The sequence below is a fragment of the Variovorax sp. 278MFTsu5.1 genome (genome assembly GCF_048305045.1).
Lineage (GTDB): Bacteria > Pseudomonadota > Gammaproteobacteria > Burkholderiales > Burkholderiaceae_C > Variovorax > Variovorax guangxiensis.
The window spans coordinates 5,439,292-5,549,741 of the sequence record NZ_CP157622.1 but is presented as its reverse complement, the minus strand read 5'-3'; the positions used below and the strand labels follow the sequence as shown (position 1 = coordinate 5,549,741).

Here is a 110,450-nt window from a genome sequence, read left to right as displayed (position 1 = left end):
GCGGCACCTTCGCGATCTTCAGGCCGTAGGCCATGTTCGCGAACACGCTCATGTGCGGGTACAGCGCGTAGTTCTGGAACACCATGGCGATGTCGCGCTCGGCGGGTTCGAGCTGGTTCACGACTTTGTTGCCGATGGCGATCTCGCCGGCGGAGATTTCCTCCAGGCCGGCCACCATGCGCAGCAGCGTGGACTTGCCGCAGCCCGAGGGACCGACGATGACGATGAACTCGTGGTCGGCGATCTCGGCGCTCACGCCGTGGATGACCTGGTTCGCCTTGGGCCCGTGGCCGTAGCGCTTGATGACGTTGCGTAGGGAGAGGGAAGCCATAACTTATTTTTCAGTGTCCACGAGGCCTTTGACGAACCACTTCTGCATGAGGACCACCACCAGCGCCGGCGGCAGCATCGCGAGGATGGCGGTCGCCATCACCACGTTCCATTCGTTCTGGCCGTCGCCGCCGGCGATCAGCCGCTTGATGCCGACCACGATCGGGTACATGTCCTCGTTGGTGACCGCCAGCAGCGGCCAGAGGTACTGGTTCCAGCCGTAGATGAACTGGATCACGAAGAGCGCCGCGATGCTGGTCTTCGACAGCGGCAGCAGCACGTCGAAGAAGAAGCGCATCGGGCTCGCGCCGTCCATGCGGGAGGCCTCGGTGAGTTCCTCGGGCACCGTCAGGAAGAACTGCCGGAACAGGAAGGTGGCAGTGGCCGATGCGATCAGCGGCACCGTCAGGCCCGCGTAGCTGTTGAGCATGCTCAGGTCCGACAGCACCTTGTAGGTGGGCAGGATGCGCACTTCCACCGGCAGCATCAGCGTGACGAAGATCGCCCAGAAGCAGATCTTCTTGAACGGGAAGCGGAAGTAGACGATGGCGAAGGCCGACAGCAGCGAAATGGCGATCTTGCCGACGGCGATGACCAGCGCCGTCACCAGGCTCACCCACATCATGTGGGCCACCGGCGCGTTGGAGCCGGCGCTGCTCGCGCGGCCGAAGAGCGCGCCCTTGTAGCTCTCCAGCATGTGCGAGCCCGGCAGCAGCGGCATCGGCCGCTGCACGATTTCCTGCGCGGTATGCGTGGACGCCACGAAGGCGAGGTAGATGGGGAAGGCGACGATCAGGACGCCGAGGATCATCACCACGTGGGCCAGGATGCCCTGGGTGCTTCTTCTTTCAACCATGTCAGTACTGCACCTTCTTTTCGACGTAGCGGAATTGCACGATGGTCAGCGCGATCACGATCACCATGAGCACCACCGACTGCGCGGCCGAGCCGCCGAGGTCCAGGGCCTTGAAGCCGTCGTGATAGACCTTGTAGACGAGGATTTCCGTGTCCTTGCCCGGGCCGCCCTCGGTGGCGGCGTGCACGATGGCGAAGGTGTCGAAGAACGCGTAGACCACGTTCATCACCAGCAGGAAGAAGGTGGTGGGCGACAGCAGCGGGAACTGCACCGTCCAGAAGCGGCGCCACGGGCGCGCGCCGTCGATGGCGGCCGCCTCGATCAGCGACTTCGGGATGGACTGCAGCCCCGCCAGGAAGAACAGGAAGTTGTAGGAAATCTGCTTCCACACGGCGGCCATCACGATCAGCGTCATCGCGTGCTTCGAGTTGAGCAGGTGGTTCCAGTCGATGCCGATCTTGCCCAGCGCATAGGCCACCACGCCCAGCGAGGGGGAGAACATGAAGACCCACAGCACGGCGGCCACGGCGGGCGCCACGGCATACGGCAGGATCAGCATGGTCTTGTAGAACATGCCGCCGCGCACGATGCGGTCGGCGAACACGGCCAGCGTCAGCGACAGCGTCAAGCCGATGCTGGCCACCAGCACCGAGAAGATGGCGGTGGTCTTGAACGACTCGGCGTAGGCCGGGTCCTCGAAGAGTTCCCTGAAGTTCTGCAGCCCGACGAAATCGACCGAGGTGCCGAAGGCATCCTGCTGCTGCAGCGACTGCAGCAGGGCCTGTGCGGCCGGCCAGAAGAAAAACACGAATATCACCGCCATCTGCGGTGCCAGCAGCAGCCAGGGCAGCCAGCCCGAGCGAAAGAAGACGCGTTTTTCCATGAACCCTCTAAGTAAAAAATCCCGCCGCGCCCGCTCTTGCGCAAGAGCGGACGGGGGCGGGCGATATTAGCCGGACACGAAGGCTGCCCGGCGGCTGGGCGTCAGCTCTTGTTGGCCTTCTGGAAGCGTTCCAGCTGCTCGTTGCCGCGGGTCACGATGGCGTCGAGGGCTTCCTTGGCGGTTTTCTTGCCGTTCCAGACCTGTTCGAGCTCTTCGTCCTCGATGGCGCGGATCTGCACGTAGTTGCCCAGGCGGATGCCGCGGCTCTTGTCGGTGACCTTGCGGATCATCTGCGTCACGGCCACGTCGGTACCGGGGTTCTGCTTGTAGAAGCCCGAGTCCTCGGTGAGCTTGTACGAGGCCATGGTCACGGGCAGGTAGCCGGTGCGCTTGTGGCTGGCGGACTGCACTTCAGGCGTCGAGATGAAGCTGAAGAACTTGGCCACGCCCTTGTACTCGGCCGGTTTCTTGCCCGACATGACCCACAGGCTGGCGCCGCCGATCACGGTGTTCTGGGGCGCGCCGGGCACGTCCGGGTAGTAGGGCAGGGGAGCCAGGCCGTAGGCGAACTTGGCGTTCTTCGCCACGTTGCCGTAGAAGCCCGAGGACGTGTTGATCATGGCGCACTCGCCCGACACGAACGAGGCCTCGGGCACGTTGCCGCGCCCCTTGTAGATGAAGAGGCCCTGCTTGGCCATGCTGGCCAGGTTCTCGATGTGGCGCTGGTGCAGCGGCGAATTGACCTTCAGGCGCGCGTCCAGGCCCTGCAGGCCGTTGGCCTTGCTCGCGAACTCGACGTTGTGCCAGGCCGAGAAGCTCTCGACCTGCGTCCAGTTCTGCCAGGCCGTGGTGAACGGGCACTTGTGGCCGCTGGCCTTGAGCTTGGCGGCGGCGGCGACCACCTCGGGCCAGGTGGCGGGAGCCTTGTCGGTGGGCAGGCCGGCGGCCTTGAAGGCGTCCTTGTTGAAATAGAAGATGGTGGTCGAGCTGTTGAACGGGAAGCTCAGCATCTGGCCGTTGGGAGCGGTGTAGTAGCCGGCCACGGCGGGGATGTAGGCGGCCGGGTCGAACTTCTCGCCCGCGTCCTTCATGACCTGGCCCACCGGCACGATGGCACCCTTGCTGGCCATCATGGTGGCGGTGCCCACTTCGAACACCTGCAGGATGTGCGGGGCGTTGCCGGCACGGAAGGCCGCGATGGAGGCCGTCATCGATTCGTCGTAGGTGCCCTTGAAGGTGGGGACGACCTTGTATTCCTTCTGGCTCTCGTTGAACTGCCTGGCCAGGTCGTTGACCCACTCGTTGTTGACGGCGGTCATGGAATGCCACCACTGGATCTCGGTCTGGGCCTGCGCCACGTTGAACAGCGTGGTGGCGGCCAACGCCGATGCCAGCGCGAGCGTCTTGAATCGCATGAAGACTCCTGAAGGGAAAAATGGAAAGCGCGGATGCTAGGGCATGTGGATGACACAGCCGCGTCACATTGGCGCACGGAGCACGGGTTTCCTCCAATCGGGGAAACCCCTTTGGACCCTTCGGCCTTCCCTTGCCTTTTCGGCCGGATTTGGCCCTGTTCGCAGCAGGCCCGGCAGGGGGCGAGGCCCCTCTTGCTGCGCCGCACCATGCTAGCATCGCCCTCCCTTTTTTCGGCCTAGCCTGTCGCCGTGGCCGGGGCTTCCAAGAGACCTCCATGAGCAGCAAAACCTCCCTCGACAAAAGCAGGATCAAGTTCCTCTTGCTCGAAGGCATCCACCCCTCGGCCGTGGAGGTGCTGCGCGCCGCCGGCTACACCAACGTCGAGTCGCTGCCGGGCGCGCTGCCCGATGCCGAGCTGAAAGAGAAGATCGCCGACGTGCACTTCCTGGGCATCCGCTCGCGCACCCAGCTCACCGCCGAGGTGTTCGCCGCGGCGCACAAGCTGGTGGCGGCAGGCTGCTTCTGCATCGGCACCAACCAGGTCGACCTCGAGGCCGCCCGCGAGCATGGCGTGGCGGTGTTCAACGCACCGTACTCCAACACCCGCTCGGTGGCCGAACTGGTGCTGGCCGAAGCCATCCTGCTGCTGCGCGGCGTGCCCGAGAAGAGCGCCGTGGCGCACCGCGGGGGCTGGCTCAAGTCGGCCGAGAACGCCTACGAGATCCGCGGCAAGACGCTGGGCATCGTGGGCTACGGCTCGATCGGCGCGCAGCTGTCGGTGCTGGCCGAGGCGCTGGGCATGCACGTGGCCTTCTACGACGTGGTCACCAAGCTGCCGCTGGGCAATGCGCGCCAGGTGCGCGACCTGCACCAGCTTCTGGCCCAGAGCGACATCGTCACGCTGCACGTGCCCGAGACCCAGGCCACCCAGTGGATGATCGGCGCGGCCGAGATCGCCGCGATGAAGCCCGGCGCGATCCTCATCAACGCCTCGCGCGGCACGGTGGTCGAGATCGATCCGCTGGCCGAGGCGCTGAAGGCGCGCAAGCTGCTGGGCGCCGCCATCGACGTGTTCCCGGTGGAGCCGCGCAGCAACAAGGACGAGTTCCAGTCGCCCCTGCGCGGCCTGGACAACGTGATCCTCACGCCCCACATCGGCGGCTCGACCATGGAGGCGCAGGCCAACATCGGCCTGGAAGTGGCGGAAAAGCTGGTCAAGTACAGCGACAACGGCACCTCCACCTCGTCGGTCAACTTCCCCGAGGTGGCGCTGCCGGCGCACCCGGGCAAGCACCGGCTGCTGCACGTGCACCGCAACGTGCCGGGCGTGCTGTCGGAGATCAACAAGATCTTCTCGGACAACCACATCAACATCTCCTCGCAGTTCCTGCAGACCAACGAGAAGATCGGCTACGTGGTGATGGACATCGACGCGGCCTCTTCCGACCTGGCGCTGGAGAAGCTGGCTAAGGTGGGCGGGACGATCCGCAGCCGCGTGCTGTTCTGACCCGGCCTCCCGGGGGGAGGTGATTCCCCCGGAAGCAGCGCCTACCACAAGGCCGCAAGCACGGTCACGAGGCAAGACCCCAGGCACTGCAATAAAATCCTCAGCCCGGCTATGGGCGCGCAGCGCCCGGCCGAGGCGCCCCACCCGATGAATGCTCCGACCGCGTTGAATACGCTATTGGCACAGGCCGCAGAGCCTGTCCGACTGCGCGAGATCCCGTACAACTACACCAGCTTCTCCGATCGCGAGATCGTGATTCGCCTGCTGGGCGAACGCGGCTGGGAACTGCTGCAGACCCTGCGCGCCGAGCGCCGCACCGGCCGATCGGCGCGCATGCTCTACGAGGTTCTGGGCGACATCTGGGTGGTCCAGCGCAACCCCTACCTCGTCGACGACCTGCTCGACAACCCGCGCCGCCGCGGCCAGCTGGTCGATGCCCTCAGGCACCGCCTGGCCGAGGTGCAGAAGCGCCGCACCCCCGACAGCGACCTGCCGCGCGACCAGCTCGTGGGCGAGCTCACCGGCCTCGTGGGCGATGCGGTGGCTGCCTTCGACACCAAGTTCCGCGATGTCGCCGCCCTGCGCCGCAAGGCCACGCGCGTGCTGGGCCGGCTCACCGCCAAGGACAACATCAAGTTCGACGGCCTTTCGCGCGTCGCCCACGTCACCGACGCCACCGACTGGCGCGTGGAGTACCCCTTCGTGGTGCTGTGCCCCGACACCGAGGCCGAGATGGCGCTGCTGGTGAAGGGCTGCATCGAGCTGGGCCTGACCATCATCCCGCGCGGAGGCGGCACCGGCTACACCGGCGGCGCCATTCCGCTGACCTGGAACAGCGTCGTCATCAACACCGAGAAGCTGGAGGCGATGACCGAGGTCGAGCACGTCGCGCTGCCCGGACTGGCCGACCCGGTGCCCACCATCTGGACCGAAGCCGGCGTGGTCACCCAGCGCGTGGCCGACGCGGCCGAGCGCGCGGGCTTCGTCTTCGCGGTCGACCCGACCTCGGCCGAGGCCTCGTGCGTGGGCGGCAACGTCGCCATGAACGCGGGCGGCAAGAAAGCCGTGCTCTGGGGCACGGCGCTCGACAACCTCGCCTCGTGGCGCATGGTCACGCCGCAGGCCGAGTGGCTCGAGGTCACGCGCATCGGCCACAACCTGGGCAAGATCCACGACGTCGACAGCGCCGTGTTCGAGCTGCAGTACTACGCCGCCGATGGCAGGACCAAGCTGCGCAGCGAGCGCCTGGAGATCCCGGGCCGCACCTTCCGCAAGGAGGGCCTGGGCAAGGACGTGACCGACAAGTTCCTCTCGGGCCTGCCCGGCATCCAGAAGGAGGGCTGCGACGGCCTCATCACCAGCTGCCGCTGGGTGGTGCACCGCATGCCGGCTCACACGCGCACCGTGTGCCTGGAATTCTTCGGCAACGCCAAGGATGCGGTGCCCAGCATCGTCGAGATCAAGGACTTCATGTTCGCCGAGCAGAAGCGCTCGGGCGTGCTGCTGGCCGGCCTCGAACATCTGGACGACCGCTACCTCAAGGCCGTGGGCTATGCCACCAAGTCGAAGACGCACGGCGGGCTGCCCAAGATGGTGCTGTTCGGCGACATCGCGGGCGACGACGCCGACGCGGTGGCGCGCGTCACCTCCGAGGTTGTGCGCATTGCCAACTCGCGCAGCGGCGAAGGCTTCATCGCCATCAGCCCCGAGGCGCGCAAGAAGTTCTGGCTCGACCGCAAGCGCACGGCGGCCATCAGCCGTCACACCAACGCCTTCAAGATCAACGAAGACGTGGTGATCCCGCTGCCGCGCATGGCCGAGTACAGCGACGGCATCGAACGCATCAACATCGAGCTGTCGCTGCAGAACAAGCTCGCGCTCACCGACGAGCTCGAAGCCTTCCTCACGCGCGGCAACCTGCCGCTGGGCAAGACCGACGACGCGCACGAGATTCCCGCGGCCGAGCTGCTGGAAGACCGCGTCGCGCAGGCGGTGGCGCTGGTGCAGGAAACGCGCGCGCTGTGGGCCGGCTGGCTGAAGGACGTCGACGCGCTCTTCCCGCAGCTGCAGGACCACTCGCTGCGCGCGAGCTGGAAGACCCAGCTGCGCCAGCCGCTGCAGGCCATCTTCACGGGCGCGGAGTTCGCGCCGATCCTGGCGGAGTGCACCGCCATCCACAAGCGCGTGCTCAAGGGCCGCGTGTGGGTCGCGCTGCACATGCACGCGGGCGACGGCAACGTGCACACCAACATCCCCGTCAACAGCGACAACTACGACATGCTGCAGACCGCGCATGCCGCGGTGGTGCGCATCATGGCGCTGGCGCGCAGCCTCGACGGCGTGATCTCGGGCGAGCACGGCATCGGCATCACCAAGCTGGAGTTCCTGAGCGACGACGAGCTGCGCCCCTTCACCGAGTACAAGGCCAAGGTCGACCCCGAAGGCCGCTTCAACAAGGGCAAGCTGCTGCGCGCGCCCGCGGGCAAGCCCGAGACGCTGCATGCCGACCTGACCAACGCCTACACGCCGAGCTTTGGCCTCATGGGGCACGAGTCGCTCATCATGCAGCAGAGCGACATCGGCGACATCGCCAACAGCGTGAAGGACTGCCTGCGCTGCGGCAAGTGCAAGCCCGTGTGCGCCACGCACGTGCCGCGCGCCAACCTGCTGTACAGCCCGCGCAACAAGATCCTCGCGACCTCGCTGCTGGTGGAGGCCTTCCTCTATGAAGAGCAGACCCGGCGCGGCGTGAGCATCAAGCACTGGGAGGAGTTCGAGGACGTGGCCGACCACTGCACCGTTTGCCACAAGTGCCTCACGCCCTGCCCGGTGAAGATCGACTTCGGCGACGTGTCGATGAACATGCGCAACCTGCTGCGCAAGATGGGCCAGAAGAGCTTCCGCCCCGGCAACGCGGCCGCGATGTTCTTCCTGAACGCGACCAATCCGCAGACCATCAAGGCGGTGCGCGCGGGCATGGTGGGCGTGGGCTTCAAGGCGCAGCGCCTGGCCAACGACCTGCTGCGCGGCCTCGCGAAGAAGCAGACCTCGGCGCCGCCGGCGTCGCTCGGGCCGGCCCCGGTCAAGGAGCAGGTGATCCACTTCATCAACAAGAAGATGCCGGGCAACCTGCCGAAGAAGACGGCGCGCGCGCTGCTCGACATCGAGGATGCGGACTACGTGCCGATCATCCGCAACCCGAAGGCGACCACCTCCGAGACCGAGGCTGTCTTCTACTTCCCGGGCTGCGGATCGGAGCGGCTGTTCTCGCAGGTCGGTCTGGCCACGCAGGCCATGCTCTGGCATGCGGGCGTCCAGACCGTGCTGCCGCCGGGCTACCTGTGCTGCGGCTATCCGCAGCGCGGCAGCGGCCAGTTCGACAAGGCCGAGAAGATGATCACGGACAACCGCGTGCTCTTCCACCGTGTGGCCAACACGCTCAACTACCTCGACATCAAGACGGTGGTGGTGAGCTGCGGCACCTGCTACGACCAGCTGCAGGGCTACCAGTTCGACAAGATCTTCCCGGGCTGCCGCATCGTCGACATCCACGAGTACCTGCTCGAAAAGGGCATCACGCTCGCCGATGCGGCAGGCGGCGGCTACCTCTACCACGACCCCTGCCACTCGCCGATGAAGCAGCAGGACCCGATGAAGACGGTGAAGGCGCTGGTGGGCGACAACGTGCTCAAGAACGACCGCTGCTGCGGCGAGTCGGGCACGCTGGGCGTGTCGCGGCCCGACATCTCCACGCAGATCCGCTTCCGCAAGGAACAGGAGCTGAAGAAGGGCGAAGCCGCGCTGCGCGAAGCCGGCAAGGTCGGCGAGAAGGAGAACGTGAAGATCCTCACCAGCTGCCCGAGCTGCCTGCAGGGCCTCTCGCGCTACGGCAACGACCTGAACAACGGCCTGCTCGAAGCCGACTACATCGTGGTCGAGATGGCCAACAAGATCCTCGGCGAAGACTGGATGCCGAACTACGTGGAAGCCGCCAATCAGGGCGGCATCGAGCGGGTGCTGGTGTGACGTCGAAGGTGCAGGGCTGCGTGCTGTGCGAGGGCCCGGGCGGGCGCCTCGTGTTCGAGGGCGCGAAGCTGCGCGTGATCCATGCCGAGGAGGCGGGCTTCCCGGCCTTCTATCGCGTGGTGTGGCGCGAGCACGCGCCGGAGTTCTCCGATCTCGACGAGGCCGACCGTGCCCTGTGCATGGAAGCGGTGACAGTGGTCGAGCAGTGCCTGCGCGAGCATCTGAAGCCGGCGAAGATCAATCTCGCCGCGCTCGGCAACATGGTCGCGCACCTGCACTGGCACGTGATCGCGCGCTTCCCGAACGACAGCCACTTCCCCGGCTCGGTGTGGGCGCCCGTGCAGCGCGAGCGAGATGCGGCGCTGGAGGCGGACATCGCCGCGCACCTGCCTGCCGTCGAGGCTGCGATGATCGAGCGATTGGGCAACAGGAGCTTCTGATGGCAGGCTTGAAACCGGGCGCACCGACGCCGCAGTCGATCACCGTGCACGGGCAGTCGCGCGTGCTCGAAGTGGGCTTCTCGGATGGCGCGACCTTCCGCATTCCCTTCGAGCTGATGCGCATCTACTCGCCCTCGGCCGAGGTGCAGGGCCATGGCCCCGGGCAGGAAGTGCTGCAGACGGGCAAGCGCGATGTCGAGCTCGTCGAGCTTGAGGCGGTGGGCAACTACGCGGTGCAGCCGACCTTCAGCGACGGCCACAACACGGGCATCTACTCCTGGGACCTGCTCTACGAACTGGGCGAGAAGCAGGCCGAACTGTGGGCTGCCTATGAGCGCCGGCTGGCCGAAGCGGGTGTCGACCGCGACGCGCCGATGATCGAGAAGGGCGGCCACGCCTGCGGCAGCCACTGAGGCCTTCGAGGCAGCGAAAGAATCCGCCGCTGCTATTGAAAAGATAGCCCTACGCCCAGAAAGGGCGGGGCTGAAAAAGCAACAAATGTCCGCCGTGGTCGCGGGGTCGTCGACTTGATGTGAAGGCTTCCGGCCTAACATCGGTCGCATGAGTACCACACACTTCGGCTTCGAAACGGTCGACGAAAGCGAGAAGGCCCGCCGCGTTCGCGGTGTCTTCGATTCGGTCGCATCGCGCTACGACATCATGAACGACCTGATGTCGGCAGGCCTGCACCGCGCCTGGAAGGCGTACACCGTCATGGTCGCGAACGTGGGCGAAGGCTCGCGCGTCCTCGACATCGCGGGCGGCACCGGCGACCTCGCGCTGGCCTTCGCGAAGAAGGTCGGCGCCAGCGGCCAGGTGGTCCACACCGACATCAACGAAGCCATGCTGCGCACCGGCCGCGACCGGCTGCTCGACGCCGGCGTGGTGCTGCCCACCATGGTCTGCGACGCGGAGAAGCTGCCCTTTCCCGACAACCACTTCGACGTGGTCACCGTGGCCTTCGGCCTGCGCAACATGACGCACAAGGACGCCGCGCTCAAGGAGATGAACCGCGTGCTCAAGCCGCGCGGCAAGCTGCTGGTGCTCGAGTTCTCGAAGGTCGCGAAGCCGCTCGCGAAGGCCTACGACTGGTACTCCTTCAACGTGCTGCCGAGGCTCGGCAAGCTCGTGGCTGGCGACGATGCGAGCTATCGCTATCTCGCCGAATCCATCCGGATGCACCCCTCGCAGGAGGAGCTCAAGACCCTCATGAAAGAGGGCGGTTTCGGACATGTGGACTATCACAACATGACTGGGGGAATCGCTGCCCTCCATGTTGGAATCAAGTGTTGAAAAGCGGATCTTTCGCTCGAGAGGAGACGACGATATGAAGAGTTTGGGTTCTTTGTTCCTGGCAGCCGCGCTGGTCCTGGTCAGTGTCCAGGCCGAGGCTGCGCGCATCGGTGGCGGCAAGTCGATGGGTCGCCAGTCGTCCAACGTGACGCAGCGCGAGTCCGCAGCGCCTTCGGCACCCGCGCAGCAGAACGCGACCAACGCGGCAGCGGCCAAGCCCGCAACGCCCGCGCCCGCGGCAGCTGCACCGAAGCGTCCCTGGGGCGCGATGCTCGGCGGCCTGGCCGCCGGCCTGGGCCTCGCATGGCTCGCCAATTCGCTGGGCCTCGGCGCCGGCTTCGCCAACATCCTGCTGATCGGCCTGCTGGTGCTGGCAGGCGTGGTGGTGTGGCGCATGATCAAGTCGCGCTCGCAGCCCGTTGCCAATCGCCAGGGCGGCTTCGCCTTCCAGGGCGCCGGTGCCAGCCCGAGCAACGCGAGCGCTCCGGCGCAGTACAGCCCCAACAACGTGGGCAACGACGCATCGGCGCGCCCCTGGGAGCGCAACAACGCTGCCTTCGATGCCACGCCGCACGGCAGCAGCCTTTCGGCGGCTGGCGCAGCGGCAGGCGGCAGCATGATCGGCTCGGCACTCGGCGGTTCGCAGTCGTGGGGCATTCCCGCCGGCTTCGACGTCGACGGCTTCCTCGGCGCTGCAAAGCGCAACTTCGTGACCCTGCAGGACGCGTGGGACCGCGCCGACGTGTCGACGCTGCGTTCGATGATGACCGACGGCATGGTCGACGAAATCCGTTCCCAGCTGGCCGACCGCGCCAGCCACACCGGTGGTGCCTCCAACAAGACCGAAGTCGTGATGCTCGACGCCAAGCTGCTCGGCATCGAGGAGCTGCCAGACGCCTACATGGCCAGCGTGGAGTTCTCCGGCATGATCCGCGAAGACGCCTCGGCCGGCCCGGGCCCGTTCCGCGAAGTGTGGAACATGACCAAGCCGGTCAGCGGCAACAGTGGCTGGCTGGTCGCGGGCGTACAGGCACTGCAGTAATAAAAAGCTGAAAAGCGGCCCTCACGGGGCCGCAACGCAGGCGGGATAATGGGGACATGGCCACACCATCGTCCCCATTTTCCTTTCTAGGCGATCTCTTCAACACCATTGGCGAGCGCCTGCAGCCCCCGGACTGGGCGGTCCACGAGATCCAGAACCGCGCGGTCCTGTTCCTCAACCATGTGCTCCAGCAGGAGCCCGAGGCCCAGCAGCGGCTGCTGCGCCAGCAGGGGCGGGTGGTGCGCTTCCAGTGGCGCTTCGTGACCATGGAGCTGGTGGCCACGCCGGCCGGCCTGCTCGACCTGGCCCCGGCCGGTTCGGTGCCCGAGCTGACGCTCACCGTCACCGACGACTCCCCCTTCGACATTGCCCGCGCCGCGCTTCGAGGCGACAAGCCCGCCGTGCAGATCATCGGCGACGTGCAGCTGGCGGCCGAGGTCAACTGGCTGGTCGACCATGTGCGCTGGGACGTCGAGGACGATCTGGCCCGCGTGATCGGCGACGTGCCCGCGCATACGCTGGGCAACGCCGTGCGCCGTGTTGTCGGTGCGCTGCGCCAGTTCGTCGGCAGCCGCACGGCCGGCAAGGCCGGCGGTTCGGCTGTCGGCCCCGCAGGCAACGCCGAATGAGGCGCTTCTACCGCGGACTTTTCATCGTCTGGGTCGCGCTGCGCTACGGCCTCGACGAGCTGGTGCTCTCGAGCTTCCAGAAGCCCTGGGTGCGCGGGGTCACGCGCGTTCTTTCCTTCGGGCGCAACCTCGATGCGCCGCGCGGCCAGCGCCTGCGCGAGGCGCTCGAAAGCCTCGGCCCCATCTTCGTGAAGTTCGGCCAGGTTCTGTCGACCCGGCGCGACCTCCTGCCGCCCGACATCGCCGACGAGCTGGCCTTCCTGCAGGACCGGGTGCCGCCGTTTCCCTCTTCCGTGGCCATCGCCACCATCGAGCGCGCGTTCCGCCGCCCGGTGAGCGATGTGTTCGTGCAGTTCGACGAGACGCCCATCGCCAGCGCATCGATCGCGCAGGTGCACTTCGCGACCATCCGCACCAACGAGGGCGAAGAGCGCGAGGTGGCGGTGAAGGTGCTGCGCCCCAGCATGCGCGGCGTGATCGAGAAGGACCTGGCGCTGATGGCCATGATGGCCGGCTGGCTCGAGAACCTCTCGGCCGACGGCAAGCGCCTGAAGCCGCGCGAGGTGGTGGCCGAGTTCGACAAGTACCTGCACGACGAGCTCGACCTGGTGCGCGAGGCCGCCAACGCGGCCCAGCTGCGCCGCAACATGGCCGCGCTCGACCTGGTGCTGATTCCCGAGATGTTCTGGGACTTCTGCCACCCCGAGGTCATCGTGATGGAGCGCATGAAGGGCGTGCCCATCGCGCAGATGGATCGCCTGCGCGCGGCCGGCGTCGACATTCCGAAGCTGGCGCGCGACGGCGTGACCATCTTCTTCACGCAGGTGTTCCGCGACGGCTTCTTCCACGCCGACATGCACCCGGGCAACATCCAGGTGAGCCTGGAGCCCGAGACCTTCGGGCGCTACATCTCGCTGGACTTCGGGATCATCGGCACGCTGACCGAGTCGGACAAGGAATACCTCGCGCAGAACTTCGTGGCCTTCTTCCGGCGCGACTACAAGCGCGTGGCCGAGCTGCACCTCGAAAGCGGCTGGGTGCCGGTGGGCACCCGGATCGATGAACTGGAGGCGGCCATCCGCACCGTGTGCGAGCCGTACTTCGACCGGCCGCTGAAGGAAATCTCGCTGGGCATGGTGCTGATGCGCCTGTTCCAGACCTCGCGGCGCTTCCACGTCGAGATCCAGCCGCAGCTGGTGCTGCTGCAGAAGACGCTGCTCAACATCGAGGGCCTGGGGCGCAACATCGACCCCGAACTCGACCTCTGGGCCACGGCCAAGCCCTTCCTCGAGAAGTGGATGGTCGACCAGATCGGCCCCAAGAAGCTGCTGCAGCAGCTCAAGGCCGAGGCGCCCAGGTACGCCAAATTGCTGCCCCAATTGCCTCGATTACTGCACGATTTCCTGGAGAATCGCCCGGTCGACAACCGCCGCGAGCTGCTCGAGCTGCTGGCCGAACAGAAGCGCACCAACCGGTTGCTGCAGACCATCGTCTACGGTGGCATAGGTTTTGTATTGGGGTTGCTCGCCATGCAATTGCTGGTGCGCGTTCGTCTGTTCTAGAGGAGTCTGTGCCGTGTTGTTGACGCTGGTCATCGTCTATCTGCTTGTCACCATCGCGATCGGCCTGTACGCCGCCAAGCGGGTGAAGAACACCACCGACTTCGCCATCGCCGGGCGGCACCTGCCGCTCTACATGATCGTCACGACCACCTTCGCGACCTGGTTCGGCTCCGAAACGGTGCTCGGCATCCCGGCCAAGTTCATCGAGGGCGGGCTCAACGGCGTGGTCGAAGACCCGTTCGGCGCCGGCACCTGCCTGATCCTGGTGGGCCTGTTCTTCGCCGGCAAGCTCTACCGCATGACGCTGCTGACCATCAGCGACTACTACCGCGAGCGCTACGGCCGCGGTGTGGAGGTGGCCTGCTCGCTGATCATCATGCTGAGCTACCTGGGCTGGGTCTCGGCGCAGGTCACGGCGCTGGGGCTGGTGTTCAACCTGTTGTCGGGCGGCGTGGTCAGCATCCCGGTGGGCATGGTGATCGGGGTGATCTCGATCCTGGCCTACACGCTCTTCGGCGGCATGTGGTCGGTGGCGGTCACCGACTTCATCCAGATGATCATCCTCGTGGCCGGCCTGGCCGTGATCGCGATGTTCGCGGGCAACATGGCCGGCGGCGCCGACAAGGTGGTGGCCTTCGCGGTCAGCAAGGACCTCTTCAAGTTCTGGCCCGAGCCAAGCTGGCACGACATGGTGTTCTTCTTCGCCGCGGCCATCACGATGATGCTGGGCTCCATCCCGCAGCAGGACGTGTTCCAGCGCGTGATGTCGGCCAACAGCGTCAAGGCGGCCCGCCGTGGCCCGGTGATCGGCGGCCTGGCGTACATCCTCTTCGCCTTCGTGCCGATGTTCCTGGTGGCCAGCGCGCTGCTCATCATGCCGGAGCAGACCGGCGCGCTGCTGAAGGAAGATCCGCAGAAGGTGCTGCCCACGCTGGTGCTGGAGAAGATGCCCTTCGTGATGCAGGTGCTGTTCTTCGGCGCACTGCTGTCGGCCATCAAGTCGACTGCCTCGGCCACGCTGCTGGCCCCGAGCGTCACCTTCACCGAGAACATCTGGCGTCAGTTCCGCCCGGCCGGCACCGACCGCCAGAACCTCATGACCATGCGCATCACGGTGCTGCTGTTCAGCGCCGCCGTGCTGGCCTACGCCATTCGCATGCAGGGCACGCCGATCTACGAACTGGTTTCGGGCGCCTACCAGGTGCCGCTGGTGGGTGCCTTCGTGCCGCTGGTGTGCGGCCTGTACTGGCGCCGGGCCACCACGCAGGGCGCGGTCGCCTCGATCGTCCTGGGCATCGGCGTGTGGCTGCTGTTCCTGCAGGTGCCGTCCTGGGGAGCCGTGTTCCCGGCCCAGCTGGCGGGTGTTCTGTGCTCTTTCGCGGGCATGGTGGCCGGCTCGCTGCTGCCGCAATGGTTGGCGAACACTCACACGCCGCACCGCCCGCTGGCCACGGAGCCGGCCTGAAGCCGGGGCCCGCCGGCCGGGCCGGGCGTCCTTTCACGGGGGCGCCCCTATAATCGAGGGCTTTGCGAGCGGCCGCTGCGCCGCTTTTTTGACCTCATTTCCCATGCCCATCTACGCCTACAAGTGCAGCGCCTGCGGCTTCGCCAAGGACGCTTTGCAGAAGATGTCCGACGCACCCCTCACGGTGTGTCCGGCGTGCGGCGCGAGTGCGTTCGAAAAACAGGTCACGGCCGCCGGCTTCCAACTCAAGGGCTCGGGCTGGTACGTGACCGATTTCCGTGACGGCGGCGGCAAGAAGTCCGAGCCGGCCACGTCGCCCGCCTCCGGCGAATCTTCGTCTTCCTCCTCTTCTTCCACCACGTCAGCCGCGCCGAGCCCCGCTCCGGCGCCCGCCGCACCGGCTCCCGCGCCGGCCGCGACGAGCGGCGACTGAAACCCCCCCGACCGCCATGCTCGCCCTGCGCAAATGGTTGCTGTCCGGCCTGCTGGTCATCGTGCCGCTGGTCATCACGCTCGGCGTGCTGAACTGGATCATCGGCACGCTCGACCAGACGCTGTGGCTGCTGCCCGAGCAGTGGCAGACCTGGCTGAGCGACCACAAGGTGCGCGGCCTGGGCGTGCTGCTCACGCTGGCGATCCTGCTGGTGGTGGGAGCCACGGCCAGCAACTTCGTCGGCAAGCGCCTGCTCGGCTGGGGTGACGCCGTGGTCCGGCGCATCCCGGTGGTGCGCTCGATCTACTCCAGCGTCAAGCAGGTGTCGGACACGCTGTTCTCCGAGAACGGCAATGCCTTCCGCACCGCGGTGCTGGTGCAATGGCCGCGCGAAGGCGTGTGGACCATCGCCTTCGTGACCGGCGCGCCCGGCAACGAGGTCGCCGCGCATCTCGGCGAGGGCGAGTTCCTCAGCGTCTATGTGCCGACCACGCCCAATCCCACGGGCGGCTACTTCGTGATGCTCAAGCGCAGCGACTGCATCGAACTGAAGATGAGCGTGGACGAAGCGCTCAAGTACATCGTCTCGATGGGGGTGGTCGTTCCAGGCGGCCCCGCCACGGTGGCGGTGAAGTCTTCCAACTCATAAAAGAACGAACGCGCCCTCGAGGCGCCGGAATGGATTCCTATGGCCATGCGTACTCAATATTGCGGTCTCGTGACCGAAGCCCTGCTGGGCCAGACCGTCACCCTTTGCGGCTGGGTCAACCGTCGCCGCGACCACGGCGGCGTGATCTTCATCGACGTGCGTGACCGCGAAGGCTACGTGCAGGTGGTGTGCGACCCCGACCGCGCCTCGACCTTCGCCGTGGCCGAGAGCCTGCGCAACGAATACTGCGTGCAGATCACCGGCCTGGTGCGCGCACGGCCCGAAGGCACGACCAACGACCAGCTCAAGAGCGGCAAGATCGAAGTGCTGTGCCATGAGCTGAAGGTGCTGAACCCCTCGGTCACGCCTCCGTTCCTGCTGGACGACGACAACCTGTCGGAAACCACCCGCCTCACGCACCGCGTGCTCGACCTGCGCCGCCCGGCCATGCAGCGCAACATGCTGCTGCGCTACAAGGTGACGATGGAAACGCGCAAGTTCCTCGACGCCAACGGCTTCATCGACATCGAGACGCCGATGCTCGGCAAGTCCACGCCCGAAGGCGCGCGCGACTACCTCGTGCCCAGCCGCGTGCACGACGGCAGCTTCTTCGCGCTGCCGCAGTCGCCCCAGCTCTTCAAGCAACTGCTGATGGTGGCCGGCTACGACCGCTACTACCAGATCGTGAAGTGCTTCCGTGACGAAGACCTGCGCGCCGACCGCCAGCCCGAATTCACGCAGATCGACATCGAGACCTCGTTCCTCGCCGAGGAAGAGATCCGCGAGATGTTCGAAGGCATGATCCGCAACGTGTTCCGCAACGCCGCGGGCATCGACCTGCCGGTGTTCCCGACCATGACGTACGCGGACGCGATGTTCAAGTACGGCTCGGACAAGCCCGACCTGCGCGTGAAGCTCGAGTTCACCGAACTCACCGAGCTGATGAAGCGCGTCGAGTTCAAGGTGTTCTCCAACGCCGCCACCATGGCCGGCGGCCGCGTCGTGGCGCTGCGCGTGCCCGGCGGCGGTGCCGAGGGCGGTCTCTCGCGCGGCGAGATCGACGCGTACCAGGAGTTCGTCAAGATCTACGGCGCCAAGGGCCTGGCCTACATCAAGGTCAACGACGCTGCTGCCGGCCGCGATGGCCTGCAGAGCCCGATCGTGAAGAACCTCGACGACAACGCGCTGGCCGAGATCATCGCGCGCACGGGTGCGCGCAACGGCGACATCCTGTTCTTCGGCGCCGACAAGGAAAAGATCGTCAACGACGCCATCGGCGCGCTGCGCATCAAGATCGGCCACAGCGCCTTCGGCAAGAAGAGCGGCCTGTTCGACGACCGCTGGGCGCCGCTGTGGGTGGTGGACTTCCCGATGTTCGAGTTCGACGAGGAAGGCCAGCGCTGGAGCGCCGTGCACCACCCGTTCACCGCGCCGAAGGACGGCCACGAAGACCTCATGGACACCGCGCCCGAGAAGTGCATCGCCAAGGCCTACGACATGGTGCTCAACGGTATCGAGATGGGCGGCGGCTCGGTGCGTATCCACCGCGAGGAAGTGCAGAGCAAGGTGTTCCGCGCGCTGAAGATCAGCGCCGAGGACGCGCAGCTCAAGTTCGGCTTCCTGCTGGATGCGCTGCAGTACGGCGCGCCCCCGCACGGCGGCATCGCCATCGGCCTGGACCGCCTCGTGATGCTCATGACCGGCGCCGAGTCGATCCGCGACGTGATCGCCTTCCCCAAGACCCAGCGCGCGCAGGACCTGCTGACGCAGGCGCCGAGCCCGGTCGACGAGAAGCAGCTGCGCGAACTCCACATCAAGCTGCGCAACGCGCAAGCATGATGCTCGCCCCCAGGCTGCGCGCACTTCGTGTCGCTTCGCCAACCCCCTACCGGGGGCAACACCTGAGGCCCGGCAAAGCCGGTTCCTCGGTGTTCCGCGAAGAAAACTGAGCGCCCCCGATGACGACTGGTTCTCGGCCCTGGAAGATCCCGGAGTCGGTGCTGGTCGTGATTTACACGCCGGCGCTCGATGTGCTGCTGATCCGGCGTGCGGATGCCGAGACCGACTTCTGGCAATCGGTCACCGGCAGCAAGGACGTGGCCGACGAGCCCCTGGTGCTCACCGCGGCGCGCGAGGTGGCCGAGGAAACCGGCATCCTGTGCGGCGAAGGCACGCCGCTGGCCTCGCAACTGGTCGACTGGCAGCTGCGCAACGTCTACGAGATCTATCCGCGCTGGCGCGCCCGCTATGCACCGGGCGTCACCCACAACACCGAGCACCTTTTCGGCCTGCGCGTGCCCGAACGCGTCGTGCCCACGCTCGACCCCCGCGAGCACACCGACTGGCGCTGGCTGCCCTACCGGGAGGCGGCTGACGCCTGCTTTTCCCCATCGAATGCCGAAGCCATTCTGTTGCTGCCAGAATTTGCGCGATGAACCAGCCGGCAGCAGCAGCGGTGCAGAACCTCCGCGTCGCGACCTACAACATCCACAAGGGTGTGCAGGGCATCGGCCCCGCGCGGCGGCTCGAGATCCACAACCTCGGCCACGCCATCGAGCAGCTCGACGCCGACATCGTCTGCCTGCAGGAAGTGCGCAAGATGAACCGGCAGGCGGCGGCGCGTTTCGCGCGCTGGCCCGAGCTGCCGCAGGCCGACTTCCTCGCGCCCGAGGGCTACACCGCCGTCTACGAGACCAACGCCGTCACGCGCCATGGCGAGCACGGCAACGCGCTGCTCACGCGCTGGCCGGTGCTGGGCACCAACCACCAGGACATTTCCGACCACCGCTTCGAGCAGCGCGGGCTGCTGCACGTGGTGATCGACGTGGAAGGCCGGCGGGTGCACGCCATCGTGGTGCACCTGGGGCTCATCAAGGGCAGCCGGGTGCGGCAGATCGCGCGGCTGCGCGAGTTCATCGACCGCGAGGTGCCGCCCGGCGAGGCCGTGGTGGTGGCGGGCGACTTCAACGACTGGGGCGCGCGCATGCGCTACGCCATGAACGCCATGGGCCTGCGCGACACCAGCGATCTGCGCGGTCCGCGCACGCTCACTTATCCCTCGCGCCTGCCGGTGGCGCAGCTCGACTTCGTCTACGGGCGCGGGCTGGAGCCGCTGTCCTGCGTGGTGCCGCGCGGTCCGATCTGGGCCCGCATGTCCGACCACCTGCCGCTGGTGGCTGATTTTTCACTCCTTAATTGATAGCATTGCTCCGAGAAGGGACGGGCGTTGCGGCCCCGAATGTCTGGAGCCATTCACTGGTACGATCTTTGCCATGCTGAGGAAAACCGACGTCGAACCGCGCCCCGATCGAAACGACGATGACGAGGGCACGCCCGTCTCCGTGAAGATCCGCGAGCGCATCACCGCGGCGCGCAAGCGCTTCAATGCCAACGACAACATCTCCGAGTTCATCCAGCCCGGCGAGCTGGAGGCCCTGCTCGACGAGGTCGAGGTCAAGATGAAGGACGTGCTCCAGAGCCTGGTGATCGACGTCGAGAACGACCACAACACCGACAACACCGCGCGCCGGGTCGCCAAGATGTACCTCAACGAGGTGTTCAGGGGCCGCTATGTGGCGGCGCCTTCGCTCACCGAGTTTCCGAACGCCGAGCACCTGAACGAACTGATGATCGTCGGCCCGATCACCGTGCGCAGCGCCTGCTCGCACCACTTCTGCCCGATCATCGGCAAGCTCTGGATCGGCGTGATGCCCAACGAGCACACCAACGTGATCGGCCTGTCGAAGTACGCGCGCCTGGCCGAATGGGTCATGGGCCGTCCGCAGATCCAGGAAGAAGCCGTGGTGCAGCTGGCCGACCTGATCCAGGAAAAGACCCAGCCCGACGGCCTGGCCCTCGTCATGGAGGCCGAGCATTTCTGCATGGCCTGGCGCGGCGTGAAGGAAATGGACAGCAAGATGATCAATTCCGTGATGCGCGGCGTGTTCCTGAAAGATCCGAGCCTGCGCCGCGAATTCCTCTCCCTCCTGCCCAGAAAGGACTGAGCCATGCTGGTCCGACTCCTCTACGCCAGCCGCGCCGTCGACACCAGCCCCGAGGCCATCGAGTCGATCCTGGCGCAATCGCGCACCCACAACACCGCGTGCGGCATCACCGGCATCCTCTGCTATGGCGCGGGCACCTTCCTGCAGGCCATCGAAGGCGGCCGCATGGCCATCTCCGAGCTCTACGGCCACATCCAGCGCGATGCGCGCCACAAGGACGTGGTGCTGCTGCACTACGAAGAGATCTCCGAGCGCCGCTTCGGCGGCTGGACGATGGGCCAGGTCAACCTGTCGAAGCTCAACGCATCGACGCTGCTGAAGTATTCCGAGAAGCCCGAGCTCAACCCGTACGCGGTGTCGGGCAAGGTCTCGTTGGCGCTGCTCGAGGAACTGATGGCAACTGCCGCCATCGTCGGCCGCCACTAGAACGTGGTCTCCACGCTCGGCACTTCGTGTCCTCGCTGCCCCCCGGGGGGGCAGCTCGCGCCTTGGGACGGCCCGGCGGCGCTCGGTCTCGCGTAGCTCGAGGTGCCGCTCTCCGCGTTCGCCCTGATCCTGCTCGCCGGGATCATCCACGCCAGCTGGAACATCGCCGCCAAGAAGGCGAACGGCGATGCGCGCTTCAGTTTCCAGACCAGCGTGTTCAACATGGTCATCTGGGCGCCGCTGGGCATCGTGCTCGGCTGGAATGTGGTGCCGAACTGGGGACGGGCCGAGTGGAGCTTCGTCGTGCTCAGCGGCGTGCTGCACGTCTTCTATTTCATCGTGCTGCTGCGTGGCTACCGCAAGTCGGACCTGACGGTGGTCTATCCGCTGGCGCGCGGCTCGGGGCCGCTGCTGTCCTCGCTGGTGGCGGTGCTCTTCCTCGGCGAGAAGATCAGCCTCGTCGGCGTGGCCGGCATCCTTGGCGTGGTGGCCGGCGTGTTCCTCATCGCCGGCGGCCCGCGCCTGTGGCAGAAGGCGCACGACCCGGCGCAGCGCGCGCGGGTGCACAAGGGCATGCGCTACGGCATGCTGACCGGCGCCTTCATCGCGGCCTACACGGTGGCCGACAGCTACGCGGTCAAGTTCCTCGCGATGTCGCCGATCCTGCTCGACTACATGGGCAACCTCGTGCGCATCGTGCTGCTGCTGCCCGCGGCGCTGCAGGACCGCGCGACCACCGTGCGCATGTGGCGCGACCAGTGGAAGTACGCGCTGCTGGTGGCGGCGATCAGCCCCGTCTCGTACGTGCTCGTGCTCTACGCGGTGCAGCAGGCGCCGATCTCGCACGTTGCACCGGCGCGCGAGGTGTCGATGCTCTTCGCGGCGCTCATCGGGGGCCATCTGCTGCGCGAGGGCGACCGGCTGCTGAGGCTGATGGGCGCGATGTTCATCGCCGCCGGCGTGGTGGCGCTCGCCCTGGGCTGAGCCAGTGCTGCTGTTCGGCTGCGACTTCTCCAGCGCGCCGACGGCACGCAAGCCCATCGTCGTCGCGACAGGCGAACAGAGCGGCACCGACAGGGTCGTGCTGCGTGGCCTGCAGCGCTTTTCCACGCTCGACGCCTGGGGCGAATGGCTGTGCACCACGCCGTCCTGGACCGGCGGTTTCGACTTTCCGTTCAGCCTGCCGCGGGAACTCGTCGAGCAGCTGCGATGGCCGCTGCAGTGGGAGCCGCTGATGGCCCACTACGCCGGCCTGAGCCGCGCCGAGATCCGCCAGACCTTCGCCGCCTTCTGCGCGGCGCGCCCGGTGGGCGGCAAGTTCGCGCACCGCAAGGCTGACGGGCCCGCGGGCTCCAGCCCCTCGATGAAGTGGGTCAACCCGCCGGTGGCCTACATGCTCCATGCCGGCGTGCCGCGCCTGCTCGCGGCGGGTGCGCGCATTCCGGGGCTGCATGCCGGCAGGGGAGGCGATCGCATCGCGCTGGAGGCTTATCCGGGCCTGCTGGCGCGCGAGCTGATCGGACGGCGCAGCTACAAGAGCGACGACCTGGCGAAGCAGACACCCGAGCGACGAGCCGCGCGCGCCGACCTGCTGGCGGCGCTCGAAGCCGGCTCGTCCCGCCTCGGGTTGAAGCTGGCCGTCACCGCGCCGCAGCGCGCGGAGTTGCTCGCGGACGCACGCGGCGACGACATCGACGCCGTGCTGTGCCTGCTGCAGGCCGCCTGGGGCCTGCAGCGCGCCGCAAGCCCCGGCCCGGGCCATGGCCTGCCGGAAGACTTCGATCCGCTTGAAGGATGGATCGTCAGCGCCTGAGCCTCGTTGTCCTACACCGCTTCGGGCTTCCGTCGGCGTTCGCCGCCATGCGGCGGCGCCTAGATTGACTGCGGTGGGCCACCCCGGCCCACCTGTTTCAACATCAATCCATCAGGAAGGAAGCGACATGAACAAGGATCAAGTGGCAGGCCGCGTCGAGGAAGCCAAGGGCAAGCTGAAGGAAGTCGCCGGCAAGGTTGTCGGCAACGAGAAGCTCGAAGGCGAGGGCATTGCCGATCAGGCCGCCGGCAAGGTGCAGAAGACCTACGGCGACGTGAAGGAAAAGGCCAAGGACGCGATCAAGTCGGGCGCCGACAAGCTGTGACCGGTCGGGGGCGGGGGCATGCATCCAGCCCGGCAGCCCCGTTCACACACTCTCTTTTTTCTTCCCCATTTCCAATTTCCAAGAAGCGACAGGAGGACTGCCATGAACAACGGATCGAACATTCGACAACGCGTCGCCGGCATGCCGTACGCGCACGTCTGTCTTGCCATGCTGCTGGCCGGCGCCGCGCTGGCCCTGGCCGGCTGCGACAAGGGCGACAACCGCACTGCCGGCGAGAAGCTCGACAGCGCCGTGGCGAAGACCGAGCAGGCGGCCGACACGGCCGCGGCAAAGACGGGCGAGGCCCTGAAGGACGCCAAGGCCAAGGTCGAGTCGTCCAACACCACCGCTGAGGTGAAGGAAGGCGCCGCCAATGCCAAGGAAGCGCTCAAGGAGGCAGGCGCGGCAGTGAGCGCGACGATGGACGATGCTGCCATCACGGCCTCGGTCTCGGCTGGCCTTGCCAGGGACCCGGACCTGAGCGCCATCAAGATCGACGTCGACACCAAGGCCGGCGCCGTGAGCCTGAAGGGGCCGGCACCCTCGGCCGCCGCGAAGGCGCGGGCCGAGGAGATCGCCAAGGGCGTGCAGGGCGTGACCTCGGTGAACAACCAGCTCGAGGTGAAGGGCTGAAGATCCCCTTCGACCCCCGGCAACGAAAAAGCCCGGCGCTGCCGGGCTTTCTCATGGGCGGGGCTTCGTCGCTCAGTGGCCGAGCCAGTCCTTCAGCTCGTCGGCGTGCTCCTCTTCGTCGGCGAGGATGCCTTCGAGCATGCGGCGCGTGGTCGGGTCCTTGTCGCCGATGAGCGAGATCATCTGGCGGTACGACTCCACAGCGATGCGCTCGGCGATCAGGTTGGCGCGCACCATCGACTGCAGGTCGGTCGATTCGTCGTAGGAGGCATGGCTGCGTTCGAGCAGGTGCGTGGGCGCGAAGTCGGGTTCGCCGCCCAGCTGCACGATGCGTTCGGCGATGAGGTCGGCATGGGCCGACTCTTCGTTGGCGTGCACCAGGAACTCGTCGGCGATGGCCGGCGACTCCACGCCGTTGGCGGTGAAGTAGTGGCGCTTGTAGCGCAGGATGCAGACCAGCTCGGTGGCCAGCGCATCGTTCAGGAGCTTCACGACGTCGTCGCGCCAGGGGCCGTAGCTCGGCGTGACGGCACCGTCGTCCAGGCTGTTGCGGGCTGCGTCGAGGCCGCTCTGGTCGAGCGCCAGGTGCTGGTGGCCGGAGGCCTTGGAGGAGGCTGCCGTGGAGGAAACGTCGTTTTTCATGGAGAGTCCTTTCGTGGGGGGCGAGTTGAATTCGGGGTCTTGCTCATCAGGGTGTTGACGAGGTCGGCCACGTCGGATGTCTTCAGTACGGCCGCGAGCACCGCCGTCGCCGACAGCAGTCGCCAGGGCTTGGCCAGCACCAGCAGCGCGCCCGTGGCGGCCGCGGCTGCCATCAGCTTGGCCGGCTCCTTGCGGGCGTAGTGCTCCAGCATCGGCCGCGCCAGCTGGCCGACCGCATGCGCGGGATGCCTGCGCCACCAACGTTCCAGCACGCTGCGCCCCACGGCGAGCCATACGTTCTCGTTTCTTCTTCGGCTGCCTCCGCGTTCCCCTTGCCCTGCGGGATCTCCTTCTTCTCTTTCGTGCGGGTGGCCTTGGCGCCGGCCTGTGGCCTGCGCTTCATAGTGTGCGTATTCCAAGTCGTCCAACCGGGGATCGGAGCCGGCGTGGCCGCGGCCTTGATGGCTGTCGTCGTCCACGCCGCCATTCAGCTGCCGCACCAGCGCGCGGCGCGAAAGGGCCAGGCGCTGCTGAGGCGAGAGTTGCTCGGAATGCGAATGGCGGCGCTCAGTACCGGTCATGGCGTGCTCCGGCTTCGTGCAGGGCCTGCAGGTCGGCATCGAGCTGCGAGCGCAGATCCTCGAAGGCGTAGTGGGGTGCGGGCCGCGCCGCGTACCAGGTGCAGATGGCCGCGATCACCACGGCCACGCCCGGAACGGCCACAAGCACCCAGTGGAAGCTGCCGTGCATCACGCCCAGCAGGGTCGCAACGCCTATCAGCCCGAGCGCCAGGGTGATGGTGGCCACCGCCAGCACGGCTGCGACGATGCGTGTGGCAATGCCGCGTCCCGCCTGGGCGGATTCCTGCCGGATGAGGGCGGCGTAGTTGGCGAGGTGTTCAGCGACGAGTTCCGGATGCCCGAGCACCGTGGAAAAAATCGGATGGAGCATGGTGCCGGGGTCGATCGACGATGAACGCCTGTTGCCGTATCGATCAGTAGTCGTCGCGGCTGCGGCGGCTGGCCAGCACGATGAGCGCCGTGATGGCGGCGCCGGCCGCCGCTGCCAGCAGCACCGAGCGCACGGGCTGGTCGGAGATGTAGCGGCCCGTCACGTCGGCGGCCTGCTCGAGGCGGCGCTGCGCGCGTGCGCTGGTGGTGGACGCGGCGTCCAGGCCGCGCTGAACGGCTTGCTGCACGCGGGCGGCCAGCTGCTCGACGGCCGGCTCGGAATCGCGCTGCAGGTCGCGGACCTTTTCGCCCGCCGCATTCACCGCGTTCTGTGCATAGGCGCGGGTCGTTTCGACCGCGTCACGGGCGGTCTGGCGCGCTTCTTCGGCGATTTGCGAGGGAGTCTTGGTCGTCGTGTTCATTTGAAAGTCCTTTCCGGAAAAGTGAAATGCGCAAGCCTGTTGATCGTAACGACGCTACTTGCGTCGTAGCAAGCCGGCAAGGAAGCTCGCGATCGCGAGGATCACGAAGATCACGAAGAGGATCTTGGCGATGCCCACCGCGCTGGCGGCGATGCCGCCGAACCCGAAGAGGGCGGCGATCAGGGCGATGACCAGAAACACCACGGCGTAATGCAGCATGTGGAACTCCTTCGAGGCTTGGCTCGTTGTCTTGAAAACATCGCACCGGACTCCCCAGAAAAGGAAGGCTCCGGCGCCATGGATGCAACCTTAAGTGGGGGGCTGTCCCCGACCTGTCAGCGGCCGTGGCTGGGGTGCGTAGGAGATGGCCGAGTGGCCTTGCGGCGGCGTGTGCAGAAGTGCCGGCCTCGACCGTCCCGGCCCGGGCTCAGGCCGGCTTGACGATCGGCAGCATGGCGCTCAGCCGCGTGCCCTTGCCCGGCACCGACGCCACCGTGAGCCTGCCGCGCGCGGCTTCCACGCGGTGCCGCATCCCCGCGAGGCCGTGGGTGGAGGGCCGCACGCGAAGCGTGTCGAAGCCCTTGCCGTTGTCCGCCACTTCCACCACCACGTGATTGTCGTAGTTCTTCAGGACGATGGTGGCCTCGGTGGCCTCGGCGTACTTGCCGATGTTGGTGAGGCTCTCCTGCACCATCCGGTAGATGGTGAGCTGGCGCGATTCGTCCATGGTCACCGGCTCCAGCACCATCTCCACCTGCAGGCCCGAGCGCTCGCCGAACTCGCGCCCCAGGATCTCCAGCGAAGCGACCAGCCCGAGGTTGGCCAGCGAGGAGGGCCGCAGGTCCTCGATGATCCGGCGCTTCAGCGCGATGCCGCTGTTGAGCAGCTCGGTCAGATGCTGCAGCCGCTGGATCGCGTCGGGCGCGTCCGCCAGCCGCGACTTCAGCCGCGCCACGTCGAGCTTGGCGGCGGTGAGCAGCGAGCCCAGTTCGTCGTGCAGTTCGCGCGCAAGGAAGCCGCGCTCGGTTTCGCGCACGTCCTGGAGGTGGGTCGCCAGTTCGGCCAGCGAGGCTGTGCGCTCGCGCACCTCGTCTTCCAGGGCGTTGCGCTCGCGCTGCAGGGCCTCCTGCTGGCGCTCGCCGATGGAGCGCAGCGCATGGGTCTGCCGCAGATACAGGAAGAAGGCGATCAGCGCGGCCACCGCCACGATGGAGGTGCCGATGCGCGCCAGCTGCAGCGAGCGCAGCACCTGCGCCTGGCTCTGGTGCAGGGTGCCGTTGCTGATCTTCACTAGCTCGCCGGCGGTGGTGCGGATGGCCTCCATCTCCTCCTTGCCGACGTCGGTGGTGATGACGAACTTCCAGGCGTCCTCCTTGCCGTCCTGGCGCAGGCGCACGCTCATGTCCATCTCGGCGATCTTGCGCAGTACGTGCTTCGACAGTTCGGTCAGCTGGGCGAGCTCGGCCGGCCGGCCGGCGTACAGGCGGCGCAAGGTGGCGAGGTGGCCGTCGACCTGCTTGACCGCGTCGTCGTAGGGCTTTCGGTAGCCGGCCTCGCCGGTCAGCAGGTAGCCTCTCTGGCCGGTCTCGGCGTCCAGCATGTTCTGCAGCAGCTGGTTGAGCGTGCCGCGCACCTGCTGCGCCTCGTCGATGTCGGCGAGGGCGCGGCTGGACTGCCGGTACCCGGCCTCGTTGATGCCGACGAGGGCCAGCGCGGCCAGTGCCGCGAGCAGCAGGCTCACGGCCATTCTTGGTGGGGCTAACCAGTGCATGAAACTTTCAAGGCTGCTTGCGGCGCAAGTTCGTGAATAATTGACAACAATCAGGGACCTGGCATGTTGCGACCCTCGGGTGCGCAACACAACGACGAAAGTAACAAATGATCAAAATCGGAATTGTGGACGACCACGCCATCGTGCGATCGGGCCTCCGGCAGTTCTTCTCCGAGCACGTGGACCTGCGCGTGGCGGGTGAAGCTGCCAGCGGCCGCGAGGCCATCGAACTGGTGCGCACCACGGAGCTGGACGTGCTGGTCATGGACCTTTCGATGCCCGGGCAAAGCGGTATCGACGCACTCGCCATGATCCGCGCCAAGGCGCCGGACGTGGGCATCCTCATCCTGAGCGGATACCCCGAGGAGCACTACGCGATGAACCTGATCCGTCAGGGGGCGAGCGGGTACCTCAACAAGGAATGCGATCCCATCGAGATCGTCAACGCCATCCGCACCATCGCACTGGGCCGGCGCTACATCACGCCCGCCGTGGCCGAACTGCTGGCCCGCCAGCTCGACCGCAAGGACGACGCCGCGCCGCACGAGCAGCTCTCGGAGCGTGAATTCCAGGTGTTCCTCAAGCTCGCCAAGGGCGAGACCGCCGGTGACATCGCCAAGACGCTGTCGCTGTCGGTAAAGACCGTGAGCACCTACCGCACGCGCCTGATGGAGAAGATGAATCTCTCCTCCAACAGCGACCTCACGTACTACGCGCTGAAGAACAAGCTGATCGACTGAGATCGGCTGATGGGCGGCGAAGGGGTCCAAGGGGGCTTCTTCTCGCTTCTTTTTTTCATTGCTCAGCCGGTGGCACCGGGCGAGGAGCGCGAGGCCCGGTCGCGGGCCTGCATGAGGCAGAACTCGACCAGCGCGTCGATCTCGTTCGACTTGTCGAAAACCGCATCGACCCCGAATTCCGCGCAGCGCCGCCGGATGTCGGGCGTCGCGTAGTTGCTGAGCACCACCACCTTCTGCACCGGCTTGCGGGCCTGGCAGGCCTGCAGCACGCCGAGGCCGCTGCCCTGCTTGAGGAAGAGGTCGACGATCATGAGGTCCCAATCGCCGTCGTGGCCGAGCAGCCATGCGCGCGCGCCGCTCTCTGTGTCGGCGAAGCCGACCACGGTGGTACAGGTGAGCTCTTCCAGCGTGCCGATGAGGTTTTCACGGATCGTGAGGTTGTCTTCGACAACATAAGTCTGCAATCTGGAATCCATGCCGAACCACTCTTCCTCTGAGCTTTTGCGGACGCCTTCAGCGTGCACCCGTTGGCAGGAACTGCCTGCCGCTCGACTTTGCTTCGTCCCCTGCGCGCATCATGCAAGCTTCGGCGGCTGGTGGCTGTAGGCGGGTTCCGACGCGGCCTGCGAAGGCGCCTCCAGTAGGCAATCCCTCACGATCTCTGCGGTTCGTGGCCGACCGCGGCGGGGCGATCGACTGAGTTACAAGGAGCCCATGGCAACGACGAACGTACCGAAGAAGGCCGGCGTCCTGCGCGGCCGGCCGCTCTGGCAGAAGCTGCTGGCGGGCCTCGTGCTGCTGGTTGCGTTGCTGGCGATCGGGCTCGCCTTCTTCCCTTGGGACGTGCTGCGCGAACCGGTCAACCGCTACGTCAGCGAGAAGACCGGGCGCAAGTTCGAGATCACCCGGCGGCTCGACGTGGGCCTGGGGTGGCGGCAGGCCACGGTGAGGCTGGACGGCGTGGAGTTCGCCAACCCCTCATGGGCGCGCGATCCCTATCTGGTGAAGGCGGAGCGTGCCGACTTCGACATACGCCTCTGGCCGCTGATCTCGAGCAGCATCGTCATTCCCAGGCTGGCGCTTTCCTCCCCCACGGTGGGACTGCAGATGGAAGCCGACGGCCGCCGCACATGGTCGCTGGGCAAGGAAGGCAAGGACAGCTCCGAAGGCGGCACCGTGCCCACCATCGGCGAGGTGCAGATCGACAGCGGCGCGGTCGACTTCCTGGCCAAGCACCTCGGCGTGGACCTGCATGCCGATCTGAGCTACGACAGCGGCCGCGGCGAGATGCCGCTGGACTACCGCATCAAGGGCCGCTACAAGGGCCAGCCGCTGACCGCCAGCGGGCGCACGGGCAATGTGCTGCAGATCGAGGCCACGAACGCGCCGCCTTTCCCGATCGAGATCCGCGCCGCCGCGGGCCAGACGCAGCTGAGGGCAGCCGGCACGGTCGCGCGCCTGTCGGACCTGGACGGCATCGACGCCAGGTTCGACATCAAGGGCCAGACGCTGGGTGCGCTGTTCCCGCTGCTGGGCATCGCGCTGCCGCAGACCTCGCCCTACACCCTGAGCGGCAAGCTCGACAAGCGCGGCAAGCTGTGGGAGGCCTCGGGCCTGAAGGGGCGCCTGGGCCTGTCCGACATCGCGGGCGACATGCGCTTCGACCAGTCCGGCAAGCTGCCGCACCTGGCGGGCGACCTGCGCTCGAACGTGATGGACATGGACGACCTGGGCCCGCTGATCGGCCTGCCGCCCACGGCGCGCACCGCCGCCACGGTGGAAGGGGTCGCGCCGCCGCCCACAGTCACCCAGGTCAAGCGTCCCGGCGGCAAGGTGCTGCCCACGGCGCCGCTGGACTTCGATCGCCTGCGCGCCATGAACGCCGACGTGAAGTACACGGCCGATCGCATCCGCAACGTGCGCGAGGTGCCGCTGGAGCGCGGCAGCGTGCAGGTGAAGCTGGCCGAAGGCGTGCTCACGCTCGATCCGCTCGACCTGGGCGTGGCCGGCGGCAGGCTCAGCGGCGCGATCCGCATCGACGGCTCGAAGAAGCCCGCGGACATCCGCGCCTCGCTCGACGCCCGGGCCATGCAGCTGGCGCGGCTGTTCCCGAAGCTCGAAACCACCGGGAACAGCGTCGGCAGGCTGGACGGGCGCATCAATCTCTCGGGCTCCGGCAGCACCGTCGCCAACTGGCTCGGCGGCGCGTCGGGCGATGTGGCGGTCATCTCCGGACGCGGGCAGTTCGGCAACCTGCTGCCGGTGTTCGCGACGCTGGTGGGCGGCGACATCATCAAGTTCATCCTGCGCGGCGACCGCAACGTGGAGCTGCGCTGCGCGGCCCTGGCCTTCGACGTCAACAAGGGCCTGATGACCGGGCGCACGCTGGTGGTGGACACCACCAACGCCGTCTTCATCGCCACCGGCCAGGCCAACCTGGCGACCGAGGGGCTGGATTTCGTGATCCGCCCCGAGCCCAAGAGCAAGAACATCCTCTCGATCCGCACGCCGCTGGTGGTGGGCGGCACATTCGGCGATCCCAAGGGCGGCCTGGAGGTCGGCCCGCTGGCCGGACGCGGACTGGCCGCGCTGGCGCTGGGTGCGGTCAATCCGCTGCTGGCACTCGCCGCGACCATCGAGCCGGGCCCGGGCGAGGATTCGAACTGCCAGGGCGTGGTGGCGCAGGCGAACAAGCCCACGGCGGGGGCGGCAGCCAAGGGCGCCGCCCGGGCGAAGGGCGCGAAGCAGCCCAACTAGACCGGAGTGGAGGGGAAGGTCGCGCGTTGCGCGCAGACGCTGCAGTGCGGATCGCGCGCCACCCGCAGCGTGTCGAACGAGGTGCTGCGCCCGTCGAACATCAGCAGCTTGCCCGCCAGGGACGGGCCGATGCCGGCCAGCAGCTTCAGTGCCTCGCTGGCCTGCAGCGTGCCGATGGTGCCGACCACCGGGCCGAACACGCCGAGCACCGCGCAGCGCGTTTCCTCGAAGCTCGCATCGGGCGGGAACAGGCAGGCATAGCAGGGCGAGGCGGCGTCGCGGGTGTCGTAGACGCTCAATTGCCCGTCGAAACGGATCGCCGCGCCCGCCACCAGCGGCTTCGCATGCGCCACGCAGGCACGGTTGACGGCCTGCCGGGTGGCGAAGTTGTCGCAGCAGTCGACCACCACGTCGGCCTCGGCCACGAGGCGCGACAGCAGCGCCTCGTCGGCGCGCAGTGCGTGGGTTTCGATGGCGATGTCGGAGTTGATGTCGCGCATGGCCTGCGCGGCTGATTCGACCTTCGGCAGGCCGACGCGCGCATGGGCGTGGGCCACCTGGCGCTGGAGATTGGTGAGATCGACTTCGTCGTCGTCGACCAGCACGATGTGGCCGACGCCCGCTGCCGCAAGGTAAAGGGCCACCGGCGAGCCCAGCCCGCCGGCGCCTATGACCAGAACCCGTCCGGCACTGACACGGGCCTGCCCGTCGATGCCGAATTCTTCCAGAAGGATGTGGCGCGAATAGCGCAGCAGCTGGTGATCATTCATGCTCGCCCCCAGGCTTGCCCACTTCGTGTGGCCGCCCACACCCTATCGGGGGCAATACCGGCGGCCCGGCAAGGCCGGTTCCGCGGTATTCCTGAAAAGAACCGACTTGCCCGGCTCAGTTCTCTTTCTTCTCTTCCTTGTTGTCGACGATGACCTGCGTCTTGCTCACGAGCACCGGCTGGCCCTTCAGGCGGTTGAGCGCCTGCACGAGCGGGAAGTCCTTGTCGGTGCCGAACTCGGGCACCTTGCGGTCCTGCGGCGGCTTCTTGGCTTCTTCCTCGAGGCGCTTGCGGGCTTCGTCGCGGGCCTTTTCGCGTTCCGGGTCCTTGACTTCGGGGCCCTGGCCGCTGGCCAGGTGCTTCTCGAGGTCGGCCTCGCGCATGCGCAGGGCGGCGAAGGGGCTGCCCTCGGCGCTTTCGTCGACCAGCACGTTCGGCACGATGCCCTTGGCCTGGATCGAGGTGCCGCTGGGCGTGTAGTAGCGCGCGGTGGTGATCTTCAGGCCGGTGTCGGGGCCGAGCGGGCGCACCGTCTGCACCGAGCCCTTGCCGAAGGTCTGGCTGCCCATGATGGTGGCGCGCTTGTGGTCCTGCAGCGCGCCGGCGACGATCTCGCTGGCGGAAGCCGAGCCTTCGTTCACCAGCACCACCAGCGGCACGGTCTTCAGCGCGGCCGGCAGGCTGCGCAGCGGGTCGCTGCCCGAACGGCGCTGGTAGAACTCTGGCGCTGCCTTGTAGACCGACTTGCTCTCGGCCAGCTGGCCGTCGGTGGTGACCACCGTGACGTTCTCGGGCAGGAAGGCCGACGACACCGCCACGGCCGCGTCGAGCAGGCCGCCCGGGTCGTTGCGCAGGTCGAGCACCAGGCCCTTGAGGTTCGGGTCTTCCTTGTAGAGCTCGTCGATCTTCTTGACGAAGTCGTCGACGGTGCGCTCCTGGAACTGCGAGAGGCGGATCCAGCCGTAGCCGGGCTCGATCATCTTGCCGCGGACCGACTGCGTGCGGATCTCTTCACGCGTGATGGTCACGGGGAAGGTGCGGCTCTCGTCCTTGCGGAAGATGGTCAGCAGCACCTTGGTGTTGGCTTCGCCGCGCATGCGCTTGACCGCCTCGTTCAGCGACAGGCCGCGCACGGCGGTGTCGTCGATCTTGGTGATCAGGTCATTGGGCTTGAGGCCCGCGCGGAAGGCGGGGGAGCCCTCGATGGGCGAGACGACCTTGATGAGGCCGTCTTCCTGCGAAATCTCGATGCCCACGCCGACGAAGCGGCCGGTGGTGCCTTCCCTGAATTCCTTGAAGGACTTCTTGTCGAAGTACTGGGAGTGGGGGTCGAGCCCGGCGACCATGCCGGAGATGGCGTCGGAGATCAGCTTCTTCTCGTCGACCGGCTCCACATAGTCGCTCTTGACCATTCCGAAGACGGCGGCGAGCTGCTGCAATTCCTCGAGCGGCAGGGGCGCGAGCGAGCCGCGCGCGACTGTCTGCAGCGAGACGGTGGTCAGGACGCCTGCAACGGCGCCGGCGGCGACCCAGCCGGTGATCTTGAGTTTCTGGCCCATCATGAGTGGTTGTCCTTGTCGGCGGCTGTCAGTCCAATATACACAGCTTGGAAGCAAATTGTTTGCCGGGGTTCCACGGGTGGAGCGCCGGACGGGGGCTTTTCAGGGCGCTCCTGGCGGGCCTTCTCAGCCCTTGCCCTGCGATGCCACCGCGGCGGCGGCCTTCTCGGCGGCCGCGGCATCGCCTAGGTAGTAGTGGCGCAGGGGCTTGAGGTCGTCGTCGAGCTCGTACACCAGCGGGATGCCGTTGGGGATGTTCAGCCCGACGATGTCGTCGTCGGAGATGCCGTCGAGGTACTTCACCAGCGCGCGGATCGAGTTGCCGTGGGCCGCCACCACCAGCCGGCGGCCAGTGCGGATGGCCGGCGCCATCGATTCGTTCCAGAAGGGCAGCACGCGCGCCACCGTGTCCTTCAGGCACTCGGTCAGCGGGATCTGCTCGGGCGAGAGCTTGGCGTAGCGCACGTCGCCGCGCTCGCTGCGCGGGTCGTCGGCTTCCAGCGGCGGGGGCGGGGTGCCGTAGCTGCGGCGCCAGACAAGCACCTGCTCGTCGCCGTATTTCTTGGCGGTTTCGGCCTTGTTCAGGCCCTGCAGGCCGCCGTAGTGGCGCTCGTTGAGGCGCCAGGAATGCACCACGGGCAGCCAGGTGCGGTCGAGTTCGTCGAGCGTGTGCCACAGGGTGCGGGTGGCGCGCTTGAGCACGCTCGTGTAGGCGACGTCGAAGTCGTAGCCTTCGGCCTTGAGCAGCCGGCCGGCCTGCTTGGCCTGTTCGACGCCGGTTTCGGTCAGGTCGACGTCGGTCCATCCGGTGAAGCGGTTTTCGAGATTCCAGGTCGATTCACCGTGACGGATCAATACCAGTTTGTGCATGTGGGAGGCCTTTGGCTGCGCTTGCGAAACCCCGCATTCTAAAATCCCCGGTTTGCCATTCAAGGAACCCCCGTGAAATTGATCGAATTCGTCACCGCGAACTGGATGCTGATCCTGATCGCGCTCAGCTCGGGTGCCATGCTGGCCTGGCCGCTGGTGCGGGGGGCGGGCGGCGGAACGCTCACCGCGCAGGGCGCCGTGCAGCTCATCAACCGCGAGCGCGCCGTGCTGGTCGACGTGCGCGAGCCCGAGGAGTTCGCCACCGGCCACATGATCGGCGCCAGGAACGTTCCCCTGAACCAGCTCGAGGAAAAGCTCGCCGGCACGGTCAAGAACAAGAACGTGCCGCTGCTGCTGGTCTGCGCCACAGGCGCCCGCGCCCAGCGCGCCGTGGCGGTGGCCAAGAAGCTCGGTTACGAGCAGGCCCAAGCGGTGTCCGGCGGGCTGAAGGCGTGGAAAGAGGCTAACCTGCCGGTTGAAAAAGCCTGAAATCCCCCCGAGATGGAGCGTATGCAAGCAGTCAAGATGTACACCACCGCCGTTTGCCCCTATTGCATACGCGCGAAGCAGATCCTGAAGTCCAAGGGCGTCGAGCAGATCGAGGAGATCCGCATCGACACCGACCCCCAGGCCCGCAACACCATGATGGAGATCACCCAGCGCCGCACGGTGCCCCAGATCTTCATCGGCGACACCCACGTGGGCGGCTGCGACGACCTGATGGCGCTCGACAGCCGCGGCGGCCTGGTTCCGCTGCTGCAGGGCGCCTGAAACCGGCCCTGCCCCGGAACCGTCCTGCGACGGGGCCATAATCGCCAGTTCACTCATCTGCAGCCCGCTGCGGGACCCCCTCCCCGGCGGGCATTGTTTTGATCCTCGAAAGTTCAGCCATGGCCGACCAGCAAGCCCAAGATCCCGTCTTCCAGATCCAGCGCGTCTACCTCAAGGACCTGTCGCTCGAGCAGCCCAATTCGCCCGCGATCCTGCTGGAGCAGGAGCAGCCCACCGTCGACATCCAGCTCGGCGTGGACGCACAGCCCGTGGCTGAAGGCATCTTCGAGATCACCGTGGCCGCCACCGTGCAGACCAAGATCGGCGACAAGACCGTGTTCCTGGTCGAAGCCAAGCAGGCCGGCATCTTCGAGATCCGCCATCTGCCCGAAGAGCAGATGGGCGCCATCCTCGGCATCGCCTGCCCGCAGATCGTCTACCCCTACCTGCGCGGCAACGTGGCCGACGTGATCCAGCGCGGCGGCTTCCCGCCCGTGCACCTGGCCGAAATCAACTTCCAGGCCATGTACGAGCAGCAGCAGGCCCAGGCCGCCGGCCAGGCTGCGCCCTCGCTGGCGCAGTAATCACGGCTTGAAGCCGTACAGCCGCAGCAGCCACCGACGCCGATGAAGATCTGCGTTCATGGCGCCGGCGCCTGGGGCACGGCGGTCGCCGTCAATGCGGCGGCCCGCCACGAAGTCACCCTCTGGGCGCGCGACGCCGCCCAGGCCGACGCCATGTCGGCCGCGCGAGAGAACTCCCGCTACCTGCCCGGGCTGGCCCTGCCGGCCTCGCTGGCCGTGCGCGCCGGCGACATCGCCCAGGCGCAGGCTGGCGCCGACCTCGTCATCGTGGCCACCCCCATGGCGGCCTTGCGCGCACAACTCGTCGCGCTGCGCGGTACCAGCGCCGCGGTGGCTTGGCTGTGCAAGGGCGTCGAGCCCGCGCTGGACAGCTCCTCCCCAACATCCTTCGGCCTGCTGGCCCACGAGATTTGGGCCCAGGTTGCTCCTGAATTGAGAGCGGGCGTGCTCAGCGGCCCCAGCTTCGCGCAGGAAGTCGCCGAAGGGCGGCCGACCGCGCTGGTGGCCGCCAGTCCGCACGCCGCCGTGCGCGAGATGCTGGTCGACGCCTTCCACGGCCCCGCGCTGCGCGTCTACGCCAACGAGGACATCGTCGGCGTGGAGGTGGGCGGCGCGGTCAAGAACGTGCTGGCCATCGCCACCGGGCTGTGCGACGGCCTCGCGCTCGGGCTCAACGCCCGCGCGGCGCTCATCACGCGCGGCCTCGCCGAGATGACGCGCTTCGGCCTCGCGCTGGGCGCCCGCGCCGAGACCTTCATGGGCCTTTCGGGCCTGGGCGACCTGGTTCTTACTTCCACCGGCGACCTGTCGCGCAACCGCAAGGTCGGCCTGCTGCTCGCGCAGGGCCGCACGCTGGCGCAGGCCGTCGATTCGCTCGGCCACGTGGCCGAGGGCGTCTATTGCGCCCGTACCGTGGTGCAGCGCGCCCGGGGCCTCGGCGTCGAAATGCCCATCGCCGAAGGCGTGGTTGCGCTGCTCGACGGCCGCGTGAGCCCGCAGGACGCCGTGGCGGCCCTCGTCGGCCGCGAGCCGGTGCCGGAATCGGTGCAGCTCCAGCAGCCGGGCGCCGCCGCTTCCCCCCGTCAATCCTCCTGAGAAAAACGCAGAGACAAAGAGAGCCATGAGCCTTCGCTTTGATTTTTCAGCGTCGGCCGTGGCCGCGCTGGCCCTGTCTGATGCCACCCGTGCATTGCAGGAAGACGTCGCCGACGGCGACCTCACCGCCTCGCTGGTCGACCCCGCCCGCAGCGCCCGCGCCCGCGTGCTTGCGCGCGAAACCGCCGTTGTGTGCGGCGCCCCGTGGGTCGAGGCCACGCTGCGGCAGCTCGATCCGCAGGTGCGCATCCAGTGGCTCTGCGCCGAGGGCGAGCGCTGCGAGGCCGGCCAGACGGTGCTCGAGATCGAAGGCTCGGCCCGCGCGCTGCTGACGGCGGAGCGCACCTCGCTCAACTTCCTGCAGCTGCTGAGCGCCGTCGCCACCAAGACCGCCCTCTACGCCGACACCGTGCGCGGCACCCGCGCGCGCATCGTTGACACTCGCAAGACCGTTCCCGGCCTGCGGCTTGCGCAGAAATACGCCGTGCGCACCGGCGGCGGCCTGAACCACCGCATCGGCCTGTACGACGCGGTGCTCATCAAGGAAAACCACATCGCCGCAGCCGGCGGCGTGGCGGCAGCCCTGCGTGCGGTGGCGCCTGGCGCCGCGAAGGCGGAGTTCGTCGAGGTCGAGGTCGAGACGCTGGCCCAGCTGCGCGAGGCGCTCGATGCCGGGGCGCGCATGGTGCTGCTCGACAACATGGACCTGCCCACGCTGCGAGAGGCCGTGCGCATCAACGACGAGGCCGGCGAAGACCGCAAGGCCGTGCTCGAGATCTCCGGCGGCGTCACGCTGGACGGCCTGCGCGCCCTGGCCGAAACCGGCGTCGACCGCATCTCCGTCGGTGCCCTGACCAAGGACGTCAAGGCGATCGACTACTCGATGCGTTTCCAGGAAGGCTGATCCGCCCATGCCGTCCACGGTCATCGACGTCGACTACGAGCAGCCCGCCGGAACCAGGGCCGGCGCCGTCTGCGACACCCGCCACGCCTGGGCGCGCGTGCCGCCCGAGCCATCGCCCGACGAGCGCATCGCGCTGAAGGAGCGCATCCGTCGCCTGCTGCGCGAGCGCAATGCGGTGATGGTCTCGCACTTCTACGTGCACCCCGACCTGCAGGACCTCGCCGAGGAAACCGGCGGCATCGTGAGCGACTCGCTCGAGATGGCGCGCTTCGGCCGCGACCACGCCGCGCAGACGCTGGTGGTGTCGGGCGTGCGCTTCATGGGCGAGACCTCGAAGATCCTCTCGCCCGAAAAGCGCGTGCTGATGCCCGATCTCGACGCGAACTGCTCGCTCGACCTGGGCTGCCCCGTCGACCAGTTCAGCGCCTTCTGCGACCAGCATCCCGACCGCACGGTGGTCGTCTACGCCAACACCAGCGCGGCCGTGAAGGCGCGCGCCGACTGGCTGGTCACTTCCAGCTGCGCGCTCGACGTGGTGAACGCGCTGCATGCGGCGGGGCAGAAGATCCTGTGGGGGCCCGATCGCCACCTGGGCGACTACATCCGCCGCCAGACCGGCGCCGACATGGTCAGCTGGAACGGCGCCTGCATCGTGCACGACGAGTTCAAGGCGCTGGAGCTCGAGCTGCTCATGAAGGAGCACCCGAAGGCCAAGGTGCTGGTGCACCCCGAGTCGCCTTCCGACGTGATCGCGCTGGCCGATGCGGTCGGTTCCACCTCGGCCATCCTCAACGCGGCGCAGCGCATGGACGCCAGGGAGTTCATCGTCGCCACCGACAGCGGCATGCTGCACAAGCTGCGCACGCTGAATCCCGGCAAGGTCTTCATCGAGGCGCCCACGGCCGGCAACGGCGGCACCTGCAAGAGCTGCGCGCATTGCCCGTGGATGGCGATGAACGGACTGGTGGAGCTGGCGAATGCGCTGGAGACGGGGGCGGGGGAGATTCACGTCGATCCGGCGCTGGGGCTGCGGGCGCGGGTGCCGATCGATCGGATGCTGGCGTTCACGGCCGGGTTGAAGAACGGGCTGGCGCCGGGGAGCCTGGTGGCGGGCATCGGCGCCGCCTGAGGTGTTGTTCCCTCTCCCGTGTGCGGGAGAGGGTTAGGGTGAGGGTCTTGGGCCTTACAACACCGCGTGGCCTTCGACGCCGTCAGCCCTCACCCCAACCCTCTCCCCGAGGGGAGAGGGAGCAAGCCCCTAGAAATCCACGGTGCAGGAATCGCCCATCGCCTCGCGCCACACCCGCACGCGCGCCAGCGAGGGCCGCAGGTCCGGCAGCGCATCCGCGATGAACACGCACAGGTTCTCCAGCGTCGGCGGATGCAGCCCCGGCACGTCGTCCAGCAGGTGGTGGTCGAGCTGCTCGCGCACGTCCTCGAGCCGGCGGCGCAGCAGGCCCAGGTCGATCACCATGCCGGTCACAGGATCGCGCTCGCCCGAGAGCCACACCTCCGCGTGATAGGTATGGCCGTGGATACGGCGGCTGCCTTCGGCCTCGATCTCGCGCTTGAGCGTGTGGGCGGCGTCGAAGAAAAAGCGTTGGCTGATGGTGAATCGCATCGTCAAAAACAAAAACTCGGGGAAAAGGGTTCCGCCTCAGCGGATGCCGGTGATCTTGTGGGTCTGCACGCTCAGGCGCCACACGGGCTGCTTCATGCATTCGGCAATGCACAGCTCGGTGTTCGCGACGCGGTCGGGCCCGTCCATGGGCTGCAGGAAGCGGTGCGTGAATTCGCCGGTGCGTGCCATGGCGTCGAGGTCGATGCCTGGCTGAGGCCACACCAGTTTCAGCTCCTGCCCGCGCCGCTGCACCCATGGCGCGCCGGCCTTGGGGCTGATGCACAGCCAGTCGATGCCCTCGGGCGCCTCGACCGTGCCGTTGCTCTCCACGGCGATGCGGAAGCGCCGCGCGTGCAGCGCGTCGACCAGCGCCTTGTCGACCTGCAGCAGCGGCTCGCCGCCGGTCAGCACCACCAGCCGGTGGTCGGCATCGGTGGCAGGCCATTGCGCGGCGATGGTGTCGGCCAGCAGGTCGGCGGTCTTGAACTTGCCGCCCAGCGTGCCGTCGGTGCCGACGAAATCGGTGTCGCAGAAACGGCAAATGGCCGAGGCGCGGTCTTCCTCGCGGCCTGTCCAGAGGTTGCAGCCCGCGAAGCGGCAGAACACGGCCGGCATGCCGGCCTGTCCGCCTTCGCCCTGCAGCGTGTAGAAGATTTCCTTGACGCTGTAGGTCATGGGGCAGCCGTCTCGATCTCGAGGTTGTCGATCAGCCGCGTGCTGCCCAGCCGCGCGGCGGCCAGCGCCACCAGCGGCTCGCCGGCAGCCGGCGCCTGCAGGTCGGAGCGGCGGCGCAGCACCAGGTAGTCGGGCTGCCAGCCGCGCTGCGCGAGCGCCTGCATGGCGCGGGCCTCGATCGCGCCGAGGTCGCGCTCGCCCGAGCGCACCGCCTCGGCCATCGCCTTCAGCGCCTTCGACAGCTGCACCGCCTCGGCACGTTCGCTCTCGCTGAGGTAGCCGTTGCGCGACGAGAGCGCGAGGCCGTCGTCGGCGCGGAAGGTCTCGCCGCCCACGATCTCGATGGGCAGCGCGAACTGCCGGACCATGTGCCGGATCATCATCAGCTGCTGGTAGTCCTTCTTGCCGAACACGGCCACGCGCGGCTGCACGCACTGGAAGAGCTTCATCACCACCGTGCACACGCCGACGAAGAAGCCCGGGCGGAAGTGGCCTTCGAGGATGTCGGCCAGCGCCGGGTCGGGGTGCACCTTGCAGGTCTGGGGCTCCGGGTAGAGCGCCTTCTCGTCGGGCGCGAACAGCACGTCGCAGCCGGCCGAGCGCAGCTTCTCGCAGTCGCTCTCCCAGGTGCGTGGGTAGGTGTCGAAATCTTCGTGGGGCAGGAACTGCAGGCGGTTCACGAAGATGCTGGCCACCGTCACGTCGCCCAGCGGCTTCGCCTGCTTCACCAGGGCCAGGTGGCCGTCGTGCAGGTTGCCCATGGTCGGGACGAAGGCGGGACGCCTGAAGGCGGCCAGGTGATCGCGCAGTTCGGCGATGGTGTGTGCGATGTACATGAGGGTTTCCTTCCTTACCAGGCGTGGAGTCGGTCGTCGGGGAAGCTGCCGTCCTTGACGGCCTGCACGTAAGCCTTGAGCGCGGGCAGCACGCCCGGCGCGTCGGCCATGAAGTTGCGCACGAACTTCGGCATCTTCCCGAGGTTGATGCCCAGCATGTCGTGCAGCACGAGCACCTGTCCGGCGGTGGCCTTGCCGGCGCCGATGCCGATGGTGGCGCAGTGCTTCAACTCTGCGGTGAGTTCGGCGGCCAGCGCGGCCGGCACCATCTCGAGCACCAGCATCGCGGCGCCCGCGTCCTGCAGTTCATGGGCCTGCTGCTTCAGCAGTGCGCCGGCCGTGTCGCCCTTGCCCTGGACGCGGTAGCCGCCCAGCGCATGCACCGTCTGCGGCGTCAGGCCGAGGTGGGCGCACACGGGAATGCCGCGCTCGACCAGGAAGCGCACCGTGTCGGTGGTCCAGCCGCCGCCTTCGAGCTTGACCATGTGCGCACCGGCCTGCATCAGCACGGTGGCGCTGCGCAGCGCCTGTTCGCGCGACTCCTGGTAGCTGCCGAAGGGCAGGTCGGCGATGAGCCAGGCCGTGCCCTGCACGCGGCGCAGGCCGCGCGAGACGCTGTCGGTGTGATAGCGCATGGTGTCCAGGCTCACGCCCACGGTGCTGTTCAGGCCCTGGCAGACCATGCCGAGCGAGTCGCCGACAAGCAGGCAGTCGACGCCGGCCGCGTCGGCCATGGCGGCGAAGGTAGCGTCGTAGGCGGTGAGCATCGCGATCTTCTCGCCGCGCGCGTGCATGTCGGCCAGCCTCGGCAGGCTCACCGGCTTGCGCGACGCGGGCGGGGAGGCCGGCGGCAGCGTGCCGTAGGGCGAGGCCGGCGGTGCTTCGGTGGCGGCGGGGGTGGGCGTGATGTTCGACATGGTTGGGTTTCTCCCTGCGGGCGTCGGTGGCCGGGCATCCTTGAGTGAAGAAAAACGAACGGGTGGGGGTTATCGGTCTGCCGGAGGCGCCAGCACCGTGGGTGCGGTGGGCTCGGCGAGCGAGGGGTAGTCGCGGCTGAAATGCAGGCCACGGCTCTCGTGGCGGGCCTGAGCGGAACGCACGATCAGCTCGGCCACCTGCACCAGGTTGCGCAGCTCGAGCAGGTCGCGCGTGACGTGGAAGTTCGCGTAGAACTCCTGGATCTCGGCCTGCAGCAGCGCGATGCGGTGGCTCGCGCGCTCCAGGCGCTTGTTGGTGCGCACGATGCCGACGTAGTCCCACATGAAACGGCGCAGCTCGTCCCAGTTGTGGGAGATGACCACGGTCTCGTCGGCGTCGGTGACGCGGCTGTCGTCCCAGGCGGGCAGTTCGGCGAGTTCGCGCACCGGTGCCGAGGCGATGGCGCCGGCCGCCGCGCGCGCGAACACCATGCACTCCACCAGCGAGTTGCTCGCAAGCCGGTTCGCGCCGTGCAGGCCGGTGCAGGCGGTCTCGCCGATGGCGTAGAGGCCCGGGATGTCGGTGCGCCCGCTCAGGTCGCTGAGCACGCCGCCGCAGGTGTAGTGCGCGGCGGGCACCACCGGAATGGGCTCGCGCGTGATGTCGATGCCCAGCTCCAGGCAGCGCGCCAGGATGTTGGGGAAGTGCTCCTTCAGGAACGCGGCCGGCTGGTGCGAGATGTCGAGGTACACGCAGTCCAGGCCGTGCTTCTTCATCTCGAAGTCGATGGCGCGGGCCACCACGTCGCGCGGGGCCAGTTCGGCGCGCTCGTCGTGCTTCGGCATGAAGCGGGTTCCATCGGGCAGCTTCAGCAGGCCGCCTTCGCCGCGCACCGCCTCGCTGATCAGGAAGGACTTCGCGTGCGGGTGGTACAGGCAGGTCGGGTGGAACTGGATGAACTCCATATTCGACACCCGGCAGCCCGCGCGCCACGCGGCGGCGATGCCGTCGCCGGTGGCCGTGTCCGGATTGGTCGTGTAGAGATACACCTTGCCCGCGCCGCCGGTGGCCAGGATGGTGTGCGGCGCGCGGAAGGCCAGCACCTCGTCGGTTTCGCCGTCGAGTGCGTAGAGGCCCAGGCAGGCAGGGTCGTCGAGTCCGATCTTCGGACCGGTGATGAGGTCGACCAGCGTGTGGTTCTCGAACAGCGCGATGTTCGGCGTGCGGCGCACCCGTTCGATCAGCACCTGCTGCACCGCCGCACCGGTGGCGTCGGTGACGTGCACGATGCGGCGCTGGCTGTGGCCGCCTTCGCGCGTCAGGTGCAGGCCGCCATCTTCTTCCGAGAAGGGCACGCCCAGCTCGCGCAGCCAGCCGATGGACTCGGGCGCGTGCTCGACCACGAAGCGCGTGGCCTCGGGGTCGCACAGGCCGGCGCCGGCAATCAGCGTGTCTTCGACGTGCGCATCGAAGCTGTCGCCCGCGGCCAGCACCGCCGCGATGCCGCCCTGCGCCCAGGCGCTGGAGCCAGCGTTCAGCGCGCGCTTGGTCAGCACGGCCACGCGGTGCGTGGGCGCCAGGTGCAGCGCGGCGGAGAGGCCGGCCAGTCCGCTGCCGACGATGAGGACGTCGAAGTCGCGCACGGGATGGATCAGGAAGGTGAGTACGCCAGCCGGACGTAGATGGGAGCGAAGGCTTCCGCCTGCGTGATCTCGATCAGCGTCTCCTTCGCGAGCTCCAGCATCGCGATGAAGGTGACGATCAGCACCGGCACGCCGCGCGACACGTCGAAGAGCTTCTCGAACTCCACGAAGCGCTGGCCCTGCAGGTGGCGCAGCACGATGCTCATGTGCTCGCGCACGTTGAGTTCCTCGCGCGAGATCTTGTGGTGCTGCACGAGCTTGGCGCGCTTCATGATGTCGGCCCACGCGTCGCGCAGCTCGATCACGTCCACGTCGGGAAAGCGCGGCTTCAGCGACTGCTCGATGTAGACCTGCGCCTTCCAGAAGTCGCGCCCGTACTGCGGCATGGCGCTGATGGCGGCGGCCTGCAGCTTGGTCTGCTCGTACTCGAGCAGGCGGCGCACGAGTTCGGCGCGCGGGTCTTCGGCCTCTTCGCCGTCGGCCACCTTCTTGGGCGGCAGCAGCATGCGCGACTTGATCTCGATCAGCATCGCGGCCATCAGCAAATACTCGGCCGCGAGCTCGAGGTTGCTCTGGCGGATCTCGTCGACGTAGCTCAGGTACTGCCGCGTGAGCCCCGCCATCGGGATGTCGAGGATGTTGAAGTTCTGCTTGCGGATCAGGTAGAGCAGCAGGTCGAGCGGGCCCTCGAAGGCCTCCAGGAACACCTGCAGCGCCTCGGGCGGGATGTACAGGTCCTTCGGCATCGCGAACAGCGGCTCTCCATAGAGCCTCGCGAGCGCGACCTGGTCGACCACCTCGGGCATGTCGACCACCAGCGTGCCGTTGTCCTCGTCGCTGTTCATCGTGCCGGCGCTACCGTTTCAATAGCGGCCGACGCAATGCGGACGGGGATTTGCTGCCAATTCGGCATCGGCGAATGGCTTACTTGGTCTGGGTCTGGTAGACGTAGGGCTGCTGGGGCACGCGGGCTTCGCTGTATTCCTCCAGCAGGCCGCGGTCGAGGTGCTTGTCCCACAGCAGGGCGCGGCCGGCGCGCTGCTCGGCCTCCAGCGTCGGCTTCTTTTCCTTCATCTCCTCGATGAAGTTCGTGATCTCGGAGGTGTAGTGGGGGCGGCGGAAGATGGACATAGACTGGACCTTTAATCGGCGCGAATTTTACCGGGGACGGCATGAAGCAACTTCAAGGGTGGCGGATCGGCATGGCAATCGGGTGTCTGGCGGCTGCGATCGGGCTCGCCGCATGCGACTCGAAGAACATCGGCGAGCTGGAGGAAGGCGTCTCCACCGAGGCCGACGTGCGGGCCCGCTTCGGCCAGCCCGAGAACATCTGGGACGGCGCGGGCGGTGCGCGCGTGTTCGAGTACAACCGCCAGCCCGCGGGCCAGAAGAACTACATGATCACCATCGGCACCGACGGGAAGATGAGCGCCCTGCGGCAGGTGCTCACGCCCGAGAACTTCGCCAAGGTGCAGCCCGGCATGATGATGGAAGACCTGCGCAAGATGCTGGGCAAGCCCGCCAAGGTCACGCCTTACGCGCTCAGGCGCGAGACCGAATGGGAATGGCGCTGGGTGCAGCCGCCGAACTCGTCCATGGTCTTCACCGCCACGCTCGACGACGACCAGCGCGTGGTGCGCAGCGGCTCGTCACCTGATCGCGGTACCGAAGCCCCCTAGCTCCGGCCGGTCGCGAGCAATTGCTCGATCCAGCGCACGGGAATCGCACCAGGCACGAAGGTGCCGTCGCCGAAGACCAGCGCGGGCGTGCCCCGGATGCCCAGCCTGCGCCCGAGCGCGGCATTGCGCTGCAGCGCCGACGTGTCGCAGCCGCCGGCGGATGATGCGGGCTCGGCGCCTTTCTCGATCCAGGCTTCCCACGCTGCGGCCCTGTCCCTGCCGCCGCACCACAGATTGCGCGCCTTGGCCGACGAATCCTCGCCCAGCACCGGATAGAGAAACACGTGCACCGTGACGTTGCCGAGCGCCTTCAGGTCCTTGTCGACGCGCTTGCAATGGCCGCAATTCGGGTCGGAGAACACCGCGATCTGCCGCTTGCCGTCGCCGTGCACGACCTTGATCGCGTCCTGGAAGGGCAACTGCTCGAAGCGCATGCCGTCGAGCTTGCCGAAGCGCCCTTCGACGGAGTCGGTGCGGCGCTGGGCGAAGGCGGACGGCAGCATGCCGAGTGCGCAAGCGGTGAGGAGAAGTTCGCGGCGTAGATTCACTGGGGCTTTCAAGAGGTCAGGCGGCCTGCGCATGCAGCGCTTCGGCGGATGATTCTCGCGGCCACAGCGCGAGCCCTCCGGCCAGGTTCCAGGCCTGCGCATGGCCCAGCCGGCGCAGAGCCTTGGCGGCCTGCGCGCTGCGGTTGCCGCTGCGGCAGAAGAACACCACCGGCGTCTCTTCGGGCAGCGCCAGCCAGTCGGGCAGGGCGTTGGGCAGCCTCGACAGCGGCACGGCCTGCAGCCGGGTCGCCGCGTCCAGCACGGGCGCGTGGCCGACACGCTGCTCGTAGGGCTCGCGCACGTCGACCAGCACGAGGCCGGGGTGCCCCTGCTGCAGGGCGGACAGGGCCTCGGGGCTCAGGTCGAAGGCCGGGCCGGCGGTGCAGGTGTCGACACGGGCGCCGCAGGCCATGGTCTGGTATTCGGTGAGCGCGAGGCCGCGCTCCAGCGCCTCCTTGGCGCTCGCGAAGCCGGCCGCGTCCAGGGCGCCGGAGAGCACCTGCCTCAGCAGCGGCTGGGCCGCGCATTCGGTGTCCAGCGTGGCGGCGAAGCGGTCGTCGTAGTCGTGGCCCGGAAGCATCAGCGTGCCCGGCTGCAGCGCCTGCTGCAGCTTGAGCAGCGAGGGGCCGTAGGCCAGCGGCTCGCTCTGAGCGAAGTCGCTGCGCCCCAGCGCGCCGGGCATCAGGGTGTCGCCGACGAAGGCCAGGCGCAGGCCGCCGGCATCGTGCAGCAGGTAGGCGGTCGAGTCTGCGGTGTGGCCGGGCAGCGCCAGCCTGGTGAGCCGCTGCGCGCCGAGCTCGATCTGCTGCGCGCCCTGCGGCCATCCGAGCGCGTCCACGGGGCCGGCCTCGCGTTGCGATTCGGGCACGGCGGCGAGCAGCTCGGGGCCGGAGGAGGCGTGGTCGCCATGGCTGTGCGTGTCGAGCACGGCGGCCAGCGTGTACCCGTGGCAGCCCAGCCATTGCGTGAGCTGGCCGGTCAGCTCGGGCAGCGGGTCGATGACCACGCAGCGGCGGCTGGCGGCATCGGCCAGCAGGTAGCAGCAGGCGCCATCGACCACGAAGCGGGTCAGCCGCTCGGGCGGCAGCGCGTGGCTCTGCGGCGTGGTGCTCAGGCAGCTGTCGCGCAACGATTCGCCGCATGCGCGGATGCGGGCGCATGCCTCGTCGATGAAGGCATCGTCGGCGGCCGGGCCGAAGGACAGCCGCACCGCCGATGCGGTGCGCCACGCGGGCAGCCCCATCGCCTCCAGCACGTAGCTCGGCCGGGCCTTCGATGCGCCGCAGGCGGAGCCGCCGCTGACGCGCATGTCGGCGGCGTCGAACAGGTCCAGCAGCAGCTTCGAGCTCAGGCCGGGCACCGAGAAGTTCAGCGTGGTCGGCAGGGACAGCTCGGGCGGCGCGTTGAACACCAGGCCGGGGAAGGCGTCGCGCAGCGCGGCGGCGAGGCGATCGCGGCAGGCGGCGAGCGTGCCGTGGTCCTGGAAGGTCCCGCCTTCCTCCAGCGCCTCCAGCACGGCGCCCAGCGCCGCGATGCCCGACATGTTCTCGGTGCCGGAGCGAAGCGAGTCTTCCTGGCCGCCGCCGGCCATCAGCGGCGTGAAGGGCGCGCCCTGGCGCACGTACAGCATGCCGATGCCCTTGGGCGCATAGAGCTTGTGGCCGGAGAAAGGCGCGTAGTCGATGGGCCGCTCGCCCAGCCACAGCGGCAGCTTGCCGAGGGCCTGCACGCTGTCGACCATCCACAGTGCCGGGCTGCTTGCGAGCGCGGCGGCGATGCCGTCGAGGTCGCTCACCACGCCGGTCTCGTTGTTGGCGGCCATCGTGCAGACCATGCCGGCGCGCGGCGCATGGGCGCGCAGCCAGCCGAGATCGTGGCGGCCGTCGCGGCCCACGGGAATGGCCAGCACCTCCAGGTTCAGGCCCAGCAGCGCGTTCCAGTGCCTGAGCGCCTCGGGCACGGCCTTGTGCTCGGTCGCGCCATGGAGCAGCAGATCGGCGGTGGTGTCGCCGGCCTGGCGCCGGGCGCGCAGCGCGCTCAGGGCCGAGAGCACGGCGGTCTGGATGCCTTCGGTCGCGCCGCTGAGGAACAGCAGCCGCCCCGAGGGCGCGCCGATCACCCGGCGGGCGCGGGCGCGCACGGCGTCCATCAGCGCCCGGGCCTTTAGGCCGGTGGTGTGGATGCTGCTGGGGTTCCCGAAATCGCCGGCCATGGCGGCGAGCGCCGCGGCGCGGGCCTGGGCAAGCACGGGGGTGGTGGCGTTGGCGTCCAGATAGATTTCCATGGACAGGATTCTGCAAAGCCGCACCGGGAAAAGGCTTGCGTTCCAGGCTCCGATTCTTCAGTATTTGAGAATCAGATTCTCAAAAACATGAAGAAGATAAAAATTGATTCCATGGATCGAAAGATCCTCGAACTGCTGCAGCAGAACGCCGAATGGCAGGTCGCCGAGTTGGCCGCGCGGGTCGGCCTTTCGCAGACACCGTGCTGGCGCCGCATCCAGCGCCTGAAGGAGGCCGGCGTCATCACCCGCAGCGTGACGCTGGTCGACCCGCAGAAGGTGAACGTGGGCGTCACCGTGTTCGTCGCCGTGCGCACCCGCACGCACTCGCAGGCCTGGTTCGAGCACTTCAAGGCAGTGGTCGACGTGATTCCCGAGGTCGTCGAGTTCTACCGGATGAGCGGCGACATCGACTACCTGCTGCGCGTGGTCGTTCCCGACATCGCGGCCTACGACAAGGTCTACAAGCGCCTGACCGCCGACACCGACCTGTCGGACGTGAGCTCCAGCTTCGCGATGGAGGAAATCAAGTTCACCACCGCGCTGCCGCTTTCCTACGTCGAATGAAAACAGCGGCGAGGCCGCCGTGCGAACTTTCAGTCAACTTATCCGGAACGAGGGTTACAGATACATTTTTGACATTCATTGACATTTGGTTGCTGACATTACCGGGGCCATCCGATGCACATCCTGCTTGTCGCGAGCGCGTTCAACAGCCTGACGCAACGGGTTCTCGCCGAACTCCAAGACCGTGGCCACACCGTCGGCGTGGCGCTGGCCCTCGGCAACGACGACGCACTGCGCGAGGCGGTTCGGGTGCATGCGCCGCAGCTCGTCGTGGCGCCGATGCTGACCACGGCGATCCCGCAAGACATCTGGACCGCCCACACCTGCCTGATCGTGCACCCCGGCCCGCCCGGCGACCGGGGCCCCTCGTCGCTCGACTGGACACTGCAGGGCGCCGCCGAAAGCTGGGGCGTCACCGTGCTCGAGGCCGTGGCCGAGATGGACGCGGGCGACGTCTGGGCCTGGTCGCCGCTGAAGCTGCCGCCGCTGGCCGGCAAGAGCGACCTGTACCGCGGCGAGGTGGCCGACGCGGCGCTCGACGCCGTGCTGCTCGCCGTCGAGCGCTTCGCATCGGGCAGGCACAAGCCGCAGAAGCAGGAGGCCGCCGCGCTGGCCGCCGGCTGGCGGCCCTTCATGAAACAGGAAGAGCGGCGCATCGACTGGACCTCCGACCCGACCGAAGCGGTGCTGCGCAAGCTGCGCGCGGCCGATTCGCAGCCCGGCGTGCTCGACGAGCTGCTGCGCGCGCGCTGGTACCTGCACGGCGGCCATCCCGAGGACGAGCTGCGCGGCAGCCGCCCCGGCGAGCTGATCGCCACCCGCGCCGGCGCCATCTGCCGCGCCACCGTCGACGGCGCGGTGTGGATCCAGCAGCTGCGTCCCTGGCGCGAACCCGGCTCGCGCCTGCCCAGCTACAAGCTGCCGGCCGTCGAGGCGCTGGGCGACCTGCTGCCCTTCGAAGTGCCCGAGGTGCCGGCGCCGCTGCAGCTGCCGGCGGGCCGTCGTACCTTCTCAGACATTCGCTACAGCGAGCAAGGCGCGGTCGGCGTTCTGAACTTCAGCTTTCCGGGCGGCGCGATGAGCACCGCGCAATGCCGCCGGCTGCTGGAGGCCTACCGCTTCGCCTGCACCCGGCCGACCTCCGTGCTGGTGCTGGGCGGCGTGCGCGACTTCTTTTCCAACGGTATCCACCTCAACGTGATCGAGGCGGCAGAGGACCCGGCCGAGGAGTCTTGGGCCAACATCCACGCGATGAACGACCTCGTCGAGGCGGTGCTGACCACCACCGACCGGCTCACCGTGTCGGCGCTCGGCGGCAACGCGGCGGCCGGTGGCGTGATGCTCGCGCTGGCGGCCGACGAGGTCTGGTGCCGCGACGGCGCCGTGCTCAACCCGCACTACAGGCTGATGGGCCTGCACGGCTCGGAATACTGGACCTACATCCTCCCGCGCCGCGTGGGCGAGAGCGAGGCGCAGCGGCTCACGCAGTCGGCGCTGCCGGTGAGCGCGAAGCGCGCGGTCGAACTCGGCATGGCGCAGCGCGTGCTGCAGGCCGCGCCCGAGGAGCTGGGCGCCGAAGTGGCCCGGCTGGCTGCGGAACTGGCCGCTTCGCAGGAGCTGGCCGATCGCATCGCGCGGAAGAAAGCGATGCGCGAGCAGGACGAGTCGATCAAGCCGCTGCAGCGCTACCGCGACGAGGAGTTGACCCACATGCGCCGCAACTTCTTCGACGCGCGAGAGCCGCATGCGGGTCTCAGGTCGGCATTCGTGCGCAAGGAAAAGGCGTTGCACACGCCGCCGCACGTGGCGCGGTTGGGCCTGGCGGACTGAGCCTGCCGGGCCTGTTCACTGGCTGTCGGGAATCACCGCATCGGCTGCCGCGCCCACGGCCTTGCCCGTGATGCGCGCCGTGCCGATGGCCGCGTCGGCAGCCAGCCCGACAGCGTCGGCGCCCACGCTCACCGCCGTGCTGGCCACCGTCACCACCGCGCAGCCGCCCAGCAGGGACGAAAGCGATGCAAGCAGAAGGGCTCGGCGCAGCAGTGCTGTCATGGCGGTTCCTTTTCCTGAATGAAGCCGGTCAGCGAACCCGCATGCCTGGCGTCGCGCCCGGCCAGGGTTCGAGCACGTGGATGCCGGGGTGGGCCTTCTCGTCGCCATGGCTGGCGGCCAGCACCATGCCTTCGCTCACGCCGAACTTCATCTTGCGCGGCGCGAGGTTGGCGACCAGCACGGTGAGCTTGCCCACCAGCTGCTCGGGCTGGTAGGACGAGGCGATGCCGCTGAACACGTTGCGAAGAATTGGACTCCCCTGCGGGTCGGTGCCCTCGCCGGCGTCCAGCGTCAGGCGCAGCAGCTTGGTCGAGCCTTCGACCTTCTCGCAGGCCACGATCTTCGCGATGCGCAGGTCGATCTTCGCGAAGTCGTCGATGGCGATGGTGGGCGCGATGGCTTCGCCGCCCGGCAGCTCCGTCGCCTCGGCTGCGGCCGGAGTTGCCGAGGCGGCCGGTTCGGGCGCGTCGAAGAGCTTGTCGACCAGCTTGGCGTCGGCGCGCTGCATCAGGTGCTTGTACTCGCCGATGGCATGGCCCGCGGGCAGCGGCTGCGCGGCGTCGGCCCAGGTCAGCGGCGAGATCTTCAGGAAGGCCTCGACGTTCAGCGCCAGCGCCGGCAGCACCGGCTTCAGGTACAGCGTGAGCAGGCGGAAGGCCTCGATGCACACGGTGCACACGTCGTGCAGGCGCGCCTCGGCGCCTTCCTTCTTGGCCAGCTCCCAGGGCTTGTTCTGGTCGACGTACTCGTTGACCTTGTCGGCCAGCGCCATCACCTCGCGCAGCGCTCGGGCGTAGTCGCGGCCGTCGTAGAGCGAATGCAGCTGCGCCGCCGCGTCGCGCAGCGTGAACAGCAGCGCGTCGCCGTCGGCCGAGACCTCGCCCAGCTTGCCGCCGAAGCGCTTGCCGATGAAGCCCGCCGCGCGGCTGGCGATGTTGATGTACTTGCCCACGAGGTCGCTGTTGACGCGCGCGACGAAGTCCTCTGGGTTGAAATCGATGTCCTCGTTGCGGCCGTTGAGCTTGGCGGCGATGTAGTAGCGCAGCCATTCGGGGTCCAGGCCGATGGCCAGGTACTTCATCGGGTCGATGCCGGTGCCGCGGCTCTTGCTCATCTTCTCGCCGCTCACTGTGAGGTGGCCGTGCACGTACACCGCGTCGGGCGCCTTGCGGCCGCTGAAGTGCAGCATCGCGGGCCAGAAGAGCGTATGGAAGGTGATGATGTCCTTGCCGATGAAGTGCACCTGCTCCAGCTCGGGGTCGGCCATGTACTCGGTGTACGAGATGCCGTCGCCGCCCAGCTCGATGCAGCGCTTGTCCAGCAGGTTCTTCAGCGAGGCCAGGTAGCCCACGGGGGCGTCGAGCCACACATAGAAGTACTTGCCGGGAGCGTCGGGAATCTCGATGCCGAAGTAGGGCGCGTCGCGGCTGATGTCCCAGTCGCCGAGGCCGCCCTTGCCCTCGTCGTCCTTGTAGAGCCACTCGCGGATCTTGTTCTGCACCTCGGGCTGCACGTGGCCGGCGGCGGCGGTCCATTCCTTCAGGTAGGCCTCGCAGCGCGGGTCCGACAGCTTGAAGAAGAAATGCTCGGAGCTGCGCAGCTCCGGCTTGGCGCCCGAGAGGGCCGAGTAGGGGTTGATCAGCTCGGTGGGCGCGTACACCGCGCCGCACACCTCGCAGTTGTCGCCGTACTGGTCCTTCGAATGGCAGTTGGGGCACTCGCCCTTGATGAAGCGGTCGGCCAGGAACATGCCCTTTTCGGGGTCGTAGAACTGCTCGACGCTTTTGGTACTGATCAGGCCGTTGGCGCGCAGGTCGCGGTAGATGCCCTGCGCGAGCTGGTGGTTCTCGGGCGCGTCGGTCGAGTGCCAGTTGTCGAAGGAGATGTAGTAGCCGTCGAGGTACGGCTTGCGGCCCGCGGCGATCTCGGCCACGAAGGCCTGCGGCGTCACGCCGGCCTTGTCGGCCGCGATGGTGATGGCCGCGCCGTGGGCGTCGTCGGCGCACACGAAGTTGACGTCGGCACCGTTCATTCGCTGGTTCCGCACCCAGATGTCGGCCTGGATGTACTCCATCATGTGGCCGATGTGGAACTTGCCGTTGGCGTACGGCAGGGCGGTGGTGACGAAGAGCTTGCGCGGGGCGGACATCGGGGAGGGCGCTTTCGGGAGTGGCTGACGGGGGGAACCGGGCATTTTAGGTCGCGCGGCTTCCGGGCGGGTTCGGTGGCAGCATCGACCCCATGCCGCACGCCATCGACCTTGCCGACTACATTGCCGGATTCGCCGGCTCGCCCCTGGCGCCATGGCGCGCCTCGCTGCCCTGGGAACTGCCGCCGCGCGCCCCCGAGATCGTGCGCCGGCTGCTGGCCGGACTGCCCGCCGGCGACTATGCCGTCGAGGGTGAAATCGCCATCCACCGCAGCGCCCGGGTCGAGCCGGGCGCGGTGCTCAAGGGCCCGCTGATCCTCGGGCCGGACTGTTTCGTGGCCGCCGGCGCCTACCTGCGCGGCGGCAACTGGATCGATGCCCGCTGCAGCATCGGGCCGGGCGTGGAGCTGAAGTCGTCCTTCGTCTTCGCCGGCACCGCGCTCGCGCACTTCAATTTCGTCGGCGATTCGGTGCTGGGCGCGGGCGTCAACATGGAGGCCGGCAGCATCGTGTGCAACCACCGCAACGAGCGGGCGGACAAGCAGATCTTCGTGCGCAGCGGCGAGGGTGGGGCGCTGCAGGGCACGGGGTGCGAGAAGTTCGGGGCGCTGATCGGGGATGGGGTGCGCATCGGGGCCAATGCGGTCATTGCTCCGGGTGCGCTGCTGCCGGCCGGATACGTGGTCGGACGTCTGTCCTTGCTGGATCAAGAGTTATTAGCCTCTCCGTGAGCACGGGATTCAGTTCAAGCAGCCATCATTTTTCGGAGAACACGCTTATACGGACACAGGTGATCCTCAAGATGGGGTGCGCATTAGGAGAGGGGATGAAGGAGCCTTGCTCGCGACCGGTCTTTTCGGTGCCCAGTGACAAGCAAGCCATGCTCTTGACAAGCTATGTCTGACGCCCCTTCTGTGTCGCCAGTGGTGGAATCCTCGCTTCCGGTCGTCGAGCCGGCGGTACCGCCGGCTGTGCTGAGGAAGATCCACCATGCCTGGATTGCCAGTGTGGTGTTCGCCATCTTCGTGGCGGTCATCATTCTTCTCTCCGGGGCCATGTTCGGTTTGATTGCAATGCCTTTGGTGATCGTGGCAACGGTGGCTGTCACGGCCTACGGCATTTCCCGGAGAAGTCGACTCTGCGCTATTGCGATGCTTGCCTATTTCATCGCCCTGATGATCATGGTCCTGTTGCGAGGTCATCAGATCGGTATCAAGGCATTGGTGATTCCGTCGCTTCTCTTGTACTTTCACGTGCAAGGCGTCATCGGCACTTTTGCCTACCACCGGCACCTGAAACAGAAGGTGGCCTGAGCGTGGGGGCACTCGGCGAGCCGCTGTCGCGCGGGCGACGTATGCTCCAGCCCCCGACCCAGAAAGCGCAGACAGAAAGCGAGACGAAGCCGATGACCACCACCTCCATTCCCGCAACCCTCATCCCCGGCGACGGCATCGGCCCCGAGATCGTCGACGCCACGCTGGCCGCGCTCGACGCGCTGAAGGCGCCCTTCGCCTGGGACACGCAGATCGCCGGCCTGGGCGGCGTCAAGGCTTCGGGCGACCCGTTGCCGCAGGCCACGCTCGACAGCATCCGCAAGACCCGGCTGGCCCTGAAGGGGCCGCTGGAGACGCCCTCGGGCGGTGGCTACCGCTCGTCGAACGTGCGGCTGCGCGAGGAATTCCAGCTGTACGCCAACCTGCGCCCCGCGCGCACCATCATTCCCGGCGGCCGCTTCGACAATATCGACCTGACGGTGGTGCGCGAGAACCTCGAGGGCCTCTACATCGGCCACGAGCACTATGTGCCCATCGACGGCGACCCGCATGCCGTGGCCATGGCCACCGGCATCAACACCCGCCAGGGCAGCCGCCGCCTGCTCGAATACGCCTTCGAGACCGCCATCGCCACCGGCCGCAAAAAGGTCACGCTCGTGCACAAGGCCAACATCATGAAGGCGCTCACGGGCATCTTCCTGGAGACCGGCCTGGACCTCTACGAGAAGAAGTACAAGGGCAAGTTCGAGCTCGACACGGTCATCATCGACGCCTGCGCGATGAAGCTGGTGCTCAACCCCTGGCAGTTCGACATGCTGGTCACGACCAACCTGTTCGGCGACATCCTCTCCGACCTCGTGGCTGGCTTGGTCGGCGGCCTGGGCATGGCGCCGGGCGCCAACATCGGCACCGACGCGGCGATCTTCGAGGCGGTGCACGGCTCCGCGCCCGACATCGCCGGCAAGGGCATCGCCAACCCCACGGCCTTGCTGCTGGCCGCCGCGCTGATGCTCGACCACGTGAAGCTGCCCGAACTGGCCACGCGCCTGCGCACCGCCATCGACGAGACGCTGAACATCGACAAGGTGCGCACCGGCGACCTGGGCGGCACGGCCGGCACCGAGGCGTTCACGAAGGCGCTGGTCAGCCGCATCAACGGCGCTTGAGCCCCGCTGCGGCCGCGTTTTCTTTTCCGAGCCCCCATGTCATCGACAACCCTTCCAGTCCTCTCCCTGGTCGAAACCCGCGTGCTCGGCGTGCTCGCCGAAAAGCAGCGCACCGTGCCCGACAGCTACCCGCTCACGCTCAACTCGCTGGTGTCGGGCTGCAACCAGAAGACCAGCCGCAACCCGGTGCTCGAACTCACCGAGTCGCAGGTGCAGGCCGCCGTCGACAGCCTCCGGGGCTACAGCCTCGTGGCCGAGACCAGCGGCGGGCGGGCCTTCCGCTACGAGCACAACGTCGACCGCGTGCTGCGCATCCCGTCGCAGTCGGTGATCCTGCTCACCGTGCTGATGCTGCGCGGCCCGCAGACGGCGGGCGAGCTGCGCATCGCCTGCGACCGCATGCACAACTTCGCGGACATCTCGTCGGTGGAGGGCTTCCTCGACGAACTTGCCGAGCGCCCCGCCGGCGCGCTGGTGGTGAAGCTGCCGCGCCTGCCCGGCGCGCGGGAGAGCCGCTGGGCGCATCTGCTGAGCGGTCCGCCGCCCGAGGAAAGCATGCGGCCCGCCGGTGTGTCATCCGATTCGGGGCAGGCGTCGCACGACGTGTCGCTGGGCGAAGTCGCGGCGCTCAAGGCCAACGTCGCGCGGCTGGAAGCCGAGGTGGCGTCGCTGAAGGCGCTGCTGGGGCGGGTGTGTTCGGAGCTGGGGATTTCGGAGGCGGGGTGACCGCCGAGCGGACTTGCCAGACGACTGACATCTTGCGCCGATGACCATCCCGCTGTCCTTTCTGCTCAAGGCCGTGGCGGCGCTGGTCGCGCTGGGTTTCGTGCTCACGGTGGCGCCTCTGGTCATCGCCGCAGTGCTTCCGCGCGGTAACCGCATGGCGGACCGCCTTCGGTTGTTTGCCAGCTACGTGCCTATAGCGGTGATGTTTTGCATCGGCCGCTTCGAGATACTCCTGGCCATGGTCGTCATCGTCGTCGGCGTAGCCATCACTCTGCTTCACGCATGACGCACACCTGCCCACATTGCAAGGCACCCGGCATCGGCAGCCTCGCCAAGCGCTGGTCCAGCCGCGCCAACCCGGCCGAGTGTTCGGCCTGCGGCGGTCTTTCGCACGTGCTTGCCAGCACCAGCAGCGGCATCTGGGTAGCCGGCATCGTGATCTTCATGGTCTCACTGATCGGTGGGCTGGCGCTGCATTCGGGGCTTCTCTTCGTGAGCGGGATGGTGCTCGCGGTCGCCTTCAACATGCTGGCCTGGAGGCGCGCGAAGATGTATCCGATCTCCAGGGAAAGCGCGGGCAATGCGGCAAAGGCTGGCTGGTTCGTTGCCGGCTTCTACGCCTTCATCGCGATCTTCCACTAGCGACGGCTGAGGCGTTCCCGCGCCAGCATCCTCTGCTCACCGCATTTCACACGGGCTTCACGCAGCCCGCACACCCGGTGTCTAACTTCGGCCTCCATTGCGAACACACCTGGAGCCTTGCATGGACAACGGACACACCGTCGCGTGGCGCGACCACATGCCCTTCGACGACATCACGCGCCGCGCGCTCGCGTGGCTCGCGGCACTGGCCGGCATCGCGAGCCTGTATGCCTTCTTCTGGTGGGCCGCCTCGGCCACCGGTTTCTTTCTTTTCGACGGCTATCGCCACACTTGGCGGAGCCTGGGCACGGCGATCGTGTTCCGCGACATGGACACGGTCTACTACCTGCTGAGCTGGGTCTTTTCCGTCTTCGGCGGCTTCTATGGCTGGATCGCGCTCGTCGGCTTTGCCGCGACGCATCGACGTGGGTGGGATGCGGTGGCGCCGTGGATCAAAACCGGCTGCGCCGTCGGCGTGGCCGCCGGACTGGCCTTCGAGCCGGGACGACTGCTGGCGCTGCTGCCCATCGTCTGCGCGGTGACCCTGCTGCTGCGCTCGATGCTGATGCCGTCCGCCGACGCGCGCCGCGCGGAATTCAGCTCCCGGACACCGGCACGTCCAGGCTGAGCTTCACCGGGTCCATCGTGACCAGCGTTCGGAAGCGCTTGACGTTGTTGCTCTGGAAGAAAAGCTGCCGCGTGAGCGCCGTGTACTGCGCCATGTCGCGCACCACGAAGACCAGGATGAAGTCCCACTCTCCGGTGACGTAGTAGCACTGCTGCACCTGCGGACAGTCTTTGAAGCTCTTCTTCATCGCGTCCAGCCGCTCGATCTGCTCGCTTTCGGCTTCGACCTCGGCCACGATGGTCAGCGGATGGCCCAGCGCGGCGGGCGACAACACCGCGCCGTAGCGCTGGATGACCCCCTCGTCGCGCATGCGCTTGAGCCTTCGGTTCACCGCCGCCGTCGACAGGTGCACGCGCTCGCCCAGTTCGCTCTGGGGCATGTGGCTGTCGGCCTGGATCAGCTCCAGCAGGCGAAGGTCGAGGGCGTCTAGCGGGGTCATGGGTGCCTGGTCGGATGCTGGGTGCGCGCAAAAACGTTGCGTCGGAAGCCTCGATTTTGCGTACCTGTCTCGCGCCATTGTCAATAGCATCCCGCCATGAACCTCCACGACGCACCTCTGCGCGACACGCTCACCGGCTGGCGCCGCGCGCTGCACGCGATTCCCGAGACCGGCTTCGAGGAGGCGAAGACATCCGCCTTCGTCATCCGCGTGCTGAAGGCGCTGGGCCTGGAAGTGCACACCGGCATCGGCGGCACCGGCCTCGTGGCCAACCTGAAGGTGGGCAGCGGCAAGGGCACGATCGGCCTGCGCGCCGAGATGGACGCGCTCAACATCGCCGAGCTGCCCGCCGACCGCGCCTACGCCTCCACCACGCCCGGCAAGATGCACGCCTGCGGCCACGACGGCCACATGTCGATCATCCTCGGCGCGGCGCAGCTGCTGAGCGAGCGGCGCGACTTCGACGGTACCGTGCGCTTCATCTTCCAGCCAGCCGAGGAGCACGGCCGCGGCGCGAAGGCCATGATGGAAGACGGCCTGTTCCAGCGCTTCCCGGTCGACGAGATCTACGGCCTGCACAACATGCCCGGCATGCGCGCCGGCACCTTCGCCACGCGTGCGGGCGGCCTGATGGCCAGCGAAGACAACTTCGTGATCCACGTGAAGGGCCGGGGCACGCACGCCGCGCGGCCGCACATGGGCATCGACCCCATCGTGATCGGTGCGCAGATCGTGCTGGCGCTGCAGAGCATCGTCTCGCGCACGCTCGACCCCAGCGCGCAGGCGGTGGTCTCGTGCACCGAGTTCATCACCGACGGCATCCGCAACGCGATTCCGTCGAACGTCGTCATCAAGGGCGACACGCGCAGCTACGACCCCGAGGTGCAGCGCATGCTGGCCGCGCGCATGCGCGAGATCAGCGAGGGCATCTGCCGCATGCACGGTGCCGGCTGCGAGTTCAGCTACACGCACGAGTTCGCGCCCACGGTGAACTGGGCCGGGTGCGTGCCCACGGCGGTGGCCGCCGCCACGGCCGTGGTAGGCGCGGAGAACGTGAACGCCGACGTGGCGCCGATGATGATCTCGGAAGACTTCGGCGCCTTCCTGCAGGCCGTGCCCGGCGCCTTCGTGTTCCTGGGCAATGGCGCCGAGGGCGAGCCCGGCGGCACGCCGTTGCACAACGGCAACTACGACTTCAACGACGAGGTGCTCGCCACGGGCGCCCGCTATTTCGCGGAGATCGTCCGCATGCGCCTGCCCGCGCAGGGCCACACCACCAACTGATTGATTGATTGAGCGAACAACATGCTTTTCAGGAATCCCCAGGCGCGGCGCCGCGCATACGACGAATCGCTGCGCGAGGTGATGAGCATCGCGCGCGGCAAGGAGAGCCGGCAGTGGCTGTCGACATGGAAGCGGCTGCAGCCCGCGCTTACTCCGGCATGGTCGCTGCCGGGGCTCGCGCGGCAGCTCGGCATCGGCGCGCTGACGGTGAAGGACGAGTCGGCGCGCTCGACGCTCGGCAGCTTCAAGGTGCTCGGCGCGCCGGTGGCGCTGCTGAGGCTGGTGCTGCGCCGCTGGCCCGACCGCGGGTGGGCGCCCGCCGATCTTCTCGCCGGCAGGCATGCGGATGCGCTGCGCGACTTCGTGGTCGTCAGCGCCACCGACGGCAACCACGGCCGCGCGCTGGCGGCGGCCGCGCAGAGCATCGGCTGCCGCTGCGTGATCGTGCTGCACGCGCAGGTCAGCGAGGAGCGCGAGGCGCCGATTGCGGCGCTGGGCGCGGAGATCGTGCGCATCGCGGGCAACTACGACGAGTCGGTCGAGGAAGCCGCCCGACTGGCTCGCGCCAACGGCTGGGAGGTGGTTTCCGACACCTCCTACGAAGGCTACGAGGAAGTGCCGCGCGACGTGATGCAGGGCTACGGCATCCTGGCCGATGAGCTGCTCGAGAGCAGCGCCGCGAATGCGCCGTGCCCTTTCACCCACGTCATCGTGCAGGGCGGCGTGGGCGGGCTGGCCGCGGGCGTCGTCAGCCATTTCTGGGAGCGCTACGGGGCGGCCCGTCCCAACTTCATCGTCGTCGAGCCCGAGCAGGCGGACTGCCTGCTGCAGAGCGCGCGCAACGGCCATCCGAGCCGCGCGACGGGTTCGGTCGATTCGGTGATGGCCGGGTTGGCGTGCGGAGAGACTTCGCCGCTCGCATGGCGCTTTCTTCAGCCCGCCGTCGACGTCTTCATGACGGTGACCGACGCGCAGGCCGAGCAGGCGATGCGCACGCTCGCGAGCGGCGATGCTGGCGATGTGCCCGTGCTCAGCGGCGAATCGGGGGCTGCCGGCCTTGCCGCATTGCAGGCGCTGGCGGCCGACCCCGTCGCGTGCGATGCCGCCGGGCTGGGCCCCGATGCGCGCGTGCTGCTCATCAGCACCGAGGGCGCGACGGCGCCCGGCGTCTACCGGGGCATCACCGGCCGCTGCGGCGAGGAGGTCGTCGCCGCGCAGGCGCAGTGGCTGCGGCGCGAGGGCATCGCGCAAGACGCGCTCATGGCGCGCATCGAGGCGCATGCCGCCATCGGCGCGATCGACGGCGGCGGTGTCTGCCGCATCGCGCTGACCGACGCCGACCGCCAGGGCCGCGACCAGCTGGTGCGCTGGATGAAGGAGCTGGACCTGGAGGTGCGCATCGACCGCATCGGCAACATCTTCGGCATCCGCGCGGGCATCACCGATGCAGCGCCGGTGATGACGGGCTCGCACATCGACACCGTCGCCACCGGCGGCCGCTACGACGGCAACTACGGCGTGATGGCCGGGCTGGAGGTGGTGCGCTGGCTCGACGCGCGGGGGCGGCGCACGCTGCGGCCCATCGTGGTGGCGGCCTTCACCAACGAGGAGGGCGTGCGCTTCATGCCCGACATGATGGGCTCGCTGGTGCACGCGGGCGGCCTCTCGCCAGACGCCGCCCTCGACACGCTCGGCACCGACGGCGCGCGGCTGGGCGACGAGCTCGCGCGCATCGGCTACGCGGGCGACATGGCATGCGGCGCCATCGTGCCGCATGCCTTCGTCGAGTTGCACATCGAGCAGGGGCCGGTGCTCGAAGCCGAGGGCCTGGCCATCGGTGCGGTGCAGGACCTGCAGGGCATCTCGTGGCAGGAGATTTCCATCGTCGGCCAGTCGAACCACGCCGGCACCACGCCCATGAGGCTGCGCCACGACGCGGGCTACTGCGCGGCGGCCATCGCGGTCTTCGTGCGCGACCTGGCGCGGCGCTACGGCGGCAGCCAGGTCGGCACGGTGGGCGTGCTTGATTTGCATCCGAACCTCATCAACGTCATCGCCGCGCGCGCGACGCTGACTGTCGACCTGCGCAACACCGACGAGGCGATGCTGCGGCGCGCCGAAGCCGAACTGGAAGCCCATCTGCGCGAGCTGGAGAAGGAGGAGGGCGTCACCATCGAGGCGCGCCGTCTGGCCCGCTTCGAGCCCGTGGTGTTCGATGCGGGGCTGGTCCGCCGCATCGAGGCCTCGGCCCGCGCGCGAGGACTGCCGAGCCGGCGCATGACCTCGGGCGCCGGGCACGACGCGCAGATGATGGCCCGCATCTGCCCCGCCGCCATGATCTTCGTGCCCAGCGAGCGCGGCATCAGCCACAACCCGAGGGAGCACACGGCGCCGGCCGAGCTTGCCAACGGCGCGAGCGTGCTGCTGGACGTGATGCTGGCGCTGGCGGACGAGCCGCCAACCGCCTGAAACAGCCTGAACGGCGGGAGCCTCAGGCCGCCGCCGGCGTCCAGCCGAAGAAGCGCAGCACCTCGTCGCGCTGCTTCATCGTGTCGGCGCGCCCCAACGCCATCAGCTCGCGCGTGTAGGCCGACTCGAAAAGCAGATAGCTGGCCAGTGCGCCGCCCTTCACGTCGGCCGCGACCTTCGAGCCGCCCAGCAGGTGCCGCACCGCGCCGGGCAGGGCGTCGACGTGGCGCGCCGCGATCACGTCCAGGCGCTCCGAGGGCGAGATCACCAGCAGGTCGAGCGGGCGCAGCGTGCTCGCCGCGCGCGCCTCCTCCGGGATCAGTCCCAGCGTGTGGTTGATGCGGCGCAGGCGCTCGATGTCCACTGCCAGCGCGTCGAGGAAGATGCTGGACAGCGCGTGGCCCGCGATCTGCGCCATGGTCGGATAGCCGCTGTGGGTGTTGGGCGCGGTGGCGTCGCGCGGCTCGTGCATGCGGCCCGCGCCTATCACCACGATGCGCTGCGCGCCAAGGTGGATGGCCGCTGCGATGGGGGCCGACTGCCGCATCGAGCCGTCGCCGAAGTACTCGGTGTGGCCCTGCATCGGCAATGCCGTGGCCGGGAACACGAAGGGAATGGCCGACGAGGCCAGCAGGTGCTCGTGCGTGATGCTGTCGCGCACCGACAGGCGCTGCGAGCGTACCCACGGTTCCATCGGCACGGCCGCCTCGAAGAAGGTGACGTGCTCGCCCGAGCTGTAGCTCGACGCGGTCACAGCCAGCGCCTGCAGGTGGCCGTCCTTCATCAGCTGCGGCAGGCGGTCGAGCGGCACCATGCGCCGCAGCAACTGCGACAGCGGCGTGTTGTCCAGCAGCGACTTCGGCTTGATGCGCATCCAGTTGGCCGCGAAGCGCCCGAAGCCCAGCAGCATGCGCCAGCGCGTGCCGCTGCCGATCACCGAGAGCGAATCGGCGCGGTACACCTGCTCGGCGCGGAACTTGCCCCAGACGTCGGCGATGTGGCCCACCACATAGTCGAAGTCGTCGCAGCCGCAGGCCAGCGCCGCCGCGTTGATGGCGCCGGCCGAGGTGCCGGTGATGACCTGGAAGGGGTTGGCCGCGCCGGTGATCGCCGTGCCGGCCGCCCGGCGGATCTCGGCGATGGCTTCGAGCACGCCGACCTGGTAGGCGGCCCGCGCGCCGCCCCCGGTGAGCAGAAGGCCGGTGACGGGGCTTGTGTCGGGCATTTTTGTTCGTTGTCGGGCTATTGGAAGGGCTCGGGGTGCCGGCTTGGCGAGCGCCTTAGACTACCGGCCATTCAGGAGTTTGATCAATGGCACTCACCCCAGAAGGGCTCATGGAGGCGCTCAAGGCCGTCCAGGACCCTAACACCGGCAAGCCTTTCGCGGCGACCCGCTCGCTCAAGAACCTCCAGGTCTCGGAGGGCGACGTCTCGTTCGACCTCGAACTCGGCTACCCGGCCAGGAGCCAGCACGCGGCCATCCGCAGGGAACTGGTGGCGGCCGCCAAGGCGCTGCCGGGCGTGGAGAACGTGTCGGTGAACATCGTCACCAAGGTCATCAGCCACGCGGTGCAGCGCGGCGTGCAACTGATGCCGAACGTCAGGAACATCATCGCGGTGGCCTCCGGCAAGGGCGGCGTGGGCAAGAGCACCACGGCGGCCAACCTGGCGCTGGCGCTGGCCTCCGAAGGCGCTACGGTCGGCCTGCTCGACGCCGACGTCTACGGCCCCAGCCAGCCCATGATGATGGGCATCGAAGGCCGCCCCGACAGCGCCGACGGCAAGACCATGGAGCCGATGGAGCGCCACGGCGTGCAGGTCATGTCCATCGGTTTCCTGGTCGACCAGGACCAGGCCATGATCTGGCGCGGCCCCATGGCCACCCAGGCGCTGGAGCAACTGCTGCGCCAGACCAACTGGAAAGACCTCGACTACCTCGTCGTCGACATGCCCCCGGGCACCGGCGACATCCAGCTCACGCTGAGCCAGCGCGTGCCGATGACGGGCGCGGTGATCGTCACCACGCCGCAGGACATCGCGCTGCTCGACGCGAAGAAGGGCATCAAGATGTTCGAGAAGGTCGGCGTGCCGATCCTGGGCATCGTCGAGAACATGGCGGTGCACGTGTGCTCGAACTGCGGCCATGCCGAGCACATCTTCGGCGCCGACGGCGGAAAGAAGATGGCGGCCGAGTACCAGATGGAGTACCTGGGCGCGCTGCCGCTGGACATCAATATCCGCCTGCAGGCCGACAGCGGGGCTCCCACCGTGGTGTCCCAGCCCGACAGCGAGGCCGCCGGCATCTACAAGGCGGTCGCCCGCCGCGTGGCCGTGGGCATCGCAGAGAAGGCGAAGGACTTTTCCGCGAAGTTCCCGACGATTTCGATCAGCAAGAACACCTGAAGAACGGCCTTTCCCGATGAACCTGCTCGCCTCGATGCGCTACCTGGTGGCGCTGAACGAGCACAAGCACTTCGGCCGCGCGGCCCAGGCCTGCCACATCACGCAGCCGGCCCTGTCGAATGCGCTGCGCGCGCTGGAGACCGAGTTCGGCGTCGTCATCGTCAAGCGGGCCCGCGTGTACGTGGGCCTCACGCACGAGGGCGAGCGCGTGCTGGCCACGGCCCAGCGCATGCTGCGCGACAACGAGGTACTGCTGCAGGAACTGCGCAGCGACGTGGACAACCCGCACGGGCGCCTGCGCATGGCGGCCGTGCCTACGGCGATCCCGATGCTCTCGCGCTTCGCGGCCATGCTGCAGGAGCGGCACCCGGGCATCGTGCCGGCGGTGCTCTCGATGAGTTCGCAGGACCTGGAGACGGGACTGGAGAGCCTCTCCATCGACCTCGCGCTGGGCTACACCGAGCGCATGCACCTGCCGGGCATCAAGCTCAGCGCCTGGCCGCAGAGCGTGGAGCACTACTTCCTGCTGCGCCGTGCGAATAAGCCGTCGTCTGACGAACTGCGCATCGGCGAGCCCATCGCCTGGGCCGAGGCGGGCAAGCTGCCGCTGTGCCTGCTGACCTCCGACATGCACAACCGCGCCATCGTCGACCAGGCGCTGCGCGAAGCGGGCGCGCCGGTGAATCCGGCCATCGAGACCAATTCGGTGCTGGCGCTCGCGCTCGCGGTGAGCGCGGGCAAGGTCTGCAGCGTGCTGCCCGGCGGCATGGTGGATGCCGTGCGCACCCACCGAGAGCTGGAAGCACTGCCGCTGGTGGGGCCGGACGTGCGCACGCCCATCGGCTTCATGACGCAGGACGGCGTGCGCGCTTCCCGCGCCCTCGAGGCCGCGCTGGCATTCATGCAGGCGCCCGAATGGCAGGCGCATCTGCAGGAGCATGACGGGTCGCTGGGCGATTGATCGGCGGCCTCTCTTTGCCGCTCTCATTTAGTTATTGAATCAGGCCATGCCCTGATCGAATTTGACGGCGCTTAAACCGTTCGCAGACACTCCGCGCCCCGGATTAGCAAAAACTTACACATCCGGCGAACAAGGAGAAATATGGCAGGTTCATCTGCAGGCGTTCTCGAAGGAGAGCGCATCGTTGGAGCAGGGGCGCAACCGCAGCCCGGCTTCCTGGAAAAGGAACGCATCATCGCGGGCCCCGGCTTCAACCGCTGGCTCGTTCCACCGGCCGCACTGGCCATCCACCTGTGCATCGGCATGGCCTACGGCTTCTCGGTGTTCTGGCTGCCGCTGTCGAAGGCGCTGGGCACCGCCGGCACCGGCGCGCAGTCCTGCGCCAAGGACATGAGCTTCTTCGCCGAGCTCTTCGCCACCAACTGCGACTGGCGCGTGGCCACCCTCGGCTGGATGTACACGCTGTTCTTCGTCTTCCTCGGCTGCTCGGCGGCCCTGTGGGGCGGCTGGCTCGAACGCGCGGGCCCGCGCAAGGCCGGCGTGGTGTCGGCGCTGTGCTGGTGCGGCGGCATGCTGCTGTCGGCGCTGGGCATCCACCTGCACCAGTTCTGGCTGATGATCCTCGGCTCGGGCGTGATCGGCGGCATCGGCCTCGGCCTGGGCTACATCTCGCCGGTGAGCACGCTGATCAAGTGGTTTCCCGACCGCCGCGGCATGGCCACCGGCATGGCCATCATGGGCTTCGGCGGCGGCGCGATGATCGGCTCGCCGCTGGCGGTCGACCTGATGAAGCGCTTCTCCACCGCCACCGACGTGGGCGTGATGCAGACCTTCGTGGTCATGGCGCTGGGCTACTTCGTCTTCATGATGGCGGGCGCGCTGGGGTACCGCGTGCCGCCCTCGGGCTGGAAGCCCGAAGGCTGGACGCCGCCTCCGGCGCAGGTCAGCAACACCATGATCACGCAGCGCCACGTGCACGTGCGCAAGGTCTGGGGCATTCCGCAGTTCTGGCTCGTGTGGCTGGTGCTGTGCATGAACGTGAGCGCGGGCATCGGCGTGATCGGCATGGCCTCGCCCATGCTGCAGGAAGTGTTCGGCGGCGCGCTGATCGACCTGCCCGCGAAGTACGGCGAGCTCGACAAGACGCAGCTTGCCGCCATCGCCGTGGTGGCGGGCGGCTTCACCGCGCTGCTCTCGCTCTTCAACATCGGCGGGCGCTTCGTGTGGGCGAGCATGTCGGACAAGCTGGGCCGAAAGCTCACCTATACGGTGTTCTTCGTGCTCGGCGGCATCCTGTACGCGAGCATTCCCTCTTCGGCGGGCGCGGGCAGCAAGCTGCTCTTCGTGGGCGCGTGCTGCGTGATCGTGTCGATGTACGGCGGCGGCTTCGCCACCGTGCCGGCCTACCTGGCCGACCTGTTCGGCACGCAGTTCGTGGGCGCCATCCATGGCCGCCTGCTGACCGCATGGGCCACGGCCGGCATCCTCGGCCCGGTGGTGGTGAACTACATGCGCGAATACCAGTTGGGCCTGGGCCTGCCGCGCGAGCAGGTCTACAACCAGACCATGTACATCCTCGTGGGCATGCTGGTGATCGGCTTCATCGCCAACCTGCTGGTGCGCCCCGTGGCCGACAGGCACTTCATGAGCGACGAGGAACTCGCCGTCGAGAAGAAGCTGGCGCACGAGAAGGCATCTGCCGCCGAGGTGGGAGCCGGCTCGGGCCGCGCCGACACGGTGAGCCCGGCGGTTGTCGCGCTGGCCTGGCTGGCGGTGGGCATTCCGCTGGCCTGGGGCGTCTACAAGACGCTGGTGAGCGCCGCCAAGTTCTTCCACTGAAGACAGTCGGCAGCGGCAGCCGGCACCCCGGCTGCCGGCCGTTGCAGGCCGACAATGGCACCCAGCATTGGTTTACGCTTGGCGCCCACATGAAATCCAAAGTCCAGTTCCGTCTGCGCGTCTACCGGGACGACGCCATCGCCATCGGTCCCGGCAAGATCGCGGTGCTCGAAGCCGTGGCCGAGACCGGCTCGATCTCGGCGGCGGCCCGGCTGCTGGGCATGTCTTACCGGCGGGCCTGGATGCTGATCGACGAGATGAACCAGTCGCTGGCCTCTCCGGCCGTGAACACGGCGGCAGGCGGCTCGCGCGGCGGCGGCACGGCGCTCACCCCGGTGGGCGAGGAGATCGTCAAGCACTACCGGGCCATCGAAAATGCTGCGCGCCTTGCCGCCGCGGCCGACATCCGTGCGCTGACACGGCTGCTGGCGCAGTAGGTCCGCAAGCGACCATTGAGCTGCCGGACGCGCGGTTCATTGCTCCTTGATAGCTCCCTGAATGCCTCTTCCGGCCGGCGGTACGGCCCACGCCGCCTCGCGGCGCAGCACCTCGCCGATGTCGCCCGCGTCGGTGGCGCCCACGAAGAACGATTGGCTTGCGCCGTCCGCGCCGACGATGGACAGCACGAAGCCAGCGGCATCCATGGTGCGTTCGATGCGCCATTCCTGTACCCGTGTCACGCGATGGCGAAGCTCCGGCCGGCCCGAGATCGAACGGACGACGGCGTCGTGGGCGGATGCGCGCATGGTGGGTGTCTCCTACGCTATATCCGTCAGTATATGGAGGATGACCGATTTGCGCACTCCTGAAAGAACATCGGACTGAACGTGTAACAATTGCGCCGTATTTTCATGAACACGACGAACTCGCTCATCGCCTCGACCGACTGGTTCCCCCTGGTGCTGTCGCTCAAGGTCGCCGCCGTGGCGACCGTGCTGGCGCTGATCGTCGGCGTGGCGCTGGGCTGGGTGTTCGCGCGAAAGAAATTCTTCGGCAGCAACGTGCTCGAAGCCGTCTTCATGCTGCCGCTGGTGCTGCCGCCCACGGTGATCGGCTACGCCATCCTCGTGGCCGCGGGGCGCCGCAGCCCGCTGGGCGGCTGGCTGCGCGAGCACCTGGACTACACCATCATCTTCAGCTGGCACGGCGCGGTGGTGGCCTCGGCCGTGGTGGCGCTGCCGCTGGTGCTCAAGTCGGCCAGCGCGGCGTTCGCGGGTGTGGACCGCTCGCTCGAAGCAGCCGCCAGCACGCTGCGGCAGTCGCCGTTCTCGGTGTTCCTGCGTGTCACGCTGCCGCTGGCCTGGCCCGGCATCCTGGCCGGCACGCTGCTGGCTTTCGCGCGCGCCATGGGCGAATTCGGCGCCTCGCTGATGGTGGCCGGCTCCATTCCGAAGCAGACCCAGACGCTGTCGATGGCCATCTACGACGCGGTGCAAGCTGGGCATGACGACCTCGCGCTGCTGCTGGTCATCGTCACTTCGCTGCTGTCCATCACCGTGCTGGTGCTGTCGAACCGCTTCTTCTCGCTTCGCTGATCTCGTGTTCCATCCATACCCATAAGGAGTTGCAATGCGTCCGTTCCGTCTCTTGTCCCTCGTCGTCGCGCTCGCATTGCCGCTGGCCGCCTCGGCCCAGCAGATCACAGTGTCCGCTGCCGCGAGCCTGACCGACGCATTCAAGGAGATCGGACCCAAGTTCGAAGCCGCCAAGGCCGGCGCCTCGGTGCGCTTCAACTTCGCCGCCTCGGGCGTGCTGCTGCAGCAGATCGGCCAGGGTGCGCCGGTGGACGTGTTCGCCAGTGCCGACCAGGAAACCATGAACCGCGGCGTCGAGCAGAAGGCCATCGATGCCGCCACGCGCAAGGACTTCGTCACCAACAGCCTGGTGCTCATCGAGCCCGCCAAGGAAGGCGTGGGCCTGAAGTCGCTGCAGGACCTGAGCGGGACCAATGTCAAGAAGATCGCCGTCGGCAAGGTCGCGACCGTGCCGGTCGGCCGCTACACCAGGCAGGTGCTCGACAACGCCAACCTCTGGACCGCGCTGGAGCCCAAGTTCGTGCAGGCCGACAGCGTGCGCCAGGTGCTCGACTACGTGAGCCGCGGCGAGGCCGAGGCCGGCTTCGTCTATCGCACCGACGCGGCCATCGCCGGCGACAAGGTGAAGATCGCCTTCACGCCCACCGGCCACACGCCCGTGACCTACCCGATCGCCGTGGTCGCCGAAAGCAGGCAGAAGGCGCTGGCCGGCGACTTCATCGCCTTCCTCTCGACGCCCGCCGCCCAGGAAGTGCTCGCGCGCTACGGATTCGGCAAGCCATGATCGATGTCGATCTGAGGCTCACGGTGGCCGACGGCCGCCGGCGCTTCGATCTCGCGGTGCGTTTCGCGACGGACGTGCCCTTTGCCGCGCTCTACGGCCCGTCGGGCGCGGGCAAGTCGCTCACCCTGCAGGCCATCGCCGGCCTGCTGCATCCCAGCTCGGGCCACGTGCGGCTCGACGGCCGCACGCTGTACGACTCGGCCCAGGGCATCGACGTGCCCGCGCCGGCGCGGCGCATCGGCTATCTCTTCCAGGACTACGCGCTCTTCCCGCATCTCAGCGTGCGCGAGAACGTCTCCTTCGGCTTGACCGCATGGCATCGCCGCAGGCCCGCCGCGAAGGACGCCGAGCGCGTCCACGCGCTGCTAGAAAGCTTCGGCCTCGCAGCACTCGTCGACAGCCGCCCCCAGACCCTCTCAGGCGGCCAGCGGCAGCGCGTGGCCCTTGCGCGGGCGCTGGCCTGCGAGCCGCAGGTGCTGCTGCTCGACGAGCCCTTCGCCGCCCTCAACCCCATGCTGCGCGCCGAACTGCGCGAGGAACTCGCCGAGGTGCGCAGGCAGTGGGGCATTCCGGTGCTGATGATCACGCACGACATCGAGGACGTGCTCGCCCTGGCCGACGTGGCCTTCGTCTACAGCGAAGGCCGGGTGGTCCGCGAGATCGACCTGCACAACGCCGAGAGCCGCGATGTCGCGCTGCACGAGGCGGCCGGTGCTCGCCTCGCGGAAGACACGCCGCTGCGGCGCAAGCTGAGGGGGCTGCTGATGAGGGACACCCGGGGAGTCTGAGGCGGCTGGCTTCATTTCCTTTTTGAATCGCCGCATGTCCCGATTCAATTTGACGCTCCAGCGGCCCGCGGCGAACACTCGCTCGCATGAGCAGCGAGCAGAAGATCGAGTTTTACAAGGGCCCGGCGGGCGGCTGGGGCGCATTGCGCAGCGTGACGAATGCGCTGCTGCGGCAGGACATTCCGATCAAGGGCGCGAAGACGCTGCTCTCGGCCAACCAGCCTGACGGTTTCGATTGCCCGGGCTGCGCCTGGCCCGACCGCAACCACGCCTCCACCTTCGAGTTCTGCGAGAACGGCGTCAAGGCCGTGGCCGCCGAAGCCACCGCGCGCCGCGCCGGTCCGGAGTTGTTCGCGAAGCACACCGTGGCCGAACTGGCCGGGCAGAGCGACTTCTGGCTCGAAGACCAGGGCCGGCTCACTCACCCGATGGCCTACGACGCGGCGAGCGACAAGTACGTGCCCATCGAATGGGACGACGCCTTCGCGCGCATCGCCCGCCACCTGAACGCGCTGCCCGACCCCGACCAGGCCATCTTCTACACCTCGGGCCGGGCCAGCAACGAGGCGGCCTTCCTGTACCAGCTCTTCGTGCGCGAGTACGGCACCAACAATTTTCCCGACTGCTCGAACATGTGCCACGAGCCCAGCGGGAGCGGCATGCGCCCGCAGCTCGGCGTGGGCAAGGGCACGGTCACGCTCGACGACTTCGAGAAGGCCGACGCGATCTTCATCTTCGGCCAGAACCCCGGCACCAACCACCCGCGCATGCTCGGCGAACTGCGCGCGGCGTCGAAGCGCGGCGCGCGCATCGTGAGCTTCAACCCGCTGCGCGAGCGCGGCCTGGAACGCTTCGCCGACCCGCAGGACAAGCTGGAGATGGCGACCCTGGGCTCCACGCCCATCAGCACGCACTACTTCCAGCTGCGCGTGGGCGGCGACTTCGCCGCCGTCAAGGGAATGATGAAGCACGTCATCGAGCGCGAGGACGAGGCCGTGGCACGCGGCGAGCCTTCGGTGCTCGACCATGCATTCATCGCCGAGCACACCACCGGCTTCGATGCACTGGCGGCCGACCTGCGCGCCGAGCAGTGGGACATCCTGGTGCGCGAATCGGGCCTGAGCGAGGAACAGATTCGCGCTGCGGCCGACGTGTACCTGGGCGCCGAGCGCGTCATCGCCTGCTGGGGCATGGGCATCACGCAGCATCAGCATTCGGTGGCCACGATCCAGATGATCGGCAACCTGCTCATGATGCGCGGCAACATGGGCCGCGAGGGCGCGGGCGCCTGCCCGGTGCGCGGACACAGCAACGTGCAGGGCGACCGCACGATGGGCATCTGGGAGAAGCCGCCCGCCGCGCTGCTCGACCGCCTGCAGAAGGTGTTCGGCTTCGAGCCGCCGCGCCGCAACGGCGTCGATACCGTCGAGGCGATCCAGTCGATGCTCGACGGCAAGGGCAAGGTCTTCTTCGCGCTCGGCGGCAACTTCGCGGCCGCCACGCCCGACACCTACCAGACCTGGAAGGCGCTGAAGCAGTGCGAGCTCACGGTGCACGTGACCACCAAGCTCAACCGCAGCCACGTGATCCACGGGCGCGAAGCGCTCATCCTGCCGTGCCTGGGCCGCACCGAGATCGACATGCAGGCCGGCGGCCAGCAGGGCGTGACGGTGGAGGACTCCATGAGCATGGTGCACATCTCCATGGGCATCAACCCGCCCGCGTCGGAGCACCTGCTGTCAGAGCCGGCCATCGTCGCGCGGCTCGCCGCGGCCACGCTGGGCGCGCGCAGCAACACGCCGTGGCTGTGGCTCATCGAGGACTATTCGCGCATCCGCGACAAGATCGAAGCCGTGTTCGACGACTTCAAGGACTTCAACGCCCGCGTGGCGCACCCCGGCGGCTTCCGCCTGCGCAACACCGCGAACGAGCGCGTGTGGAACACCTCGTCGAAGAAGGCCGTGTTCTTCACGCATGCCGTGCCGCTGGACACGCCTTCGCACCGTGCCCGGGCACGATTCGCGAAAAAGGGCGACACCATCGTCTTCACGTTGCTGACCACGCGCTCGCACGACCAGTACAACACCACCATCTACGGCATGGACGACCGCTACCGCGGCGTGTTCGGCCAGCGCCGCGTGGTCTTCATCAACAAGGAAGACATCCGCGCGCTCGGCCTGAAGGACGGCGACTGGGTCGACATCCAGACCGTGTGGAACGACGGCCAGGAGCGCCGCGCCGACCGGTTCAAGCTGGTGGCCTACGACATCCCGCGCGGCAACATCGCGGCCTACTACCCCGAGACCAATCCGCTGGTGCCGCTGTCGGCCGTGGCCGAGAACGCCGGCACGCCGACTTCCAAGTCCATTCCCGTGGTGCTGGTGCCGCACGAGCTGCCGATCCAGAAACTGGCGGAGGACGAGGCAGACGGCATGGTGGCGGCGGCATGAGTGCGTTGCTGCAGGACAGCCTGTCGGTGGCCATCCTGCGCATGCTCGCGCAGGAGCCCGACGGCACGGGCGTCTCGCTGCCGCGCCTGGGCAAGCGGCTGGGCCAGGGTGCCAGCGTGCTGATGCGCCGGCTCACGATGATGGGCGATGCCGTCATCGGCGGCGTGCGCGGTCCGGGCTGGGTACGCGTGGTGCAGCATGACGACCGCTGGGTCGCGCACCTGCTCGAAGCCGGGCGGGCGCAGGTGGGAACACTTCCTCCCGAAGACGAGAACCGCGACTGAGCCGACAATGGCTCGACCAGCTGGAGCCCCCATGTCGAAGCCAGAAACCGACGATTCCGAAGACACCCTGCCACCGCTGTCGCGGCACGCCGTGCGCGTGTTCGGCGAGCGCGGCGTCGCGCCCGAAGGCGAGCTGCGCGACGACACCCTTGCTGCCGAGGTGCCGGTGGCACTGGTGTTCAACGGCGTCTCGCACGCGGTGATGATGGCCACCCCGCAGGACATGGATGCCTTCGCACTCGGCTTCGCGCTGAGCGAGGGCATCCTCGACACCGCCGCCGACTGCCGCGGCATCGACGTGCGCACCGTCGATGCTTCCGAAGCCGGCCTGCCCGCCGGCATGCCCGGCATCGAGGTACAGCTCGAGATTTCCACGCGCAGCTTCGAGCGCCTGAAAGACCGCCGCCGCAGCCTCGCGGGCCGCACCGGCTGCGGCGTGTGCGGCGTCGAGAGCTTCGCGGGGCTCGATCTGTCTCCGCAGCCCGTGCCCCGGCGCGACTGGATCGAACGCATCGACCTGCCCACCGTGCTGCGCGCCTTCGCGGCCATGCCGCCGCGCCAGGTGTTCAACGCCGAAGCCGGCGCAATCCACGCGGCTGCATGGGCCACTGTCGACGGCGAACTCACCGACCTGATGGAAGACGTCGGCCGCCACAACGCGCTCGACAAGCTCATCGGCAGCCTCGCACGCGCAAGCCGCCTGCAGGAGCCGGGCTTCGTGCTGATGTCCAGCCGCGGCAGCCATGAACTCGTGCGCAAGTGCGCGCGCGTGGGCATCGCGGCGATGGCGACCATCTCCGCGCCCACGGCCATGGGTGTGCGCATGGCCGAACTGTGCGGCCTGCGGTTCTGGGGGCTGTGCCGCGCGCCGCGGGGCGTGCTCTATGCCGACGGGCTCGCCGCGCCCTTGCCGAGCGCCAGCACCGCATCGGCCACGGCCTCGATGCCCTGATCCGAAAGATCACCGGCCACCACGCGCTGCCGCCCCGCCCAGGCACGGAAATGCAGCTCCTGCGACTTCTGATAGTGCGGGTCGTAATGCAGCGCCATCAGCTCCGCGAACAGATGCGGTAGATCCGCCTCATGCGCCCACTGCTGCCAGCGCGAAACGGTCTCCTTGCCCTGCAATTCCTTGAGCGCGCCGAGCTTGTCGGCCAGCGCGTCCCGGTCATCACCCAGATAGGCGTAGTCGCGCAGCAGATAAGCCAGCCGTGCCTCGGGCGGGGCTGCCACCTCGATACATGGCGCGGCGCGCATTTGCGCCACCAGCGGCAGCGGCAGCGACAGCCGCCCGATGCGGATGCTCTCGCCCTCCACGTACAGCGGGCGCGAGAGGTCGACGGTCTCGAGCACCGCCGCGATGCGCGTCTCGAAGTGCTTCTGCGAAGGCTGCGCCACGCCCGGCAGCGAACCGAGCAGCGAACCCTTGTGGCGGGCGAAATCTTCCAGGTCGAGTACCTGTGCGCCGCGCGCGGCCAGCGCGTGCAGCACCCGGGTCTTGGCGCTCCCGGTGGCGCCGCAGATCACGCGCAGGTCGAGCCTGGGCGTCAGCGTGTCGATCTGCGAGATCACGTGCCGGCGAAAGCTCTTGTAGCCGCCCGCGAGCTGCTGCGCGTCCCAGCCGACGAGGCGCAGCCAGGTGACCATCGAGCCGCTGCGCATGCCGCCGCGCCAGCAGTAGACCAGCGGCTTCCAGTTCTCGGGCCGGTCGGCCAGCGTCTCGCGCAGGTGCCTGGCGATGTTGGCCGCCACCATCGCGCCGCCGATGCGCCGCGCCTCGAAGGCGCCGGTCTGCACGTAGACGGTGCCGACGATGTGGCGCTCCTCGTCGTTCAGCACCGGGCAGTTGATGGCGCCCGGGATGTGGTCGAGCGCGAACTCGGCCGGCGAGCGGGCGTCGATCAGCGTGTCGAAGGCGTGGCGGTCGGCCACCCGCACGGGCTGGCGATGACTCATGGCAAAAGGAACCTCATGCCCCCGATTGTCGGTGACAGGGGCGATCAGGCGTAGGCTGGCCCGAGCCCCTTGCGCAAGCGAGCGCTGGCAAAGTCCACCAGCGTGACCAGCACGAACATCGCGATCAGCACCGTCATCGCCTGCTGCTGCTGGAAGATCGACAGGTGGAAGTACAGCAGCTGCCCCAGTCCGCCACCGCCCACGAAGCCCAGCACGGCGGCCATGCGGATATTCATTTCCCAGCGGTAGAGCGTGTAGGCCACCCATTGCGGCAGCACCAGCGGCAGGCTGGCGTAGCTGAAGGCGGTGACGGCATTGGCGCCCGAGAGCGTCAGCGCCTGCTCGGGCTCGCGCGGCGCGTTCTCCAGCGCTTCGGCGAACAGGCGCCCCAGCACGCCCGTGGTGTGCAGCGACAGTGCCAGCGCGCCCGCGAACGGCCCGATGCCGGCGGCCAGCACCATCAGCGCGGCCCAGACCAGTTCGGGCACGCTGCGCAGGAAGTTGAGCGCGAAGCGCGCCGCATGGCGCGGCATCCAGCCGGCGCGGCCCGAAGCCGGCAAGGCGAGCACCGCGCCGGCAAGGGCTGCCAGCACAGTGCCCAGCGCCGACACCGCCAGCGTCTGCAAGGCCCCATGCCCGACCTTGACGAGGAAGTCCGGCGACATGTCGGGCGGGAAGAACTCGGCGACGAACCTGCCCATGAGCCTGAGCGATTCCGCCGAGCCCAGCGCCCGGTAGTCGATGCCCAGGTAAACGAAGCTCGCCACGACGGCCGCGCCGATCAGCAGCAGCGCGATGCGGCATCGCCAGCACGGCGGCGGGCGCGGAGGCAGCATCTTCGTTGTCATGCCAGCAGCTTCCGCAGCGCGCTGCTCAGCAGGTCGGCCAGCAGCACCAGCGCCAGGAACACCAGCAGGATGCTGCTGGCCTCGCCGCCGTTGAGCATCTTCATCGACTGGTCCATCAACTGCCCGAGGCCGCCCGCGCCGACGAAGCCCATCACCACCGACGCGCGCACCGCGCATTCCCAGCGGTAGACGGTGTACGAGGCCAGCTCCTGCGCCGTGTTCGGCAGCAGGCCGTAGCACAGCGCAGCCAGCCGCCCGCTGCCGCCTTCGAGCAGCGCGCGGGCCGGGCGCGTGTCGGCCGATTCGAGGATCTCCGCATAGACCTTGCCCAGCATGCCCCCGTAGGTGATGGCCAGCGCCAGCACGCCCGAGGCCGGGCCGAGCCCGAGCGCGCGCACGAACAGCAGCGCCCAGACGATCTCGGGAATGGCGCGCAGCACCATCAGCAGCCAGCGCGCCGCCTGCCGCACGATGCCGGCCTGCACGCGGCCCGGCCCCGGCCCGATGCGCGAGATGGACAGCGCGCGCGTCGTCACGAAACCCAACGGCGCGCCGATCAGCAGCGCGAGCGCTGTGCCGGCCGTGGCCATCGCCAGCGTCTCCAGCGTGGCCTTCAGCAGCAGGGCGAGAAAGGCCGGCGAGCCATCAGGCGGAAAGAAGCCCGCCAGGAAGCCGCCGATGACCGCAAGGTTGCCGCCGGTGAAGAGCGCCCACGGCTTGAATTCGGACAGCGCCAGCATCGGCCACGCGATGACGAGCGCGGCGGCGCAGGCGGCCAGCCGCCGCGCGGCGTGCGGGTCGCGCATGGCCGGGGAGGCGACGGTCGTGCTCAAGGGCAGTCGGGCCGCTGGAAGGCCGCCTCCACTGCCGCAGCTGTCGTCGCACCCGGCGGGAGCGGTCGCTGGGTCGCGACGCCGCCTTCGCTCGCGTAGAGCGCGTCGAGCATCTCGGGCGTGACCTGCGCGGCCGGCAGGTCGAACATCACCGCGCCGCCGCGCATGCCGACGATGCGCGGAAACCAGCGCAGCGCGAGGTCCACCGCGTGCAGCGAGGCCATCAGTGTCGCGCCTGTCGATTCGCTTTGCGCGACGAGCTGGCCGATGGCCGCGTCGGCCAGCGTGGGGTCTAGTGCGGACACCGGCTCGTCGGCAAGCAGCAGGGCCGGGCGCTGGTAGAGCACGCGCGCGATGCCCACGCGCTGCAGCTGGCCGCCGGAGAGCCGGTCGCAGCGCTCGAACAGGCGGTCTTCCAGCGCCAGGCGCGAGAGCGCCTCGTGCGCGCCGGCGATGTCCGAGGGATGAAGCAGCGAGCCCAGCGCACGCAGCATCGACCATTCGCCCAGACGCCCCGCGAGCACGGCAGTGACCACGCGCAGCCTCGGCGCGATGGGCGGCGACTGGTGCACGGTGCCGATGCGCGCGCGCAGCTTCTTCAGCGGCGCCGCGGTCAGCTGCCACGGTCCGGCGCCCAGTGCCTGCACCTCGCCTTCGGTGGGCCGCAGCGCCGCGCCGAGCACGCGCAGCAGCGTGGTCTTGCCTGCCCCTGAGGGCCCGATGACGGCGATGCGTTCGCCATCGCGCGCGGACAGCGTCACGCCGGCCAGCGCGCGCTGGCCGTTGGGGTGGATCACGCCGACGGCTTCGAGTGAGAAGCTCATGCCGAGCGGCTTTCGGACGCTGTTCCCTCACCCCAGCCCTCTCCCGCACGCGGGAGAGGGAGCGTCAGCAGTGCGAATCCCGGCTGTTGGCTCCCTCTCCCGCTTGCGGGAGAGGGTTGGGGTGAGGGTTCCCTCGCCGCCCGGCGAATCACTTGATCAGACCCGCCGACTTCCCTGCCGTCTCGATCCCGTCGTAGTTCGACGACTTGGTCGGGATGAACTTGCTCGCGCGCTGCAGCGCCATGATTTCCTTGTGCGCCGGGTTGGCTGGGTCGAGCTTGAGGAAGGCGTCGGTCAGCTTCTTCGTGACCGCGGGGTCGAGGCCGGGGCGCACCGTCCAGTTGTAGTCGTAGTAGGTCGGCGTGGTGGCCAGCACGCGCACCTTGGCGGCGTTGGGGTTCTTTGCCTCCACCAGCTTGTCCCACACCGACGCGTTGAGCACGCCGGCCTCGGCGCGCGAGGCGGCCACGAAGGCCACGGTGGCGTCGTGCGCGCCCGAGAACGCGACGGTCTTGAAGTCCTTCTCGGGGTTGATGCCAGCCTGCAGCAGGAAGTAGCGCGGCATCAGGCTGCCCGAGGTGGAGGAGGGCGCGCCGAAGGCAAAAGTCTTGCCTTTCAGGTCGGCCAGCGTCTTCGCCGTGCTGTCCACTGGCACGATGAACTTGCTGGTGAACACCTCGTCCTCCGCGCGCTGCACGATGGGCACCGCACCGCCGTTGGTGCGGATGCGCGCCTGCACGAAGGTGAATCCGCCGAGCCAGGCCAGGTCGATCTTGTTGGTGGCCAGGCCCTCGACCACGGCGGCGTAGTCGGTCACGGGCGTGAACTGCACGTCCATGCCGGTTTCCTTCTTCAGATAGTCGCCCAGCGGCGTGAACTTGCGCTGCAGCTCGGTGGGCGCCTCGTCGGGAATGGCCGAGACGCGCAGCACGCCCTGCGCGAAGGCGCCGAAGCTTGCGACGGAAACGGTCAGGGCAAGGGCCAGTCGGGTGAGTGTCTTTTTCATGGATGCGCCTCGGAGGCTTGCGGTTTTGGAAAGGACGGGATTGTAGAAAGCGGCCCCGATTCGATAATCGCGCCATGAACCCGACTCTCATGAACCCGCTCGCGCCTTTGCGCCTCACGAGTTTTTCGCATGGCGGCGGCTGCGGCTGCAAGATCGCGCCCGGCGTGCTGTCGCAGATTCTCAAGAACCAGGCTGGCGGGCTGATCCCGCCGGAGCTCATGGTGGGCATCGAGACCGCCGACGACGCGGCCGTCTACAGGCTCAACGACCAGCAGGCGCTGATCGCGACCACCGACTTCTTCATGCCCATCGTGGACGACCCCTACGAGTTCGGCCGCATCGCCGCGACCAACGCGATCAGCGACGTGTACGCCATGGGCGGGCGCCCGATCATGGCGCTGGCGCTGGTGGCCATGCCGATCAACCAGCTGCCGGTGGAAGTCATCGCCGAGATCGTGCGCGGTGGGCAGGACGTGTGCCGCGCGGCCGGCATCCCGATCGCGGGCGGCCACACCATCGATTCGGTCGAGCCGATCTACGGCCTCGTCGCCATGGGCCTGGTGCACCCCGAGCGCGTGCGCCGCAACGCCGACGCGAAGGCCGGCGACGTGCTCGTGCTGGGCAAGCCGCTGGGCGTGGGCGTGCTCTCCGCCGCGCTCAAGAAGGAACAGCTCTCCGAGACCGGCTACCGCCAGCTCATCGAAAGCACGACCAAGCTCAACACGCCCGGCATCGCGCTTTCGGCGCTCGACGGCGTGCACGCGCTGACCGACGTCACCGGTTTCGGCCTGGCCGGCCACACGCTCGAACTGGCGCGCGGCGCGAAGCTCAGGGCCGTCGTCGAATGGTCGAAGGTGCCGCTGCTGGAGAACGTGCTGGCCATGGCCGCCGAAGGCTTCGTCACCGGCGCGTCGGGCCGCAACTGGGCCGGCTACGGCGCCGAGGTGAGCCTCGCGCCCGGACTGCACGCCACCACGCAGAACCTGCTGAGCGATCCGCAGACCTCGGGCGGCCTGCTCGTGAGCTGCGCGCCCGATGCGGTCGATGCGGTGCTGAAGATCTTCCGTGACGAGGGTTTCGCGCGCGCGGCCGTCATCGGCCGTGTGGAAGCCGGCGAGCCCTCGCTGCACGTGGTGCCCTGAAGAGGCGGTTCTACGCCGGCTCGTCGAGTCAGCAGTCGCTGTCGCAAGCTCGGATCGCGCAGCAGGCGAATGCCCGCTCGACGGCGGAAGGGGGAAGGAGTCGAACCTTCCCGGCGACGACTGGCGCCACCAACCGGGTTTGAAGCCCGGCCGCCCCACCAGGGACGATCCCCTCCCATGATCTGCTTCGTCGTTCAAGGCTTCGCCCCGAACAGCGACGTATCCGGCCGCAGCAGGTGCGTGTCCTTCACGCGCCGCGTGTAACCCACACGATCGAAAAACTCCAGCAGCTGGATCGCACGCTTGCGCCCCAGCCCGGTCGCGTCCCTGAAGCTCGCGGCCTCCAGGCCTGCGGGCCCGTCGAGGCAATCGCGCGCGATCGCCGCAAGGCGCTCCACGGTCGCCAGTGGATAGTACAGGTCCTTCACCACCTGGAAGGTCTCGCCGCGGCGCGCGAGGCTCGCGAGCGTCTGCCGCACCATCGCCTCGCTCGCCGCGCAGTCCTTCGCCAGGTCGCGCACCCACGGCGGATCGAAGCCGCCGTCGGCCAGCCTGGGCAGCAGCTTCTGCGCGAGCTTCTGCTCGGCTTCGTTGAGGCGTGCGGCATGGTCCGGCAGATGCAGCCATGTGCCGCTGCGCACCAGCGTGCCGCGCGCGACCAGCTCGTCGAGCGCATGGCGCCAGAGCGCGTCGTCGGTGCGCGGCCCGGCCAGGCGCTTGAGGCGGCGGGCGTCGGGGCCGACTTCGTCGGGCGCCGTGCGATGGAAATCCGCGAGACGCTCGGCGATCTGTTCTTCGAGCGCCCCCAGGTGCGACCGAGCGATCGCCGTATGGCCGATGCGCACCGCGTCGGCAGGCAGTGGCAGCGCTTCTTCGTCGGCCAGCGAGAGCGCACGCACCACCTGCGCGGTGTCGATGCCCATCGGCGCGTTGTGCAGCAACGCGGTCACGCGGGCAGCGCGGTCGTCGATGGCCCAGGCTGCCAGCGTCCGCAGCCGCTCGGGCGTGCGGCGATAGCGCACCGGCGCGAACGGATCGAGCACGTGCGCGCCCGCCACCGTGCGCGTGGCCGAGGCATCGCGCAGCACGCCGCGGTCGCCGTGCCATGCGCCTACGGGTTCGCGCAGCACCAACTGGGCCAGCGCGGTCTCGCCGGGCGCGAGCGCGTCGCGGTCGAGCAGCGCGACCGATGCCATCACGTCGCTCGCGCCCAGGTGCGCATGCACCGTCGCACCCGAGCGCAGCGGCTTCGCCTCGTCGGGCCACAGCGTGAGCAGCACGTCGATGCGCGCCGAAGCGAGCGCGACGGACTGCGCGCAGATCCACTCGCCGCGATGCACCTCGTCCTTGCCGATGCCGGCCAGTGCGAGCGCGCAGCGCTGCCCGGCATGCGCCGATTCGGCCTGCTGGTTCTGCGCATGGATGCCGCGCACGCGCACCATGCGGCTGCCCGGCGCGATGCGCAACTCGTCGCCGATGCGCACCGTGCCGCTGAAGACCGTGCCGGTGACGACGGTGCCCACGCCCGAGAGGCTGAACGACCGGTCCACCGCGAGCCGGAAGGCCAGGCCGTCCTCACGCGCGCGCTCCTGCCGCGCCACGTCGAGCAGCCGCTCGCGCAGCGCATCGATGCCTTCGCCCGTCGTCGCAGATACCGCCAGCATCGGGGCACCGGCCAGCGGCGTGGGCGCTAGCAGGGCAGCGATGCCGGCCCGCACCTCCGCGAGCCGCGCCTCGCGCACGCCGGCATCGATGCGGTCGATCTTGGTGATGGCCACCGTCGCCGAGCGAACGCCGAGCAGCGCCACCACCGCGAAATGCTCGCGCGTCTGCGGCATCACGCCGTCGTCGGCCGCCACCACCAGCAGTGCGTGGTCGATGCCGGTCGCGCCGGCCAGCATGGTGTGCAGCAGGCGCTCGTGGCCCGGCACGTCGACGAAGCCCAGCGACACGCCGTCGGGCGCGTGCAGGTACGCGTAGCCGAGTTCGATGGAAATGCCGCGCCGCTTCTCCTCGGGCAGGCGGTCGGTGTCCACGCCTGTGAGCGCGCGCACCAGCGTGGTCTTGCCGTGGTCGATGTGGCCTGCAGTGCCGATGATCATCGTGGGTGTGCCGTCACATGAAGTTGCGGGTGTGCAGCTCGGCGAGGCGCTGCGCCTCGTCGTGCCCGAAGCCCAGCCGCGAGAGCCGCGCCCGGCGCCCGGCCGCCATGTCGCGCTGCAGCTGCTGCACGGCCGCGTGCCCGCGCGCGACGGCTGCGGGCGAGAGTTCGCCCGCAGCCAGCAGCACCAGCGCGTCGAACACTTCCTCGTTGAGGCCCGCCGTGCCGGCCAGCGTGTCGTAGCGCAGCTCGATGGCGTTGCGCAGCCGCACTTGGTAGTCGGGCTGCACCGAGAGCCGGTATTCCAGGTGCGCCATGCCGAAGGCGACGTGGCGCGCCTCGTCGCGTGCCGCGAGCCGCGCGATCTGCCGCGTCACCGGGTCGGGCGCGTGCGCGTGCAAAAAGTTGAGCAGGTTCACGAAGCTGCCTTCGCCGAGCACGGCCAGCAGGAAGGTGGCAATGGAGAAATCGGGCGCGTCGAACAGCGTGCGCAGCGAAGCCTGCCCGCCCGCGGTCGAGAGCGCGGGCCGGTGGCCGCGCAGCGTGGCGCGCCGGGCGAAGACTTCGACATGCCGCGCCTCGTCGGCGCACTGCAGCGCCAGCAACTGCAGCACCTCGCGGAAATGCGGGTGGATCTGCCCCAGGTGGCGCGCCGGCACCAGCAGCGCGGCGTTCTCGTTCTCGATGAGGTACGTCATCACCTGCACGACTGCAGCCTCGACGGCGTCCGGCAGCTCGAATGGCGCGTCCCAGTCGATGGCGGTGGCCGGGTCCCACTGGGCTGCGGCCGCCTGCCGGTAGAGCTCGCCGGCCGTCGCGGCCCAGAGCTCGTCGCGGCGGTGCAGAGCGAAGAAGAAGGGCGGGCTGCCGGCCTCCACTGTGGCGCCGCGCGCGGACAGGCCCCAGCCGGAAGCGGCGTCTTCGGCGGGTGCATCGTCGGCGCTGCCGGTCGATTGCGCGCCGAGCCAGCGGCCCTCGGCATGCGGGCCGCGTGTGACCACTGCATCTTCTGCATCGAAGCGCAGCGCATGCCCCTGGCTCCGGCACCAGGCCTCCAGGTGCATGCGCCAGTCCGACGAGCGTCCGCGCACGCGCAGCTCGCCGCGCACCGGCCGTTCGGCCAGTGCGCGGCGGATGAGCAGCAGGGCGCCCTGGTCGAGGCCCAGCGACTCAATATCGATAGTCGGGATTGGTGATGCGGCCATCGCCGTCGTAGAAACCTTCGTCGTCCACCGCGCGTTCGAGCAGCGCATAGCCGCTGGTGCGGCCGGTGCGCCATTCGCGCAGTCCTTCGAGCTCGAGCAGCGGACGCACCTGCGGGTCGTCCCAGCGCATCGCCATCAAGAGCGAGACGAAGCGGTCGACCAGCGCGGCCGGCGCGCCGGGGCTGGTGGTGAAGTTGCAGTGGTCGTAGGCGCCGGTGCGCGCCACCACGCGCGTGCCGCCCGCAGGCAGCGTGCCGTCGAGGCCGAAGGCCAGGTGGTTGCCGTCGATCAGGCAGCAGGCGTCGATCTCGCCCGCCATCAGCGCCAGTGCCGCGTCGCGCTCGCCGCCGATGTGATCGCCGTGCTTGCCGCCGAGCACGTCGAAGTAGCGAGCCTCGAAGTCGCGCTGCTTCACCAGGCCTTCGCTGCGCAGGTGGTCGAGCGGGATCAGCGTGGCCTGCGGCGAATCGAGCGCGCCGAGGCCGACGGTCTTGCCGCGCAGGTCTGTCAGCGACTGCACGGGGCTGTCGGCGCGCACGACGATGGCCGAGCGAAGGTCGCAGTCGGTGTCGCGCATGGCCACGGCCTGCACCTTCAGGCCCCGGCTGCGCGCGATGCGCTCGGCGCGCACCCAGGCCAGCGGCGAGTTCCATGCGAGGTGCAGCGTGCCGTCGAACTGCGCCTCGACCTGGCTTTCGTAGTTCGAATACAGCACGTAGTCGAAGGCCAGGCCGTTCTTCGCGAAGAAGGCCTTGAAGCCTTCCCAGATGGTGACGACCTTGGGCGCGTAGGCCACGGCGCCCATGATCAGCGTGGGTTCGGGCATGGAGTCGATCCTTTCCTCAGAACAGCGGCAGGCCGGTGATGGCCTTGCCGATGAAGTCGTAGAGCACGTCGGAGGTCGGTGCCATCACGCTCGATGCGCGGGCGTCGCGGAAGAGGCGCTCGATGCCCGCCTCCTTGCGGAAGGCCGCGCCGCCGCACACGCGCATCGCGATGTCGGTGACTTCGAGCGCTGTCTCGGCCGCGGCTGCCTTCACCTCGAGCACGCGCAGCATGGTGTCGGCACGGCCCGCGCCGACGGCGGCGATGGTGTCGTCCAGCAGTGCCTGCGCCATGTCGGCCTTGATGCGCGCCTTCGCCAGGTAGGCGCGGATGGTGGGCAGGTCGGCCAGCGACGAATCGAGGTGCACGTGCCGCGTCTGGCTCACGTGGCCGATGGCGGCCTGCAGCGCGCCTTCCATCAGCCCGGTCGAGCAGGCGGCGCTGAGCACCGAGAACCACGGCAGCACCACGCCCATCATGGCGTCGAAGCCCTTGCCGTCCTCGCCGAGCCTGGCGCTCGCGGGAATGCGCACGTTGCTCGCTGTGATCGGCGTGGAGGCGTTGCCGCGCAGGCCCAGCCCGTCGAAGCGGCCGGGCTGGCCCAGGCCGTCGGACTTGGCATCGACCAGCCACAGCGTGCTGGCGCCTTCGGCGGCGAGCGGCTTGCTCGACCACACGTAGCTGTCGGCCTCGAAGGCGGATGTGACCCAGCTCTTGCGCGCATCGAGCACCACGTTGCCGCCGTCCGCGCGCGCGGTGCCGGTGGGCGCCCAGAAATGGCTGCGCGAATCGGCCTCGGAAAAGGCCAGCGTGCTCAGGTGCGTGCCCTTGGCGACCGCGCGGCGCGTTTCCTCGGGGCCGAACTGTTCGAGCACGGCCGAGGCGCAGTAGTGCATGCACACGATCATCGCGGTGGAGGGGCAGGTCTGCGCGATGCGCGAGACCACCTGCGCGGCCTCCTTCAGGCCCAGGCCCTGGCCGCCGACCGACGCGGCCGAGACCAGCCCGAGCAGGCCGGCCTCGCCCAGCGCCGAGATCGTCTCTCGTGGAAAGCGTCCCTCGGCGTCGGTGCGCTGGGCCAGGGGCTTCAGCGTTTGCGTTTCGATACCGGCGAGCACGTCGAGGGGGTTCATCGCTTTCTCCAGGGAGGCGGTTGAGGGAATCGATCTACAGGAGGCGCTCGCGCAGGGTGGCGAGCTGGTCCGTGAACGGGGCGCTGTCTTCCAGGCAGCGCAGGTCGAGCAGCAGCCGGTCTTCGGCGACGCGGCCGATCACCGGCAGCGGCAGGCCGCGCAGCGCGGTGGCGAGGGCATCGAGCGCGGTGCCGATGCCCTTCTTCGAGGTGCCGGCCGGCGCGATCGCAAGGCCCGCCGAAGGCAGCCGCTCGACCGGCAGCGAGCCGGAGCCGATCTGCCCGAGCAGCGGCACCACTTCGACCGTGAAGCGCGGCGACACGGCCGCCTGCACCGGCTCGCACAGCGCCTGGGCCATCTCCCGGATCGCATCGGCGGGGCGGGTGAGCAGCCGCAGCGTCGGCAGGTCCTGCGCGAGGCGCTCGGGCCGCAGGTAGAGCGACAGCGTGGCTTCGAGCGCCGCCAGCGGCAGCTTGCTCATGCGCAGCGCGCGCTTCATCGGGAACTTGCGGATGCGGCCGACGGCCTCCTTGCTCCCCACGATGAGGCCGGCCTGCGGGCCGCCCAGCAGCTTGTCGCCCGAGAAGGTGACCACGTCGCAGCCGGCGGCGAGCATCTCCTGCGGCAGCGGCTCTCGTGGCAGCCCGTAGCGCGCGAGGTCGATGAGCGAGCCGCTGCCCAGGTCGGTCGCCAGAGGAACGCCGCGCGCGTGCGCGATGCCGGCGAGCGTGGCCTCGTCGACGGCCGAGGTGAAGCCCTGCACCGCGTAGTTGCTGGTGTGCACCTTCATCACGAGGGCAGTGCGTTCGTTGATGGCGCGCTCGTAGTCCTGCGGATGCGTGCGGTTGGTTGTGCCGACCTCGACCATGCGCGCGCCGGCGCTGGCCATCACGTCGGGCATGCGGAAGGCGCCGCCGATCTCCACCAGCTCGCCGCGCGAGACGATCACCTCGCGCTCGCGCGCCAGCGCGGCGATGGTCAGCAGCACGGCGGCCGCGTTGTTGTTGACCACCGTGGCGGCCTCGGCGCCGGTGATGGTGCACAGCAGCTCTTCGACCAGCGAGTCGCGGTCGCCGCGGCTGCCGGTGGCGAGGTCGTACTCGAGGTTGTTGGGCGATGTCATCACCGCGAGCAGCCGCTGCAGCGCCGCGTCGGCCAGCAATGCGCGGCCCAGGTTGGTGTGGATGACTGTGCCCGTGAGGTTCAGCACCGCCTTCATGCGCGGCGCGAGGCGCGACTGGATGCGCGCGGCGAGCGCGCCGCCCAGTGCATCAGGCTGCACCTCCGCAGCGGCGAGCTTGCCCGCGACGGCTTTCGCGCGCAGGCCATCGAGCAGCGCACGCGCCTCTTTCACCACGAGCGTATGGCCATGCTCGGCCAGCAAGGCGCCCGGCACGGCGAGGCGCAGCAATTGATCGACAGAAGGCAGATCCTGGGGCCTTGCCGTCGAGCCGTGGACCACGGACTCTTCGGGCATCGCCATCAGCCGCCTCCGCCGTCGTCGGGGGGCCGGCGCGCCCGGCCGCCCGAAGCGGCCGGCCTGCCCCCGGTAGGGGGTTGGCGGACCGACACGAAGTGCGGGAAGCCTGGGGGGGAGGTCATGTTTCGGGCTCGCCGAAAAGGAGCATCAGGTTGTGGCCGCTGCGCTGGTGGCCGGCTTCCGACACGAGCAGATCCAGCGTGACGCTCGCCAGGTCGTCGGCGACAGGCTCGACCTCGGGGTCTTTTTCCATCACGACCTGCTTGAGGTAGTGGCCGCAGCTGTCGCAGCACTCGGCCTTCACCGCGCCCTCGCGCGCGCCGGTGGCGGGCACTTCCACGCCGGGCTGCGGCGACAGCGACTCGAAATGGATGCCCTTGGTGCTCTCGCAATGCGTGCACTTGATGCGCACGTAGTGCCACTCTGTGCCGCACAGCGAGCAGTGCAGGTAGCGGAAGCCTGCCTCGTCGGCGCCGATGCGTGTGATGCTCGCGGTGGGCGCGCTGCCGCAGCAGGGGCATTCGTTGCCGGGGTCGGTGCGGCCGTAGATGTTCTCGCCCGCGCTCTCGGCCACCTGCAGCACCAGATGCGTCCAGTAGGCCTGCAGCCCGGCGGCGATCAGCGGGGCGGCCGCGAGGTCGAGGCCGAACATGATGCGGCGCGAAAGCCGGTCGGCCTGCGCGTCGATCCATGCGTCGTCGGCGGCCGCGACGCGGTCGAGCGTGTCGCGTGCGGAGCCTTCGGGCAGCCTGGCGCGAAAGAGGGCGAGCAGCCGGCGCAATTCCTTCAGCCACACCGCATCGCGCGTCCAGCCGAAGGCAGGCATCGGCGGCTTGAGCACCTTGGCGGCGGCTTCGAGCGCTTCGGCCTCGGGCAGCCCGACCGGCGCGTAGTCCTGCAGCACCTGGTGCTGCGCCTGCGCGAGGTCGGCGATGAAGATCAGGTACTCGCGCATCGGATGCGAGGCGGCGAGCTGGCGCAGGCGAAGCTGCCGGTCGGAGAAGGCGAGGGCGCGCACCGGCAGGCGCAGGAACGGCATCTGCCGTCCGGCCTGCATCGCGATCTGCTCGGGCTCGAGGACGCGGGTGGTCCGGATCGGCGGTGGGCTGCCGGTGGAACTCGTCATCGGCGCAGTATCACTCACCTCGCGTCATTTTGCGATGCCAGAGCGGATGGTTGAGTTTTGCCCAGCCTTCGGTGACCGTACCTCGCGTCATTGCCCGCAGCGTGCCCTTGACCCAGATGGCGGCGTAGATGTGCGTGATGACCGAGAGGATCAGCACCACGGCCGAGGCCGCGTGCACCACCACTGCGATGCGCCGCACGAGGATCGGGAAGAAGCCGACGAACCACGGGCTCCAGAACATGAAGCCCGTCACCAGCAACAGCAGCAGGCTGATGCCGAAGGCCCAGAACACCAGTTTCTGGCCGGCGTTGTACTTGCCCACGGCCGGCATGCCCGACTTGTCTCCCTTGAGCATCTTCGGCGCGTTGGCGAGCCAGTCGCGATCGCTGCGGTCGAGCATGTTCTCTCGCCACATCGTGAAGAACAGGAACACGAAGCCCAGCACCATCAGCAGGCCCATGAAGGGATGCAGGATGCGCGTCCATGGCCCGCCGCCGAAGAGAGCGCTCAAAAAGAAGAGGCTCGGGTGGAAGAAGGCCAGGCCCGAGAGCGCCGCCGCGAAGAACATGATCGCGACGAACCAGTGGTTCATGCGCGTGGCGTCGCGGTAGCGGCGAAGGTAGTAGCGTGTCATCGCGTTCTTCTCCTCATGCGCGGGGCGTGGTGGGCGGCGCCGAAGAAGCCGGGGCCGGCGGCTCCTCGATCACCACCACGTCGTCGGGCCTGCCGTCGCGGTCGGCGTCGGGGTGGTCTTCCTTGGGCTCGATGGGGCCGGTCTTCATGTAGTGGAAGAAGCTGCCCACCACGGCGCCGATCATGGCGACCATGGCGAGCGGCTTTGCCACGCCCTTCCACAGCGACACCAGCGGGCTGATGTGCGGGTCCTTCGGCAGGTCGGCGTAGAGCTGCGGCCGGTCGGCGTGCTGCAGCACGTACATCACGTGCGTGCCGCCCACGCCCGCCGGGTCGTACACGCCGGCGTTGGCGAAACCGCGCTCCTTCAGGTCGACGATGCGCTCCGAGGCGTACTCGTGCATGTCTTCCTTGGTGCCGAAGTGCAGCGCGCCGGTGGGGCAAGCCTTCACGCAGGCCGGCTCCAGGCCCACGCCCACGCGGTCGGAGCACAGCGAGCACTTGTAGGCCTTGTTGTCGGCCTTGCTGATGCGCGGCACGTCGAAGGGGCAGCCGGTGACGCAGTTGCCGCAGCCCACGCAATGCTCGCTGATGAAGTCGACGATGCCGTTGGCGTACTTGACGATCGCACCTGGCGCCGGGCACGACTTCAGGCAGCCCGGGTCGTCGCAGTGCATGCAGCCGTCCTTGCGGATCAGCCATTCGAGCTTGCCGGCCTCGGGCTCCACCTCGGAGAACTTCATCACCGTCCAGGAGGCGGGCGTGAGGTCGACCGGGTTGTCGTAAGTGCCATGCGTGGTGCCGACCTCGTCGCGCAGGTCGTTCCACTGCATGCACGCGACCTGACAGGCCTTGCAGCCGATGCAGGCCGACACGTCGATCAGCTTCGCGACCGGCTGCACCTGCGGGCGGTGACGGATCTCCGGCGACGGCGTGGTCGTGGCCGAGCGGGCGGCGATGTCGAGGGTCTGGAGGGAGGACATCTCAGCGGCTCCGGGCTTTTTCTTGTTCCCTCTCCCCTTGCGGGGAGAGGGCTAGGGTGAGGGAGGCGGCCTTGCAGGCGTCGTCGGCGATTCCATCGCTGTAGGCCCTCACCCCAACCCTCTCCCGCAAGCGGGAGAGGGAGCAGGCCCGGGCGCTGTGGTCGTGCATGGTGCTGTGCTTCATGTCACGCCTTCTCGATGTTCACCGTGAACGACTTGTACTCCGGCGTCTGCGTGTTCGCGTCGCCCACGAACGGCGTCAGCGTGTTCACCAGATACCCCGGCTTGGCGATACCCACGAAGCCCCAGTGATTCGGCAGGCCCACGGTATGGACCGTGCGCCCGTCCACCTGCAGCCCCACGATGCGCTTGGTGACCACTGCCACGGCCTTGATGTAGCCGCGCTTGCTCGACACCTTGACCATGTCGCCGTGGCCGATGCCCTTCTCCTTCGCGAGCTCTTCGCCGATCTCGACGAACTGCTGCGGCTGGATGATGGCCGAGGTGCGCACGTTCTTGGTCCAGTAGTGGAAGTGCTCGGTGAGGCGGTAGCTGGTCGCCACGTACGGGAAGTCCTTCGGCACCCCGAGCCTTTCCAGGTCGCCCTTGAAGATGCGCGCCGCGGGGTTGGCGCGCGCCTTCTCGTTGTTCGGGTGCATCAGGTTGTTCACCAGCGGCGACTCGAAGGGCTCGTAGTGCTCGGGCAGCGGCCCCTCGGCCATGCCGGTGGGGGCGAACAGACGCGCCACACCCTCGGCGGTCATGATGAAGGGGCGCACCGCCTCCGCATCGGTCGGGTTCGCGTCGGGGCGGATGTCGGGCACGTCGGCGCCTGTCCATTGCTTGCCGTTCCACGAGACCAGGCCGCGCTTCGCGATCCACGGCTTGCCGGTGGCCGGGTCTGTCGAGGCACCGTTGTAGAGAATGCGCCGGTTCGCGGGCCAGGCCCATGCCCAGTTCTGCACCATGCCGATGCCGTACGGGTCGGCGTTGTCGCGCCGCGCCATCTGGTTGCCGGCCTGCGTCCATGCGCCTGCGTAGATCCAGCAGCCGCTGGCGGTGCTGCCGTCGTCGCGCAGCAGTCCGAAGCCCGAGAGCTGCTCGCCGGCCTTGGCCAGCGGCGGCTTGGTCGGGTCCTTCGGGTCGGTCAGGTCGACGAGCGCGCGGCCGTTGTATTCCATCGCCAGTTCCTGCGCGGAGGGCGAGTGCGGAATCTTGTACGGCCAGGTGAGCTTGACGATCGGGTCTGGGAAGGCGCCGCCGTCCTTCGCGTAGGCCGCGCGGATGCGGTTGAAGATGCCCGCCACGATCTCGATGTCGCCCTTGGCCTCGCCCGGCGGCTCCGCGCCCTTCCAGTGCCACTGCAGCCAGCGGCTGGAGTTGGTGAGCGAGCCGTCCTCCTCCGCGAAGCAGGTGGACGGCAGGCGGAACACCGTGGTCTGGATGTCGGCGGTCTTGACGTCGTTGAACTCGCCGAAGTTGCGCCAGAACTCGCTGGTCTCGGTCTGCAGCGGATCGATGGTGACCAGGAACTTGAGCTTGGAGAGCCCGTCGACGATCTTCTTCTTGTCGGGGATCGAGCCCACCGGGTTGAAGCCCTGGCAGATGTAGCCGTTGAGCTTGCCCTGGTTCATGAGCTCGAAGGCCTGCAGCACATCGTAGAGCCTGTCGATCTTGGGCAGGTAGTGGAAGGCCCAGTCGTTCTCCGCCGTGGCCGCGTCGCCCCACCACGACTTCTGCATGCTGACGAAGAACTTCGGATAGTTCTGCCAGTAGCTCATCTGGTTGGGCCGCAGCGGCTTGAGCGCGCGGGTCTTGTAGTAGTCCTCCAGCGTCTGCTCGTTGTCACGCGCCAGCGACATGTAGCCGGTCAGCGAGTTCGACAGCAGCCCCAGGTCGGTCAGGCCCTGGATGTTGCTGTGGCCGCGCAGCGCGTTCATGCCGCCGCCGGGCACGCCGATGTTGCCCAGCAGCAGCTGCACGATGGCGCCGGTGCGGATCATCTGCGAGCCCTGGCTGTGCTGCGTCCAGCCCAGCGCGTACATGATGGTCATGGTGCGCTGGGAGGTGCTGGTGCTCGCGATGTACTCGCACACCTTCAGGAACTTGTCCTGCGGCGTGCCGGTGATGCGGCTCACCATCTCGGGCGTGTAGCGCGCGTAGTGCCGCTTCATCACCTGCAGCACGCAGTTCGGGTCCTGCATGCTCATGTCGACCCTGGCCATGCCCTGCTCGTCGAGCGCGTAGCCCCACGACTTGGGGTCGTAGTTGCGCTTCTCGGGGTTGTAGCCGCTGAACAGGCCGTCCTCGAACTTGTAGTCGGGGCCGACGATGAAGGTCGCGTTGGTGTAGTTGCGGACGTACTCGGTCTGGATCTTGTCGTTGGTCAGCAGGAAGTTGATGACCCCGCCGAGGAAGGCGATGTCCGACCCCGCGCGGATCGGCGCGTAGTAGTCGGCCATGGCGGCCGAGCGCGTGAAGCGCGGGTCGACCACCACCAGGCGGGCCTTGTTCTGTTTCTTGGCTTCGATGACCCACTTGAAGCCGCACGGATGCGCCTCCGCGGCATTGCCGCCCATGATCAGCACGACATCCGCGTTCTGGATGTCCTGCCAGTGGTTGGTCATCGCGCCTCTGCCGAACGTCGGGGCCAGACTGGCCACCGTGGGTCCGTGTCAGACGCGTGCCTGGTTGTCGAACACCAGCATTCCGGTCGAGCGGAATGCCTTGTGCGTGATGTATCCGGTTTCGTTGGACGAGGCCGAGGCGCAGAGCATGCCGGAGCTGGTCCAGCGGTTCACGGTCTTGCCGTCGGCGTTGGTGGTCTGGAAGTTGGCGTCGCGGTCGGCCTTCAGCAGCCTGGCGATCCGGTCGAGCGCCTCGTCCCAGCCGATGCGCTTCCATTCCGTGGCGCCGGGTTCGCGCACCTCGGGGTACTTCAGGCGCATGGGGCTGTGCACGAAGTCGAGCAGGCCGGCGCCCTTGGGGCACAGCGTGCCGCGGTTGACGGGGTGATCGGCATCGCCCTCGATGTGGAGGATGTCGGACACCACGTTCTTCGCCTTGTCGCCCAGGCTGTACATGATGAGCCCGCAGCCCACCGAGCAGTACGGGCAGGTGTTGCGCGTCTCGGTGGTGCGCGCGAGCTTGAAGTTCCGGGCCTCGGCCAGCGCGGCGGTCGGCGAGAAGCCGAGCGCGACGATGCTGGAGCCGACCAGCCCCGCGCTGCTCACGCGAAAGAATTGCCGGCGGTTCATGTCCATGACGGAACCCCCTGCGGCGGTGAAGTGATGGAGTTTTTCATCGTGGTCTTCTTTTCTTCTGGCGGGTAACTCGAATTCGAATGAATCTGGCGGCGCTACTTGGGCGCCGTGCCGTCGCCTCCGCTGGGCGCGGGCGCCGCGCCGCCGGAGGTGCCGCTGGCGCCGCCCGGGCCGCTCATGCCGCCCACGGCCGCGCCGCCTTCGGACGGGCCTTGATGGGATGCGGAGGATTCGACCTTGTCACCGGAGGCGGCCGGGGTGACGCCCGTGGGGCTTGCTCCGGTGGCGCCAGCGGTGGCGGAGGCCTTCGGCGCGGGAGGCTTGGGATCGCATGCACTCGCCATCAGGCCGGCGGCAAGGCACAGGCCGATGATCTGCAGGCGCTGCTGACATCGTGGCATCGACACTCCTTGTGGGAAGGACGGGTCCGACAACGGGCTGTTTTTATGGCCTCGTTTTTCGCTTGCCGGTGTGCCCGGTTTGCGACAAACGGGATACGTTTAACGCATCATGCGACAGCATCATGTCCGGATCAAGGCCCGCAGGCGCGCAATAACCCTCGAATCCCGCCGTGAGGCCGGGCGTCGGCTATCGTTCGCGCCATGAACGCCTCCCTCCGCCTGGGTTGGCGCACGCTCTGGCGCGACCTGCGCGCTGGCGAGCTGCGCCTGTTGATCGTCGCCGTGCTGCTGGCCGTGGCCGCGCTGACGGCCGTCGGCTTCTTCGCCGACCGATTGCAGGGCGGCCTCAAGCGCGACGCGCGCCAGCTCCTGGGCGGCGACGCGGTGATCGTCAGCGACAACCCCACGCCCGAGGCCTTCATGGCGCAGGCGAAGTCGCTGGGGCTGGCGGGCACTTCCACCTACGGCTTCCCGACCATGGCCCGCGCCGAGGACGCGCAGGGCGGCGCCAGCAAGCTGGTGGCGCTGAAGGCCGTGACGGCCGGCTATCCGCTGCGAGGCAGCCTGCAGACCTCCACCATCATCGATGGCGCAGGCGCCGCCACGCGCGACATCCCGCCGCCGGGCGAGACCTGGGTCGACGCCTCGCTGCTCGACTCGCTGGGCCTGAAGGTCGGCGACACGCTGCTGCTGGGCGACACCGGCCTGCGCGTGGGCCGTGTCATCACGCTGGAGCCCGATCGCGGCGCCGGCTTCATGAGCTTCTCGCCGCGCGTGATGCTCAACCAGGCCGACGTGGCTCGCACCGGGCTCGTGCAGCCGGCCAGCCGCGTGGGCTATCGCTACGCAGTGGCGGGCAGCGACGCGGCGGTCAAGCGCTTTACCGACTGGGCCGATGCCACCATCAAGAAGGGCGACCTGCGCGGCGTGCGGCTCGACTCCTTCGAGAGCGGCCGGCCCGAGATGCGCCAGACGCTCGACCGCGCCGAGAAATTCCTGAGCCTGGTCGCGCTGCTCGCGGCGCTGCTGTCGGCGGTGGCGGTGGCGCTGGCCGCGCGCGGCTTCGCGGCCAGCCACCTCGACGACTGTGCGATGCTGCGCGTGCTCGGCCAGAGCCAGCGCACCATCGCCATCGCCTATGCCTTCGAGTTCGCGGTGATCGGCATCGTGGCCAGCGCGCTGGGCGTGGCCATCGGCTTCGCGGTGCACTACGTGTTCGTGCTGCTGCTGGCCGGGCTGGTCGAGACCGCGCTGCCGGCGGCCACGCTGTGGCCCGTGGCCTTCGGCCTGGGCATGGGGCTCACGCTGCTCTTCGCCTTCGGTCTGCCTCCCGTGCTGCAGCTGGCGCGCGTGCCGCCGCTGCGCGTGATCCGGCGCGACGTGGGTGGCCTCAAGCCCGCGTCGCTCGCGGTGCTGGGTGTGGGCGTGGCGGGCTTCGCGGCGCTGCTGATGGCGGCGAGCAGCGACATCAAGCTGGGGCTGATCGCAGTGGGCGGCTTCGCGGGCGCGGTGGCGGTGTTCGCGCTTTTGAGCTGGCTCGCGGTGAAGGTGCTGCGCCGCAGCGTCAACGAGGCCACCGCGCCGCGCTGGCTGGTGCTGGCCACGCGGCAGATCTCGGCGCGGCCGGCCTATGCGGTGGTGCAGGTCAGCGCGCTCTCGGTGGGGCTGCTTGCGCTGGTGCTGCTGGTGCTGCTGCGCACCGACCTCGTGGCGAGCTGGCGCCAGGCCACGCCGCCCGACGCGCCGAACCGCTTCGTCATCAACGTCATGCCCGACCAGAGCGAGGCCTTCCAGAAGTCGCTGCGCGACGCGGGCGTGAGCAAGTTCGACTGGTACCCCATGATCCGTGGCCGGCTCGTGGCCGTCAACGACAAGCCGGTCTCGCCCGACGACTACACCGAGGACCGCGCCAAGCGCCTGGTGGACCGCGAGTTCAACCTCAGCAACAGCCTGGAGGCGCCCCCGCACAACAGCATCACCGCCGGCAAGTGGACGCCCGGCGCGGCCGGCGAGGTGAGCGTGGAAGAGGGCCTGGCCGAGACGCTGGGCCTGAAGATGGGCGACGTGCTGCGCTTCGACATCGGTGGCATGCAGAATGACGCGCGCATCACCTCGCTGCGCAAGGTCGACTGGGGTTCGATGCACGCCAACTTCTTCGTGATGTACACGGTGGCCTCGCTGGCCGACGTGCCCACCACCTACATGGGCGCCTTCCGCGCGCCCGAGACGCGCGGCTTCGACAACGCGCTGGTGCGCAGCTATCCGAACGTGACCAACGTCGACATGAGCGCCACCATCAACCAGGTGCAGCGCGTGCTCGACCAGGTGATCCGCGCGGTCGAGTTCCTGTTCGGCTTCACGCTCGCGGCCGGTCTCGTGGTGCTGTTCGCCGCGGTGACGGCCACGCGCGAGGAGCGAGCGCGCGAGTTCGCGGTGATGCGCGCGGTGGGCGCACGCGCCAGCCTGCTGCGGCAGGTGCAGCGCGCCGAACTCGCGGGCGTGGGCCTGCTCGCGGGCTTCCTCGCGAGCATCGTGGCCGCGCTGATCGGCTGGGGGCTTGCGCGCTACGTGTTCGAGTTCACCTGGACCGCCTCGCCGCTGGTGCCGGTCGCCGGCGCGCTGGCGGGCGCGGTGCTGGCGCTGGGCGCGGGGTGGTGGGGCCTGCGCGAAGTGCTGCGCCGGCCGGTGGTCGATACATTGCGCCGCGCTGCCGAGTAATTTTTCTTTTCTTCGAGGCAAGACGGGGCCGGGGATGCAATACATTCCCCGGCCCCGTATCCATTTCAGAAGAGAGAAATTCCCGCATGCGCCTGGCGTCTTTCCAGATCACCAACTTTCGCTCGATCAACGACAGCGGCCTCATCGACTCCACGCAGATCACGGCGATCCTCGGCCGGAATGACAGCGGCAAATCGAACCTGCTGCGCGCGCTGCACAGCCTGAACCCGGCGGAAGGCGTCGCCGAACTCAGCCCCATCAAGGACTTCCCGCGCCATCGCCGCCTGGAAGAGTGCACGGGCGACACGCCGGTCGTGTTCACGCGCTGGAGCCTCGACGAGAGCGAACAGGCCGAACTGGCCGCGATCCTGCCGCGCGCGGCCGGCGTGCGCCACGTCACTGCGAGCCGCGGCTATGCCGCCGCGCGCTCGGCCGGGTTCGAAGGACTCGGTGTCCTGTCGCTCGACGTGAGCGACACCAAGGCCAAGGTCCGCAAGATCGTGCCGGCCGTCAAGGCGGTGGCGGAGAAGGTTGCCGATGAAGCCGCGAAGGCCGCGCTCGAGCAAGAAGCCGACGTCTTCGACGCCGCGATGATCATGAGTCCCGACTACATCAAGTGGTCGGCGGGTGCCATCAAGGCGGCCCAGGCCCTGCGCAAGGCGCTGGCCGTGGCCGGCGCCGAGCTCAGCGACAAGCAGGACCAGATGCTCGCCGAGCTGGAGGAAACCGCGCTTTCCATCGCCAACGACGCGCCCGCGCTGGAGCGCGCGCAGGAATGGGTGATCGGCAAGCTGCCGCGCTTCGTCTACGTCGACGAGTACCCGGCGCTGCCCGGCCGCCAGAACATCGCCGAATTTCTGGGGCGCGAAGGCTGGGGCCAGCTCACGCCCGAGCAGCAGAGCTTCGGCAGGCTGTGCAAGGCCGCGGGGCTCGACCTGCGGCAGCTGCAGGCCCTGCTCGAGAAGAACGACCAGGCCACGCGCAACCAGCTCGTCAACCGCGCCGGCTCGGTGGTCACGGCCGAGATCCGCCGCCTCTGGAAAGACCGCGCGCTGAAGGTGCGCTTCAATCTCGACGGCCAGTACCTCGACACGCTGGTGTCCGACCCCAACGCCGCCTACGAGGTCGAAGTGAACCTGGAAGAGCGCAGCCGCGGCTTCCAGTGGTTCTTCTCCTTCTACGTCGCCTTCTTCGCCGACACCCAGGGCGGCCAGGCCGAAGACGCCGTGCTGCTGCTGGACGAACCCGGCCTGCACCTGCACGCCCATTCGCAGGCCGACCTGCTGGCGCACCTGGAAAAGGACTTCGCCGGCAACCAGGTGATCTACACCACGCACTCGCCCTTCATGGTGCCCACGCACCGGCTCGACGCGGTGCGTACGGCGAGCCTGGACGAAACCGCGGGTACGACTGTCAGCAACACCGCGCAGGGGGATGAGCGCACGCTGTTCCCGTTGAAGGCGGCGCTGGCGTTCGCGCGGATGGCCAGTGAGCCGGTGAAGCAGGAGGCTGCGAAGCCTGTGGCTGCGACGCAGGAATCGGTGAAGCCGGCGCCCGCAAAGCAGAACGCTTCGGAGGGCGCGAAGCCTGCGAAGTCGGCAAAGTCCGCTGAGGCAGTCAAGCCCGAGCCTGCGAAGCCAGAACCTGCGAAGCCCGTCGTCGCGGAAAGCGCCAAGCCAGTGGAAGCTGCACCTGTTGCAGTGGCCGCACCTGCAGTCTTGCCTGCACCCGCGATGCCTGAGCCGGCGAAGGTTGCCGCTCCTGCAAAGATCGAGGCAGTCAAGACCGAGGTTGCGAAGCCCGTCGTCGTGGAAAGCGTCAAACCGGCAGAAGCAGCGCCTGTTGCAGTCGCCGCGCCGGTCGTCCCGCCTGCGGAAGTGCCGGCACCAGTGACGGCTGAACCGGCGAAGCCGGTGGCCGGTGAGAGCATCAAGTCTGCCGAGCCTGTGGCCGAGACCCCGGTCGCCGTGGCTGCCGTGCCCGCCGAGGCACCGGTGATGCAACGCGTCGAAGAGCAGACGGCCGTTGTGAGCCCTCAAGCAGAGCAGCCGGCAGAAGTCGCCTGACGGACGGCGCTCTCAGCGCCTGCTTGAACTCATGCGGCGCCGACCATGCGCCGCATGAGCAGGGTCTTCAGATCGTGGTCCGCGGACCGCGGGAACACGATCTTCATTTCGCGTCCTTTTCTTCTTCTACGGCCTGCCGGCCCAGATCTGCGAACACGTCTTCCGCCGGACGGAACTGGCCCTGCTCGATTGCGTGGTTACCTAGCACCAGGATCTTGAGAAGCGCGAGCGTGGCTTCGCGCTCCTCGTCACGATGTCCGCGGCATGGCTCTTGAAGTAGCTGATGGGTTTGACGTGAGTCGAGAAATTCATGGCGCTCATCCCTGGTGTCGTGGCCGGTCGAATTCATTGTGGTCTGAACTCGGCCCGACTCGACCTGAGGCGGGCTACGGCGCGACGCCGTCCTCCCTGAACATATGCTCCCCCGCGAAGTCCACGAACGCCCGCACCTTCGGCGAAAGCTGCCGGCTCGACGGCCATAGCGCCGAGAACTGGCCCTGGCGCACGAGATGCGTGGCCAGCACGCGCTGCAGTTCGCCGCGGCACAGCGAGTCGCGCGCGAGGAAGTCGGGCATGTAGGCCACGCCGAGGCCGGCGACTGCGGCGCCGAGCATGGCTTCCATGTTGTTGCACAGCAGGCCCGGCGGGAGGTGGGTGGGCAGGCCGGGCAGGTCCCAGTCCTCGATCTTTCCGCCGGTGACGAACTTGTAGCGCAGGCAGGTGTGCCGCGCGAGGTCGGCCGGGGTCTGCGGCACGCCGTGGCGCTCCAGGTAGGCGGGCGAGGCCACGAGCACGAACCGGAACGGACCGAGGCGGCGGGCGACCAGCTGCGAATCGACCAGGTCGCCGCTGCGGATCGCCACGTCGACGCCCTCGGCGATGACGTCGACCAGCCGGTCGTTGAAGTCGAGGTCCAGCTCGATCTCGGGGTAGCGCTCCCTGAAGGCCGGCAGCATCGGCAGCAGGAAGCGGTAGCCGATGGTCGGCAGGCTCACGCGCAGGCGGCCGCGCGGCGCGGCGATGGCGTCCTGCATCATGGCCCGCGCGTCGTCGAGCTCGTCGAGGATGCGGCGGCAGCGCTCGTGGAAGAGGGCGCCTTCCTGCGTGAGCCGCATGTGGCGCGTGGTGCGGTTGAAGAGGCGCACGCCGAGCTGCTCTTCGAGCCGCGCGACGTTCTTTCCCACGGCCGAGGCCGAGATGCCCAGCAGCCGGCCGGCCCTGGCAAAGCTCGACAGGTCGGCCGCCCGCACGAAGGATTCGAGTCCGCTGAAGCTGTCCATGGATTGGCAACCTTTGGTTGGGAGTGTGAAGAGCAATGCAGCAATTCTCAGCGCATTGATTCCTTTCTATCTTCGTGCCTTCCTTGTCACCTTCCGCGAAAGCACATTCCCGATGCCCGCTTCTTCCTCCAGAAACTGGCTCCTGGCCGCCGTCTGCCTCGCGGCGCTGGGCATGCCGCTGAGCTTCACCGGCCCGGCGGTGGTGCTGCCCGCCGTGCGCGACGCGCTGGGCGGCAGCCCGGTGCAACTCAACTGGGTGACCAACGCCTTCATGCTGAGCTTCGGCGCCACGCTGATGGCGGCCGGCGCGCTGGCCGACGCCTATGGGCGCAAGCGCGTCTTCCTGCTGGGGCTCGCGGTGGTGGCGCTCAGTGCCTCACTGCTGACCCTGGCGCCGGGCATCGTGGCCTTCGACCTGGCGCGCGCGCTGCAGGGGCTGGGTTCGGCGGCGGCCTTCGCGGCGGGCACGGCCGCGCTGGCACAGGTGTTCGACGGCGCGGCGCGCACGCGGGCCTTCAGCCTGATCGGCACTTCGTTCGGCGTTGGGCTGTCCTGTGGCTCGATGCTCTCGGGCTGGCTCGCGCAGAGCTTCGGCTGGCAGGCAGTGATGCTGAGCCCCGGTGCGGTCAGCCTGCTGGCGCTCGGCATCGCGTCGCTCGCGATGCGTGAGTCGCGCAACCCGCAGGCCATGGGGCTGGACGTGCCGGGCACGCTGAGCTTCACCGCCGCGCTGAGCCTGCTGACTCTGGGCGTGCTGCAGGCGCCCGACAGTGGCTGGGGCAGCCCGTGGGTGCTTGGGGCGTTGGCGGGCGCAGCGGTGATGGGCGCGGTCTTCGTTGCCATCGAGCGGCGGGTGGCGCACCCGATGCTCGACCTGTCGCTCTTCCGCTTTCCGCGCTTCGTCGGCGTGCAACTTCTGGCGGCCGCGCCGGCCTATGGTTTCGTCGTGCTGCTGGTGCTGCTGCCGATCCGCTTCATCGGGCTCGAAGGGCGCGGCGCGATCGAGGCGGGGGCTTTCATGTTCGCGCTCTCGGGGCCGATCCTCGTGGTGCCGACGCTGGCTGCGTCGCTGGCGCACCGGCTCTCGGCCGGCGCGATCTCGGCCGTGGGGCTGCTGGTGTGCGCCGTGGGACTCTTCTGGCTCAGCCGTTGCGCGCCGGGCATGCCGCTGGGCGCGATGGTGTGGCCGCTGCTGCTGATCGGCGCGGGCATCGGGCTGCCTTGGGGGCTGATGGACGGGCTGGCCGTGAGCGTGGTGCCGCGCGAGCGCGCGGGTATGGCATCGGGCATCTTCAACACGGTGCGGGTGGCGGGGGAGGGCATCGCGCTGGCACTTGTGGGCGCGGGGCTGACGGCGCTGGTGGCTGCGCGGCTGGGCCATGCGGAGGCGGCATCGCGCGCTGCGCAGCGCGTCACCACCGGAGACATCTCGCAGGCGCTGGCCCTGCTGCCCGGCATGGACCGCGCGGCGGTGCTGCACGCCTACGGCGCAGCGTTCGGCACGCTGCTGTGGGTGCTCGCGGGCGTGACCGTGTCGACGGCGCTTGTGGTGTTCGCCTTCCTGCGCGGCGAGACGCATGCCGAGGCCGGCGCCGTGGCGCTGGAATCAACGGCCTGTTGAGGGCCCGGCCCGCTCAGTCCGTTGCGGCTGCCTCGGCGGCTTCGAAGATGTCGCGCAGCCACTGCGTGAAGACGCGCACGCGCGAGGACAGCTGGCGGTTCTGCGCGTAGAGCACCGAGACCGGCATCGGCGGCGGTGCGAACTCTGGCAGCAGCACCTTGAGCCGCCCGTCCGCCAGCTCGCCGGCTACGCGGTAGCGCGGCACCTGCACCAGCCCCAGGCCCGCCACGGCCGAGCCGGTGTACAGGTCGGCGCCGGTCACCGACACGATGCCGCCCAACTGCACGTTCGTCACCTGCCCGTCGACCGTGAATTCGAGCGGCACCGGCTTGCCCGTGGCGCTGGAGATGTAGTGGATGGCGCGGTGCGATGCCAGCTCTTCCATGCTTTTGGGCTCGCCGTGGGCTGCGATGTAGGCCGGGCTCGCGACCGTGACCTGCGGCAGCAGCGCCACGCGGCGTCCGATCATCGATGAGTCCTGCAGCGTGCCCGCGCGCAGCACGCAGTCGACGCCTTCCCGGACAAGGTCGACGAGCCGGTCGTCCTCGCCGATGTGCAGCTCCAGCTCCGGGTAGCGCGCCAGGAAGCCCGGCAGTGCCGGCACCACGAAATGCCGCGCCAGCGTGCCCTGCAGGTTCACGCGCAGCAGGCCCTTGGGCGCCTCGTCGCGGAACAGGCCCTCGGCTTCCTCCACGTCGGCCAAGAGCCGCACACAGCGGCGGTAGTAGGCCTCGCCGTCCTGTGTCAGGCGCACGGTGCGGGTGGTGCGCTCCAGCAGCCGGGTGCCGACGCGCTGCTCCACGCGCTTGATGAGATTGGTGACTGTTGCGCGCGGTATGCGCAGGTCCTCGGAGGCCTGCGTGAAGCTCTGGCGCTCGGCGATGCGCACGAAGGCCTGCATTTCCTGGAAGCGGTCCATGGGCGGTTTGCCGATCTATTGTTGATGCAAATGGAATAGTAATGTCGATTGGAGGCTGATTATCTTTTGGATGGAACGATCGAAGATTCGTCTCACCAACCCACCACCTCTGCAAAGGAACAGCCCGCCATGAACCAGTCATCCACTCCCAAGGTCGCCATCGTCACCGGCGCATCGCGCGGCATCGGCGCCGCCGTCGCGCAGCGCCTCGCCAGGGACGGCTTCTCCGTCGCCGTCAACTACGCATCGAGCCCGGAGCAGGCCGATGCCCTCGTTGCCGAGCTGAAGGCCGCCGGCGGCCGTGCCTTCGCCGTCGAGGCCGACGTGGCCAGCGCCGAGGAAGTGCGCGCCATGTTCGACGCCGTCGAGGCGCAACTCGGCAAGGTCGACGTCCTGGTCAACAACGCCGGCGTGCTCCGGACGCTGCCGCTGGCCGAGCACAGCGACGCGCAGTACGACCAGACCTTCGACATCAACGTGCGCGGCACCTTCAACACGCTGCGCGAGGCCGCCACGCGCCTGAACGAGGGCGGTCGCATCGTCAACTTCTCGAGCACCACGCTCGCGCTGAACATACCCGGCTACGCGATCTACAACGCCACCAAGGCGGCGGTCGAGGCTTTCACGCACGTCTTCGCCAAGGAACTGCGCGGCCGCGGCATCACCGTGAACGCCGTGGCGCCAGGCCCCATCGCCACCTCGCTCTTCCTCGACGGCAAGACCGAGGAGCAGATCCAGGCCTTCGCGAAGATGCCGCCGCTGCAGCGCCTGGGCCAGCCCGAGGACATCGCATCGGTGGTGTCCTTCCTCGCCGGGCCCGATGCGGGCTGGGTCAACGGCCAGATCCTGCGCGCCAACGGCGGTGTCGCCTGAAGGAGGAGACACGCCATGAAGAAGCAGATCGTCCTCGTCACCGGCGCCGGCAGCGGCATCGGAAAGCTCACGGCCCTGTCGCTCGCCGAAGCGGGCCACGTCGTCTACGCCTCCATGCGCGACATCGCAGGGCGCAACAACGGCCGCGCCGCCGAGCTGCGTGCCCTGGCCGCGGCGAAGAACATCCAGCTGCACCCGCTCGAGCTCGACGTGCTCTCGCAGGAGTCGGCCGATGCGGCCGCCGCGACCATCGTGCGGGAGCAGGGTCATCTCGACGTGGTGATGCAGAACGCCGGCCACCTGGTGGTCGGCCCCACGGAGGCCTTCACGCCGGATGAGATCGTCAAGGTGTTCGACACCAATGTGCTCGGCGCGCAGCGTGTGAACCGCGCGGTGCTGCCGTACCTGCGGGCGCAGGAGTCGGGGCTGATGCTGTGGATCAGCAGCACCACCACCAAGGGCGGCTTTCCGCCGTTCATGGGGCCCTATGGCGCGGCCAAGGCGGCGATGGATTCGCTGGCCGTCACGCTGGCGTATGAGATCGCGCGCTTCGGCATCGAGACCTCCATCGTCGTGCCGGGCGCCTTCACCAAGGGCACCGACCACTTCCCGAGCGCCGGCAAGCCGGCCGATGCCACCACCGCCGCCGCCTACGCCCGCTACGACGGCCTCATGGACCAGATCGGCGCGCGCCTCTCGGCGCTGACGCCCGACAACGCCGACCCGCAGGCCGTGGCCGACGAGATCGTGCGCATCGTGGGCCTGCCCGCCGGCACGCGGCCGATGCGCTCGCTGATCGACTTCGTGGGCGACGGCGCTCAGGAGGTGTTCGAGGTGTCGGAGCGGGTGCGCATCGAATTCGCCAAGCGAATCGGCATGGCGGACCTGCTCGAGGCGAAGGTGCGTCGCTAAGCGGGGCGTCACAAAGAGCGGGGCGGTATTCCTGTCCAATAGCGGCATGGAAAACCCGCCCCACGACCATCTCATTGCCGAGCGCGTGACCGAACTCGAGATCAAGTCCAGCTACGCCGAGGACATGCTCGACCAGCTGAACATGACGATCTACCGCCAACAGCAGCAGATCGATCGGCTGATCCTGCAGGTCACGCAGTTGAAGGAGCAGATGCAGAGCTCCGGCCAGGACGGCGCCGCGCGCAACCCACGCGACGAGTTACCCCCGCACTATTGATCGACGACTTTTCGCGGAGCACCGCGGAACCGGCTTTGCCGGGCCGCAGGTGCTGCCCCCGGCGAGGGGGTTGGCGAAGCGACACGAAGTGCGCGAAGCCTGGGGGAGTTACCCGTGCGCATGCCAGAGCACGGCGAAGAAGTGACAGGTGCTGCCCGCGAGCACGAACAGGTGCCACACCGAGTGCGCGAAGCGCACCTTGTTGTCGAACAGGAAAACCACCGCGCCGGCCGTGTAGAACAACCCGCCGGCCACCAGCCATCCCAGCCCCGCCGCCGACATGCGCTCGTACAGCGGCACGGCGGCCATCAGCGCCATCCAGCCCATCGCCACGTACAGGCCGGTGGACCACAGCGGATGCTTCAGCCGGTTGAACAGCTTGGCGCCCACGCCCAGCGCCGCCGCCGCGCAGATGGCGCCGAACAGCGTCCAGCCCAGCGGGCCGCGCAGTACGCCGAACAGAAAGGGCATGTAGCTGCCCGCGATGAAGAGGTAGATGGCCGCGTGGTCCAGCCGGTTGAACCAGGCCTTGGCCCGGCCGATGGGCAGCGCGTGGTAGAGCGTGGAGATCAGGTACAGCACGATGGCCGTGCCCGCGAACAGGCTGGCACCGACCACGGCCGCGGCCTGGCCCTTCTGTGCGGCGCTGTAGACCAGGATCGGCAGCGAGGCGATCGCCAGCGCAAGGCCCAGGCCGTGGCTCAGGGCGTTGAAGAGTTCTTCCATGGCCGTCTGGTCGCGTGCGGCGAGGACGGCGGTCTTGCTGCGTTGCGTGGGCGGGGGAGAGGGTGGCGAAAAGGTCATCGTCTGTCCGTGCGCAAGTGCGTGTGGTTTGAAGATCGGTCTACTTGACCTGCTGCTTGCCCAGCTTGCGTGCCAGCGTGCGCCGGTGCATGCCGAGCCTGCGCGCGGTCTCGGAGATGTTGAAGCCGGTCTCGGCCAGCGTCTCGTGGATGCGCTCCCATTCGAGCGTCTTGATGGATGTGGAACGGTTGGTCAGCTCCACCTCGGTGGTGCCGGTGGCGCGGCCGAAGGCGGCCTCGATGTCGTCGGTGTTCGAGGGCTTGGCCAGGTAGTGGCAGGCGCCGAGCTTGATGGCTTCCACCGCGGTGGCGATGCTCGCGAAGCCCGTGAGCACCACGATCAGCATCTTCGGGTTGTGCCGGTGCAGCATCTGCACGCAGGCCAGGCCCGAGGCCTCTCCGTTGAGCTTGAGGTCGACCACCGCGTAGCCGGGCGAGGAGCCGGCCAGCAGTGCCTCGACCTCGGCGAGGTTGCTCGCGTGCGTCACGGCGTAGCCGCGGCGCTCGAAGGAGCGGCCGAGCGCGCGCGCGAAGGCGCCGTCGTCCTCGACGATCAGCAGCTGGCGCTGCGCTTCAGCTCCGGTTTCGCTCATTGCCTTCCATTCCGATGGTCCTGCCAGCGGCCGCGAGGGCTTCCTCGTCGTCCGCGTCGTCGTCCACTTCCGTCTCTTCTTCCTCGAGCACGATGGCCGCGAGCGGCAGCGTGATCTTCACGACGGCGCCGCCCTCGGGCCGGTTGGCCGCCGCGACGCGGCCGCCCACGGTGCGCGCCACGTTCACCACCAGGAACAGCCCCAGCCCGCCGCCAGCGCGGCCCTTGCTCGACTGGTAGGGCTTGCCGAACTCCTTGAGGATGGCCGGCAGGAAGCCGGGCCCTGCGTCGGTGACGGTGATCGTCAGCGCGTCGGCGTCGTGCGCCGCCTCGAGGCGCAGCCAGTGCGGCGACGCCTCCAGCGCATTGTCGAGCACGTTGCAGATCATCTGCTTGAGGGCCGAGTCGGAAACCATGGGCAGGTCGCGGCCGAAGTGGTTGTCGTACTCGAAGTCTTCCACCGGGCGGGTGGTGCGCCATTCCTCGACGAGGTCGTCGAGGAAGGTGCTGACGGTGGTTTCTTCCGAAGACTCGCCGCGCGCCTCGCCGGCCGACAGCAGGATGCCGCTGACGATGCTCTTGCAGCGCTGGATCTGCAGTTCCATCTCGGCCACCTCGGTCAGCAGCTCGGGGTCGGAGCTGAAATGCGGCAGCCGGCGCCAGTCGCCGAGGATGACGGCCAGCGTGGCAAGCGGCGTGCCCAGCTCGTGCGCCGCGCCCGAGGCCAGCAGGCCCATGCGCACGATGTGCTCCTCTTCGGAGGCGCGCTGTCGCAGGTCGGCCAGCCGGGCGTCGCGCGCGCGCAGGTTGCGGCTGATGCGGGTGATGAAGATGACGAGCAGCGCCGCGTTCAGCGCGAAGCACACCAGCATGCCCTGGATATAGGGGCTCCACAGGCCCCGGTCGTGGTCCAGCGGCAGTGCCAGCGGGCGCGAGAACAGCGCAAGTCCGGCGAAGCAGATGCTGGTGATGACCACCATGGTCCAGGTCGACCAGGCCTTCAGCAGCACCGCGCCCAGCGTCACCTGCAGCAGGAAGAGGAACACGAAGGGGTTGGTCGCGCCGCCGCTCAGGTAGAGCTGCGCGGTGAGGGTGGCCACGTCGACCAGCAGCGCGACGAACAGTTCGCCATTGGTCACGCGCCGGTGGCTGCGCGAGCGCAGCAGGCTCACCATGTTGAAGAGCGCGAGGCAGGCCAGCACCTGCAGCATGTGGTCCAGCGGCAGCCGGATCTCGAAGCCGTAGTGCACCACGAGGATGGTGGCGACCTGTCCGACCACCGCGAACCAGCGCAGCTGTATCAGCTGCTGCATGTTCTGGTGGCCGATGGCGTTGTCGAGGCTCGCGACGCCGGCGCGGGGCGGGTGCAGCTCGCCCGCCACAGCGGCGGATTCAGCCGTCGCGGCGGGCATCTTGGTCGGCGGGGCGGGCGTCGGCATGGGCCGCATTTTCGCTGCGCCGCACGAACCAGGCCGCGATCAGCACCATGAGGGCGAGGCCATACCAGGTCAGGGCGTAGACGAGGTGGCTGTTGGGAAAGGAGATGATCGTCAGGCCGGCTGCCGGCCAGGCGGGGGTGTCGGTGGCGGTCGCGGGTGCTTGCGTGGCGTCGGCATCGACGAAGTAGGGCGCGACGTCGTTCACGTTCAGGCCGCGCGCGGCGGCGATGGCCTGCACGTCGCGCGAGAACCAGCGCTCGCCGGCCGGATCGTTCTTGCGCAGGAAGCCGCCCTTGGGTTCGGTCAGGCGCAGCAGGCCGGCCACGGTGGTTTCGCCCTGGGGCTCGGTGGCGGCGCGCGCCTCGCGTTTCTGCGCTTCGGGCGGCACGAAGCCGCGGTTGACCAGCACCACGGTGCCGTCGGCGCTGTTGCGCAGCGGGGTCAGCACCCAGAAGCCGGCACCCAGCCTGGTGCTGGCCTGCACCAGCGTCTCCTTGTCGTGGAGGAAGGTGCCGGCAAGGCGGACATGCCGGTATTCGTCGTTGGCCGCGTTGACCGTGGGCCATTCGGTCCGCCCGGGGGCCGCGGTGGCCGGGGCGTGCACGCGCTGGTCGACGCGTGCGATGAGATCCAGCTTCCAGGCCCTGCGCTCGACCTGCCAGGTGCCGAGCGCGACGAAGCCGGCGAAGGCGAGGGCGGCGCAGACCGCCAGTGCCACCCGTGCGGCGGTGGAGCGCTGGCGGACGGCCTGTTCCGCCATCAGGGCATGTTCTTCATGTCGTGCACCGAGTGCGGCATCATGTTGGTGTTCATGTGGTACATGACCCACAACGAACCGGCCAGCGTGATGACCACGAGCACGAGCGTGAAGATCAGCGCCAGCATGTTCCAGCCGCCTTCGGACTTCGCGTCCATGTGCAGGAAGTACACCATGTGCACCACGATCTGCACCACGGCGAAGGCCAGGATGACGAGGGCGGTGGTGCCCGGCTTGTCGAAGACCTTGCCCATGACGAGCCAGAACGGGATGGCGGTGAGGATCACGGCCAGCACGAAGCCGGTCATGTAGCCCTTGAAGGTGCTGTGGCTCACCGGGCCGTCGTCGTGGCCGTGCCCGTGGTCATGACCATGGTCGTTGTGGCCATGTGCGCCGTGGCCGGCGGTTTCGGTGTGCGCGCTCATTGCAGCGATCCCATCAGATACACGAAGGTGAAGACGCCGATCCAGACCACGTCCAGGAAGTGCCAGAACATCGACAGGCACATCAGGCGGCGGCGGTTGGCGGCGGTGAAGCCGTGCTTGGGCAACTGGATCATCAGCACGATGAGCCAGACGATGCCGAAGGTCACGTGCAGGCCGTGGGTGCCCACCAGCGCGAAGAACGAGGACAGGAAGGCGCTGCGCTGCGGGCCCGCGCCTTCGTGGATCAGGTGCGCGAACTCGTAGAGCTCCAGGCCGATGAAGCCCGCGCCCAGCAGGCCGGTGATGGCCAGCCAGACCAGCACGCCGCCCATGCGGCGCTGCTGCATCTGCAGCATGGCGAAGCCGTAGGTGATGGACGACAGCAGCAGCAGCGAGGTGTTGATCGCCACCAGCGGCAGGTCGAACAGGTCGGCGCCCGAAGGGCCGGCCGCGTAGCTGCGGCCCAGCACGCCGTACACCGCGAACAGGCAGGCGAAGATGAGGCAGTCGCTCATCAGGTAGAGCCAGAAGCCCAGCAGCGTGCCGTTCTCGGGATGGTGGTCTTCGTTGCGGACGTTGAACACCTCGAAGGTGGGCACGCTCGCGGCGTTGCCCACGGTGTTCGTGTGGCTGGAGTGGAGGGCGGTACTGTTAGACATTGGCAGCCAGCAGGCGCGTGCGCGCTTCTTCGGTACGGACGACTTCTTCCGCGGGGATGTAGTAGTCGCGCTTGTAGTTGAAGGTGTGGATGATCACGGCGGCGAGCATGGCGACGAAGCCGATGCCGGCCAGCAGCCACATCTGCCAGATCAGCGCGAAGCCGCACACCGCGCTCAGCGCCGCGATGATGAAGCCGGCGGCCGTGTTCTTGGGCATGTGGATCGGGCTGAAGCCTTCCAGCGGACGCTGGTAGCCGCGGGCCTTCATGTCGGACCAGGCGTCGTTGTCGTGCACGCGCGGCGTGAACGCGAAGTTGTAGGCCGGCGGCGGCGACGAGGTCGCCCATTCCAGCGTGCGGCCGTTCCACGGGTCGCCCGTGGTGTCGCGCAACTGGTCGCGGCGGATGAAGCTCACCACCAGCTGGATGATGAACGAGGCGATGCCCAGCGCGATCAGCACGGCGCCGAAGGCGGCGACCTGGAACCAGATCTGCAGCGACATGTCCTGGAAGTGGCTCATGCGGCGGGTGACGCCCATCAGGCCCAGGATGTACAGCGGCATGAAGGCGAACCAGAAGCCGACGATCCAGAACCAGAACGAGCACTTGCCCCAGAACGGGTCGAGCTTGTAGCCGAAGGCCTTCGGGAACCAGTAGGTGATGCCCGCCAGCATGCCGAACAGCACGCCGCCGATGATCACATTGTGGAAGTGGGCGATCAGGAACAGGCTGTTGTGCAGCACGAAGTCGGCCGGGGGAACGGCCAGCAGCACGCCGGTCATGCCGCCGATCACGAAGGTGATCATGAAGCCGATGGTCCACATCATGGGCAGCTCGAAGCGGATGCGGCCGCGGTACATGGTGAACAGCCAGTTGAAGATCTTCGCGCCCGTCGGGATCGAGATGATCATCGTCGTGATGCCGAAGAACGAGTTCACGCTGGCGCCGGAGCCCATGGTGAAGAAGTGGTGCAGCCAGACGAGGTACGACAGGATGGTGATCACGACCGTGGCGTACACCATCGAGGCGTAGCCGAAGAGGCGCTTGCCCGAGAAGGTGGAGACCACTTCCGAGAAGATGCCGAAGGCCGGCAGGATCAGGATGTACACCTCGGGGTGGCCCCAGATCCAGATCAGGTTCACGTACATCATCGCGTTGCCGCCGAGGTCGTTCGTGAAGAAGTTGGTGCCTGCGTAGCGGTCGAGCGACAGCAGGGCCAGCACGGCGGTCAGCACCGGGAAGGCGGCGACGATCAGCACGTTGGTGCACAGGGCGGTCCAGGTGAAGACGGGCATCTTCATCATGGTCATGCCGGGCGCGCGCATCTTCACGATGGTGGCCAGCAGGTTCACGCCGGACAGCAATGTGCCCACCCCCGCTATCTGCAATGACCATATGTAGTAGTCGACCCCCACATCGGGGCTGAACAGGATGCCCGACAGCGGCGGATAGGCCAGCCAGCCGGTCTTGGCGAACTCGCCGACGAACAGCGACGCCATCACCAGGCCGGCGCCGAAGGTGGTCATCCAGAAGCTGAAGTTGTTCAGGAACGGGAAGGCCACGTCGCGCGCGCCGATCTGCAGCGGCACCACGAAGTTCATGAGGCCCGTGACCAGCGGCATCGCCACGAAGAAGATCATGATCACGCCGTGGGCGGTGAAGACCTGGTCGTAGTGGTGCGGCGGCAGGAAGCCGGCGTTGTCGCCGAAGGCGATGGCCTGCTGGGCGCGCATCATGAGCGCGTCGGCGAAGCCGCGAAGCAGCATCACCAGGCCCAGGATGATGTACATGATGCCGATCTTCTTGTGATCGATGCTGGTGATCCAGTCGCGCCACAGCATGCCCCACAGCTTGAAGTAGGTCAGTGCGCCCAGGACGGCCAGGCCGCCCAGCACCACGCCGGCAAAGGTCACGAGCAGGATGGGCTCGTGGAAGGGAATCGCCTCCCAGGAGAGGCGGCCGAAGACGAGCTTCGTCAGGTCTAGGTTCTGCAACATCTTATTCTTCGGTGGTGCACATCGCGGTGACGTACTTGCGCTTGGGCGTATCGAGGGATTCGATGTCCCAGGCCTGCTTGGTGGCAACGTTGAAGGCGCCGGGCTTGCCCATGCCGCCGCTGGCGTCGATGGCCATCATTTCCTTCATGCACATCTTGTTGCGGTCCACGCACTGGTTGAGGATCGCGTCGTACAGGTCGGATGCAACGGTGGGGTAGTGGCGCACGGGCTCGCGCTCGCTGGGCACTTCGAGCTTCTTGTAGAGCTCGCGGGAGAGTTCGCCGTCCTTGCCGGACTTGACCTTCTGCACCCACTGGTCGAAGCCTTCGTTGCTCAGCCCGTGGAACTTGAAGCGCATGCCGGAGAAGCCGGCGCCGCTGTAGTTGGCGGAGAAGCCTTCGAACTCGCCGGGCTTGTTGATGACGGCGTGCAGCTTGGTCTCCATGCCCGGCATGGCGTAGATCTGGCCGGCCAGCGCGGGGATGAAGAAGGAGTTCATGACCGAGGAGGCCGTGATCTTGAAGCTGATCGGGCGGTCCACCGGGGCGGCCAGCTCGTTCACCGTGGCGATGCCCTGTTCGGGGTAGATGAACAGCCACTTCCAGTCGAGGGCGACCACTTCCACCGTCAGCGGCTTGGTTTCGGCCGGAATCGCGCGCTGGGCGTCGAGGCGGCGCAGCGGCTGGTAGGGGTCGAGCGTGTGGGTGCTGATCCAGGTGATGGCGCCCAGGGCGATGATGATGAGCAGCGGTGCTGCCCAGATGGCCAGCTCGAGCTGGGTGGAGTGGTCCCAGTCGGGGCTGTAGGTGGCCTCTTTATTGGACTGGCGATAGCGCCAGGCAAAGAAGATGGTCAGGGCGATCACCGGAATGATGATGATCAGCATCAGCACGGTGGAGACGACGATCAGTCGTCCCTGCTGGTGGGCGATGTCGCCGGATGGGTTCATCAGCACCGTGTTGCAGCCCGCCAGGAGCATGGCGGAGAGCAGCAGGAGTGCTCGGCGAAGGTTCTTGAGGATGTGCATGCCGGGGGAAAAGAGGTGCAGGGGCGACGCAAAAAGACCCCACAATCTACGCCCGAAGACGGGTTTCGCCTATTGGACGTTTTGTCCTATGGCGGTAAATGTGATTCGGTGCGACGCTCT

General features: G+C 68.2%; 111 protein-coding genes, 1 tRNA gene and 1 pseudogene (1 of these 113 running past the window's edge). 58 read left to right on the top strand and 55 right to left on the bottom strand.

Features of this window, described 5'->3' with window-relative positions; translation table 11 throughout:
- The 4 genes from ugpC to ugpB all read right to left on the bottom strand — a co-directional run.
- A protein-coding gene (ugpC, locus tag ABL844_RS25730) for a sn-glycerol-3-phosphate ABC transporter ATP-binding protein UgpC (protein WP_418129490.1) crosses the window boundary here: on the bottom strand, window positions 1-331 show its start. 677 nt of this gene lie to the left of the window's left edge; 331 of the gene's 1,008 nt are visible here — the first part of the coding sequence; its start codon is at window positions 329-331; the stop codon falls past the left edge of the window.
- 3 nt (window positions 332-334) lie between these two features.
- Window positions 335-1,186, bottom strand: a complete 852-nt coding sequence (gene ugpE, locus ABL844_RS25725) for a sn-glycerol-3-phosphate ABC transporter permease UgpE (RefSeq protein ID WP_019656566.1) — start codon at window positions 1,184-1,186, stop codon at window positions 335-337.
- Between the two features lies 1 nt (window position 1,187).
- Window positions 1,188-2,069: a sn-glycerol-3-phosphate ABC transporter permease UgpA gene (gene ugpA, locus ABL844_RS25720; protein ID WP_126024697.1), complete on the bottom strand. Its 882-nt coding sequence runs from the start codon at window positions 2,067-2,069 to the stop codon at window positions 1,188-1,190.
- Window positions 2,070-2,170: 101 nt separating this feature from the next.
- The gene (gene ugpB, locus ABL844_RS25715; protein ID WP_126024698.1) at window positions 2,171-3,484 is read right to left on the bottom strand and encodes a sn-glycerol-3-phosphate ABC transporter substrate-binding protein UgpB; all 1,314 of its coding nucleotides are present in this window, start codon (window positions 3,482-3,484) and stop codon (window positions 2,171-2,173) included.
- A gap of 275 nt (window positions 3,485-3,759) precedes the next feature.
- On the opposite strand from ugpB, the gene serA reads away from it, so the two are divergent.
- The 20 genes from serA to ABL844_RS25615 all read left to right on the top strand — a co-directional run bounded on the left by serA (window position 3,760) and on the right by ABL844_RS25615 (window position 23,732).
- On the top strand, window positions 3,760-4,992 hold the full coding sequence (serA, locus tag ABL844_RS25710; protein ID WP_126024699.1) for a phosphoglycerate dehydrogenase: 1,233 nt from the start codon (window positions 3,760-3,762) through the stop codon (window positions 4,990-4,992).
- A gap of 147 nt (window positions 4,993-5,139) precedes the next feature.
- A complete protein-coding gene (locus tag ABL844_RS25705) occupies window positions 5,140-9,018 on the top strand; it encodes a DUF3683 domain-containing protein (RefSeq protein WP_418129489.1) in 3,879 nt (1,292 codons plus the stop codon).
- On the top strand, window positions 9,015-9,458 hold the full coding sequence (locus ABL844_RS25700; RefSeq protein WP_418129488.1) for an HIT family protein: 444 nt from the start codon (window positions 9,015-9,017) through the stop codon (window positions 9,456-9,458). Before ABL844_RS25705 ends, ABL844_RS25700 begins: the two co-directional genes overlap by 4 nt.
- A complete protein-coding gene (locus ABL844_RS25695; protein WP_184642552.1) occupies window positions 9,458-9,871 on the top strand; it encodes a gamma-butyrobetaine hydroxylase-like domain-containing protein in 414 nt (137 codons plus the stop codon). The genes ABL844_RS25700 and ABL844_RS25695 overlap by 1 nt, the downstream gene beginning before the upstream one ends.
- 148 nt (window positions 9,872-10,019) lie before the next feature.
- Entirely contained in the window at window positions 10,020-10,751 is a 732-nt protein-coding gene (ubiE, locus tag ABL844_RS25690; RefSeq protein ID WP_126024703.1) for a bifunctional demethylmenaquinone methyltransferase/2-methoxy-6-polyprenyl-1,4-benzoquinol methylase UbiE, read from the top strand.
- A 34-nt stretch (window positions 10,752-10,785) separates the two neighbouring features.
- Window positions 10,786-11,793: a Tim44 domain-containing protein gene (locus ABL844_RS25685; RefSeq protein WP_126024704.1), complete on the top strand. Its 1,008-nt coding sequence runs from the start codon at window positions 10,786-10,788 to the stop codon at window positions 11,791-11,793.
- A 56-nt stretch (window positions 11,794-11,849) separates the two neighbouring features.
- Window positions 11,850-12,422, top strand: a complete 573-nt coding sequence (locus ABL844_RS25680; RefSeq protein ID WP_184642550.1) for a ubiquinone biosynthesis accessory factor UbiJ — start codon at window positions 11,850-11,852, stop codon at window positions 12,420-12,422.
- Complete coding sequence (gene ubiB / locus ABL844_RS25675) at window positions 12,419-13,984, top strand: ubiquinone biosynthesis regulatory protein kinase UbiB (RefSeq protein ID WP_184642549.1); 1,566 nt, start codon at window positions 12,419-12,421, stop codon at window positions 13,982-13,984. Before ABL844_RS25680 ends, ubiB begins: the two co-directional genes overlap by 4 nt.
- Before the next feature lie 13 nt (window positions 13,985-13,997).
- Window positions 13,998-15,449, top strand: coding sequence for a sodium:solute symporter family protein (locus tag ABL844_RS25670; protein WP_126024707.1), 1,452 nt, complete (start codon window positions 13,998-14,000; stop codon window positions 15,447-15,449).
- Between the two features lie 103 nt (window positions 15,450-15,552).
- A complete protein-coding gene (locus ABL844_RS25665; protein WP_126024708.1) occupies window positions 15,553-15,882 on the top strand; it encodes an FmdB family zinc ribbon protein in 330 nt (109 codons plus the stop codon).
- A gap of 16 nt (window positions 15,883-15,898) precedes the next feature.
- Entirely contained in the window at window positions 15,899-16,531 is a 633-nt protein-coding gene (locus ABL844_RS25660) for a DUF502 domain-containing protein (RefSeq protein ID WP_126024709.1), read from the top strand.
- A 39-nt stretch (window positions 16,532-16,570) separates the two neighbouring features.
- Window positions 16,571-18,370: an aspartate--tRNA ligase gene (gene aspS / locus ABL844_RS25655; protein WP_126024710.1), complete on the top strand. Its 1,800-nt coding sequence runs from the start codon at window positions 16,571-16,573 to the stop codon at window positions 18,368-18,370.
- Between the two features lie 119 nt (window positions 18,371-18,489).
- A complete protein-coding gene (gene nudB / locus ABL844_RS25650; protein WP_418129487.1) occupies window positions 18,490-18,966 on the top strand; it encodes a dihydroneopterin triphosphate diphosphatase in 477 nt (158 codons plus the stop codon).
- A complete protein-coding gene (locus ABL844_RS25645; protein ID WP_418117661.1) occupies window positions 18,963-19,730 on the top strand; it encodes an endonuclease/exonuclease/phosphatase family protein in 768 nt (255 codons plus the stop codon). Before nudB ends, ABL844_RS25645 begins: the two co-directional genes overlap by 4 nt.
- 73 nt (window positions 19,731-19,803) lie before the next feature.
- Window positions 19,804-20,535 carry a GTP cyclohydrolase I gene (gene folE, locus ABL844_RS25640; protein WP_126024713.1) on the top strand — a complete coding sequence of 244 codons (732 nt, stop codon included), beginning with the start codon at window positions 19,804-19,806 and terminating at the stop codon, window positions 20,533-20,535.
- Between the two features lie 3 nt (window positions 20,536-20,538).
- A complete protein-coding gene (locus ABL844_RS25635; protein ID WP_126024714.1) occupies window positions 20,539-20,961 on the top strand; it encodes a BLUF domain-containing protein in 423 nt (140 codons plus the stop codon).
- A 102-nt stretch (window positions 20,962-21,063) separates the two neighbouring features.
- Window positions 21,064-21,945: a DMT family transporter gene (locus ABL844_RS25630; protein ID WP_418117660.1), complete on the top strand. Its 882-nt coding sequence runs from the start codon at window positions 21,064-21,066 to the stop codon at window positions 21,943-21,945.
- Between the two features lie 4 nt (window positions 21,946-21,949).
- Window positions 21,950-22,774, top strand: a complete 825-nt coding sequence (locus tag ABL844_RS25625; protein ID WP_418129486.1) for a DUF429 domain-containing protein — start codon at window positions 21,950-21,952, stop codon at window positions 22,772-22,774.
- Between the two features lie 127 nt (window positions 22,775-22,901).
- Window positions 22,902-23,099, top strand: coding sequence for a CsbD family protein (locus ABL844_RS25620; RefSeq protein ID WP_093198234.1), 198 nt, complete (start codon window positions 22,902-22,904; stop codon window positions 23,097-23,099).
- Window positions 23,100-23,201: 102 nt separating this feature from the next.
- Window positions 23,202-23,732: a BON domain-containing protein gene (locus ABL844_RS25615; protein ID WP_418129485.1), complete on the top strand. Its 531-nt coding sequence runs from the start codon at window positions 23,202-23,204 to the stop codon at window positions 23,730-23,732.
- A 72-nt stretch (window positions 23,733-23,804) separates the two neighbouring features.
- On the opposite strand, the gene ABL844_RS25610 is transcribed toward ABL844_RS25615, so the two are convergent.
- From ABL844_RS25610 to ABL844_RS25585, 6 genes are all read right to left on the bottom strand, one after another.
- Window positions 23,805-24,374 (bottom strand): ferritin-like domain-containing protein, encoded by a 570-nt coding sequence (locus tag ABL844_RS25610; protein ID WP_126024717.1) that lies wholly within the window; start codon window positions 24,372-24,374, stop codon window positions 23,805-23,807.
- The gene (locus ABL844_RS25605) at window positions 24,371-24,955 is read right to left on the bottom strand and encodes a hypothetical protein (protein WP_418129484.1); all 585 of its coding nucleotides are present in this window, start codon (window positions 24,953-24,955) and stop codon (window positions 24,371-24,373) included. The genes ABL844_RS25610 and ABL844_RS25605 overlap by 4 nt, the downstream gene beginning before the upstream one ends.
- Complete coding sequence (locus ABL844_RS25600; protein WP_418129483.1) at window positions 24,942-25,325, bottom strand: hypothetical protein; 384 nt, start codon at window positions 25,323-25,325, stop codon at window positions 24,942-24,944. Before ABL844_RS25600 ends, ABL844_RS25605 begins: the two co-directional genes overlap by 14 nt.
- A gap of 43 nt (window positions 25,326-25,368) precedes the next feature.
- Window positions 25,369-25,746, bottom strand: a complete 378-nt coding sequence (locus ABL844_RS25595; protein ID WP_126024720.1) for a hypothetical protein — start codon at window positions 25,744-25,746, stop codon at window positions 25,369-25,371.
- A 54-nt stretch (window positions 25,747-25,800) separates the two neighbouring features.
- A complete protein-coding gene (locus ABL844_RS25590) occupies window positions 25,801-25,965 on the bottom strand; it encodes a DUF1328 domain-containing protein (RefSeq protein ID WP_093198217.1) in 165 nt (54 codons plus the stop codon).
- Window positions 25,966-26,173: 208 nt separating this feature from the next.
- Window positions 26,174-27,493, bottom strand: a complete 1,320-nt coding sequence (locus ABL844_RS25585; RefSeq protein ID WP_126024801.1) for a CHASE3 domain-containing protein — start codon at window positions 27,491-27,493, stop codon at window positions 26,174-26,176.
- Between the two features lie 131 nt (window positions 27,494-27,624).
- On the opposite strand from ABL844_RS25585, the gene ABL844_RS25580 reads away from it, so the two are divergent.
- Window positions 27,625-28,257: a response regulator transcription factor gene (locus ABL844_RS25580; protein WP_019656595.1), complete on the top strand. Its 633-nt coding sequence runs from the start codon at window positions 27,625-27,627 to the stop codon at window positions 28,255-28,257.
- Between the two features lie 62 nt (window positions 28,258-28,319).
- Here ABL844_RS25580 and ABL844_RS25575 read toward each other — a convergent pair whose 3' ends face one another.
- Window positions 28,320-28,733, bottom strand: coding sequence for a response regulator (locus tag ABL844_RS25575; RefSeq protein ID WP_418129482.1), 414 nt, complete (start codon window positions 28,731-28,733; stop codon window positions 28,320-28,322).
- Window positions 28,734-28,971: 238 nt separating this feature from the next.
- Here ABL844_RS25575 and ABL844_RS25570 point away from each other — a divergent pair, with 238 nt between their 5' ends.
- Window positions 28,972-31,014, top strand: coding sequence for an AsmA family protein (locus ABL844_RS25570; RefSeq protein ID WP_418129481.1), 2,043 nt, complete (start codon window positions 28,972-28,974; stop codon window positions 31,012-31,014).
- Here the strand turns inward: ABL844_RS25570 and ABL844_RS25565 are convergent.
- The 3 genes from ABL844_RS25565 to gpmA form a co-directional block, all read right to left on the bottom strand.
- The gene (locus ABL844_RS25565) at window positions 31,011-31,784 is read right to left on the bottom strand and encodes a HesA/MoeB/ThiF family protein (RefSeq protein ID WP_418129480.1); all 774 of its coding nucleotides are present in this window, start codon (window positions 31,782-31,784) and stop codon (window positions 31,011-31,013) included. The genes ABL844_RS25570 and ABL844_RS25565 overlap by 4 nt on opposite strands.
- Window positions 31,785-31,899: 115 nt before the next feature.
- Window positions 31,900-33,342 carry a S41 family peptidase gene (locus ABL844_RS25560; RefSeq protein WP_126024802.1) on the bottom strand — a complete coding sequence of 481 codons (1,443 nt, stop codon included), beginning with the start codon at window positions 33,340-33,342 and terminating at the stop codon, window positions 31,900-31,902.
- 126 nt (window positions 33,343-33,468) lie between these two features.
- Entirely contained in the window at window positions 33,469-34,212 is a 744-nt protein-coding gene (gene gpmA / locus ABL844_RS25555; RefSeq protein ID WP_126024724.1) for a 2,3-diphosphoglycerate-dependent phosphoglycerate mutase, read from the bottom strand.
- A gap of 105 nt (window positions 34,213-34,317) precedes the next feature.
- Here gpmA and ABL844_RS25550 point away from each other — a divergent pair, with 105 nt between their 5' ends.
- The 6 genes from ABL844_RS25550 to nadA all read left to right on the top strand — a co-directional run bounded on the left by ABL844_RS25550 (window position 34,318) and on the right by nadA (window position 38,695).
- Window positions 34,318-34,701 (top strand): rhodanese-like domain-containing protein, encoded by a 384-nt coding sequence (locus ABL844_RS25550; protein ID WP_221297874.1) that lies wholly within the window; start codon window positions 34,318-34,320, stop codon window positions 34,699-34,701.
- A 21-nt stretch (window positions 34,702-34,722) separates the two neighbouring features.
- Window positions 34,723-34,983, top strand: coding sequence for a glutaredoxin 3 (gene grxC / locus ABL844_RS25545; RefSeq protein WP_126024726.1), 261 nt, complete (start codon window positions 34,723-34,725; stop codon window positions 34,981-34,983).
- Between the two features lie 119 nt (window positions 34,984-35,102).
- On the top strand, window positions 35,103-35,567 hold the full coding sequence (secB, locus tag ABL844_RS25540; protein ID WP_093198195.1) for a protein-export chaperone SecB: 465 nt from the start codon (window positions 35,103-35,105) through the stop codon (window positions 35,565-35,567).
- A gap of 42 nt (window positions 35,568-35,609) precedes the next feature.
- On the top strand, window positions 35,610-36,662 hold the full coding sequence (locus ABL844_RS25535; RefSeq protein ID WP_418129479.1) for an NAD(P)H-dependent glycerol-3-phosphate dehydrogenase: 1,053 nt from the start codon (window positions 35,610-35,612) through the stop codon (window positions 36,660-36,662).
- Between the two features lie 25 nt (window positions 36,663-36,687).
- Entirely contained in the window at window positions 36,688-37,566 is an 879-nt protein-coding gene (nadC, locus tag ABL844_RS25530) for a carboxylating nicotinate-nucleotide diphosphorylase (protein ID WP_418129477.1), read from the top strand.
- A 7-nt stretch (window positions 37,567-37,573) separates the two neighbouring features.
- A complete protein-coding gene (gene nadA / locus ABL844_RS25525; RefSeq protein WP_369661016.1) occupies window positions 37,574-38,695 on the top strand; it encodes a quinolinate synthase NadA in 1,122 nt (373 codons plus the stop codon).
- A 129-nt stretch (window positions 38,696-38,824) separates the two neighbouring features.
- Here the strand turns inward: nadA and ABL844_RS25520 are convergent, their stop codons facing one another.
- The 7 genes from ABL844_RS25520 to ABL844_RS25490 form a co-directional block, all read right to left on the bottom strand.
- Window positions 38,825-39,187 (bottom strand): 6-carboxytetrahydropterin synthase, encoded by a 363-nt coding sequence (locus ABL844_RS25520; protein WP_418129475.1) that lies wholly within the window; start codon window positions 39,185-39,187, stop codon window positions 38,825-38,827.
- A gap of 36 nt (window positions 39,188-39,223) precedes the next feature.
- On the bottom strand, window positions 39,224-39,862 hold the full coding sequence (gene queE / locus ABL844_RS25515) for a 7-carboxy-7-deazaguanine synthase (protein WP_418129473.1): 639 nt from the start codon (window positions 39,860-39,862) through the stop codon (window positions 39,224-39,226).
- On the bottom strand, window positions 39,859-40,698 hold the full coding sequence (panC, locus tag ABL844_RS25510; RefSeq protein ID WP_418122371.1) for a pantoate--beta-alanine ligase: 840 nt from the start codon (window positions 40,696-40,698) through the stop codon (window positions 39,859-39,861). The genes queE and panC overlap by 4 nt, the downstream gene beginning before the upstream one ends.
- A gap of 14 nt (window positions 40,699-40,712) precedes the next feature.
- The gene (panB, locus tag ABL844_RS25505) at window positions 40,713-41,615 is read right to left on the bottom strand and encodes a 3-methyl-2-oxobutanoate hydroxymethyltransferase (protein WP_418129471.1); all 903 of its coding nucleotides are present in this window, start codon (window positions 41,613-41,615) and stop codon (window positions 40,713-40,715) included.
- 69 nt (window positions 41,616-41,684) lie between these two features.
- Entirely contained in the window at window positions 41,685-43,259 is a 1,575-nt protein-coding gene (gene nadB, locus ABL844_RS25500) for an L-aspartate oxidase (RefSeq protein WP_418129469.1), read from the bottom strand.
- A gap of 8 nt (window positions 43,260-43,267) precedes the next feature.
- Window positions 43,268-44,104: a segregation and condensation protein A gene (locus tag ABL844_RS25495; protein WP_019656612.1), complete on the bottom strand. Its 837-nt coding sequence runs from the start codon at window positions 44,102-44,104 to the stop codon at window positions 43,268-43,270.
- A 79-nt stretch (window positions 44,105-44,183) separates the two neighbouring features.
- On the bottom strand, window positions 44,184-44,390 hold the full coding sequence (locus ABL844_RS25490) for a DUF3460 family protein (RefSeq protein WP_126024735.1): 207 nt from the start codon (window positions 44,388-44,390) through the stop codon (window positions 44,184-44,186).
- 71 nt (window positions 44,391-44,461) lie between these two features.
- On the opposite strand from ABL844_RS25490, the gene ABL844_RS25485 reads away from it, so the two are divergent.
- A complete protein-coding gene (locus ABL844_RS25485; protein WP_418129468.1) occupies window positions 44,462-44,938 on the top strand; it encodes an outer membrane protein assembly factor BamE in 477 nt (158 codons plus the stop codon).
- Here ABL844_RS25485 and ABL844_RS25480 read toward each other — a convergent pair.
- Both ABL844_RS25480 and ABL844_RS25475 read right to left on the bottom strand, forming a co-directional pair.
- Complete coding sequence (locus tag ABL844_RS25480; protein ID WP_418129466.1) at window positions 44,935-45,441, bottom strand: DsbC family protein; 507 nt, start codon at window positions 45,439-45,441, stop codon at window positions 44,935-44,937. The genes ABL844_RS25485 and ABL844_RS25480 overlap by 4 nt on opposite strands.
- A 61-nt stretch (window positions 45,442-45,502) precedes the next feature.
- Window positions 45,503-47,770: an aminotransferase class V-fold PLP-dependent enzyme gene (locus tag ABL844_RS25475; RefSeq protein ID WP_418129464.1), complete on the bottom strand. Its 2,268-nt coding sequence runs from the start codon at window positions 47,768-47,770 to the stop codon at window positions 45,503-45,505.
- Between the two features lie 102 nt (window positions 47,771-47,872).
- On the opposite strand from ABL844_RS25475, the gene ABL844_RS25470 reads away from it, so the two are divergent.
- Entirely contained in the window at window positions 47,873-48,334 is a 462-nt protein-coding gene (locus ABL844_RS25470; protein ID WP_418131954.1) for an Lrp/AsnC family transcriptional regulator, read from the top strand.
- 114 nt (window positions 48,335-48,448) lie between these two features.
- Entirely contained in the window at window positions 48,449-50,164 is a 1,716-nt protein-coding gene (locus ABL844_RS25465) for an enoyl-CoA hydratase-related protein (RefSeq protein WP_418129463.1), read from the top strand.
- Between the two features lie 15 nt (window positions 50,165-50,179).
- Here the strand turns inward: ABL844_RS25465 and ABL844_RS25460 are convergent, their stop codons facing one another.
- Both ABL844_RS25460 and metG read right to left on the bottom strand, forming a co-directional pair.
- Entirely contained in the window at window positions 50,180-50,386 is a 207-nt protein-coding gene (locus tag ABL844_RS25460; RefSeq protein WP_418129461.1) for a hypothetical protein, read from the bottom strand.
- A gap of 28 nt (window positions 50,387-50,414) precedes the next feature.
- Window positions 50,415-52,535 carry a methionine--tRNA ligase gene (gene metG, locus ABL844_RS25455; protein WP_418129459.1) on the bottom strand — a complete coding sequence of 707 codons (2,121 nt, stop codon included), beginning with the start codon at window positions 52,533-52,535 and terminating at the stop codon, window positions 50,415-50,417.
- 92 nt (window positions 52,536-52,627) lie between these two features.
- Between metG and ABL844_RS25450 the strand changes: the two genes are divergently transcribed.
- The 7 genes from ABL844_RS25450 to ABL844_RS25420 all read left to right on the top strand — a co-directional run bounded on the left by ABL844_RS25450 (window position 52,628) and on the right by ABL844_RS25420 (window position 56,971).
- A complete protein-coding gene (locus ABL844_RS25450) occupies window positions 52,628-53,266 on the top strand; it encodes an LpxA family transferase (protein ID WP_418129458.1) in 639 nt (212 codons plus the stop codon).
- A gap of 165 nt (window positions 53,267-53,431) precedes the next feature.
- Complete coding sequence (locus ABL844_RS25445; protein WP_418129456.1) at window positions 53,432-53,848, top strand: hypothetical protein; 417 nt, start codon at window positions 53,432-53,434, stop codon at window positions 53,846-53,848.
- A 92-nt stretch (window positions 53,849-53,940) separates the two neighbouring features.
- The gene (locus ABL844_RS25440; RefSeq protein ID WP_418129455.1) at window positions 53,941-54,975 is read left to right on the top strand and encodes an isocitrate/isopropylmalate dehydrogenase family protein; all 1,035 of its coding nucleotides are present in this window, start codon (window positions 53,941-53,943) and stop codon (window positions 54,973-54,975) included.
- Between the two features lie 36 nt (window positions 54,976-55,011).
- Window positions 55,012-55,701: a YceH family protein gene (locus ABL844_RS25435; protein ID WP_126024743.1), complete on the top strand. Its 690-nt coding sequence runs from the start codon at window positions 55,012-55,014 to the stop codon at window positions 55,699-55,701.
- A gap of 40 nt (window positions 55,702-55,741) precedes the next feature.
- Complete coding sequence (locus ABL844_RS25430; protein ID WP_418129453.1) at window positions 55,742-55,987, top strand: hypothetical protein; 246 nt, start codon at window positions 55,742-55,744, stop codon at window positions 55,985-55,987.
- Window positions 55,984-56,343: a hypothetical protein gene (locus tag ABL844_RS25425; protein WP_418129452.1), complete on the top strand. Its 360-nt coding sequence runs from the start codon at window positions 55,984-55,986 to the stop codon at window positions 56,341-56,343. The genes ABL844_RS25430 and ABL844_RS25425 overlap by 4 nt, the downstream gene beginning before the upstream one ends.
- A 121-nt stretch (window positions 56,344-56,464) precedes the next feature.
- Entirely contained in the window at window positions 56,465-56,971 is a 507-nt protein-coding gene (locus tag ABL844_RS25420) for a hypothetical protein (protein ID WP_184642519.1), read from the top strand.
- On the opposite strand, the gene ABL844_RS25415 is transcribed toward ABL844_RS25420, so the two are convergent.
- Window positions 56,940-57,410 carry an Lrp/AsnC family transcriptional regulator gene (locus tag ABL844_RS25415; RefSeq protein WP_184642518.1) on the bottom strand — a complete coding sequence of 157 codons (471 nt, stop codon included), beginning with the start codon at window positions 57,408-57,410 and terminating at the stop codon, window positions 56,940-56,942. The two genes, ABL844_RS25420 and ABL844_RS25415, sit on opposite strands and share 32 nt — an antisense overlap.
- A 96-nt stretch (window positions 57,411-57,506) precedes the next feature.
- Here ABL844_RS25415 and ABL844_RS25410 point away from each other — a divergent pair, with 96 nt between their 5' ends.
- From ABL844_RS25410 to ABL844_RS25400, 3 genes and pseudogenes are all read left to right on the top strand, one after another.
- Window positions 57,507-58,694, top strand: a complete 1,188-nt coding sequence (locus ABL844_RS25410) for a M20 aminoacylase family protein (RefSeq protein ID WP_418129450.1) — start codon at window positions 57,507-57,509, stop codon at window positions 58,692-58,694.
- Between the two features lie 21 nt (window positions 58,695-58,715).
- Window positions 58,716-59,915: pseudogene (locus ABL844_RS25405) on the top strand (diaminopropionate ammonia-lyase); the annotation flags it as partial.
- 39 nt (window positions 59,916-59,954) lie between these two features.
- The gene (locus ABL844_RS25400) at window positions 59,955-61,163 is read left to right on the top strand and encodes a M20 family metallo-hydrolase (protein WP_418131953.1); all 1,209 of its coding nucleotides are present in this window, start codon (window positions 59,955-59,957) and stop codon (window positions 61,161-61,163) included.
- Between the two features lie 22 nt (window positions 61,164-61,185).
- Here the strand turns inward: ABL844_RS25400 and ABL844_RS25395 are convergent, their stop codons facing one another.
- Window positions 61,186-62,388: a patatin-like phospholipase family protein gene (locus tag ABL844_RS25395; RefSeq protein WP_184642515.1), complete on the bottom strand. Its 1,203-nt coding sequence runs from the start codon at window positions 62,386-62,388 to the stop codon at window positions 61,186-61,188.
- Window positions 62,389-62,474: 86 nt separating this feature from the next.
- Here ABL844_RS25395 and apbC point away from each other — a divergent pair, with 86 nt between their 5' ends.
- The 4 genes from apbC to ABL844_RS25375 all read left to right on the top strand — a co-directional run bounded on the left by apbC (window position 62,475) and on the right by ABL844_RS25375 (window position 66,803).
- Window positions 62,475-63,566: an iron-sulfur cluster carrier protein ApbC gene (gene apbC, locus ABL844_RS25390; protein ID WP_418129448.1), complete on the top strand. Its 1,092-nt coding sequence runs from the start codon at window positions 62,475-62,477 to the stop codon at window positions 63,564-63,566.
- A gap of 16 nt (window positions 63,567-63,582) precedes the next feature.
- A complete protein-coding gene (locus ABL844_RS25385) occupies window positions 63,583-64,527 on the top strand; it encodes a LysR family transcriptional regulator (protein WP_126024750.1) in 945 nt (314 codons plus the stop codon).
- Window positions 64,528-64,668: 141 nt separating this feature from the next.
- Window positions 64,669-66,366 carry an OFA family MFS transporter gene (locus ABL844_RS25380; RefSeq protein WP_126024751.1) on the top strand — a complete coding sequence of 566 codons (1,698 nt, stop codon included), beginning with the start codon at window positions 64,669-64,671 and terminating at the stop codon, window positions 66,364-66,366.
- Between the two features lie 89 nt (window positions 66,367-66,455).
- Window positions 66,456-66,803: a winged helix-turn-helix domain-containing protein gene (locus ABL844_RS25375; RefSeq protein ID WP_126024752.1), complete on the top strand. Its 348-nt coding sequence runs from the start codon at window positions 66,456-66,458 to the stop codon at window positions 66,801-66,803.
- 36 nt (window positions 66,804-66,839) lie between these two features.
- Here ABL844_RS25375 and ABL844_RS25370 read toward each other — a convergent pair whose 3' ends face one another.
- Window positions 66,840-67,112, bottom strand: a complete 273-nt coding sequence (locus tag ABL844_RS25370; protein WP_184642512.1) for a hypothetical protein — start codon at window positions 67,110-67,112, stop codon at window positions 66,840-66,842.
- A gap of 105 nt (window positions 67,113-67,217) precedes the next feature.
- Here ABL844_RS25370 and modB point away from each other — a divergent pair, with 105 nt between their 5' ends.
- The 6 genes from modB to fdhD all read left to right on the top strand — a co-directional run bounded on the left by modB (window position 67,218) and on the right by fdhD (window position 73,159).
- Window positions 67,218-67,901, top strand: coding sequence for a molybdate ABC transporter permease subunit (modB, locus tag ABL844_RS25365; RefSeq protein WP_418129446.1), 684 nt, complete (start codon window positions 67,218-67,220; stop codon window positions 67,899-67,901).
- Between the two features lie 34 nt (window positions 67,902-67,935).
- A complete protein-coding gene (modA, locus tag ABL844_RS25360; RefSeq protein ID WP_418129444.1) occupies window positions 67,936-68,685 on the top strand; it encodes a molybdate ABC transporter substrate-binding protein in 750 nt (249 codons plus the stop codon).
- A complete protein-coding gene (locus ABL844_RS25355) occupies window positions 68,682-69,473 on the top strand; it encodes an ABC transporter ATP-binding protein (RefSeq protein WP_418122348.1) in 792 nt (263 codons plus the stop codon). The genes modA and ABL844_RS25355 overlap by 4 nt, the downstream gene beginning before the upstream one ends.
- An 86-nt stretch (window positions 69,474-69,559) precedes the next feature.
- On the top strand, window positions 69,560-71,923 hold the full coding sequence (locus tag ABL844_RS25350; protein ID WP_418122347.1) for an FdhF/YdeP family oxidoreductase: 2,364 nt from the start codon (window positions 69,560-69,562) through the stop codon (window positions 71,921-71,923).
- Window positions 71,920-72,207 (top strand): hypothetical protein, encoded by a 288-nt coding sequence (locus tag ABL844_RS25345; RefSeq protein WP_418129442.1) that lies wholly within the window; start codon window positions 71,920-71,922, stop codon window positions 72,205-72,207. The genes ABL844_RS25350 and ABL844_RS25345 overlap by 4 nt, the downstream gene beginning before the upstream one ends.
- Window positions 72,208-72,238: 31 nt before the next feature.
- On the top strand, window positions 72,239-73,159 hold the full coding sequence (gene fdhD, locus ABL844_RS25340) for a formate dehydrogenase accessory sulfurtransferase FdhD (RefSeq protein WP_418122345.1): 921 nt from the start codon (window positions 72,239-72,241) through the stop codon (window positions 73,157-73,159).
- Here fdhD and mnmH read toward each other — a convergent pair.
- The 5 genes from mnmH to ABL844_RS25315 form a co-directional block, all read right to left on the bottom strand.
- A complete protein-coding gene (mnmH, locus tag ABL844_RS25335; protein WP_418129440.1) occupies window positions 73,090-74,163 on the bottom strand; it encodes a tRNA 2-selenouridine(34) synthase MnmH in 1,074 nt (357 codons plus the stop codon). The genes fdhD and mnmH overlap by 70 nt on opposite strands.
- Before the next feature lie 44 nt (window positions 74,164-74,207).
- Entirely contained in the window at window positions 74,208-75,011 is an 804-nt protein-coding gene (gene phnE, locus ABL844_RS25330) for a phosphonate ABC transporter, permease protein PhnE (protein ID WP_418129438.1), read from the bottom strand.
- Entirely contained in the window at window positions 75,008-75,817 is an 810-nt protein-coding gene (locus ABL844_RS25325; RefSeq protein WP_418131952.1) for a PhnE/PtxC family ABC transporter permease, read from the bottom strand. Before ABL844_RS25325 ends, phnE begins: the two co-directional genes overlap by 4 nt.
- 23 nt (window positions 75,818-75,840) lie before the next feature.
- Window positions 75,841-76,668, bottom strand: a complete 828-nt coding sequence (locus ABL844_RS25320; protein ID WP_418129436.1) for a phosphonate ABC transporter ATP-binding protein — start codon at window positions 76,666-76,668, stop codon at window positions 75,841-75,843.
- 148 nt (window positions 76,669-76,816) lie between these two features.
- Window positions 76,817-77,674: a putative selenate ABC transporter substrate-binding protein gene (locus ABL844_RS25315; protein WP_418129434.1), complete on the bottom strand. Its 858-nt coding sequence runs from the start codon at window positions 77,672-77,674 to the stop codon at window positions 76,817-76,819.
- A gap of 74 nt (window positions 77,675-77,748) precedes the next feature.
- On the opposite strand from ABL844_RS25315, the gene selD reads away from it, so the two are divergent.
- Window positions 77,749-78,816 carry a selenide, water dikinase SelD gene (selD, locus tag ABL844_RS25310; RefSeq protein ID WP_418129432.1) on the top strand — a complete coding sequence of 356 codons (1,068 nt, stop codon included), beginning with the start codon at window positions 77,749-77,751 and terminating at the stop codon, window positions 78,814-78,816.
- 84 nt (window positions 78,817-78,900) lie between these two features.
- Here the strand turns inward: selD and ABL844_RS25305 are convergent.
- The 11 genes from ABL844_RS25305 to ABL844_RS25255 form a co-directional block, all read right to left on the bottom strand.
- Window positions 78,901-78,993, bottom strand: a tRNA-Sec gene (locus ABL844_RS25305).
- Window positions 78,994-79,010: 17 nt separating this feature from the next.
- The gene (gene selB, locus ABL844_RS25300; RefSeq protein ID WP_418129430.1) at window positions 79,011-80,918 is read right to left on the bottom strand and encodes a selenocysteine-specific translation elongation factor; all 1,908 of its coding nucleotides are present in this window, start codon (window positions 80,916-80,918) and stop codon (window positions 79,011-79,013) included.
- Window positions 80,919-80,931: 13 nt separating this feature from the next.
- Window positions 80,932-82,122 carry a ferritin-like domain-containing protein gene (locus ABL844_RS25295; RefSeq protein WP_418129428.1) on the bottom strand — a complete coding sequence of 397 codons (1,191 nt, stop codon included), beginning with the start codon at window positions 82,120-82,122 and terminating at the stop codon, window positions 80,932-80,934.
- A complete protein-coding gene (locus ABL844_RS25290) occupies window positions 82,088-82,948 on the bottom strand; it encodes a phosphate/phosphite/phosphonate ABC transporter substrate-binding protein (protein WP_418129426.1) in 861 nt (286 codons plus the stop codon). The genes ABL844_RS25295 and ABL844_RS25290 overlap by 35 nt, the downstream gene beginning before the upstream one ends.
- A gap of 16 nt (window positions 82,949-82,964) precedes the next feature.
- Window positions 82,965-84,080, bottom strand: a complete 1,116-nt coding sequence (locus ABL844_RS25285) for an acyl-CoA dehydrogenase family protein (RefSeq protein WP_418129424.1) — start codon at window positions 84,078-84,080, stop codon at window positions 82,965-82,967.
- A 34-nt stretch (window positions 84,081-84,114) separates the two neighbouring features.
- On the bottom strand, window positions 84,115-85,563 hold the full coding sequence (selA, locus tag ABL844_RS25280; RefSeq protein ID WP_418129422.1) for an L-seryl-tRNA(Sec) selenium transferase: 1,449 nt from the start codon (window positions 85,561-85,563) through the stop codon (window positions 84,115-84,117).
- A gap of 115 nt (window positions 85,564-85,678) precedes the next feature.
- Window positions 85,679-86,686, bottom strand: a complete 1,008-nt coding sequence (fdhE, locus tag ABL844_RS25275; RefSeq protein WP_418129421.1) for a formate dehydrogenase accessory protein FdhE — start codon at window positions 86,684-86,686, stop codon at window positions 85,679-85,681.
- 10 nt (window positions 86,687-86,696) lie between these two features.
- A complete protein-coding gene (locus tag ABL844_RS25270) occupies window positions 86,697-87,320 on the bottom strand; it encodes a formate dehydrogenase subunit gamma (RefSeq protein WP_184640978.1) in 624 nt (207 codons plus the stop codon).
- A 13-nt stretch (window positions 87,321-87,333) separates the two neighbouring features.
- Complete coding sequence (gene fdxH / locus ABL844_RS25265; RefSeq protein ID WP_418129420.1) at window positions 87,334-88,302, bottom strand: formate dehydrogenase subunit beta; 969 nt, start codon at window positions 88,300-88,302, stop codon at window positions 87,334-87,336.
- Window positions 88,303-88,487: 185 nt separating this feature from the next.
- Window positions 88,488-91,565 (bottom strand): formate dehydrogenase-N subunit alpha, encoded by a 3,078-nt coding sequence (gene fdnG / locus ABL844_RS25260; protein WP_418129419.1) that lies wholly within the window; start codon window positions 91,563-91,565, stop codon window positions 88,488-88,490.
- Between the two features lie 95 nt (window positions 91,566-91,660).
- On the bottom strand, window positions 91,661-91,966 hold the full coding sequence (locus tag ABL844_RS25255) for a hypothetical protein (RefSeq protein WP_418129418.1): 306 nt from the start codon (window positions 91,964-91,966) through the stop codon (window positions 91,661-91,663).
- A 201-nt stretch (window positions 91,967-92,167) separates the two neighbouring features.
- Between ABL844_RS25255 and ABL844_RS25250 the strand changes: the two genes are divergently transcribed.
- Together ABL844_RS25250 and ABL844_RS25245 are read left to right on the top strand one after the other, a co-directional pair.
- On the top strand, window positions 92,168-94,684 hold the full coding sequence (locus ABL844_RS25250) for an ABC transporter permease (protein ID WP_418129417.1): 2,517 nt from the start codon (window positions 92,168-92,170) through the stop codon (window positions 94,682-94,684).
- A gap of 86 nt (window positions 94,685-94,770) precedes the next feature.
- Entirely contained in the window at window positions 94,771-96,750 is a 1,980-nt protein-coding gene (locus ABL844_RS25245) for an AAA family ATPase (RefSeq protein ID WP_418129416.1), read from the top strand.
- A 103-nt stretch (window positions 96,751-96,853) separates the two neighbouring features.
- Here the strand turns inward: ABL844_RS25245 and ABL844_RS25240 are convergent, their stop codons facing one another.
- Entirely contained in the window at window positions 96,854-97,099 is a 246-nt protein-coding gene (locus ABL844_RS25240; RefSeq protein WP_418129415.1) for a hypothetical protein, read from the bottom strand.
- Between the two features lie 37 nt (window positions 97,100-97,136).
- A complete protein-coding gene (locus ABL844_RS25235; protein ID WP_418129414.1) occupies window positions 97,137-98,030 on the bottom strand; it encodes a LysR family transcriptional regulator in 894 nt (297 codons plus the stop codon).
- Window positions 98,031-98,142: 112 nt separating this feature from the next.
- Here ABL844_RS25235 and ABL844_RS25230 point away from each other — a divergent pair, with 112 nt between their 5' ends.
- A complete protein-coding gene (locus ABL844_RS25230) occupies window positions 98,143-99,651 on the top strand; it encodes an MFS transporter (protein WP_418129413.1) in 1,509 nt (502 codons plus the stop codon).
- A gap of 13 nt (window positions 99,652-99,664) precedes the next feature.
- Here ABL844_RS25230 and ABL844_RS25225 read toward each other — a convergent pair whose 3' ends face one another.
- Window positions 99,665-100,570 (bottom strand): LysR family transcriptional regulator, encoded by a 906-nt coding sequence (locus tag ABL844_RS25225; protein WP_418129412.1) that lies wholly within the window; start codon window positions 100,568-100,570, stop codon window positions 99,665-99,667.
- Between the two features lie 129 nt (window positions 100,571-100,699).
- Here ABL844_RS25225 and ABL844_RS25220 point away from each other — a divergent pair, with 129 nt between their 5' ends.
- Genes ABL844_RS25220 through ABL844_RS25210 form a run of 3 tightly spaced genes read left to right on the top strand, consistent with a single transcriptional unit; the run spans window position 100,700 to window position 102,632 of the window.
- The gene (locus tag ABL844_RS25220) at window positions 100,700-101,443 is read left to right on the top strand and encodes an SDR family oxidoreductase (protein ID WP_418129410.1); all 744 of its coding nucleotides are present in this window, start codon (window positions 100,700-100,702) and stop codon (window positions 101,441-101,443) included.
- A gap of 15 nt (window positions 101,444-101,458) precedes the next feature.
- Window positions 101,459-102,355 carry an SDR family NAD(P)-dependent oxidoreductase gene (locus tag ABL844_RS25215; RefSeq protein WP_418122319.1) on the top strand — a complete coding sequence of 299 codons (897 nt, stop codon included), beginning with the start codon at window positions 101,459-101,461 and terminating at the stop codon, window positions 102,353-102,355.
- Window positions 102,356-102,401: 46 nt separating this feature from the next.
- Entirely contained in the window at window positions 102,402-102,632 is a 231-nt protein-coding gene (locus tag ABL844_RS25210) for a SlyX family protein (RefSeq protein WP_418117611.1), read from the top strand.
- 108 nt (window positions 102,633-102,740) lie between these two features.
- Here ABL844_RS25210 and trhA read toward each other — a convergent pair whose 3' ends face one another.
- From trhA to cyoA, 8 genes are read right to left on the bottom strand one after another with little or no spacing between them, the layout of a single operon-like run.
- A complete protein-coding gene (gene trhA, locus ABL844_RS25205; RefSeq protein ID WP_375792105.1) occupies window positions 102,741-103,436 on the bottom strand; it encodes a PAQR family membrane homeostasis protein TrhA in 696 nt (231 codons plus the stop codon).
- 40 nt (window positions 103,437-103,476) lie between these two features.
- Window positions 103,477-104,028 carry a response regulator transcription factor gene (locus ABL844_RS25200; RefSeq protein WP_126024784.1) on the bottom strand — a complete coding sequence of 184 codons (552 nt, stop codon included), beginning with the start codon at window positions 104,026-104,028 and terminating at the stop codon, window positions 103,477-103,479.
- Window positions 104,009-105,466 carry an ATP-binding protein gene (locus ABL844_RS25195; protein WP_260319397.1) on the bottom strand — a complete coding sequence of 486 codons (1,458 nt, stop codon included), beginning with the start codon at window positions 105,464-105,466 and terminating at the stop codon, window positions 104,009-104,011. The genes ABL844_RS25200 and ABL844_RS25195 overlap by 20 nt, the downstream gene beginning before the upstream one ends.
- Complete coding sequence (locus tag ABL844_RS25190; RefSeq protein ID WP_418129408.1) at window positions 105,420-106,226, bottom strand: SURF1 family protein; 807 nt, start codon at window positions 106,224-106,226, stop codon at window positions 105,420-105,422. Before ABL844_RS25190 ends, ABL844_RS25195 begins: the two co-directional genes overlap by 47 nt.
- Entirely contained in the window at window positions 106,226-106,648 is a 423-nt protein-coding gene (gene cyoD / locus ABL844_RS25185) for a cytochrome o ubiquinol oxidase subunit IV (RefSeq protein ID WP_369661061.1), read from the bottom strand. The genes ABL844_RS25190 and cyoD overlap by 1 nt, the downstream gene beginning before the upstream one ends.
- A complete protein-coding gene (cyoC, locus tag ABL844_RS25180) occupies window positions 106,645-107,307 on the bottom strand; it encodes a cytochrome o ubiquinol oxidase subunit III (protein ID WP_184640990.1) in 663 nt (220 codons plus the stop codon). The genes cyoD and cyoC overlap by 4 nt, the downstream gene beginning before the upstream one ends.
- Window positions 107,300-109,303, bottom strand: coding sequence for a cytochrome o ubiquinol oxidase subunit I (gene cyoB / locus ABL844_RS25175; RefSeq protein WP_418129407.1), 2,004 nt, complete (start codon window positions 109,301-109,303; stop codon window positions 107,300-107,302). Before cyoB ends, cyoC begins: the two co-directional genes overlap by 8 nt.
- 1 nt (window position 109,304) lies before the next feature.
- On the bottom strand, window positions 109,305-110,330 hold the full coding sequence (gene cyoA, locus ABL844_RS25170) for a ubiquinol oxidase subunit II (RefSeq protein WP_126024788.1): 1,026 nt from the start codon (window positions 110,328-110,330) through the stop codon (window positions 109,305-109,307).
- Window positions 110,331-110,450: the final 120 nt, after the last annotated feature.

Bases quoted from the DNA above. Each gene is read 5' to 3' on its own strand.
- ABL844_RS25270 (WP_184640978.1), bottom strand. From the start codon at position 87,320: ATGACACGCTACTACCTTCGCCGCTACCGCGACGCCACGCGCATGAAC.
- ABL844_RS25210 (WP_418117611.1), top strand. From the start codon at position 102,402: ATGGAAAACCCGCCCCACGACCATCTCATTGCCGAGCGCGTGACCGAA.
- modB (WP_418129446.1), top strand. From the start codon at position 67,218: ATGAACACGACGAACTCGCTCATCGCCTCGACCGACTGGTTCCCCCTG.
- ABL844_RS25220 (WP_418129410.1), top strand. From the start codon at position 100,700: ATGAACCAGTCATCCACTCCCAAGGTCGCCATCGTCACCGGCGCATCG.
- ABL844_RS25425 (WP_418129452.1), top strand. From the start codon at position 55,984: ATGACGCACACCTGCCCACATTGCAAGGCACCCGGCATCGGCAGCCTC.
- ABL844_RS25680 (WP_184642550.1), top strand. From the start codon at position 11,850: ATGGCCACACCATCGTCCCCATTTTCCTTTCTAGGCGATCTCTTCAAC.
- ABL844_RS25445 (WP_418129456.1), top strand. From the start codon at position 53,432: ATGTCTGACGCCCCTTCTGTGTCGCCAGTGGTGGAATCCTCGCTTCCG.
- ABL844_RS25575 (WP_418129482.1), bottom strand. From the start codon at position 28,733: ATGGATTCCAGATTGCAGACTTATGTTGTCGAAGACAACCTCACGATC.
- ABL844_RS25370 (WP_184642512.1), bottom strand. From the start codon at position 67,112: ATGCGCGCATCCGCCCACGACGCCGTCGTCCGTTCGATCTCGGGCCGG.
- ABL844_RS25440 (WP_418129455.1), top strand. From the start codon at position 53,941: ATGACCACCACCTCCATTCCCGCAACCCTCATCCCCGGCGACGGCATC.
- ABL844_RS25595 (WP_126024720.1), bottom strand. From the start codon at position 25,746: ATGAACACGACGACCAAGACTCCCTCGCAAATCGCCGAAGAAGCGCGC.
- ugpE (WP_019656566.1), bottom strand. From the start codon at position 1,186: ATGGTTGAAAGAAGAAGCACCCAGGGCATCCTGGCCCACGTGGTGATG.
- panC (WP_418122371.1), bottom strand. From the start codon at position 40,698: ATGTACATCGCACACACCATCGCCGAACTGCGCGATCACCTGGCCGCC.
- ABL844_RS25320 (WP_418129436.1), bottom strand. From the start codon at position 76,668: ATGAGCTTCTCACTCGAAGCCGTCGGCGTGATCCACCCCAACGGCCAG.
- ABL844_RS25705 (WP_418129489.1), top strand. From the start codon at position 5,140: ATGAATGCTCCGACCGCGTTGAATACGCTATTGGCACAGGCCGCAGAG.
- apbC (WP_418129448.1), top strand. From the start codon at position 62,475: ATGGCACTCACCCCAGAAGGGCTCATGGAGGCGCTCAAGGCCGTCCAG.
- cyoC (WP_184640990.1), bottom strand. From the start codon at position 107,307: ATGTCTAACAGTACCGCCCTCCACTCCAGCCACACGAACACCGTGGGC.
- ABL844_RS25490 (WP_126024735.1), bottom strand. From the start codon at position 44,390: ATGTCCATCTTCCGCCGCCCCCACTACACCTCCGAGATCACGAACTTC.
- ABL844_RS25485 (WP_418129468.1), top strand. From the start codon at position 44,462: ATGGCAATCGGGTGTCTGGCGGCTGCGATCGGGCTCGCCGCATGCGAC.
- ABL844_RS25620 (WP_093198234.1), top strand. From the start codon at position 22,902: ATGAACAAGGATCAAGTGGCAGGCCGCGTCGAGGAAGCCAAGGGCAAG.
- ABL844_RS25565 (WP_418129480.1), bottom strand. From the start codon at position 31,784: ATGAATGATCACCAGCTGCTGCGCTATTCGCGCCACATCCTTCTGGAA.
- ABL844_RS25235 (WP_418129414.1), bottom strand. From the start codon at position 98,030: ATGGACAGCTTCAGCGGACTCGAATCCTTCGTGCGGGCGGCCGACCTG.
- ABL844_RS25410 (WP_418129450.1), top strand. From the start codon at position 57,507: ATGAACCTCCACGACGCACCTCTGCGCGACACGCTCACCGGCTGGCGC.
- ABL844_RS25385 (WP_126024750.1), top strand. From the start codon at position 63,583: ATGAACCTGCTCGCCTCGATGCGCTACCTGGTGGCGCTGAACGAGCAC.
- selD (WP_418129432.1), top strand. From the start codon at position 77,749: ATGAACCCGACTCTCATGAACCCGCTCGCGCCTTTGCGCCTCACGAGT.
- ugpA (WP_126024697.1), bottom strand. From the start codon at position 2,069: ATGGAAAAACGCGTCTTCTTTCGCTCGGGCTGGCTGCCCTGGCTGCTG.
- ABL844_RS25255 (WP_418129418.1), bottom strand. From the start codon at position 91,966: ATGCCACGATGTCAGCAGCGCCTGCAGATCATCGGCCTGTGCCTTGCC.
- ABL844_RS25550 (WP_221297874.1), top strand. From the start codon at position 34,318: ATGCTGATCCTGATCGCGCTCAGCTCGGGTGCCATGCTGGCCTGGCCG.
- modA (WP_418129444.1), top strand. From the start codon at position 67,936: ATGCGTCCGTTCCGTCTCTTGTCCCTCGTCGTCGCGCTCGCATTGCCG.
- ABL844_RS25590 (WP_093198217.1), bottom strand. From the start codon at position 25,965: ATGCTGCATTACGCCGTGGTGTTTCTGGTCATCGCCCTGATCGCCGCC.
- ABL844_RS25460 (WP_418129461.1), bottom strand. From the start codon at position 50,386: ATGACAGCACTGCTGCGCCGAGCCCTTCTGCTTGCATCGCTTTCGTCC.
- folE (WP_126024713.1), top strand. From the start codon at position 19,804: ATGCTGAGGAAAACCGACGTCGAACCGCGCCCCGATCGAAACGACGAT.
- queE (WP_418129473.1), bottom strand. From the start codon at position 39,862: ATGACCTACAGCGTCAAGGAAATCTTCTACACGCTGCAGGGCGAAGGC.
- ABL844_RS25400 (WP_418131953.1), top strand. From the start codon at position 59,955: ATGGCGCGCATCGAGGCGCATGCCGCCATCGGCGCGATCGACGGCGGC.
- ABL844_RS25560 (WP_126024802.1), bottom strand. From the start codon at position 33,342: ATGGGCCAGAAACTCAAGATCACCGGCTGGGTCGCCGCCGGCGCCGTT.
- metG (WP_418129459.1), bottom strand. From the start codon at position 52,535: ATGTCCGCCCCGCGCAAGCTCTTCGTCACCACCGCCCTGCCGTACGCC.
- ABL844_RS25215 (WP_418122319.1), top strand. From the start codon at position 101,459: ATGAAGAAGCAGATCGTCCTCGTCACCGGCGCCGGCAGCGGCATCGGA.
- ABL844_RS25245 (WP_418129416.1), top strand. From the start codon at position 94,771: ATGCGCCTGGCGTCTTTCCAGATCACCAACTTTCGCTCGATCAACGAC.
- ABL844_RS25570 (WP_418129481.1), top strand. From the start codon at position 28,972: ATGGCAACGACGAACGTACCGAAGAAGGCCGGCGTCCTGCGCGGCCGG.
- ABL844_RS25495 (WP_019656612.1), bottom strand. From the start codon at position 44,104: ATGAACAGCGACGAGGACAACGGCACGCTGGTGGTCGACATGCCCGAG.
- panB (WP_418129471.1), bottom strand. From the start codon at position 41,615: ATGTCGAACATCACGCCCACCCCCGCCGCCACCGAAGCACCGCCGGCC.
- selA (WP_418129422.1), bottom strand. From the start codon at position 85,563: ATGGCGATGCCCGAAGAGTCCGTGGTCCACGGCTCGACGGCAAGGCCC.
- ABL844_RS25345 (WP_418129442.1), top strand. From the start codon at position 71,920: ATGAGTGCGTTGCTGCAGGACAGCCTGTCGGTGGCCATCCTGCGCATG.
- trhA (WP_375792105.1), bottom strand. From the start codon at position 103,436: ATGACCTTTTCGCCACCCTCTCCCCCGCCCACGCAACGCAGCAAGACC.
- ABL844_RS25430 (WP_418129453.1), top strand. From the start codon at position 55,742: ATGACCATCCCGCTGTCCTTTCTGCTCAAGGCCGTGGCGGCGCTGGTC.
- ABL844_RS25380 (WP_126024751.1), top strand. From the start codon at position 64,669: ATGGCAGGTTCATCTGCAGGCGTTCTCGAAGGAGAGCGCATCGTTGGA.
- cyoA (WP_126024788.1), bottom strand. From the start codon at position 110,330: ATGCACATCCTCAAGAACCTTCGCCGAGCACTCCTGCTGCTCTCCGCC.
- ABL844_RS25665 (WP_126024708.1), top strand. From the start codon at position 15,553: ATGCCCATCTACGCCTACAAGTGCAGCGCCTGCGGCTTCGCCAAGGAC.
- ugpB (WP_126024698.1), bottom strand. From the start codon at position 3,484: ATGCGATTCAAGACGCTCGCGCTGGCATCGGCGTTGGCCGCCACCACG.
- ABL844_RS25290 (WP_418129426.1), bottom strand. From the start codon at position 82,948: ATGCCCGAACCCACGCTGATCATGGGCGCCGTGGCCTACGCGCCCAAG.
- ABL844_RS25195 (WP_260319397.1), bottom strand. From the start codon at position 105,466: ATGCCGACGCCCGCCCCGCCGACCAAGATGCCCGCCGCGACGGCTGAA.
- ABL844_RS25350 (WP_418122347.1), top strand. From the start codon at position 69,560: ATGAGCAGCGAGCAGAAGATCGAGTTTTACAAGGGCCCGGCGGGCGGC.
- ABL844_RS25415 (WP_184642518.1), bottom strand. From the start codon at position 57,410: ATGACCCCGCTAGACGCCCTCGACCTTCGCCTGCTGGAGCTGATCCAG.
- fdhE (WP_418129421.1), bottom strand. From the start codon at position 86,686: ATGACGAGTTCCACCGGCAGCCCACCGCCGATCCGGACCACCCGCGTC.
- serA (WP_126024699.1), top strand. From the start codon at position 3,760: ATGAGCAGCAAAACCTCCCTCGACAAAAGCAGGATCAAGTTCCTCTTG.
- ABL844_RS25685 (WP_126024704.1), top strand. From the start codon at position 10,786: ATGAAGAGTTTGGGTTCTTTGTTCCTGGCAGCCGCGCTGGTCCTGGTC.
- ABL844_RS25315 (WP_418129434.1), bottom strand. From the start codon at position 77,674: ATGAAAAAGACACTCACCCGACTGGCCCTTGCCCTGACCGTTTCCGTC.
- ABL844_RS25635 (WP_126024714.1), top strand. From the start codon at position 20,539: ATGCTGGTCCGACTCCTCTACGCCAGCCGCGCCGTCGACACCAGCCCC.
- ABL844_RS25295 (WP_418129428.1), bottom strand. From the start codon at position 82,122: ATGGCCGCATCACCAATCCCGACTATCGATATTGAGTCGCTGGGCCTC.
- ABL844_RS25450 (WP_418129458.1), top strand. From the start codon at position 52,628: ATGCCGCACGCCATCGACCTTGCCGACTACATTGCCGGATTCGCCGGC.
- nadA (WP_369661016.1), top strand. From the start codon at position 37,574: ATGCCGTCCACGGTCATCGACGTCGACTACGAGCAGCCCGCCGGAACC.
- ABL844_RS25190 (WP_418129408.1), bottom strand. From the start codon at position 106,226: ATGGCGGAACAGGCCGTCCGCCAGCGCTCCACCGCCGCACGGGTGGCA.
- ubiB (WP_184642549.1), top strand. From the start codon at position 12,419: ATGAGGCGCTTCTACCGCGGACTTTTCATCGTCTGGGTCGCGCTGCGC.
- ABL844_RS25285 (WP_418129424.1), bottom strand. From the start codon at position 84,080: ATGAACCCCCTCGACGTGCTCGCCGGTATCGAAACGCAAACGCTGAAG.
- grxC (WP_126024726.1), top strand. From the start codon at position 34,723: ATGCAAGCAGTCAAGATGTACACCACCGCCGTTTGCCCCTATTGCATA.
- ABL844_RS25230 (WP_418129413.1), top strand. From the start codon at position 98,143: ATGCCCGCTTCTTCCTCCAGAAACTGGCTCCTGGCCGCCGTCTGCCTC.
- cyoD (WP_369661061.1), bottom strand. From the start codon at position 106,648: ATGAGCGCGCACACCGAAACCGCCGGCCACGGCGCACATGGCCACAAC.
- ABL844_RS25465 (WP_418129463.1), top strand. From the start codon at position 48,449: ATGCACATCCTGCTTGTCGCGAGCGCGTTCAACAGCCTGACGCAACGG.
- aspS (WP_126024710.1), top strand. From the start codon at position 16,571: ATGGCCATGCGTACTCAATATTGCGGTCTCGTGACCGAAGCCCTGCTG.
- gpmA (WP_126024724.1), bottom strand. From the start codon at position 34,212: ATGCACAAACTGGTATTGATCCGTCACGGTGAATCGACCTGGAATCTC.
- ubiE (WP_126024703.1), top strand. From the start codon at position 10,020: ATGAGTACCACACACTTCGGCTTCGAAACGGTCGACGAAAGCGAGAAG.
- ABL844_RS25605 (WP_418129484.1), bottom strand. From the start codon at position 24,955: ATGACCGGTACTGAGCGCCGCCATTCGCATTCCGAGCAACTCTCGCCT.
- ABL844_RS25520 (WP_418129475.1), bottom strand. From the start codon at position 39,187: ATGCGATTCACCATCAGCCAACGCTTTTTCTTCGACGCCGCCCACACG.
- ABL844_RS25615 (WP_418129485.1), top strand. From the start codon at position 23,202: ATGAACAACGGATCGAACATTCGACAACGCGTCGCCGGCATGCCGTAC.
- selB (WP_418129430.1), bottom strand. From the start codon at position 80,918: ATGATCATCGGCACTGCAGGCCACATCGACCACGGCAAGACCACGCTG.
- ABL844_RS25395 (WP_184642515.1), bottom strand. From the start codon at position 62,388: ATGCCCGACACAAGCCCCGTCACCGGCCTTCTGCTCACCGGGGGCGGC.
- ABL844_RS25375 (WP_126024752.1), top strand. From the start codon at position 66,456: ATGAAATCCAAAGTCCAGTTCCGTCTGCGCGTCTACCGGGACGACGCC.
- ABL844_RS25420 (WP_184642519.1), top strand. From the start codon at position 56,465: ATGGACAACGGACACACCGTCGCGTGGCGCGACCACATGCCCTTCGAC.
- ABL844_RS25240 (WP_418129415.1), bottom strand. From the start codon at position 97,099: ATGAATTCGACCGGCCACGACACCAGGGATGAGCGCCATGAATTTCTC.
- ABL844_RS25200 (WP_126024784.1), bottom strand. From the start codon at position 104,028: ATGAGCGAAACCGGAGCTGAAGCGCAGCGCCAGCTGCTGATCGTCGAG.
- ABL844_RS25480 (WP_418129466.1), bottom strand. From the start codon at position 45,441: ATGCTGCCGTCCGCCTTCGCCCAGCGCCGCACCGACTCCGTCGAAGGG.
- ABL844_RS25225 (WP_418129412.1), bottom strand. From the start codon at position 100,570: ATGGACCGCTTCCAGGAAATGCAGGCCTTCGTGCGCATCGCCGAGCGC.
- cyoB (WP_418129407.1), bottom strand. From the start codon at position 109,303: ATGTTGCAGAACCTAGACCTGACGAAGCTCGTCTTCGGCCGCCTCTCC.
- ABL844_RS25580 (WP_019656595.1), top strand. From the start codon at position 27,625: ATGATCAAAATCGGAATTGTGGACGACCACGCCATCGTGCGATCGGGC.
- ABL844_RS25355 (WP_418122348.1), top strand. From the start codon at position 68,682: ATGATCGATGTCGATCTGAGGCTCACGGTGGCCGACGGCCGCCGGCGC.
- ABL844_RS25325 (WP_418131952.1), bottom strand. From the start codon at position 75,817: ATGCGCGACCCGCACGCCGCGCGGCGGCTGGCCGCCTGCGCCGCCGCG.
- ABL844_RS25610 (WP_126024717.1), bottom strand. From the start codon at position 24,374: ATGAAAAACGACGTTTCCTCCACGGCAGCCTCCTCCAAGGCCTCCGGC.
- ABL844_RS25695 (WP_184642552.1), top strand. From the start codon at position 9,458: ATGGCAGGCTTGAAACCGGGCGCACCGACGCCGCAGTCGATCACCGTG.
- ABL844_RS25535 (WP_418129479.1), top strand. From the start codon at position 35,610: ATGAAGATCTGCGTTCATGGCGCCGGCGCCTGGGGCACGGCGGTCGCC.
- ABL844_RS25600 (WP_418129483.1), bottom strand. From the start codon at position 25,325: ATGCTCCATCCGATTTTTTCCACGGTGCTCGGGCATCCGGAACTCGTC.
- fdhD (WP_418122345.1), top strand. From the start codon at position 72,239: ATGTCGAAGCCAGAAACCGACGATTCCGAAGACACCCTGCCACCGCTG.
- mnmH (WP_418129440.1), bottom strand. From the start codon at position 74,163: ATGAGTCATCGCCAGCCCGTGCGGGTGGCCGACCGCCACGCCTTCGAC.
- fdxH (WP_418129420.1), bottom strand. From the start codon at position 88,302: ATGTCCTCCCTCCAGACCCTCGACATCGCCGCCCGCTCGGCCACGACC.
- ABL844_RS25250 (WP_418129417.1), top strand. From the start codon at position 92,168: ATGAACGCCTCCCTCCGCCTGGGTTGGCGCACGCTCTGGCGCGACCTG.
- ABL844_RS25435 (WP_126024743.1), top strand. From the start codon at position 55,012: ATGTCATCGACAACCCTTCCAGTCCTCTCCCTGGTCGAAACCCGCGTG.
- ABL844_RS25645 (WP_418117661.1), top strand. From the start codon at position 18,963: ATGAACCAGCCGGCAGCAGCAGCGGTGCAGAACCTCCGCGTCGCGACC.
- nudB (WP_418129487.1), top strand. From the start codon at position 18,490: ATGACGACTGGTTCTCGGCCCTGGAAGATCCCGGAGTCGGTGCTGGTC.
- ABL844_RS25585 (WP_126024801.1), bottom strand. From the start codon at position 27,493: ATGGCCGTGAGCCTGCTGCTCGCGGCACTGGCCGCGCTGGCCCTCGTC.
- secB (WP_093198195.1), top strand. From the start codon at position 35,103: ATGGCCGACCAGCAAGCCCAAGATCCCGTCTTCCAGATCCAGCGCGTC.
- nadC (WP_418129477.1), top strand. From the start codon at position 36,688: ATGAGCCTTCGCTTTGATTTTTCAGCGTCGGCCGTGGCCGCGCTGGCC.
- phnE (WP_418129438.1), bottom strand. From the start codon at position 75,011: ATGACAACGAAGATGCTGCCTCCGCGCCCGCCGCCGTGCTGGCGATGC.
- ABL844_RS25475 (WP_418129464.1), bottom strand. From the start codon at position 47,770: ATGGAAATCTATCTGGACGCCAACGCCACCACCCCCGTGCTTGCCCAG.
- ABL844_RS25660 (WP_126024709.1), top strand. From the start codon at position 15,899: ATGCTCGCCCTGCGCAAATGGTTGCTGTCCGGCCTGCTGGTCATCGTG.